Genomic DNA, 89,215 nt, shown 5'->3' with positions numbered 1-89,215 from the left:
GCCGCGCTGGCCGCCGCCCGCGATGCCGCCGCGGCCCAGGTCCGCGAGACCAAGACCAGCGACGCCCGCCGCACCGCGGCCATGGCCGCCTTCGCCAACGCCGCCGGGCGCATGCAGGCGATGATGACGAGCATGCTCGCCGAACTGCGCGAGATGGAACACCGCCACGCCGATCCCACCGTCCTGGCCGATCTGCTGCAACTCGATCACCGCACCGCGCAGGCGGGCCGCTTGGCCGACTCCATCGCCGTGCTCTCCGGCGCGCGTTCGGGCCGCCGATGGGCGAAACCCATTGCGATGGAATCGATTCTGCGCGGCGCGATGGGCCGCGTCGCGGGCTACCAACGCGTGCGGCTGCGCGCGGTCGCCGAGATCGCCATCGCCGGACACGCGGCCGAGGGCGTCATGCACGCGCTGGCCGAACTGCTCGACAACGCCTGCAACTTCTCCCCGCCCACCACCGAGGTGCACGTCTACGCCGCCGAGGTGCCCGCGGGCGTCGTGGTCACCATCGAGGACAGCGGCCTGGTCATGAGCGAATCCGCGCTGGCCCGCGCCGAACGCACGGTCTCGGGCATCGCCTCGAACGGACAACGCGGCGGCAGCGCCCTGGACCTGTCCTCGCTCACCGGCACCCGCCTCGGCCTGGCCGTGGTCGGTCACCTCGCCCACAAACACGGCATGACCGTGTCCTATCGGCCGTCCGCGATCGGGGGCACCGCCGTCGTGGTGGTCGTCCCGCGCGATCTGATCGTGCGCCTGGACCGCGCCCCGGGCTCCACCGCCACCCTCACCCTGCCCGCGGCGCCCGCGCGGCAGCAGCCCGCCCCGCCGCCGATCACGGTCCCCGCCGAACCGGTCGCCGAGATCGCCCTGCCCAAGCGCCGCCGCGGCAGCACGCTCGCGGCAGTGCATCCCGAGGGGCTGTCGGCGCCGCGACCGAGTACTCCCCCGGCGCCCGCTCCCGTCCGCCCGTCGGCGATGGGCGCCTTCCAGCGCGCGGTGTCCGGGCGCGCGGAGCACGCCGAACCCGTTGTCCTGGAGGAGAATTCATGACACTGCCCGTGACCTCGCAGCTGGGCTGGCTACTCGACCAGTTGCTCGCGCGCACCCCGCGCGCCCGGCACGCGCTGCTGCTGTCCAGCGATGGCCTCAAGATCTGCCACACCCCCGAACTCAGCGCCGACAAGGCCGATCAGCTGGCCGCCATCGCCGCGGGCATCCAGAGCCTCTCGCACGGCGCCTCGGTCGAATTCGGCGACGGCCGCTCCGGGGTCCGCCAGTCCATGACCGAGTTCTACGGCGGCATCCTGTTCATCGTGGAGGCCGGGATGGGCGCGCACATCGCGGTGGTCGCGGCCGAGGACGCCGACGCCGGACTGGTCGGCCACAACATGCGCGAACTGGTCGAACAGCTCGCCGACCATCTGGCCGCCGCGCCCCGAACGCCGGGGGCGAGCCGGTCGTGACCAGGCCCGGCCGCGACGACGACCCCGATCGGCTGTACACGCTGACCGGGGGGCGTTCCCGACCCGACAGCGACGCGTTCGATCTGGTGACCCTCGTGGTCAGCGAGTCCGAGCCCACGCCCGGTATGCAGTCCGAGCACCGCGCGATCCTGTCGATGTGCCGCGCGCCCACCGCCGTGGTCGAGATCGCCGCCGAACTGCGGGTGCCCGTCGGCATCGCCATGGTGCTGCTGTCGGATCTGCTGGCCGCGGGCAAGATCACCGTGCGGCATCCGCACGCGTCCGCGAATACCCCTGGGGCGCCGTGGAGTTCGCTGCCCGATACCGAAACGCTCGAGAAGGTGCTCGTTGGTCTCCGCAAGCTATGATCCGCGGCCGGTCCGCTCGGACGCGCCGCTGCCGGGCTCCGCGCACAGCGGTTTCAAGATCGTCATCGTGGGCGGCTTCGGCGTCGGCAAGACCACCATGGTCCGCTCGGTGAGCGAGATCCGTCCGCTCGACACCGAGGCCACCATGACCGATCTCGGTGTGGGCGTGGACGATCCGAGCGGCGCGCCGGGCAAGACGACCACCACGGTCGCCTTCGACTTCGGCCGCATCACCCTCGACGCCGAGCATGTGCTGTATCTGTTCGGCGCGCCGGGCCAGGAGCGGTTCTGGTTCCTGTGGGACCGGTTGTTCACCGGCGCGCTCGGCGCCATCGTGCTCGTGGATCCGCGCCGCATCGCCGACTGCTGGTACGCGGTCGACCGCCTCGAACATCAGCACACGCCGTTCGTGGTGGCGTGCAACGACTTCGGCGGCACGCCCTATCCGCCCGGGCAGCTGCGCGACGCGCTCGATCTGGATCCGTTCGTGCCGCTGGTGAGCTGCGACGCCCGCTCGCGCACCTCGAGCAAACAAGTGTTGATCACCCTGGTCGAGCACCTCTACCGCAACGCCGCACCGAATCCGGAGATCGCGTCGTGACCCTGCCGCACCCCGCCCCCGGTCCCTCGGCCGAACCGGACGTGGTCCCGCTCAGCGGCCCGCGTTTCCACACCGACCCGCAGCAGCTCTACCGCGAGATGCGCCGCGAGCACGGCCCGGTGGTCGCGGTCGAACTGCCCGGCGGCGTGCCCGCGTGGCTGGTCGTCGGCTATCGCGAACTGCATCAGGTGACCAGCGATCCGGAGTCGTTCCCGCGCGATGTGAGCCTGTGGAACCAGTGGCCCCACATTCCGGCGGACTGGCCGCTGCTGCCCATGGTCGGCCGGCCCATGCCCTCGATCTACTACACCGCCGGGGCCGAGCACCGCCGCCACGTCTCGATGGTCGAACCCGCCCTGGACGCGGTCGATCCGTTCGAATTGCGCGTCGCCTGCGAGGATCTCGCGGACCGGCTGATCGACGGGTTCTGCGGGCGCGGACAGGCCGAGCTGGTGACCGACTTCGCCGAACCGCTGCCGGTGCTGGCGCTGGCGCGCATCCTCGGGTTCCCGGACGAGGACGGGCCGGAACTGGCCTGGATCATGAAGACCTTCACCGACGGCGGCCCCGACGCACAGGCCGCGCATCTGCGCTTCGCCGAGCGGATGGGCCGCCTGGTGGCCACCAAGAAGGAGCGGCCCGGCGACGATCTCGTCTCGCGAATGCTGGCCTGCCCCATGGCCTTCACCGATCAGGAGTACGTGCTGGACCTGATGGCGATCGCGGCCGCCGGGCACCTGCCGACCTCGGACTGGATCGGGAACTCGGTGCGGCTCATGCTGACCGACGACCGGTTCGCCGCCGCGCTGGGCGGCGGGCGGCACAGCATCGGGCAGGCGATGAACGAGGTGCTGTGGGAGGACACCCCCACCCAGATCCTCGCCGGGCGCTGGGCCGCGCGCGACACCCGCCTCGGCGACAAGATCGTGCACGCGGGCGATATGCTGCTGCTCGGCCTCGCCGCCGCCAACGCCGATCCCCATGTGCGCCAACATGTCTCGGACGGGACGGAACCGGCGCACAACGGCAACAGCGCGCACTTCGCGTTCAGCTACGGCGAGTACCGCTGCCCGTTCCCGGCCCAACAGATCGCGGAGATCATCGCCCGCACCGGCATCGAGGTGCTGCTGGACCGGCTGCCCGACATCGATCTGGCCGTGCCCGCGCAGAACCTGGTCCGGCGGCCGTCCCCCTTCCTGCGCGGAATGACCTCTCTCCCAGTCTGTTTCACCCCAGTTCGCGCCGTCGGAGGTACCCCATGACCACGCCCTGCCCACATGCCGACACCCTGGTGATCGATCCGATGATCGGCGATCTGGCGGGCGAGACGGCGACGCTGCGCGCGGCCGGACCGCTGACCCGCATCGAGTTGCTGGGCGTGCCCGCCTGGACCGTCACCACGCACGCGCTGGCCCGGCAGCTGCTGGTGGATCCCCGTCTGGTCAAGGACATCTCGGCGTGGGGGCTGTGGCAGTCCGGCGTGGTGACCCGGCAGTGGCCGCTGATCGGCATGATCGACGCGGGCCGGTCGATGTTCACCGTCGACGGCGCCGAACATCGGCGGCTGCGGATCAAGACCACCCAGGCGCTCTCCCCGCGCCGCCTCGACGCGCTGCGCCCGGTGATCGAGCGGACCACCGCCGAACTGCTCGACGACCTCGCGGCGGCCGGGGCCGACGGGGCCGTGGTGGATCTCAAGCAGGTCTTCGCCTATCCGCTGCCGATGCGGGTGATCAGCGAACTCATGGGAGTGCCTCGGGCGGACCACAATTGGCTGCTCGAGTCTTACAAGGCGTTCTTCTCGCTGCTCACCCCGCAGGACGAGCGGCTGCGCGTGATCGCGGAGCTGGACGAGTACTTCACCGATCTGGTGCGCAAGAAGACCGCCCAGCCGCAGGACGATCTCACCTCCGCGTTCATCCTCGCCGACGACGGCGGGGAGCGGCTGACCGAGGAGGAGGTGGTCGGCAATCTCAAGGCGCTCGTCGCCGCGGGCCACGAGACCACCGTCTCGCTCATCCTCACCACCGTGCGCGCGCTGCTGACCCACCCGGACCAGTTCGCGCGGCTACGGGCCGGGGACTACGACTGGAAGCAGGCCATCGAGGAGACGCTGCGCTGGGACGGCCCGGTCATCCATCTGCTCATGCGCTTCGCCACCGAGGACATCGCCATCGGCGACACGGTGATCGAGAAGGGCGAGGGCGTGGTCATGTCGTACCGGGCCATCGGCCGCGACACCGCCGTGCACGGCCCCGACGCCGACGCCTACGACCTGACCCGGCCGACCGCGCATCGGCACGTGTCGTTCGGCTTCGGCCCGCACATCTGCCCGGGCGCGGCGCTGGCGAGGCTGGAGGCCGCGATCGCGCTGCCCGCGTTGTTCGAGCGCTTTCCGCAATTGCGGCTCGCGGTTCCGGTCGAGGAGATCGGCAATCTTCCGGTGCTCACGCAGAATGATCTCGCGGCGTTCCCGATTCATCTCATCCCGGCCTGACACGGTACGAAATCCGGTACGAGCGAACACTTTTCGCATTCAGAAAACCGCGCGGTCGCCATTTCCGCGGCGTAGACAATACTGCGAGGTATTCTCCGGAATTTGCCGAACATCAGCCATTGAAATTGGGTAGCGTCTCGGAACCGTAACCACTTCCGGGGAACGGTGACGTGATCGGTATCGATGACTGCATGGAACGCCTCATGGCGATTCCGGGTGCGCGCGGCGCGACGCTGGTGGACGGGGCGAGCGGCCTGGCGGTCGCGGCGGCCGGGCGGCACGACCCGGTCGATCGGCACGAGGACGCGGCGACCACGACCGATATCGTGCGCGCGGTCCTGACCTGTCCCGCCCTGTCGACCGGGCGGACCGACGACGACGTCACCGAGATCATCATCGGCGGCCCGCACGGTTTCCATCTGCTGCGCCTGATCGCGGGGGACTACGACGGGCGGCTGTTCGTGCACGTGCGGTTCGACGGCGACACCGGCACCCTCGCCCTGGCCCGGTTCAAGGTGCAGGCGATCCTGGCCGAACTCGCCGGAGCGGACGCCGGTGCGCGCTGATCTCGCGAACGAGTTGCGGCGCTTGGGGATTCAGCGCGGCACCGGCGTGTTGCGGGCCGCCGACGGGGCCTTCCACCTCACCGAGGGCGCCATCGCGAGCGCGGACTGCCGCCGCACCCCGGGCCTGGATCGGCTGGTGGTCGCGGCGGGCGTGGCCACCGCCGAGGACTGGCGCCGCGCGGCTGCGGGCGAACCCGGCCGCGTCCTGGACCGCCCGCGGCTCGAGACGCTGGCCCTGCTGTCGGTGTTCGACGCCGCCTACTTCCTGCTGGCCTCCCCCTCGGCGTGCGAATTCCGGCCCGCCCCACCGCATTGGCTCGCCCCGGTGTGCCACATCCCACCCGACGCGCTGGTGCACGAGTGCGCGCGCCGCGGCGATCCGGAGGCCGGGCCGTGGCCCGCGCGGCTGGTGGACCGGGCCCCGGTCGTACCCGTGCGCCGGGCTCGGCGGCGGCGAATCGCGTTGACCGGCGGGCAGATCGAGGTGTTCGGCACGGCCGACGGCCGCCGCAGCGTGGCCGCGATCGCGCGCGAGCTGGGCCGCACCACCTACGGCTGCCTGGTCTCGGTGCGCGAGCTCACCGCGGCGGGCCTGATCGAGCCGCCCGCGACCGACCGCGCCGAACCGGAGGCGCCCGAATCGCCGGTGCCGGTGCCACTGCCGCGCCGGGTGTCCGGCCGTTCCCTGCCGCCGGAGGACGCGGAAACGCCTGCGGCCGTGCGGCATTCGACCCCGGCGGTGACCGTGCCCGAGCGCTGGAGCCCGGTGGACCACGAGACGCTCGTCCGCCTGCGAGCGGCGCTGGAGGAACTCGCGTGACCACGCGCAGGAAGCGACTCGGCGATCTGATGGGAAGGCGGACCAAGGTGAGCGTGACGGAACCCGAACCCGACGCCGTGGTGCTCGCGGAGCTGCGGGCGCTGCGCGAGCGCGTCCCGCGACTGACCGGATCGCTCGTGGCGTCGAGCGACGGCCTGCTCATCGCCCACGACCTGCCCGACCACATCGAACCCGACGGCATGGCCGCGCTCGCGGCCTCCCAGCTCGCGCTGTCGTACCGGCTGGCCACCACGGCCCACGGCGGCGGGTTCGACGAGGTCGTCGTGCAGGGCTCGGCCGGACACGTGGTCGTCTACGCCGCGGGCTGGTCCGCGCTCACCGTGCTCGCCGAACCGGACGTGAATGTCGGTCGGCTGCACCTGGAATCGCGCCCGGTGGCACGCGCGATCGCCGATCACCTCACCGCCACCACCGATGGAACCACCCGATGAAACACCGATTGAGAGGAAACACCGCCGTGAACATGGATCTGGCGTTGAAGGACATGATGGTCATCGACGGCGCGGTCGGCGCCGCCGTCGTCGACTACGGCAGCGGTATGGCGCTCGGGATGCTGGGCAGCTCCAAGGCCCTGGACCTCCAGGTCGCCGCCGCGGGCAACACCGAGGTGGTGCGGGCCAAGATGCGCACCATCGATCAGCTCAATCTCAACGAGGACATCGAGGACATCCTCATCACCCTGTCCAGCCAGTACCACATCATCCGACCGATGACGGGACGCAAGGCCAAGGGGCTGTTCCTGTATCTGGCCCTCGATCGCGGCCGGGCCAATCTCGCCCTCGCGCGGCACCGCCTCAAGGGCATCGAGGAGGAACTCGAGATGTAAGGGGGCGTTTCCCCGCGGCGCGCAATACGGTGGAGGTATGCGCACGTTCGTCCATTTGCTGCTGTTCGCCTGTGCCATCGTGATGGGTGTCGGCGCGTTCGGGCCGTTGCTCGGATCGCTGCGGGCCCGGCACGTTCGACTCCTCGATCTGCGCGACGGCCTCCCGACCGATCGCGGCCTCGACCAGTTGGCGGGGGTGTCGGTCGAGTTCTATCTCTCCCTCGCCCTGGTGCTGCTGTGCTGTGCGGCCGTGGTGCTGCTCGCCGCGCTCACCGGCTCGCGCCTGCTGGGCTGGCTCGGCGTGCTCGCCGCGATCGCGGCGCTGGCCGTGCTCACCTGGCGGCTGGACGAGCGCTTCGACGACCGGCTGCGCCACGACTACCGTCATCTGCTCAGCGGGACGTGGGGGCTGTACCTGTTCGGCGGCGCCACCGTCGTGGCGCTGCTGGCGTTGCTCGTACCCCGAGAACGCAAGGCCGCCAAGGCTTCTCCCACGCGCGTCTAGGGTCCGGCCACCTCGTCGACACCGCGGCGTGGGGTCTCGGGCAGGGGCGCGGCGCCGAGCGGGACGCCGGTGCGGACCAGGGCCTGCGGATAGGCGTCCCCGCAGACCGAGTGGCGCATCCGCTCGCGCAGTTCGACGACGCCGAGCGGTTCGGTCTGCACACAGGTGGCCAGGCCCAGTCTCGTGGCCGACAGCAGCAGCGCGCTGAGCGCCTCCCCCGCGCGCAGTTCGTCCACGCGGTCGTCGGCCTCGGTGCAGACGGCGAGCCATTCGGCGCCGTCGGGCCGCGCGGCCGGATCGATCAGGGCGGGGTTGGCGAACGCGCGACCCGGCAGCTGATCGTCGGTGTGGATGGGCGCGGCGTTGCGGGCCGGGACGCCGTCGCCGGTCTCGCCGTCGTGCCCGCTCCAGGTGGCGAGTTCGACCTGGTACAGGGCGTCCTGCGCGTGCTCTCGGGCGGCGGTGCGGAACATCGGGGCGAGGCGGGCGCGCTCGTCCTCGCCCAGCGTGCGCACGTCCGCGCCGAAGCGGCGCGCGTATTCGGCGGCGGCCCAGGTGCGCAGGCTCGGTATCCGGCCGGACCGGAAGCGGCGGCGATCGCTGCGGCGGTGCGCGATGGCCGCGGCGAGTTCGATGTCGTCCCGCTCGGGCTGGCGGGGCTCGAGCGTCAGTTCGGCCAGGCGCAGCGGATCGCCCGGCTCGGGCAGGTGCCGCACCCGCGACGCCCAGCCCCGCGCGGCCAGCGCGACCCGCAGATGGTGCAGGGCCGTGCCGCAGCTCAGCATCAGGGCCCGGCCCTGCGGATCGGTCGCGACCAGATGCCGGGACGGGTCGGCGTACAGCCGGACCGTGGCGCCGTCCACCTCCCACCGCCACGGCTGCGAATTGTGCACCGACGGCGCGTGCTGCGCCGATCCGATTGCGCTCCGGAGGGTTTCGGCTTCGGGACGCGCGAGGACCATGATCGGATGAATCCTTTCGGAAGCGAACGGGACGTCGTCCAGCCTCGCGAGCCCGCCGCGATCCGGCATCGGCGCGAAGGTCACCGACCCCCGTGACCAAGGTCGGGTCCGAAGGTCACTTCCCGCCGTCGAGGCCGAGTTTGGCCGCCATGACCGCGGCCTGGGCGCGCCGATCCAGCCCGAGTTTGCGCAGCAGCTGGGAGACGTAGTTCTTCACGGTCCGCTCGGACAGGAACATCCGCTCGGCGATATCGCGATTGGTGCGGCCCTCCCCCAACAGCCGCAGCAGCTCCCGCTCGCGGTCGGTGAGATGGGCGATCGGCCCGCGCCGCTCGGCGGCCTCGGCCCGCACCCGCGCCATCAGCACCGCGGTGGCCCGATTGTCCAGCAGCGCTTGGCCTTTCGCGACCGCGCGCACGGTCTCGAGCAGGTGCGGGGCGTCGATGTCCTTGAGGACGTAACCGTCGGCCCCGGCGAGCACCGCCCCCATCACCGAATGCTCGTCGGTGTAGGAGGTCAGGATCATCGTGCGCAGACCCGGCATCCGCTCCCGCAGCGCGCCGCACAGCTCGATGCCGCTGCCGTCGGGCAGGTGTACGTCGAGCACGGCCACATCCGCGCCCGACCGCGGCAGCGTCGCGAGAGCCTCCGCACAGCTACCGGCCTCGCCGACCGTCTCGAGGTCGGGCTGCGCATCGATCAGACCACGCAGACCCACCCGGACGACCTCGTGATCGTCGACGAGGAAGATCCCGACCATGCCGCCGAGCTACCCCACCCGCCCGTCGGCAAACGTGACCGTCGTGGCGGCCTCGCTGATTGCCGCGCCCGAACCCGGGTAGTGCTGAACCAGATTCCGGGGCGGAGGACCCCGGTGACACCGACAGGGAGGTGCACGATGGCAGCGGATCAGGCGCGAGCGAACTTTCCGGACACCTCGCGGAACACGCGCAATCACGCGGGCGAGGGTATCGAGGACGGCTACAACATTCCCGGAATCGTGCTCTGCGCGCTGGGTCTGGTCGCGCTCGCCTGCGCGCTCACCGCGGCGGGATACGGCTTCACCGGATGGGCGATCGTGGCCGGGGTGCTGTGCGCGGCCGCGCTGCTCGGCGGCTTCGGCTGGCTGCTGCTCGAACATCGGCGGGTCAAGGCCCAGGAGGGGCTGGCCCTGCACGAACAGCGCGGACACTGACGAAAGGATCGCATCATGCCACTGAACGCCCTCGCCCTGGTCTGCACGCTGAAGAAGTCCCCCGCGGACTCCTCCAGCGATCTGATCGCCCGGCAGGTGCTCGACGAGCTGGCCGTGCACGACGTGACCGGCGATGTGCTGCGCGTGGTCGACTACGACGTGCATCCGGGGGTGAGCGCCGACGAGGGCTCGGGCGACGAGTGGCCGCAGATCCGTGAACGGCTGCGGGCCGCCGACATCCTGCTCATCGCCACCCCCACCTGGGTCGGGCACATGTCCTCGGTGGCGCAGCGGGTGCTCGAGCGGCTCGACGCCGAACTGTCCGAGACCGATGATCAGGGCCGCCCGGCCATGACCGGCAAGATCGGCCTGGCCGCGGTGGTCGGCAACGAGGACGGCGCCCACAAGATCGTGGCCGATCTGTTCCAGGGCCTCGACGACATCGGGTTCACCATTCCCGCGCAGGGCTGCACGTACTGGAACGACCAGGCCATGGGCAGCACCGACTACCGCGATCTGGACAGCGTGCCCGAGGCGGTGGCGTCGACCACCGCGACCATGGCCCGCAACGCGGCGCATCTGGCCCGCGTGCTGACCGAGCACGAGTACCCCGCCAAATAGCCTGCGGCTCAGCTCAGTTCGACCACGACCATCGGCGTCGTGGTCGGACCGGGCGAACCGCCCGCGGGTTCGACGGTGATGGCCATGCTCTCAGCCGGAACATACCGCGCCACAACGGGTTCGGCGGGCACGCGGCTCAACACCGCCGCCGAGTGCATGACCCCGTCGCCCGGCCCGACCCACATCTGATAGCTGCGGCCCGCGCCGGGCGCGGGCACGTCCTCGAAACTCACCGCCATCAGCGACAAGGCCGCCGACGTGCGCACCACGATCGTGCCGCCGCCCGCCAGCTCGGCGCTGCGCGTGATCGCGTCGCGCTGCCGCTCGATCGTCCGCACCGCACTGACTCCTGGCGAGGGCGAATCACTCTGGCGCACAACGGTTGTCACGAGAATCCCACCGATCGCCACCAGCACCGCCACGACCGCGGCGGCCAGCCACTGGGTGTGCCTCGGCCGGATCGCCCGGCGGGCGGGCGCGGCGCCCACGGCGGCGAGAATCCGCGCCTCGAGTTCGTCGGGCGGGGCGAGCGAGTCGACGACGGTGAGTTCGGCGAGCAGTTCGCGCACCCGGGCGACCTCCGCGTCGAACCGGTCGGCGGCCTCGGGCGCGGCGGCGGCGCGGGCGCGTTCGATGCGACGGCGCTCGAATTCCGAGGTGGCGTCCAGCGCGTAGGGGTGGATGGCGTCGGACAGCTCGTCCGGCGATTCGGTGGTGCTCACCGCGACTCACTTCCGGTCAGACAGGCCGCGAGTCGTTTCAACCCGTCGCGGACCCGGGATTTGACTGTGGCCAAGGGGATTTCGAGCTGCCGGGCCACCTCGGTGTAGGTGCGGCCGCCGTAGTAGGCCAGCGCGATGGTCTCGCGCTGGCGAGAGGTCAGCGTGTCCAGGCAGCGCACCACCGCTCGTTCCTCCGCGCGCTGGGTCACCGTCTCGGCCACCACGTCGTGGTCGCGGCCGAGCTGGGTGTGCCCGTACACCACGTCCCGATCGGACGCGGCCCGCTCGCTGCGGATGCGGTCCACCGCGCGGCGATGGGTGAGCATGATCAGCCAGCCCATCGGGCTCGACCGCCGCTGGTCGTACTGGTCGGCCAGCGACCACGCCTGCACGTACACCTCCTGCGTGATCTCCTCGGCCGCGGACCGGTTGCGCAGCATCCGCACCGCGAGCCCGAACACGCGATGGTTGGTCAGCCGGTAGAACTCGGTGAACGCCGCCCGATCGCCGCGCCCGACGCGGCCGAGTAGCCCGGCCAACAGCCGGGCCAGCTCCGGCTCGCCGCGCCGCTCGACCGGGCACGACGGCCCGGCCTCCGCGAACACGCCGACGCCCCGCGCCTCGTCGGGGGCCGTCACGAGGGTGTATCCATATCTGCTCCTGCCGAGAAGGACCCAGGACTCGAAGGACTTCGCGCTGCCCCGCCGGGCGGATCGGTTCGAGCCTAAGTGATCCACATCACTTCTCCGGCCGCGGCGAGACATGCGCGACGGGACGGGCCCGTTTACCGCCCCCCGGATGGGTTATCGCCTCCATGTCGGCCCCGACCGACGCGGGTCGAGAGTTTCACTCCGGAAAGGGGACGCACCATGAGCGGCACCGACAAGGCGAAGAACAAGCTCGACGATCTGGGCGGGCAGGCCAAGGAGAAGTTCGGCGAGGCCACCGGCGATCGGGACACGCAGAACGAGGGCAAGGCCGACCAGATCAAGTCCAACCTCAAGGACGCGGGCGAGAAGATCAAGGACGCCTTCAAGAAGTAGGCGACCGACGAGCGCGACCGGGCGGCGGGATTCGTTCCCGCCGCCCGGTCGCGTTCACGCCTTCTCGCGGCTGCCGTGCCGCTCGGCCGCGGTGGCCAGATACGCGCTCAACTCCCGTCGCAGGGTGTGGTCGAGCGCCTGATTGAGCGTGTTGTGCACCGCCGCCACCCCGAGTTCGCGCAGCTGGTTGAGCATGCGGGTGGTCTCGGCGATCTCGGCGTCGCTGTCGGGCAGCCAGCCCGGACCGTGTTCGGCCTCGATGTGGTCCTTCGCCGCCGCGACCATGGTGTCGGCGATGTCGTTGACCCGCCCGGTCACCGCCGCGTACACCTCGATGAGCCCGCTCAGCCCGAAGCCGTAGTTGTGCAGCGCGCCGAACGTCTCGAGCAGTTCGGGCTGGGTGAATTCGATTGTGTCCCCGTGCGATCGGATCAGGCCGAGGTCGGCCAGCCGATCCAGTTCCGCCTGCCCGACCGGTTCGCCGTCGCCGAGGAAGCTGTCGACCAGTTCGCGCGGCACCGACATCGGCTCCTCGGCCGAACCCCAGGTGGCGGTGACGGCCTGTTGCAGGCCCAGGATCTCGGTGAGGTCCTTGCCCGTCTCCCAGCTGGTGATGAAGTCCGCGATGTGCGCGGTGGTGAAGCCGCGGGCCAGCAGCGCGTCGATGATCCGCAGCCGGGCCAGATGCGAATCGTCGTAGATCAGGGCGCGGCCGCTGCGCCGCGTGGGCGCGGGCAGCAGGCCGCGTTCCTGATAGTTGCGCACGTTGCGGGTCGTCGTTCCGGCCGCGTGGGCGAGATCGTCGATGCGGTACTCCGCCATTCGCGTCTCGCCCCTCCTGCTCGCCCGGTCGTTCACTCGACAGGTGTCGACATTAGCCCAGTCCGGCCCCGATCCGCGGGCCGATCCGCGCCGCGTCGCGCGGCACGGCCACGTAGTCGTCCGGATCCACGGCCGCGAGCTGGCGGGTGTACTGGGTGCCGAAGCCCGGATACATGGTGGCGTTGAAGCCGTCCTCGGTGAGATACCAACTGCGGCAACCGGAATTCCACGTGGTCGCGGCCAGCCGCCGTTGCAGCCCCGCGTTGTAGCGGTCCTGACGGTCGCGCCGCACCTCGAACATCCGCAGATCGCGATCCAGGATCAGGCCCACCGCGTCGGTGAGATAGTCGATCTGCGCCTCCATGTACACCAGCGCCGAATTGTGGCCCGGACCGGAATTGGGCCCGAAGGTGAAGAACAGATTCGGGTACCCCGCGACGGTCACGCTCTTGTACGCGTACGCCCCGCGACTCCACTCCTCGGCCAGCACCCGGCCCGCGCGCCCGACGATCGGGAACGGGGTGCCCTGCTTGGACACCTCGAAGCCGGTGGCGAACACGATGCAGTCGGCGCGATGCTCGATGCCCTCCGCGGTCCGGATGCCGTGCGGCACGATCCGCGCGATCGGCCAGGTGACCAGGCGGCAGTTGGGCGCCTGCAACGCCGGGTAGTAGTCGTTGCTCAGCAGCAGCCGTTTGCAGCCCGCCCGGAAGTCGGGGGTCAGCTGGCGGCGCAGCCACGGATCGCGCACCTGCCGCCGCAGATGCGCGAGCGCCACCGCCTCCACGACCCGGGTCAGCGGCGAATTCCACACCACGCCCAGCGCCACCGACTCGTGTCCCCAGAACCACGCCTCGCGCGCCAGCGACTGGGTCAGCGGCACGCTGCGGTACAGCTGCCGGGTGAGCGGATGGGTGGACCGGTTCACCCGCGGCAGCACCCAGCCCGGGGTGCGCTGGAAGACCTTGACGCTGCCCGCCTTTCGCACCAGCTCCGGAATGATCTGCACCGCGCTCGCGCCGGTCCCCACGACCGCGACGGACTTGCCGGTGAAGTCGTAGTCGTGATCCCACCGGGCGCTGTGGATGCGGTGGCCCTCGAAGTCGTCCAGGCCCGGCAGCGCCGGGAACCCCGGATTGGCCAGCGGCCCCGAGGCCACGACCACGCTGCGCGCCTTGACATTCGGCCGCCCGTCGAGCGCGACGTCCCAGAGCCCGCTGGTCTCGTCGAACTCGAGCCCGGTCACGGTGTGGCCGAACCGGATCGCGGGCGCGAGCCCGAACTGCTCGACCATCCGATCGATGTAGCCCAGGATCTCCGCGCTGCCCGAATAGGTCTGCGACCAGTCCGGATTCGGCGCGAACCGGTAGGAGTACAGCCGCGACGGAATATCGCACGCCGCACCCGGATAGGTGTTGTCGCGCCAGGTCCCGCCGACCCGGGTGCCGCGCTCGAACAGCGCGAAATTCCCGATCCCCTTCTGCCGCAATCGGATCGCGGTCCCGATCCCGGCGAACCCCGCGCCGATGATCGCCACGTCCAGCGGCGCGCTGACCCCGCTCACGCGACCGGCTCGTAGGTCAGTTCCTTCGACCACGTGGGCTGTGGCGGCAGGAGCCGGTCGGGCACGCGCGCGGTGAGTTTCACCAGGGCGTCGGCGAACAGGTGATAGGGGTGGCGGCGGTCGACGACCCACATGCCGTGCATGCTGACGATCCGGTACATGGGCACCCGCTTGGCCAGCGGCATCCGCTCCCCCACCGCCTTGTACTTGCGCAGCGCGGCGTAGAGCTTCTCCTCGTCCACGCCCATGGCGACGATGTTGTCGCGCATCTTGTTCAGCAGCGGGATGTAGCTGAGCACGCCGATGAGCAGGCTCGGTTTCGCCCAGCCGCCGACCAGATCGATGAGCAGCTTGCGCGCCTCGGCGTGCCCGAGCAGTTCCATCACCGCGTAATCGGTTGCCAGATGGCGGGATTCGTCGGAGTTGATCTTCTTGAACACCTCTTGCGCGACCGGATCGGCGATCTCGTCGGTGATGAACTTGATCAGCGCGCCGTCCAGGGCGACCTCGAGCATCGGGATGACCGTGCCCAGGAACGACAGCGACATGCCGTCGGAGTACTTGTCCAGGAAGTCGATGACGAGTTTGACATTGATGTTCGGCTCGGGGATCTCGTCGCCGTCGAGCATGTTCCACCGGCGCATGAGCGCGAGTTCGGCGTTGGCGTGCCGCTGCTCCTCGGCGTGGAAGTAGCGGTAGATCTCGCGCAGCGTCGCGGTCGGCGCCTTCTTGGCCATGGCCGCGAAGCCGCGCGCGCCGACGTTCTCGATCCACATCAGATCGGCCATGAACGGTTTGAGTTTGGCGTGCTGTTCGGGGGTGATCAGGTCCGCGCCCGGGGCGTCCCAGTCGATCTCGGCCAGGGCCCACTGCCGGGCCTTGATCTTGGCCAGCATGGCGTCGAAGTCGAAGGCCATGTCACACTCCTGTCTTGCTCGCGTGCGCCGCGGACGGCGAATCCGCTTGCGGCAGCACGTGGTTGAGCACGCCGAGGGCGTGCGTGTACAGACTCGGGAACTGCCGCTTGAGCAGCCAGATCGCCCGGGCGTCGAGTTGCGGCAGCACGTACAGCCGGCCGCGGTCGTTGGCGTCGAGCGCGTCGCGCGCGACCCGTTCGGGCGCGAAACCGGTGCGGCGCATGAGGCTTTCGGCCAGGTTCGACGAGCCGGAGGTGATCCGGCCGTCGCGCACCACATTGGTCTTGACGAAGGTCGGGCACAGCACGGTCACGGCCACGTCGGTGCCCGCGAGTTCGGCGGCCAGGGTCTCCGACAGCGACAGCACCCCGGCCTTGGACACGTTGTAGGCGGCCATGCCGGGCGCGGCCGCGAATCCGGCGGCGGAGGCGACGTTGACGATGCCGCCCCGCCCGGCCGCCCGCAGGCGCGGGGCGAAGATCTCGCAGCCGTGCACCACGCCCCACAGGTTGATGCCCAGCGCCCAGCGCCAGTCGTCGAAACCGATGTCGCCCACCGGTTTTCCGCCGATGCCCACGCCCGCGTTGTTCACCACCAGGGTCGGGGGTCCGCCGAAGATCAGTTCGGCGTGCAGGGCCAAGCTCTCCATGTCGTCACGGTCGGCGACGTCGCAGCGGTAGGCGTGGGCGGGGCGGCCGTGGCGGTCGGCGATGAGCCGCACGGTCTCCGCGGCGCGTTCGGCGTCGATGTCGGCGCACACGACTTCTCCACCGCGCGCGGCGATCTCGAGGGCGAAGGCCCTGCCGATGCCGCTGCCCGCGCCGGTGACGACGGCCTTGGCGTCGTGGGTGCGCCGGGTACCGGGCAGCAGGATCGCCGGGACGAGGGAGGAGAACAGGGTCGAGAACGCGGTCATCTCAGCCGGCCTTCGTGTCGAGGGGTGAATCCGCTTGCGCGAGCGCGTCTTTCACGAAGGCGGCGGCGCGGCGGAGGGCCGGGGCGGCCTCGGGAACCAGCAGGGGCAGGGCCTGGAAGACGTGGATCCGGCCCGGCCACAACTCGAGTTCGCAGCGGCCCCCGGCGGCGACGATCATGTCGTGCCACGCGCGGGCGTCCGCCGACAGCATCTCCTCGGCGGCGGCCTGCACCAGCATGGGCGGCAGCGCGGCCCCGGCGGGGACGACCAGGCGCAGCCGCGGCGAATCCGGCGGCTGGCCGACCGTGTACAGCTCGAGCAGGCGGCGGCCGACGCGCGCGGGGGCCATCGGGTCGGGCCGCAGCCGGTCCTGGGTCTCGGCCAGGCCGAGGGTGAGATCCAGCAGCGGCGAGAAGGTGAACACGCCCGCGGGCTGCTCGGTCCCGGTGCGCAGATTCTCGAGCACCAGATCCAGGGCCAGATGCCCGCCCGCGGAGTCGCCGCCGACCACCAGATCGTGGGGGCGGAAACCCTGCTCCCGCAGCCACCGGTAGCCCGCCTCCACATCGCGGGCCGCCGCGGGGAACCGGTGTTCGGGCGCGAGCCGGTAGTCGATCACGAACACGGGCAGCCCGGTCGCCTTCGACAGGCGCGAGGCCAGCCCCCGATGCGTGCGCGCCGAGCACACCACGTACCCGCTGCCGTGGATGAAGTAGATCGCCCGCGTGCCGTGCGCTACCTCGGCCGCCCGCACCCACTCCCCACGCACCTCGCCCGCGCGGACGGGGGTGACGCGGGTGCCGGGCAGGGGCGGGCCGAAGGCGGCCATCACGCTCGCGATGATCGCCCGGCCGATGCCGATGCCGATTCGATTGGGCGGCAACACCGCGTGCACCTGCCGCAGTCCCAGCACCGAGGCCGAGGCCGCGAGCCGGGTGCGCAGGGCGGCCGCGGCGGGAACCGGGGCCGGGGTGCTGGTCGCCGTTGACCATGTACTAGCCATGCCCACAGCATCACCGGCTTATGTGCCATTTGTCAATGGCACTCTTTGGGTACGAAAAAGGCCGGTGGTCGTGACCACCGGCCCGTTCCGTGATCCGGGTCAGCGCACCGCGCGCCGACCGGTCGCCAGTCCGACCAGGAACAGCAGTACCACCGCCCCCGCCAGGCAGGTCAGGAAGCTGAAGATCAGCCCGCCACCGGCCACGTCCACACCGAACAGCTTCAACAGGAAACCGCCGATCAGGCCGCCGATCACGCCGACGACGACGTTCAGCAGAATCCCCTGCTGCGCGTCGGTCCCCATGATCTTGCTGGCGATCCAGCCCGCCAGGCCGCCGACCACGATCCACCCGATGATGCCCAGTCCGAGCATGTCGTCCTCCTATCCGCGGGCGCCGGATCTTCCGGCGCGATCATCACCCTCGCCATACCCGCCCGCGCAGCGCTAAACCCACCCGAACCCATCCCGGCCGAGAACAATGGCCCCCGCGCGGGCAGCGAGGTTAGGGACGCGACCGCCGAACCCGCTGCCCACAGCCAGATTCGGGACGCGACCGCCGAACCCCGTGTCCACGGCCAGGTTCGGGACACGGCCGCCAGGTCACTGAAACCGACGAACCCCGAAACTCACACGCGCGGAGGTGAACTCGCCACGGGTGTGAGCACGGACTCGTCGAGCAGCCGGACCGTGTGGGCGAAGCGGCCGTCGCTCTGCGCGGCCACGGTGAGCGCGTCGCGATAGTGGTCGACATCGGTGAGGACCGGCAGCGCGTGCACGGGGAAACCACAGCGGCGCAGCATGTTTCGGGTCAGCTCGCCGGTGCGGTCGGTGGACATCGGGACCTCGGTGAGCAGCCGGGCGGGGCGGGGGTCGGACAGGCCGAGGGCCCACCAGCCGCCGTCGGCGGCGAGCCCGAGGACGGTATCCCCGGTGACCAGCAGCAATCGTGCCGCCGCGCCGAGCGTTTCGGCATCGGCCTGCGGCGTGTCCATGCCGATCTGCACCACCGGCAGGCCGAATCGAGCCGCGTCGGCGTGCGCATTGGCGAGCCGTGCGCCGAAGTCGTCACCGCGCTGCGGCACCACGGTGAAATACCTTAGGGCCGTGGCGATCTCGTCGGCGTGCTCGGCGCGCGACAGGTCCCCCGTCCAGGCCACCACCGCGTGCCGGGCGCCGCTGGCGCGCACGGCGGCGAGGGTGTCGAGCAGCGCGTCCGCGGCCAGCCGCGCCGCCTCGCGCGGTGCCAGCGGCGGGGTGAGCCGCGTCTTGGCGAATCCGGCGATCGGCGCCTTGGCGACCACGAGCAGCGTCGCGGCGATATCGGTCCCGGTCATCGCACACTCCAGAAGTCGCGCGCCGCGCGGATCGTGCCGCGCACCGAACCCGAAACCTTCGACACCCCAGCGCTTCTGGGCCGATAACTCACATCGCGTTCGACGATCCGCCACCCGGCCCGCGCCGCCCGCACGAGCAGTTCGAGGGGATAGCCCGATCGCGGATGCAGCGGTCCGAGCGCCCGCAGCCGCGCCCGGCGGGTGACCCGCATCGCGGCCACATCGTGGACCGGCAACCCGTAGCGACGCCGGAGCCGCTGGGCCACCAACACATTGCCCAGACGCGCGTGCCAGGGCCAGGCCCCGCGCTTCACGGGCCGCCGCCGCCCCACGACCATGTCCACCCGCGGCCCGAGTTCGGCTACCAGAGCGGGCAATTCGCCCGGATCCATGGATCCGTCCCCGTCCAGGACGGCCACCACATCGGTGCGGGCGGCGTCGATTCCGGCCCGCACCGCGCTGCCGTATCCGGGCCGGGGTTCCACGACCACCGTCGCCCCCGCCGAGCGGGCGACGGCCGCGGTCGCGTCGGTGGAACCGTTGTCCACCACGATCACTCGATAACCCGGCGGAACGGCCGAGAGTACAGTCGGCAACGCACCCGCCTCGTCACGGCACGGGATCACCACGGTGACTCCCGGCTCCTCCTCTGGTTCGGTCACACCGAAGACCGTAGGGCCGCGACACCCCGGAACGGGTCAGCGAATCGGTGACAAAAGTATGACGGCACCTGGACCGACGCCCGTCCTCCCCGCCTCCGGCCGCGCGCGGCCCTAGGGTGTACCCGTGCCGAAGACCGCCGAGACCGCCACCCGGGCCGACATCGCCTGTGCCGCCGCCGGGCTCGCCCTCGTGGCCGCCGCCGTGGAAGTCCCGCGAATTCTCGGCGAACAGTGGAGTCGTCGGCTGTACGCGGGAGCGGCCCCGCTGTTCGGGCAGTGGCTCGGCCATATCGGCTGGGGCACCGTGCCCGCCGTGGCGATCGCGGTGGTCGTGGTCGCGCGCGGGCCGGAGCTGGCGCGGCGCGCGCCGTGGCGGCGGCTGCTCGTGTCCGGGTGGCTCACCGCGGCGGCGTGGGCGTTCGCGCTGGCCATGATCGATGGCTGGCAGCGCGGTTTCGCCGGGCGGCTGACCACCCGCGACGAGTATCTGCACGAGGTCGGCGGCGTCACCGATATCGCCGCCACGCTGCGCGGATTCGCCGGGCGCATCCTGGATTTCCAGCCCGATTCCTGGACCACCCACGTCTCCGGTCATCCGCCGGGGGCGTTGCTGACGTTCGTGCTGCTGGATCGGGTCGGGTTGGGCGGCGGGGCGTGGGCGGCGGCGCTGTGCACGCTGGTCGGGGCGAGCGCGGCGGCGGCGGTGGCGGTGGCGGTGCGGGCGCTCGGCTCGGAGGACAGCGCCCGGGTGGCGATGCCCTTCCTGGTGCTGGCCCCGGCGGCGATCTGGGTGGCGGTGTCGGCGGACGCCTTGTTCGCGGGGGTTACGGCGTGGGCGGTGGCATTGCTCGCGCTCGCGGTGCGGCTCGGGAACCGTTGGCTCGCTCAGGCTTTCGGGTCGGGGGTGTTGTTCGGATTCGGGATCTACCTCAGCTACGGTCTGGCTCTGATGGCGGTCCCGGCGGCCGGGGTGCTGATCCTCGGGATGCTGCGCGCGCGGCGGGCGGCGTCGATGGCGCGGCCGCTGTTCGCGGCGGCGGTGGGCGCGCTCCTGGTGGCCGGGGTGTTCACCGCGGCCGGGTTCTGGTGGTTCGACGGGTATCACCTTGTGGTGCAACGCTATTACCAGGGCATCGCCGCGGAGCGGCCGTTCTCGTACTGGGTGTGGGGCAATCTCGCGGCCACCGCCTGCGCTCTCGGGCCCGCCGCCGTGGCGGCGATCCATCGCGTCCCGCGCGCGTTCCTCCGCCCGTTGCGTCGAGACTCTTCGGAAGCCGATCACCCTGCGCCACAGGGAGATTCGTCGACCCCCGTCGTCCCCGAGGCACGCCGACCGGTCCCGATACGGGAAACCCCGAGCGGCGGCGCCGCGACCGTCACCCGCGCACCGAACGTTCCCGCGCGGCCGCTCCGGCGACGCCTGGCGAGCATCGACCCCACGGCGGTTCTCGCGGCCGCGGGCCTGGCCGCCATCCTCGCCGCGGACCTCAGCGGACTGAGCAAGGCCGAGACCGAACGGATCTGGTTGCCGTTCGACATGTGGGTGCTCGCCGCCACCGCCCTGATGCCCGCGCGCGGGGCGCGCTGGTGGCTGGCCGCCCAAGCCGTGGCGGCCCTGCTGATCAACCATCTGATCCTGACGAATTGGTGAGCCGATGCGCATTCTGGTGGCCGACGACGATCCGGTGGTCCGGGAGGTGGTGCGCCGCTACCTCGAACGCGACGGGCTGACCGTCGTCGAGACCGCCGACGGCCCGGCGACGGCGAAAGTGCTGGCCGACAACGACATCGACCTGGCGATCCTCGATGTCATGATGCCCCCGCCCGACGGCGTCGAACTGTGCCGGGCCGTCCGCGCCGGACCGCATCCCGACACGCCGATCATCCTGCTCACCGCGCTCGGCGAGGAGGACGACCGGATCATCGGATTGCGGGCGGGCGCGGACGATTACGTCACCAAACCGTTCAGCCCGCGCGAGCTGGCCCTGCGGGTGGCCTCGGTGCTGCGCCGCGCCCACCCCGCGCCCGGCGGCGAGGACGAGGTGCTGCGCGGCGGCGCGGTCGAGCTGCGCCGCGCCTCCCGCACGGTCCAGATCGACGGCGCGCCGGTCGATCTCACCGCCCGCGAATTCGATCTGCTGGCCTTCCTGCTCGCGCACCAGCAGCGGGTGTTCAGCCGCCAGGAACTGCTCGCCCAGGTGTGGGGCTGGACGTTCGGCGACCTGTCCACGGTGACCGTGCACATCAAACGGCTGCGCGCCAAACTCGGCGACGCGCATCGCATCGACACCGTCTGGGGTCGTGGATACGCCTGGGGCAGAACAGATTCCGACGATGCCGAATGACACCTGGGGGCTGATCGCCTACGCGCTGGCGGGCTCGCTGCCGGTGGTCGGCCTCGGTGCGCTGCTGCTGCGCTGGACCCGCGACCGCTCGCTCGGCACGAGCACGGCCGTGCTGGTGCTCATCCCCACCCTCGCCGCCCTCACCGGCGTCATCGCGGTCAGCGGGCTCATGTTCACCGACGAACTCGAGCGCACCGCCGTCGTCCTGGGCGTGGTGTCCGCGGTGACCGTCCCCGCGGCGGTGCTGCTCGGCCGCGCCCAGGCCCGAACCATGGTGTGGGAGAAGCAGATGCGCGAACAGGAACGCGCCGCCGAACGCTCCCGCCGCGAACTCGTCGCCTGGGTCAGCCACGACCTGCGCACGCCCCTGGCGGGAATCCGCGCCATGGGCGAGGCGCTCGCCGACGGCGTGGTCGACCAGCCCGGCGACGTGGCCCGCTACGGCCGCACCGTCGTCCGCGAGACCCACCGCCTCGCCGCCCTGGTCGACGACCTGTTCGAGATGTCGAAGATCAACGCGGGTGCCCTGCGCCTGGCCCTGGAACCCCTCGACCTGCGCGAGGTCGTCGACGAGGTCGCCGCCGCCGCCGAACCCACCGCCGCCCGCGCCGAAATCGCCCTCGGCACAACCCAACCCGCCGACCGGATCCCCGTCGCGGGCAGCAACCGCGCCCTCACCCGCGTGTTCACCAACCTCATCGCCAACGCCGTCGCCCACACCCCCGCCGGCGGCCGCATCGACATCACCGTCACCACCGCCGACCACCACGCCCTCGTCCGCGTCACCGACACCGGCCCCGGCATCTCCCCCGCCGACCTCCCCCGCATCTTCGAGGCGGGCTACCGCGGCAGCACCGCCCGCACCCCCACCGCCGACGACCTCGGCAGCAGCAGCGGCATGGGTCTGGCCATCGCCGCCGGGCTGGTGGCGGCGCACGGGGGGACCATCCGGGCCGTCCCGGCGGGTGAATCCCGCAGTGCCGGAGCGTGCTTCGAGGTGAGCCTGCCGCTGGCCGGATAGTGCACCTGGGAAGGGCCAGCCGCCCGCTTGACTTCGAGTACTCGAAGTTTCCAGAGTGGATGCATGGCGATTCGGACGGCACCGGGCGAGTACTCGATTCGCGAGGCCGCCGCCCTGGTCGGATTGCCCGCGAGCACGCTGCGCTACTACGAGGGCATCGGGCTGGTGGGCCCGATCATGCGCGGGGAGAGCAGCAAGCAGCGGATCTACACCGACGACGACATCGACCTGCTGGTGTGGGTCTCGTGTCTGAGCGCCACCGGCATGTCGATCAGCGACATGCAGCGGTACGTGAAGAATGGCGCCCGCGGCGCGGCGGGCGCGGCCGATCAGGTCCGGCTGCTGACCGCGCAACGGGACAACCTCGCCCGCCAGGCCGAGCTGCTCGACATCCGCAGGCGATACGTCGACATCAAGATCGAATACTGGACGGCCGTGGCGGCCGGTGACGAGGCCCGCGCCGCGGCGCTGAGCGACCGGGCGCGCGCCCTGGCCGACCGACTGCACGACCGGCCCGCCTCGTAGCCGACGAAAAACGTTGCGCCGCAAGGCGTGCCGTGACAGCTTCCGACCCGAAGACCGGTAGTACCCCATGGAGAAGGAGGATTCGCCATGCGTGGCGTAGTACTCGAGAAGGCGGGCGACATCCGCGTCGAGGACCGCGAGGACCCGACGATCGTCGAGCCGACCGACGCCGTCATCCGGCTCGCGGCGACCTGTATCTGCGGTTCGGACCTGTGGCCCTACCGCGGCGTCGAGGACGCGCGGCATCAGGTCATGGGCCACGAGTACGTGGGCGTGGTCGAGGAGATCGGCCCGGACGTGACCACGATCAAGGTCGGCGATTTCGTCGTCGGCTCGTTCTGGGCCTCGGACAACACCTGCGAGATCTGCCGGGCCGGGTATCAGGCCTACTGCGTGCATCGCACGCTCATGGGCACCCTCGGCACCCAGGCCGAACGCGCCCGTGTCCCGCTGGCCGACGGCACCCTGGTCGCCACGCCGGGGATGCCCGACGCCGACCTCATCCCATCGCTCATGGCGGCCTCCGACGTGCTCGGCACGGGCTGGTTCGCCGCCGTCGCCGCCGAGGCCGGACCGGGGAAGACCGTGGCCGTGGTCGGCGACGGAGCCGTCGGACTGCTCGCCGTCCTCGCCGCCCGGCAACTCGGGGCCGAGCGGATCATCGCCTTCAGCCGCCATGCCGACCGGCAGCGGCTGGCCGTGGAGTTCGGCGCGACCGACATCGTCGAGGAACGCGGCGACGAGGGCGTGGCCAGGATCAAGGACCTGACCGGCGGGCTCGGCGCGCACAGTGTCGTCGAGGCGGTCGGCACCCAGGAGGCCATGATGCAGGCGATCCGCTCGACCCGTCCCGGCGGGCACGTCGGTTTCGTCGGCGTCTCCCACGACGTGGCCATCCCGGGCGACGAACTCTTCGGCGCGGGCATCCACATCCACGGCGGCCCCGCCCCGGTGCGCCGCTTCCTACCCGACCTCGTCCAGCTCATCTGGGACCGAAAGATCAACCCCGGCAAGGTCTTCGACCTGACCCTGCCGCTCGAGGAGGCGGCCGCGGGATACCGGGCCATGGACGAGCGCCGCGCCATCAAGGTCCTGCTCGAGCCGAACGCCCACTGACCTCTCCGGAGGGGACATCATGAGACTCACCGCCACCGAGGAATACCGCGCCTGACCGCTCAGCGCCACTCCGGCGCACCGGTGCCGGACGCGGGACGCAAAGGGGCACAGGCGAATTCGGTGAGTCCCCGCCGCGGTGAGATCGCGGCGGTGAAGCCGAGGTCGCGGCGGGCGCGGTCGGGTGAGGCGACGATGTGGCGGACGTCGCCGGGGCGGAATTCGCCGGTGGTGACGGGCTGTTTGCCGTCGGCGGCGGTGGCGAGCAGGGCGGCGACCTCGGCGATGGTGACGGGGTGGCCGGAGGCGATGTTGACCGGGCGGAAGGCGGACAGGGGGCGCTCGAGGGCGGCCACGTTCGCGGCGGCGATATCGCGGACGTGGACGAAATCGCGTGCCTGGCGACCGTCTTCGAAGACGCGGGGCGCCTCGCCGCGTTCGAGGGCCGAACGGAAGATGGCGGCGACCCCGGAATACGGTGTGTCCCTGGGCATTCCGTCGCCGTAGACATTGTGGTAGCGCAGCGCGGTCACCGTGCCCGCGGTGGCGGCGGCCCACGCGGCGGCGTAATGCTCCTGGGCCAGTTTGCTCGCCGCGTACAGGCTGCGGGGTCGCAACGGGGCGTCCTCGTCGACCGGTGCCCAGGTCAGTACCTCTCCCGTAGGCGAACGATGGTCGAACACACCGCGAGCCAGATCCGCCGGTTCGCGCGGCGCCGGTTCCACGGGTTCGCCCCGGCCGTCGACATAGCGCCCCTCCCCGTACACCACCATCGACGACGCGAGCACCAGATGGCGACAGCCCGCCCGGGCCATGGCCGCCAGCAGCACCGCGGTCCCCAGATCGTTGTGGCTGGCGTAGGCGGGCGCGTCCTGCGGACTCACCCCCGCCCCCACCACCGCCGCCTGATGGCACACCGCGTCGACCCCGCGCAACCGCGCGTCGAGCGCCTCGGGATCGCGCACGTCCACCCGCGCCACCCCGTCGGGGGGCGCGGCCCCGGGGCCGTGCGCGGCGGCCAACATCGTATCGATCGCCACCACCTCGTGCCCCGCGTCGTTCAGCGCGCGCAGCACATGGGTTCCGATGAAGCCCGCCGCACCGGTGAGCAGAATCCGCATCATTCGGCCTTTCTGAAGGAGACGACGCCCGGACGCGAAGCATTCTCGCCGTCCCGGGCGGCGAATCGCGCCTGGACACGGCCGATTTCGTGAAACGTCAGCGTTCCGTCACGACTCGGGCCGTCGTTTGGTGCGGCAACCGCCGGGTAGCCGACCGATGGGCCCACTGCACAGCAAGTTCGACGATGTCCGGCGGCCGCCGGAGGAAGCGAGGTCTGTACATGAGCACCGTGACCGCTTCGACCGAAGTGAAGGTCCCGATCCACACCGCCTACAACCAGTGGACGCAATTCGAATCGTTCCCCCGGTTCATGGAGGGCGTCGAGCGCATCGATCAGATCGACGACACCCACACCCACTGGAAGGTCAAGATCGGCCCGGTCGAACGCGAATTCGACGCCACCATCACCGAGCAGCACCCCGACGAGCGCATCGCCTGGCGCTCGGACGCGGGCCCCGAGCACGCGGGCGTGGTCACCTTCCACCGCATCGACGACTCCACCACCCGGGTCATCACCCAGATGGACGTCGACCCCGAGGGTTTCGTGGAGAACGTCGGCGACAAGCTCGGCGTCCTGGACCGCCGCGTCAAGGGCGATCTGGACCGGTTCAAGAAGTACATCGAGGAGCGCGGCGGCGAGACCGGCGCCTGGCGCGGCGACGTACCCCGCCCCGGCGTCTGACCCGACCTCCCGACAGACTTCCGCCCCGGACGCTTCGGCGTCCGGGGCGGTTCTGTGCCTTCCGTATCCTCAGGCCGTGACCGCGTGCACGGCCTTCTCGATCGCCGAGGGCTGCTTCGGCGAGGTGGGGGCCTGCTTGCGCAACTCGAGCATGCGGGCGCCGATCTCCTGAAGTTGCTTGCGGCTCAACGCTTCCCGGACCTGGGGGAACCACTCCTTCTCTTCCTCGTCGATGTGGTGGTCGACGTTCTCGATGAGCACGGTGGTCTTGGCGGTGAAGTGCTCGTCCGCGGGCTTCATCGCGGCCAGTTCCATCGTCAGCACATCGGCGACGTGGTGCTCCTCGTAGGACTCGAGGATGTCGTCCTCGAGGTCGGGCACGAGCTTGCGGACCTCGGGGTACATGCACTCGTTCTCGATGTAGGTGTGCACGGTGAGCGCCTCGATGATCTTCTTCACCAGCCGCCCCTTGGTGGCGTGCGCCCGGTCGCCCGCCTTCTCGAACTCGCGGAACAGCTTGCGGATCGCCTTGTGGTCCTCGCGCAGCAGCACGATCGCGTCGGTACTCATCGAATCTCCTACTTCGGAACCAGGATGCCGGTCAGGTCCGCGTTGCGGATCTGGGTGTCGGGGTTGGCCTGCGCCTTGCACATGAGCTGGATGGCCGTGACCGAGCGGTCGACCAGCTGGTCGTCGGGTTTGCCGTTGGTCTTGTTGTCCTGCTCGAGGTATTTGCGGACGGTCACGTGCTGCTTGTCGTTGTCCTGCTGGACGAACTCGCTGCACGGGGTGTCCCCACCCTTGTTCACCGCCTCCTTGGTCTGCTCGCAACCGCTCACGAACAGGGAGACCGACAGGGCCGAGGCCGTGATGGCCGCCGCCGCGCAATACCGCAGGGGTCCTCGCGTGATCATGTTGCGGACGTACCCGCGAACGGCAGGTCCAACCGTGACGATTACGCCCCTTGCCTCGGGGTAGAGCCGGGGTACCGGCGTAATACGGCCGAAGTGTCGACCATCGACGAAGGAGCGAGCCGAAGATGGCTGATCCGAAGAATCCTGGGCAGTTCGGCAACCGCGCGGACACCAAGGAACAAGCCCGCAAGGGCGGCCTGGCCAGCACCGGAAGTTTCGGTGCCGCGAAGTCCGCCGACCCGCGCGCGGCGGGCCGCAAGGGGGCCAAAGCACAACCGACCGAGGCAAAGGCCAAGGGCGGCAGACACAGCCACCGCACCACCCGCACCGAAAGCGGCCAACCGAGCGAGGGCTGATCGACCCGACCGGGAGGGGCACCGCGCCCCTCCCCTACGGCCACGAGTACCGCGAGAGACCCTGCGGCGCAAGCGTTCCCACGCGGTACACGGCCGTGGTGACGAACGCTGTCGCGCTGCGTAAGCATGCGGACAGCGGCAGCCCGTCCACGCGATGCCAGAGCGATAGCACCGAGGCACCTCCGGAACACTCGTGCCCAATCGGCCCTACCGCGGCAGCGCTGTAATCGGCCCACCGCCAGCACTCGACCGCGCTGGCGATAGCGCGAACGTCGGACCCGCATTCGGCGGCCGCTCATCTGGACCACCGCGTTCGCTGGTCATCCGCGCTGGGCGGCCCCTGACCACCGTCGGCACTTGACGACACCGCACGCGACCACCGCATCGGTTTGCGGCGTGCCCCCGATCGCACGATCGCTCGTCGCCGCCAGCACAATCGGCATTGCCGTCAGCGGCCGTGGGGTTCGGTGCCGCGCGGGGCTCGAGGGCGATGGCGAGGTAGTTCCGGCAGGCGGCGCGGGCCGGGTTCGGCGCGCCGGGGTCGTTACCAGGGGTAAGGGGATGGGGTGGATAGATTCGGGGGATGCACTGGGACCAGATGACCGCCACGCCGGAGGAGCTGCGGAAACGGGCGGGGCGGTTGCGGCGGGGGGTGGGGCAGTTGGGGATGCTCGAGGCGTTGCTGGATTCGGCGTACGGGCCGTGGCTGGGGGCCATGGACGCGGACGGGCGGGGGACGGCGGAGTTGCGGATGCATCTGGCGGGGCGGTATCGGATCACGGCGGTGGTCACCAGCGCCGGGAAACTCACCCTGGTGACGCTGGTCGAAAACGATTCCGAGCGCGTGCTTTCCACCAAGCCCGCCCTCCGCCGCGGCTGGACCGACACCGACCCCATGCCCAAACAGCCCGACTGGATCGAATACACCGTCGCCTGGCTCGAGGACGTCAGCACCCGCGTGGACCACCACGCCGTCCTGTCCTGGCGCCTCGAGGGCGCCACCCGCCGCCTCGCCGCCATGGACGACACCCTCGAAAGCCTCCGCGCCAGCCTCCGCGAACGCGAACACCACCGCGAAACCCTGGCCCGCGAAATCACCCACCTCCGCACCCAACTGGCCACCCCCACCCGCTGACCACCCCAGCCGCACCCCTTGTTCGAATCCGCACCCCCTGCACGGCCCTGAAACGGGTGCGGGTCCGAACAAGGGGTGCGGCTGGGGTTTGGGTACCGGTGGGTCGGAATGTGGTTTGAGCAGGGGGTTTTCGGGAGGAGTGGCGGTGAAACTCGCTCGGGCTCTAGCATTTTCATTGTCCGGTTCCGAGCAAGTCACGACTTCGAAAGAGCCTCACCATGATTCTCGCGGCCCTGCACGACACCGTCCTCGCTCAGATCGGCAATCCCACCCCCGAGACCCCGCCCGCCGCGGACAAGCTCATGAAGCTGGTGCGGTATTTCACCTGGTTCGTGCTGCTGTCCGGCATTCTCGCGATCACCTACGCGGGCGGTCGCTTCGCGTGGGAGAAGTGGACCGGCGGCGGCTCCAACGCGCCGAAGATGGTGGCGGGAGCCATGATCGGGGGCATCGTCGCGACCAGCGCGGGCACCATCATGAACGCCGTCATCGGCACGTAGCCCGGAATACGGGATAACCGGGGATCCGCCGCGCGAGCGACCCCGGCCGGGCCACAATCGAGGGGTGTCCATACAAGGATCCGACGCCGACTACTCCTGGGAGCTGCGCCACGACGATCGGGTCGTGGAGTACGGCGCACTGTCCTGGAGCGATGAACATCCCTGGACCGGCAAGGCGGCCACCAGCCCGTACGAGATGGGCAGCGAACTGTTCGACCTGGCCTGCGCCTGCGCCATCGAGGACTGCCACGACACCACCATCGACGCCCGCATGGAGGGCCGCCCCGATCCGCGCCCGGTGGGCACGGTCTCGGTCGTCCTGCGCGACCGGTCCGGCGCCGAACTCGTGCACATGACCGCCCGCCTCGAACACGTCCCGGTCACCGCCGAGGACGTCCAGGACGCGATCGAACGCCTGCGCGCCAGCGAGGAGGAGGACCGCCGCGCCGCGGAGGCCCGGCGACTGCGCGCCGAGGAGCCCGAGGAAACCGACCGGTGGTTCACCGAAATCATTGCGCCCCCGGTCATTCCGCGACCCGATCCCCCCGAGCCGCCGCCCGGCGAGCAGCAGCGCATCGCCGACCTCGAGGCCGAGGCCGACGATCTGCGCGAGAGCGTCGTCGACCCCGATCACTGCCGCCGCAAACTCTTCGAGGCCGAACAGCGTCTCGCCGAGGCCCAACGCCGGGAACGGCGGCTCGCCCGCGACGCCGACGAGTCCGCGCTCGACGCCGCCACCGCGCACGTCGAACGCTGCGCGCAGCGCGTGGGTTTCTGGCACGACCGCGTCGGCGAGACCACCGAAACCTATTTGCGCGCAGCCGCTCTCGACGCCGAGGCCACCCGCCTACGCCGCCGCGACTGACCGCCCGGGAGACTACGTCTGGATCGGGGCCAGGATCCCCATCGCCTGCAAGCTCATGATCATCTCGTGCAGCATCCGCGTCAGATCGTTCGCCATGACATCCTCCTCGCTCGCTCGTCCTGGCCGTACCCCGCGGACAAGACCACTACGCGGTTTCGACCGCGATCCAGCGGGCACGCCGAGCCCGTGCCTCGAGATCTCGGCGCCGAACTGCGGCGCGTCGCCCGCGAGACGTTCGGCTGGGACGAACTGCGCGACGATCAACTGACCGCCATGACCGCCGTGGCGCAGCGCCGCGACACGGTCGTGGTGATGCCCACGGGCGCGGGGAAATCCGCCGTGTACCAGGTGCCCGCGCTGCTGCTGGACGGGCCGACGCTGGTGGTGTCGCCGCTGACGGCGTTGCAGCGCGACCAGGTCGGGCAGATCGCCGACAGCGACGCCCCGACCGCGGTGGCGGTGAACTCGACCCTGTCCCGTACCGCCGAGCGCGAGGCGTGGGACACCGTGCGCGACGGGACCGCCGAATACCTGTTCCTCGCCCCGGAACAACTCGCCAAACCCGAGGTCGTGGCCGAGCTCGAGCGGATGCGGCCGAGCCTGTTCGTGGTGGACGAGGCGCACTGCGTCTCGGCCTGGGGACACGATTTCCGGCCCGACTACCTCCGCCTCGGTGACACCATCGAACGCCTCGGCCATCCCCCGGTGCTGGCGCTCACCGCGACCGCGGGCGGACCGGTCCGCGACGACATCGTCGACCATCTGCGCCTGCGGGACCCGGTGCAGGTGGTGTCCGGCTTCGACCGGCCCAACCTGTTCCTGGCCGTGCACCGCGCGATCGAGGAGGACGACAAGCGCGACGCCGTGCACGCCGCGGTCGACCGCTTCCCCGAGCCCGGACTGGTCTACGCCGCCACCCGCGCCGACACCGAAACCCTTGCGGCCGAACTGGTTCGGCGCGGTGTGCGGGCGGCGGCCTATCACGCGGGGATGCGCGCGGCCGAACGCGACCGGGTGCACGACGACTTCCTCTCCGACCGGATATCCGTGGTCGTGGCGACGTCGGCGTTCGGCATGGGCATCGACAAACCCGATGTGCGCTTCGTCGTGCACGCCTCGGTCCCGGATTCGCTGGACTCCTACTATCAGCAGATCGGCCGCGCCGGACGCGACGGCGAGCGCGCCGACGCGCTGCTGTGCTACCGCCCCGAGGATCTCGGCGTGCAGACCTTCCTCACCGCCCGCCGCCTCGACACCGATACCGTCGCCGAGGTCGCCGCGGCCCTGCGCGACCACGACGGCAGCACCGCCGAGGAGCTGGAAACCGAACTGGGACACTCCCATCGGCGCGTCACCACCGCCCTGAACCTCCTCGAGCAGACCCGCCTGGCCCACGCCGACCGGCACGGCCGCTTCCACTACCGCGGCGACGACCCGGCCCACGCGGCCGACCTCGTGCGCGAAACGGCCGAGCGCCGTGACCGACTCGACCGCACCCGCCTGCACGTGCTGCGCGAGTACGCCGAAACCCGTTCCTGCCGAAGGCAATTGCTGCTCGGCTACTTCGGCGAGACCCTGCCCGGCCCGTGCGGCTTCTGCGACACCTGCGTCGCGGGCACCGCCCGGGACCACGAACCGGCCGACGACACCTACGCCCCCGGCACGGCCGTCCGGCACGAGGAGTGGGGCCCCGGCGAGGTCGTGCACGTCGAGAACGACCGTGTCACAGTGCTTTTCGAGTCGGCGGGCTATCGCACGCTGTCGCTGCCGACGGTGCGTCGGGAGGGGCTGCTGGCCCCGGAGGGGTGATCACCCCCGGCCGTGCCGCGACTCGTACGCCTCCCGTTCCGCGGCCGCGCGGCGACGGTCGCGGATGTCGGCGAGTTCGGGATCGAGGCCGTGCTGGAGCAGGCGGTGACGACGGTAGACGTACATCAGCGCGACGGTGAAGAAGATCAGCGGAATGTACAGCAGCGCCATCATCGACAGCCCGATCCACACCGGGCCGGGGACCAGCAGGAACAGGCACAGCACCGGAACGACCGGGATCAGGAAGCGCAGCAGGTAGCGCCGTGCGGCGCCGGGGCCGGTCAGGTCCTCGAGCACCCACTCGCGCAGGTTCGGTGGCAGTGTCCCGCCGAGGGCGTAGCGGACGCGCTGTATCGGATTCGGTCGGTCCATCAGTTCTCCCTGCCGGTGGCCGCCCGCCGGGCCGCCTCGTTGACGCGGGTCAGCACCTCGCGCAGTTCCTCCAGATCGGCCAGGCTCACCCCGAGCCGTTCCACCACCGCGGGCGGGATGCGTTCGGCCCGCGCGCGCAACGCCCGGCCGTCGGCGGTGAGGTCGATCAGCAATGTCCGTTCGTCGTGTTCGTGCCGCCGTCGGGTGATCAGCCCCGCCGCCTCGAGCCGTTTGAGCAGGGGCGAGAGCGTGGGCGAATCCAGTTGGATCGCTTCGGCGATGGCCTTCACCGACATCGGCGCCTCGCCCCACAGCGCGAGCATCACCAGATACTGCGGATGGGTCAGCCCCAGCGGTTCCAGCAACGGTCGGTACACGGCGAGCACGGATCGATTGGCGACCGCGAGCGCGAAACACACCTGTCGGTCCAGCCGCAAGGGGTCCTCGATCTGCATACCGCAGAGCTTAACGCGGCAACAGTTCGTGTGCGAACGATTAGGGCGTTAGCTGTCTCACGCACCTTCGGACCTCACCCGAGGATGGGCAGATCCGCCTCGTCGGCGAGCCGCGTCAGCGTGCCCTGCATGAGCTCGGTGACGCGGTCGTACGCCTCGTCGAAATCCGGGTCGGGCCCGAGTTCGGCGCGCAGGTCGATGGGGTCGAGGAATTCGATGGTGACCTTGGCGGGCAGCGGGAGGTGGCCCGCGAGATCGCTGATGTTCAGGCCCCACGGGGCGGCCAGGGAGATCGGGAAGACCTTGAGGCGCAGCATCCGGTCCAAGCGCAGCAGGCGGGCGATCCACTCGCCGCGGGTGAGGATCAGATGATTCTGGTGCGCACCGTAATTCACCATCGGCACGATCGGCACCTTCTCCTCCCAGGCCAGGCGCAGGAATCCGGTGCGGCCCGCGAAGTCGATGCGGTCGCCCTCCCAGGCGGGCCGGTGCACCTCCCAGTCCCCGCCGGGATACACCAGCACGACCGCTCCGGAACGCAGTGCGGCACGGGCGTTCTCGGGGTCGGCGGCCATCGTGCCCCACTTGCCGAGGATCGAACCGAGCACGGGGACGAGCATCACCAGATTGTGGGCGAGCTGATAGAACGGCCGCTCGGGCCCGAAGTGCCGGGCGAAGGCGACGGTGGTCACCAGCACCTCCGGGGAGGTGTTGCCGCCGGAGTGGTTGCCCACGATCAGCACCGGCCCCTCCGCCGGAATGCGGTGCAGCCCACGGATTTCCGGCCGGAAGTACAGGCGCAGCAGCTGCCAGTTGGGTTCGGTCATGCGGGCGATGTAGGCGGGGTCGCGGTTGCGCATATCCGCCTCGGGCACCCGCCGTCGCACCTGGTCGCCGACCCATTCGACGACCGTCTCGAGCGGTGCGGAGGAAATCGGTAGCAGTCTCATCAGGCGGCCCTCGGGTTCTCGGCGAAAATCTGCCGGGAGTGATACCCGTCACCCGGCCGCCTACACCTCAGGCGTCGAACGGCTCCACCGCGCACGACTCCACCCGGCAGGTCCGCACGCTGATCCCGTTGCGCCGCAACCGATCCGCGCGCAGGCCCGCCGGATACCCCGACCCGCGATACCGACTCCCGCGCCGCCGCCACCGACGGAAAACGTTCTTCACCGCAATTCACCTCGAGAACTGAACGACCTGCACCGGAACCGCCCGCGCCCGGAACGGCTCCGGTACCGATACGTCGTCGGGGAACGGCGCTGGTGTTACAGGGTGGCCGCGGCTCTCACCGGGAACGACGGCGCGGCGGTTCGGTTCGGGCGCACGGCCTTCCCGGCGATCACGACGGCGTGTGGGCGACGGCCCCGAGGCTCAGCGCAGGTGGGCGTCGAGGAAGGCGAGAGCGTCCGGGAGGGACGCGAGGAACGCGCCGCTGTGGTCGGCGCCCGGGTAGCTCTCGACGGTGACGCCGATGCCCGGGTTGGCGGCGCGCAGGGCGGCGGCGTAGGCGTCGGTGCCGGTGGGCGGGACGTCGATGTCTGCGGTGCCGTAGCCGAGGAGGATGTCGGCGGGGAGATCGTGGTCGCGGTAGCCGGTGAGGGCGGCGATATCGGCGTCGAAGGTGGGGGTGGGGTGATCGGGGTCGGCGACCAGATCGGCGGGGCGGCGACCCGCGGCGCGGGCGACCAGATCCGAAAGGCATTGCGTGGCAGCGGCTTCCACGTAGTCGCGGCCGAAGTCCGACAGGTAGGGCGTGACGCGCTCGGGGGCCAGCTCGCGCAGCGCGGCCAGGAAGTAGGCGGCGTAGCCGACCTGGTTCTGTGCGCCGGTGGAACCGCGGCGGAACATGGCGCGCAGGCTGTGCGGCGGGTCGGTGCGCAGCCCGGTCGCGACCACCGCGCGCAGACCCGTCGCCGCGCCGCCGCCGCTCTCGGCGTACCGCCCGGCCGCGCTCATCGCCGCGTGCGCCCCCTCGGACTGACCCACGATCGCCCACGACCGCGAGAGCGGTACGGGCACGGTGCGGAGCGCCGCGACCGCGTCGAGGATCGACGCCCCCTCGACCGCACTGTTGTAGTAGCTGAACTGCCCCTCGGTCCCCAGCCCCTGATAGTCCGGCGCCAGCACCGCGTACCCCCTGTCGAGCACCCGATTCAGATAGGCGCTGTTCCGCTCGCTCTGCGGCCGCCGCGACGGCGCACACCCGTCCCCGATCCCCACGGTCCCGTGCGCCCACACCACCACCGGCCACCCACCCACCGGCGGCACCCCGTGCGGCAGATACAACGCCCCCGACCCCCGCGCCGCCCGCCCCCACTGATCCGTTGTCCCATACCCGATTTCGATCCCCGCCGCAGCCGCCGCAAACCCCCACCGCGGATCCAACACCCCCACCCCACTCAACCGAGCCTCCCCCGGCCCCTCCCCCACCGCCGCAGGCACGGCACCCCCCACCCACAAACCCACCGCGACCACCACGGCCGCCATCCGACGACGCGACACAACGGGCATGGGGCTCAACGTACCGTCCCGCTCCGGCCGACGTGGGGAGGCACGGCAGAGAAGAGGGTCACGCCGCTGGAGATGGGTGGCCCGGGGCGCGGCACGGAACACGGTCCCGCTCGAGGGGTAGCCCGGAAGCGCAACACGGGACACGGTCACGCCGCTCGAGGGGTAGCCCCGCGGCGAGACACGGACACAGTCACGCCCTTCGAGGGTGGTCCCGGGGCGCGGCACGGGAGACGGTCACGCCCTCGAGGAGGTGGCTCCAGGGCACGACACGGAGACGGTTACGCAGCTGGCGGGCGGTGGCTCCGGGCGCGGCACGGGCCACCGTCACGCCGATCGATCGGCGGTCGCGTAGCCGTCGGTGCCCGCTACGCGAGGGTCGTGGGGTCTATACCGGCGGCCTCCAGGGTCGGGGCGATCAATTCCGTTGCGGCCCAATGGGCTACGTGTGGTGGGTAGGGGCTCGGTAGGTTCAGGACGATGTGGGTGAAACCGGCGGCGACCAGCTCGGCCAAGGTGGCGCGGATGCGGGCGGGGTCGTCGTAGGAGATGACCGTTTGTACCGAGCGGGTGATCTCGCGCGGGTCGCGGCCGCGGGCCGCGCAGTGGGCGTCGAGGGATTCGTTGTGGCGGCGGAGGGTTTCGATCGAGGTGAGTGGCGGGCCGATGACGTTCCAGATGTCGGCGTGTTCGGCGACTATCGCCAGGGTGGCGCGGCCGGAGCCGGCGATGAGCAGGGGTGGGTGCGGGTGTTGGACGGGTTTGGGGTTGCAGCGGGCGCCGCGCAGGCGGTGGTGGACGCCGTCGAAGTCGAAGACGTCCTCGGTCCACAGCCGCCGGATGATCTCGCAGGATTCGGTGAAGTCGGCGACCGCTTCGGCCCACGGCCGCAACGGGATTCCGTACGCCTCGTACTCGGGGACGACCATCTCGCCATAGCGCGGATCGCTGCCGGGCAGCCCGCCGATGCCGATGCCGACATCGAGGCGGCCGCCCGAGATCACGTCGACCGTGGCGGCGATCTTGGCCAGGACCGCGGGGCGCCGAATCCGATTGTTGGTCACCAGCAGTCCCAACCGCAGCCGCCGCGTCTGCGCCGCCAGCGCGGCCAACAGCGTCCACCCCTCGTGCACCGGATCGTCCAGACCCGCGTCCGGACCGACCCGCGGCAGCAGATGATCGTAGAGCCACGCGTGCTCGATCTCGGGAATCTCGTCCGCCTCCCGCCACACCCGCACGATCTCGTCATAACCCACCCCCGCCGGAGTGGTCTTGATCCCGAAGCTCGGCCGCACCGATTTCTCGCTCATGCCCCGACCGTAGGATCTGGAGCGCCCTCCAGGTCAAGACGGTGGAGGCCCCGGTCCAAGGCCGGAGCGCCCTCCAGGTCAAGACGTGTCGGTACCTCCCTCTAAGGTCCCCCCATGGACCGCGCCACCACGGCCGTCGCCGATCTCGTTCGCGCCATCCCACCGCTGGACGACCTCGAACGCGACCACCTCGCCCGCACCCGTACCTGGCTCGCCGAGACCGACGACATCTTCCGCCGCGTCCCCCCGGCCACCCCCAGCCTGCACCTCGTCTCCTACATCGCCCTCGTCGACCCCGAGAGCCACGCCATCTACCTTGGCGCACACCGCAAATCGGGCCTGCGTCTTCCGATGGGCGGCCACGTCGAACCCGGCGAGCATCCGCGCACGACCGCGCGGCGCGAGGCGGAGGAGGAGCTCGGCATCGCCGCCGAATTCACCGTCCTCGGCGACGCCCCAGTCTTCCTCAGCGTGAGCAACACCGTCGGCTCCGACCCGCACGTCGACGTCTCCCTCTGGTACGTCGTCCGCGGCGACCGCACCCGCGAATACCCCCTCGCCCCAGCCGAATTCGACGGCGGCGAATGGTGGGACATCGACACCCGCGCCCTCCCGCCGACCGACCCCCACCTGCCCCGCTTCCTCACCAAACTCGCCGCGGCCCTCACTCCGGGTCACAGCTCCGCACACAACACCGAATGAACTCCCCCACAACCGGATTCGTCTCGGTCGACCCCGGCCACGCCACCGCCACCCGGCTCGGCCCGATGCCGCGCACCGGCCGGTAGACGATCCCGGGCCGCGGGTAGTACCGGGCGGACGACTCGGGGGTGAAGCTGATGCCGAACCCATTGGCGATGGCCGTCAGCCATTCATCGGTATTGCGGGCGACCGCGCCGACCACGGCCGTATGCGAGGGCCGTTCGTCGGCGCCGATCCAGAAGTCGCGCCACCGGCCGTTGTCGGGCGGGGCCGCGACGAAGGGCTCACCCCACAGCTCGTCGAATTCGATGTCGTCCCGCCCGGCGAGCCGATGGGATTCGGGCAGCGCGACCCAGCGCGGCTCGGTGAACAGCTCCCGAATCCGGTAGTCCTCCTGCCCGGGAAACGGCAACCGCACCAGGGCGACGTCGACCGCGCCCGCGTCGAGCCCGGCACTCGGATCGGTCCAGCCGAACTGGCGCATATCCACCCGCCACCCCGGCTCCACCGCGCCGAAGGCGGCCACGATGCGCGGGGTGAATTCGTTTGCGGCACTGGCCACGAACCCCACCCGCAGCACGCACGCGGCCCGGCTCGCACTGCCCTTGGTGGCCCGCAACGCGCGATCCCAGCCCGCCAGCAGCGCGGGCGCCTGCTCGGCCAGCACCGCCCCCGGCTCGGTGAGCGTCATGCCGTCGCGCGAGCGCACGAACAGCTCCACCTCGAGCAGCCGTTCCAGCTGCCGGATCTGCTTGGTCAGCGCGGGCTGGGACAGGTAGAGCCGCCGCGCGGCCCGGGTCAGGTGACCCTCCCGCGCGACCGCCACGAACGATCGCAGCAGCCGCGTATCGATATCCATTCCCCGAGGTTATGAACGCCGGTATTGGACCGCACCGCCGACCCGCCGCCAGGCTGGTCCCGTGCGCAACGACACCCTCCCCACCCCTCGCCTCGCCGTCGCCTACCACTCCGGCTACGGACACACCGCCGTCCTCGCCGAGGCCGTCGCCGCGGGCGCCCGCGACGGCGACGCCACCGCCCAACTCGTGACCGTCGACCGGATCACCCCCGACGGCTGGGCCGTGCTCGACGCCGCCGACGCCATCGTCTTCGGCAGCCCGACCTATATGGGCGACGTCTCGGCCGCCTTCAAGACCTTCGCCGAGGCCACCTCGTCGCGCTGTGTGCGAGGCGCCTGGCGGGACAAGGTGGCCGCCGGATTCACCAACTCCGGCGGCATGAGCGGCGACAAGCTGCACGCGCTGATGTCACTGGCCGTGCTGGCCGCCCAGCACCATATGCATTGGGTGAACCTGGGTTTGGTCGCGGGCTGGAACAGCAGCACCGCCAGCCGCGACGACCTCAACCGGCTCGGCTTCTTCCTCGGCGCGGGCGCGCAGACCGACACCGATCTCCCGCCCGCGGGCGTTCTCGGCTCCGATCGCGCGACCTGCCGTCACCTCGGCCACCGGGTGGCCGGGGTGACGGCACGGCTGATCAGTTGTACACCGCTCCGAACGACGGCACGCTGATCGTCCCCAATTGGTATTGGTAGCCATCGGGATTGGCGTCGCTGACCGGAACCGGCCACCGATGCCACAGCGAGCCGTACACCGCCGCCACGATCATGCCCGCGCCCGGATCGAGCGCACGGGTGCGGATGGTCGTGTCGACCGGCACGTCGTTGTGCTCGACGAGATCCTCGGTTCCGCTGCGGCCATTGGACAGATTGATCCACACCACCTGAAGGCGCGCGCCCGCCTGGTTCGGCGCGATGGTGCCCGGACCGCCGAAGAAGCCGAACCGGAAACCGTCGTAGCCCAAGGCGATTCCCGAGCCGTACACCCCGGGCCCGTCGCCGCGGCCGATATCGGACTGGGCCGGGATCTGGAACGGCTGCGCGGGCAACGCGACCGGGGCCGCGGCGGGCACCGCGCCCGCCGCCACCAGCCGATCGATGGCCTGGAGCGCGGCCGTGTCGCCCGCGGCCGCCGCGCGCAGCCGCTGCACGGCCTGCTGCCAATCCACCTGCACCGCACCGGGCGCCGGGGCCTCGGCGCTCACCTGCGCGGCGCCGCCGACGGTCAACGCCGCGACGGCCATCAGCCCCGCGACCGCGCGAGCCGGACGCACACTCGAATGACGCATGACGAACTCCTCCCGTTGACACACTGCTGAACCGACTACCCCACCGAGGGACGAAAATGCCGACCGCCCCGGTCATGTCCCCAGACCATAGCCGCACCCACCGACAAACTGTGGGACCGCGCCAACGCCAAGCCGCATTGACCGATTTCTGCCGCCCGGAACGATTGCGAGGCGGCCGGGCAGGGTAACCGACGAGCAAGCTGGGCCGTCAATGGGAAAGGGGTGGTCGATGTGACCCGGGCCGCCGCGTACGCCGCGGATCTGCTCGTTCGGCAGCATCGACGGATCGAGGGACTGCTCGGCGAGGTGAAGTCGGGCAGTGCGCGCGAGACCTCGTTCGCCGAGCTGGTCCGCCTGATGGCCGCGCACGAGAGCGTCGAGGAATCGCTCGTGCACCCGGCCGTCGACCGGTGCGGCGCCGCGGGCGCGGGCACCCGGGTGCACGAGGAGCGGGAGCTGCTCGCCACCTTGTCCGAACTCTACGAGCTGGGCGTCGACCACGTCGAATTCCCCGGTCGCTTCGGCGAATTCGCCGATCGGGTGGCGATGCACATGGCCACCGAGGAGGTTCGGGAGCTGCCGATCTTCCGGCACGCGGCCTCCACGCTCGACGCCCGCCGGATCGCCGCCGCCATCGAACTCGTCGAGACGTTCGTGCCGCAGCGCGAGCCCGTGGAGGGCGAAACCGCGGTCGTCGCACCGCCGTTGCCGCTGTTCACCCGCCTGTGCGATGCGGTGGACGCCGGATTGGGCCGGAGCTGAGCACATTTCGGGCAAACCGATAACGGTTTGATAAAGAGGCGGGCGGGTACCCCACGGGTATGACAGTCCCCGACCTCCGGATCCCGAAAGTTCGGCCGGTGGACCGGGGCACGATGATTCTCGCCGCAGGACTGTGCGTGATCTTCGGCCTCGGGCTGCTCGCCCTGACCCGATCGATGCCGCTCACGCTGGGCTGTGTCGCGCTGCTGGCCACCGGTGTGCTGGTCACCTCGCGGGCACTACCCAGCTGAATACTCCGGCCGCACACCGGCCTTCGCGTAGGCGGCCACCACCTCGGCCTGGATGCGGCCGCGATCGGACACGTGATAGCCATTGCGGCGCGCCCAGGCGCGAATGGCGGCGGTCTGTTCGGGGACCGCGACCGGTGCGGCCGGGCGGGCGGCGCGGCCCGTCCTGCGGCCGTGTCCGGTCCACGCCTCGAACTCCGCGCGCAACCGGCCCGCGTTGAGCACCGACAGATCGATCTCGTACTCGACGCCGTCGAGGGCGAACGACACCGTCTCCTCGGCCGTGGACTCACCGTCGAAATCGTCGACGAGTTCCACAACGACCTTGCGCGCCATGCGGTTTCCCTTCCGAGTCGTGGGCCGAGGCCGAAACGTGCGGTAACCGTAGCATCACCGTTCGGGTTCGGGCGTGCCGGTGCGGTAGCGCTCGGGCGGCGGTTGCGTCGATACTGATCGCGTTGTGTTCCGGCTATTCCGAGGTGGAGTGCCATGCGTGATCGGGTCACTCCCGTCGATTTCCTGTCCGCGGACACCTGGGGCGTCTCGGGGCCGGACTTCCTGCGGTTGTATCTGCTGGTCGCGGTCGTCGCCCTGCTCACCGGCGTCGTGCTGCGGACCCGGTTGACCCGCGCGCACCGCGGGCCGGTCGACATCGCGCTGAATCCGGTGGAGACCGCGATGCTGTTCGACGATCGGCGAGCGGTGCTGGCCGGGCTCGCCGAACTGCGCGGCGGGCAGATGATCGACTCGGCGGGCAACCCCTACCGGCCGCCGAATCCGTCCGCGGACCCGTTCGTGCGGTCGCTCTACGATCGGCTCGCCGCGGGCGGCCGGCGCGATGTGAGCAGCCTGCTGGCGGCGTCGACCGTGCCGCTGGCGCAGTTGCGGGCGCGGCTGGTCGATCGGGGACTGCTGGCGGGTCCCGCCTTGCGGCGCGATCTGATGGTGGCCGGACTGCCGGGCGCGGTGATCTTCGGGCTGGGCGTGATTCGGGTGATCGCCGGGCTGGCCGGTCGGCATTCGGTGGGGTTCCTGGTGGTCCTCGTGATCATCGTCGCGATCTGCAACGGTCTCATCATCCGCCCGGTGCGCCTCACGCCGTTCGGCAAGGCCGCTCTGGCCGAAACCACCAGGCGCAACACGCATTTGCGGCCGTCCAACGCCCCCGCCTTCGCCACCTACGGCCCGACGAGCGCCGCCATGGCCGCCGCCCTGTTCGGCGCGGCCGCCATCTGGTCCCTGGACCCCGCCCTCGCGGCCGCCACCGGCACCCTCGCCCCCAGCGCGGGCGGCGGCGGTTCCTCGGGCGACAGCTGTTCCAGCGGCAGCGACAGCAGCAGCTGCGGCAGTAGCAGCAGCTGCGGAAGCAGTTGCGGCGGCGGGGGTTGCGGGGGCGGCGGTTGCGGTGGGTGACAGCGGCGTACCGCCCGTCCCGCGCGGATTCGGCCGTGGGCGGGCGTCTTTCGGAGAGCGTGGCCGCCGAACGTCCCGGGAACCGGCGGTAGTCCGGTGAACGGCCCGTTGCCGCCGCACGCACTCGGCATCGGCTGGCGGCGCGAGATCTGCGGCGTCATAGCGGAACTGACCGGGCTCGGATTCTGTGAGGTGATCGTGGAGTCCCTGCCGCCGCGACGCCGGTGGGGCCGGACGACCGTCACCCCGCCCGCGGAGTTGACCGCCTTGGCCGCACGCGGCACAGCCGTTGTGCCGCACGGGGTTTCGCTGTCGCTGGGCGGAGCGCAGGAGGTGGACCCGCGGCGGGTCGAACACCTGGCGGCCGCCGCCCGCGCACTGAGCGCACCGCTGGTGAGCGAGCACATCGCGTTCGTGCGCGCGGGCGGCCTGGAGGCCGGTCACCTGTTACCGGTGCCGCGCACTCGTGAGGCGCTGGATGCGTTGGCGCGCAACATCTCTCGCACGACCGCCGACCTCGACGTCCCCCTCGCGGTGGAGAACATCGCGGCCCTGTTCGACTGGCCCACGGCCGAGTACACCGAGGCCGAGTTCCTCCAGGAGCTGGTCGAACGAACCGGCGTCCACCTGCTCATCGATATCGCCAACGTCTACGCCAACGCCCGCAACCGCGGCCTCGACCCGCTCACCGAACTGTGCCGCCTGCCCGCCGAACGCATCGCCTACTGCCACGTCGCGGGCGGGCACGAATCCGGCGGCCGCTACCACGACACCCACGCCGACCCCGTCCCGGCCGAAGTCCTCGCGCTGGTCACCGAATTCACCGCCCGCCACCCCGTTCCCCTCATGCTCGAACGCGACGACAACTACCCACCCGCCCCCGAGCTCCGCGCCGAACTCGACGCCCTCGCCGCGGCCGCGAACCGCCCCTCCCTCACCACGGCCGCGCCATGACCGAGCCCACGTCCGTCCCGCGCGAAACGCGACCTCGCCGCGCGGCCGGAAACACGGATGGTCCCAGGACCGAATCCCTCGCCGACCAGCAGGCGGCCCTCGTCCGCGCCCTGGTCGCGGGCGGCCCGATCCCCGCGGGCTTCGACGCCGACGCCGTGACCGCGACCGCCCACGCCCTGCTGCACAAGCGGTCCCGCGAGATCGCGCACCGCTACCCGCTGCTCGCGCACGCGTGCGGACCCGCGTTCACCGCCGAATTCCTCGCCTGGGCCCGCACCCGCCCCAAGACCACCACCGCCGCCGACGCGGCCGCCTTCGCCGAGCATCGGGGCCTGCCCGCGCCGAAACCGCCGCGCCGCAGGCTCTTTCGCCACTGAGCGCGATCACCGATCCGCCCGGAACAACAACACCCCGCTCGGCGTGAGCCCCCCGCTGCTGGCCACCGCGACGCGCGCGTCCGGAATCTGCCGGGCCTCGGCCTGCCCGCGCAGTTGCAGGACGGCCTCGCGGATCAGGCCCATGCCGTGGGTGCGGCCGTGGGAGAGCTGGCCGCCGTGGGTGTTGAGCGGGAGCACACCGTCACGGGCGATGTTCTTGCCCTGGGCAAGAAAGTCTTTCGCCTCGCCGATGCCGCAGAAGCCGAGCGCCTCGATCCAGGACAGACAGTTGAAGGTGAACCCGTCGTATAGTTCGGCCACGTCGACATCCTCGGGCCGCAGATCGGTGCGGGTCCACAGGTGGGCGGCCTGGCCGAGGACCTGGGGTTCGTGGGTGAGGGTGCTCTGATCCCATTCGACGCGTTCGAGGATCTGGGTGCCGACCGCCTCGACCAGAACCGGCGGCTGCGCCAGATCGTGGGCGGTCTCGCGCGCGGACACGATCACCGCGATCGAACCGTCGCAGGGCACGTCGCAGTCGTAGAGCCCGAACGGCGTGGTGATGGGCCGCGCGCTCAGATAGTCGTCCATCGTGAGCGGATCGCGGTAGATGGCCGTCGGATCGAGCGCGGCGTTGGCGCGCTGATTGAGCGCGATCCACCCGAGCGTCTCGCGGTCGGTGCCGTAACGATGGAAGTGCCGTTGCGCGTTCTGCGCGAGCGTGTGCGCGGCCGAGGTCGCCCCGAACGGGGCCAGCCAGCCGTCGGTGCGCGGCCCCGGCGACGCGAGACGGCCCGTGCGAATCAGTTCCGCGTAGGTGGCCTCCCACAGCGTCCGGAAACACAGGACGTGCCGGGCCAGCCCGCCCGCGACCGCGAGCATGGCCGCGATCACCGAACCCCCGGGCCCGAAGGTGTCGCCGCCGCCGTTGTACCAGGTCGGCCGGATACCCAGCGCCGCCTCCAGCGCGCCGACCCCGCCCTCCCCGAACGGCCCGACCGCGCCCGCCCCGGGATAGGTCGACAACCCGTCGATGTCCTCGAGCCGCAACCCGGCGTCGGCCACCGCCGCCTCGCACGCCCGCACGGTCAGCGCGAGCGGATTCACCATCAGCCGACGACCCAACGGCGACATGCCGACCCCGGTGATCGCGACCTTGTCCTCGAACTTCTCCGACGACACCATGGGCCGCACGAACCGGCGCATCTCCCCCGGGTCGATCTCGTCCACCGGCAACGCGGCGGGCGGCCCGGATTCGGCGGCGGGCCGGAACAACGGCAACCACACCGCGTCGCCGACCCGCTCGAATTCGACCGCCATCCGCATCCCGAGCGCGAGCGTCTCCGGCTCGCAACCGATCGCGTTGGTGGTCAACCGAACCCGCGGATCGTCCTCGAGCGCGACCTGCGCCACCACATACGGCGCGGGCAGTCCGGGCAGCGCGAACCGGTGGTTGACGGTGAAGCCGATGAGCGTGGCGTATCCGGAGACCGCGCGCACACCGAGGTTCCGGCCGCGGCAGTACCGGCACACCGGCTGCGGCGGATGGATCAGCGCCGAACAGGTCAGGCACTCCTGAATCCGCAAGCGCCCGTCCGCGCCCGAGGTCCAGAAGAACTCGTTCTCCGGGGTGACCGTCGGCGCCGGGCGTCCGTTCGTGGTGGCCACATGTTCTCCTCAGCATTATAGTTCGTCATACTGTATTCAGTTCGGTGTATCGCACGCGCACCGAATCGGTCAGCGCGCCAATCCGTTTCGAAGGAGCGACATGGACTCCGACCACCCCGCCCCGGGACCGCTGTCCGGAGTCACCGTGGTGACCCTCGAACAGGCCGTGTCCGCGCCCATGTGCACCCGCACCCTCGCCGACTTCGGCGCCCGGGTGATCAAGATCGAGAATCCGCCGGTGGGCGATTTCGCCCGTGCCTACGACGATGTCGTCCACGGCCTCGGCGCGCATTTCGTCTGGGTCAACCGCGGCAAGGAGTCGGTCACCCTCGACCTCAAACATCCCGACGGCCCCGCGGTTCTGGACCGGCTGCTGGCGACCGCCGACGCGTTCGTGTCCAATCTCGCCCCGGGCGCGGCCACCGCGCTCGGTCTCGGCGCGGCCGAATTGTCCACGCGCCATCCGCATCTGGTCGTACTGGAGATCGACGGGTACGGCCCCGGCGGCCCCCTGTCGCACAAGCGCGCCTACGACCTGTTGATCCAGGCCGAATCCGGCGTGTGCGCGGTGACCGGACATCCGGACGCGCCCGCCAAACCCGGCCCGCCCGTGGCCGATGTCTGCTCGGGCCTCTACGCCGCCCTCACGATCATGGCCATGCTGTTCGCGAGGCGCGGCGGCGCGTCCGTCCCGGGCCCGGCCGCGGTGAGCCTGTTCGACACCGCCGCCGAACTCATGGGCTACGCCCTCACCTACTCCCGCTACACCGGCGTCGACCAGACCCCGCTGGGCATGAGCTCCCCCGCGGTCGCCCCGTACGGGGCCTACCCGACCGCCGACGGCCACACCGTCGTACTGGGCACGACCAACGACCGGGAGTGGCGACGCCTCGCCCGCGACCTGCTCGGCCGCCCGGACCTGGCCGACGACGACCGCTACGCGAGCAACGCCGATCGGGTCCACCACCGCGCCGACCTGGACACCGCCATCGCGAAATGGACCACCCAGCACACACTTTCGGAGATCCAGTCCGCCGCCGACGCCGCCGGAATCGGCAACAGCCGCTACAACACCCCCACCGACGTGATCGCTCATCCGCACCTCACCGCCCGCGACCGCTGGCGCTCGATCGACTCCCCGGTCGGCCCGGTGACCGCCCTGCTGCCCCCGCCCGTGATCACGGGCTGGACGCCGCCCATGGGCGCGATTCCCGCCCTGGGCGAGCACACCGAAACCGTCCTCGCCGCAGCCGGATTCGACACCGAGGAGATCGCGGACCTGCGCCGCCGCGGTGTGTTCGGCACCTTCGGATCGTGATCGTCCTACACCAGTGAGGTTCCGATGGCCGAATGGTTCGTCTTCCTGCCCCAGATCCGAATGACGCTGGGCGACATCGTGATCCGGGCCCGCGCGGCCGAGGACGCGGGCTTCGACGGCATCGCCTTCATCGACCATCTCCTCGCGCCGGGCGCGGAACACCAACCGCTGTGGGAGGCGATGACGGCGGCGACCTGGGTCGCCGCGCACACCGACCGGCTGCGCGTGGGCCATCTCGTGCTCTGCGACGCGTTCCGGCACCCCGCGCTGCTCGCCAAACAGGCCGCCACCCTCCAGGAGGCGTCGGGCGGCCGCTTCGAACTCGGCCTCGGCTCCGGCTCGATCCCCGCCGAGCTGATCCGGTTCGGGATCACCGAGGACCGTGCGCCGCAACGCCATCGGCGGCTCGCGCGAACCCTCGACCTGCTGGCCGCCCATTGGGATCCCGACTCCGACCTCGCCCTGCCGCCCACGCCCGCCGTGCCGATCCCGCTGCTGGTCGGCGGCGTCGGTCCGCGCACCCTGGAGCTGGTCCGCCGCCACGCGAGCTGGTGGAATCTGCCCGCCCCGCACCTGCCCCGGCTGCCCGAACTGCTCGGCGAGATCGGTTCGGCGCGGGTGTCGGTGCAGCAGGCCATCGGATTCGCCGGCGCCGCAAGCGATCCCGAGCGAGTCGCCGAGCTGGCCCGGCGGCGCTTCGGGTATCTCGGCGACGGCCTGGTGTGCGGCGACGCCGCGCGGCTGCGGGCGCATTTCGCCGGGCTGACCCGCCTCGGCGTGGAACGCTTCTACGTGTGGTTCACCGACTTCGCCGACCCCGCGACGCTCGCGGAATTCGGGGAGTCGGTGATCGCCCACGACGCCGCCGCTACACCTTCAGCAGGCGAGCGAGATTGCCGCCCATGATCTTCGCCTGATCCTCGACCGGCATGTCCTTGATCTCGTGGATGTAGCGCGCCGGTTCGGCCAGGCCCTCCGGATGCGGCCAGTCCGAGCCGAACAGCACGTGATCCACGCCGATCAGCTCCGCGGTCCCGGGCAGATCCTCCTCCCAGAACGGGCTCACGTAGAGGCTGCGCTTGACCGCCTCCACCGGATCCTTGAACCCGAAGCCCTCCGGAGCCTTCTTGTACACATCGCGCAACGTGTTCAACAGCGGCTCCAGCCACGAGCTGCCGTTCTCGATGACCGCGATCTTCAACTCCGGGAAGCGGAACAGCGCGCCGTGGCACACCCAAGAGGCGACCGCGTCGGTCACCGGCCGCCAGGCCGTGGTCATCTGGAAGGTGTTGGTCTTGAACGGAAGCATCTCCAGGCTCGACCCGTCCCATTCGGCGTCGAAGCGGGAGTAGCCGCTGTCGGAGGAGTGCATGGTGACCAGCACGTCGTGCTCGACGACCCGCTTCCAGAACGGATCGAACTCCGGCAACGCGAACGAGCGCATCCCCCGCAGCCCCGGCACGGGCGCGGGGCGGATCAGGATCGCGCGGGCGCCGTGCTCGACACACCAATCCAGTTCCTCGATGGCCCGCTCCACGATCGGCAGGCTCACCACCGGCACGGTGAAGATCCGGTCCGAATGCACGAAACCGCCGTCCTGACCCCAGGTTTCGAGCATCCAGCGGTTGAGCGAGTGGATCACCGCGTGGATGAGATCCGGGTGGTGGCGCATGCGCTCCTCGACCAGGCTCGCCAGGGTCGGGAACATGAGCGCGCGCCGCAACTGCAATTCGTCCATGACCTTCAGGCGCTCGATCGGGTCCCGGAACGCGGGCATCGCCTCGATCGGCTTGCCGAAGATCTCGCGGCGGCTCTTGCCCTCCGGATTGCCGTTCTTGAAGTACTCCTCCATCGCGCCGGGCGCGGCCACGTAGTCGAAGGTGGGGTTGGGGATGTACTCGCTGATCTGGCCCAGCACCGCGATCTTCTTGCGGCCGTTGACCTCCACGTACTTGATGGCCCCGTCGTACTCCTTGGGCAAGTACTTGGTCAGGGCCTCCTCGGTCTCGTAGAGGTGGTTGTCGGCGTCGAACAGCTGATAGGGCAGATCTACCTTGGTCATTGAGAATCCTCCTTCACGTATATGAGAATATTATTCTCCCGCGGCCCCGGCCGCCAGTTCCTGCCGGATGCGGTACTTCTGCACCTTGCCGCTGGGCGTGCGCGGCAGATCCGCCACGATGTGCACCTCCTCGGGCCACTTCTGTTTGGCGAGACCCCGTTCGGCGAAGTGGGCGCGGATGTCGTCGAGGGTGGGCGCGGCGTGCCCGGGACGCAGCCGCAACACCGCCGCGGCGTGCTCACCCAGGCGGGCGTCGGGGGCGGCGACCACGGCCGCCTCGGCGACCGCGGGCAGGCCGAGCAGGATCTCCTCGACCTCCACCGCGCTGATGTTCTCCCCGCCGCGAATGATGAGGTCGGTGGTCCGATCGGTGATGCTCAGATAGCCGTCCGCGTCGAGGACGCCGATGTCCCCCGTGTGATACCAGCCCTCGGCGTCGAAGGCGCGGGCGGTGAGCGCGTCGTCGACGTACCCCAGGCACAGATCCGGGCCGCGGGTGAGGATCTCGCCGTCCTCGGCCAGCCGCACCTCCACCCCGGGCAGCGGCTCGCCGTCGGTGAACAGCCTCTTGTGCGCGGGCGCGGTGTGCGCCGAGGCCGTCACCGACGGATGTTCGGTGCTGCCGTAGGAGCGGTAGACCACGATGCCGAGATCGGTCAGCCGCGTGGTGACCGCCGCGGGCACCGGCGCGCCGCCCATGCCCGCGTAGCGGATGAAGCGCAGATGCTCGGGGGTGAAGCCGGGATGGTCGAGCAGGCTGGTGAAGTAATACGGCACGCCCCCGGCCACATTCACCTCGAACTCCGTCATCAGCGCCAGGGCGCGATCGGTGCTCCAGACGTCCAGGAGATGGATCGGCGCGGCATTGAGCACGGAGATGAGCAGCGCGTTGATCATCCCGATGAAATGCCCGACCGGCGCGCAGGTCAGCTGCGCCCCGAAGTCCGGCGGATAGTGCCCGCCCAACTGCCGGGTCTCGAAGCCGAGCGTGCGGTGAGAGTGGATGACGCCCTTGGGGTCTCGCGTCGTGCCGGAGGTGAAGGCGATGAGCGCGGGCGCGTCCGGATCGACCCGCGCCACCCCGGCCATCGGCTCGTCGGCCAGCAACTCCTCGAAGTCGCGACCCACCACGCCGACGATCGGCACCCCGGCGCACACGGTCGGATCGAAGGTGAGCGCGCCGAAGCGCTCGACGGTGACGAACACCTTCGGCCGCGTGGTCGCGAGGATGTAGCCGACCTCCTTGCGCCCGTAGAAGTGCACGATCGGCACCACCACCGCGCCGAGCAGCGCCGAGGCCCAGAACGTCGCCGCGGCCTCCATCCAGTTCGGCAGCTGGAAGGCCACCACGTCCCCCGCGCCCACCCCGCGCGCGGACAACCCGGCCGCGAGCCTGCGAGCCACCCGCTCCACCTCCCGCACCCGGCCCGACCACGGCCGCACCTGCGAGTGCACCTCGAACCGCTGGTCCGGCGCCGCCGCCAGACCCCGGGCGAGCAACTCGCCCAGCGTGTCCCGGGTCCACCACCCCTCCGCCACATACCGTTCGACCAGCTCCGCGGGAATCGTGCGCATGCCGGATATGATATTCTCGCCAATGAGAATTACATATCCAAATGAGAGAACATGTCCCCGGACGGTGAGGAGGTGCCCGTGGGCGCGAGAACCGTTGCCCCCGCGTGGGATCAGGCCGAACTCGTCCGGCTGATGGACGTGCTGCCCGCAGGACCCGGGCGGTATCGCGCCCCCGCGCACGGCCCGTCCGAACGCAATGTGGTCGAGGCCGGGCAGCTGCTGGGCGGCGCGGTGGTCGCCGCGGCCGCCGAACTGCCGAGCCATCGCGTCACCTCGGTCTCGATGATCTTCTCCCGGGTCGCCGCGCACGACGCGCCGCTGACGCTCGACCTCGAACTCCCGCACCGTGGCCGCACCTTCGCCACCGCGCGGGTGGGCGTCACCCAGGACGAGCGACTGTGCGCCTCGGGCCTGGTCCTGCTGGATTCCGGTGCGCCCGAGCTCATTTCGGCCGTCGAGCCGATGCCCCGGGTCACCCCGCCGGATGACCTGCGCCCGCTGGATCTGCCGGGCGCGGTCGTGGCGGGCCGGGACATGCGAGTGGTCGGCGGCTACGACCCCGCGAGCGCGGCGTGCGGGCCGCCGGAGTTGTTCGTGTGGACGCGTTTTCGCGACGCCCCGCGGCGTCCGGAACTGCACGCCGCGCTGCTGACCCAGTCCACCACGCACTGGACCGTCGCCGCCGCGCTGCGCCCGCACGCGGGCCTGACCGAGGCCATGGCCCACCACTCGATCTCGACCGGCATCACGATGGCGACGGTGACCTACCACGACGAGGCCGACGTGCGCGACTGGCTGCTGTACTCCACCCGCGCGATCTACGCCGGGCGCGGGCACGCCCAGGGCGACGGGCGCGTGCACGCCGCGGACGGCCGTCTCGTCGCCTCCTACACCGTGCACGCCATGGTGCGCGGCTTCGCGGCGGACCGGGGCGGGCGCGCGGACGCCGTGCTGTGAGGCGACCGAGGCGGCACCATGGGATGGGAGGAGGCAGCGATGAAGCAATCGGGTTATGTCGAACGGCCGGACTACATCGTCGATGTACGGCGGGTGCGCAACCGGATCCGGGTCACCCACGACGGGGAGGTCCTCGCCGAGAGCACCGCGAGTCTGCTGGTGGCCGAACAGGATCACGGCGTGGTCTTTTACCTGCCGAGCACGGACGTCCGCTTCGAACTGCTGGCGCCGGATCCCACGACCTCGCGCTGCCCGTTCAAGGGCGAGGCCCGGTACTGGCGGCCGGTGGACGGGACCGAGCCGATCGCGTGGGAGTACCCGGAGCCGTACCCGGAGGTCGCGGTGCTGCGCGGGCACATCGGCTTCTACCAGGATCGGGTGAATCTCGAAGTGGGCGTGGCCGTTCCGGCGGTCACCGGGCGGCCATGATCGCCTCAGACCAGATCGAACGGCCCGTCCGCGAGGACCGCGGCCAGCGGGCCGAGGGCGATACCGGCGCTGTCGGCCGCCTCGAGGCAGGCCGCCACATCCTTGCGCAGGAACCGGTCCACCACGGGTTCGAATCCGGCCACCCCGCCGCCGCGCCGAATCGATCCCGCCGCGTAACTGCGGCCGCTGCACAGCGACAGCGCCTCGAGCAGATCCCGCTCGGCGATGCCGAGTTCGCCGCCGATCCGCACCGCGGTCGCGACGAGTTGCGCGTTGGCGGAGAACAGCGCGTTGTTGATCAGCTTCACCGCCAGGGCCGTGCCGAGACCGCCGGTGGCGACGATATTCCCGGCGTAGGCGGACAGCACCGGGCGCACGGTCTCGACCGCGGCGGCGGGACCGCCCAGCAGCACGGTCAATTCGCCCGCCGCGATATCGTGCGGGCCGCCGCTGATCGGGCCGTCGAGCAGGACCGGGCCGTCCGGGTGGGCGGCGGCCAGCGCGCGCAGGGTGGCGATGGAACCCGTTGTGTGCGAGACGATCACGGCGTCGCGGGCCGCGCGCTCCAGCACGCCGCCGGGCGCGCCGAGCACCTCGGTCAGCTGGGCGTCGTCGTAGAGGCACACGATGACGACGGGCTGCGCGGCCGCCTCGGCCGCCGCGTCGGCCACCGTCGCCCCGAGCGCGCGCAGCCGCTCGCGCACCTCGTCGCGGCGCGCGTACACCACCACCCGGTGCCCCGCGCCCACCAGCCGGGCCACCATCGGCTCGCCCATCTGTCCCGCACCGACGAATCCGACGCTCCGCGTCATCGCGAGGCTCCTTCCACGACCTTGCCCCGAGCAAACCGTTTGCCTTACCGTTGCTTATACAGCATCTTTCAGGAGCGCCCATGAGAGACGACGAAATCCCCGGTCTCACACCGCGAATCGCCGCGGCCCTGCACGACAGCGGCAAGGCGCTCGCCGACCGCGTCCGCGCCGACATCCTGCACGGCCCGCGCCCGGTGTTCCTCTACTACCTGGCGCAGTCCTTCGACACCCTCACCGCCACCCTCGCCCGAGGCGGCGTGCCGCGTCCGGCGACCCCGGCCCAGCAGCTGTGCCTGCACCTGATGCTCGAGCACACCGAGCGTCACCGGGACGCGGTGGATCACGACACCGCGCGGGTCCGGGCGGCGCTGCTCGCCGACGGGGCGCACGAGCCACTGGCCGCGTTGGTCCGCCACCCCGGTCAGCCGGACGTCTACGACTTCGTGGGTCTCGGCGACGCGTTGAGCGCCCGGGGAATGGGCGCGTTCTTCGCTCCCGTCGAACCCGACAGCCTCGTCGCGTGACGGTCGCGGTCGTCATCGGCGTGGGCGGCATGGGCCGCGCCATCGCGCGCCGGATCGGCAGCGGGCGGTGCCTGCTCCTCGCCGACTTCGACGCCGCGGCCCTCGACGCCGTCGCCGAGCAGCTGCGCGACGAGGGCCACACGGTCACCTCGCGCGTTGTCGATGTGGCGCACCGGGATTCGGTGCGCGAGCTCGCCGACGCCGCCGCCGCGCTCGGCCCGGTCAGCCGGATCGCGCACACCGCCGGGCTGTCCCCGACGCAGGCGCCCACGGCGGCGATCCTGCGCGTGGATCTGCTCGGGGTCGCGTTGGTGCTCGAGGAGTTCGCGCGGGTGGTCGCGCCCGGCGGGGCCGGGGTGGTGATCGCCAGCATGGCCGCGCGGCTGATCGGCGCACTGCCCGACGATCAGGAGCGGGCCCTGGCCGCCACCCCCGCCGACGACCTGCTCACGCTGCCCTTCCTCGCCCCGGAGACGCTGACCGAACCCGGCGCGGCGTACGCGATCGCCAAGCGCGGCAATGTTTTACGGGTCCGCGCCGCCGCCGGGGCCTGGGGCGCGCGGGGGGCGCGAATCAACTCGATCAGCCCCGGCGTCATCTCCACCCCGATGGGCCGCCTGGAACTGTCGAGTCCGCTCGGGGCGGGGATGCGCGCGCTGATCGAGATGTCGGCCACCGGCCGCGTGGGCACGCCGGACGATATCGCCGCCGCCGCGGACTTCCTGCTCGACGACCGCGCGGGCTTCGTCACCGGCACCGATCTGCTCGTCGACGGCGGCGTGGTGGCCGCGGCGAGTTGATCGCCCGGACCCCGGTCGGCGGAATACCCAGCGGTACCATTTACCGTGGTGCCTACGGTCGGTGGTGCCTACGATCGGGTCGATCCGGAGGTGGTTGCGGCGATGGCCAAGCGAGCGACGGCGGTGAAACGGCAACGCCGGGAACGGGGTTCGCTCAACCCCGACGATATCCTCGCGGGCGCCTTCGAACTGGCCGAGCAGATCGGGATCGACAATCTGAGCATGCCCATGCTGGGCAAACACCTCGATGTCGGCGTCACGAGCATCTACTGGTACTTCCGCAAGAAGGACGATCTGCTCGAGGCCATGACCGAGCGGGCGCTGGCCCGCTACGAGTCCGCGGTGTTCGGCCACGCCGCCCCCGAGGACGCGGACTGGCGGGCCGCGCTGCGCGCGCACGCGCACGCCGTGCGAAAGGTGTTCGCCGACAACCCGATTCTGTGCGATCTGCTGCTCGTCCGCGCCGCCGTGAGCCCGGGGGCCGTGCACGCGGGCGCGGCCACCGCCGACCGGGCGGTCGCCGATCTCGTCGCGGCGGGCCTGCCCCGGCGCGACGCGCTCGACACCTACGCCGCGATCCGCCTGCACGTCCACGGTTCGGTGGTGCTGCGCCGCCTGTTCGACAAGAACGACGGCGATCCGGCGACCGCTCCCGCACTCGGCGTCCCCGACGACCGAACCTTCGAATACGGACTGAACTGCATCCTCGACCACGCCGCCCGGCAACTCGACACCGGTCGCGCCCCCACGCGTAAGACGCCCGCCAAGAAGGCGACCGCGAAACGGGCCCCCCACGCCCGCACCGCGGTGCCCGACCAGCGATGAGCGAACCCTCGGGCCCGGTGCCACATCCGCGTGACCCGGCCGCAATCACCTCCGGCGCGATACCGCATCCGGATGACCCGGCCGCGATCACCTCCGGCCCGGTGCCACATCCGGATGCCCCGGCCGAAACCGCCTCCGGCGCGGTACCGCATCCGGATGCCCCGGCCGAAACCGCCTCCGGCGCGGTACCGCATCCGGGTGACCCGGCCGAAACCGCCTCCGGCGCGGTGCCACATCCGGATGGCCCGGCCGCGATCACCTCCCGCGCGGTACCGCATCCGGGTGACCCGGCCGCGACCGCCTCGGGCGCGGTGCCGCATCCGGTCGGCCTCGCCGAAATCGCCTCGGGCGCGGCCGCTCTCACGCTGGACGCGGCCGGGGTGCCGCGGCATCCGCTGGTCGTGGTGGACCTCGGCCGCAACGAGTGGCGGCACGCGGAGGCGGCGATCGAGGCGCTGCGGGGGCGCACGGTCGTCACGGTCGGCATCGCGGATCGTCCGCTGCCGGTGGCCGCCGCCCCGCTGCTGGAGGCGCTCACCTGCACCCTCGCGCCCGGCGGCCCGGGCGGCGCGTGGGTCGCGGGATCACCGGTCGATCTGAAGGCCATCGCGGCCACTGTCGCCGCCGCGCCCCGGGCCGCCCTGACGCTCGCGGGCCTGCTGGACCTCACCGCGCGGGCGAGCGTGACCGACGGCCTGACCGCCGAATCCCTGGCCTACTCCATGCTGCTGGCCGCGCCCGAATTCGCCGCCTGGCGCGCGCGGACCCCCCGCCGCCGGATCCCGGAACCCGCCGACCCGGTGCTGCTCGACCGCACCGGCGACGTCCTCACCCTCACCCTGAATGTGCCCGAGCGGCACAACGCCTTCGGCCGCGCGGTCCGCGACGCGCTGCTGGACGGTCTGGCCGTCGCCGAACACGATCCGTCCATCCGGGAGGTCGTGCTGCGCGGGAACGGCCGATCCTTTTGCAGCGGAGGCGATCTCGACGAGTTCGGCACCGCCACCGATCCCGCGGCGGCCCATCTGGTGCGGCTGCGGCAGAGCGCGGCGGCCGCGATCCACCGACTCGGCGACCGGGTGCGCGTCGAGGTGCACGGCGCGTGCATCGGCGCGGGCGTCGAGATCCCGTCCTTCGCCGCACGGATAAGCGCCCGCCCCGACGCCCGCTTCCGCCTGCCCGAACTGGCCATGGGCCTGGTCCCCGGCGCGGGCGGCACGGTCGGCATCACCCACCGCATCGGCCGCTGGCGCACCGCGTATCTGGCCCTCACCGGTCAGCCGATCGACGCCGCCACCGCCCTGGAGTGGGGTCTGATCGACGAACTCACCGACGGCGAGCCGTGACCACGCCCCTGCGCGCCTGGGCCGCGTCGGGGGCGATGGCCCTCACCGGCCGAGCCGACGGGCCGCCCTGTGCCGCGCCGGGATTCCCCGCCGCGCGGGTCGCGACCGGCCTCGAACGCATCGCCGACCTGACCCGCACGCGCACCGGGACCACACCCCGGCTGCCGGGAGTGGGCCTGCTCGGGGAACGCGCCGCCGCCATGGGTTTCACGCGGCGCGGCCCGGTCTCGTGCGGCGGGTCCTTTCGGACGATCCGTACCGGTGACGGGTGGCTGGGATTGTCCCTGCCCCGGCCCACCGATCTCGAGCTGATCCCGGCGCTCGTCGAGAAGGCCGCCGTCACGGACCCGTGGGCGGCCGTGCTCGCCTGGGCGCGCGAACGGTCGACACGGGAGGCGGCCGAACGCGTCGAACTGCTCGGCCTCGCCGGGTCGGCAGTACCCGCCCCCCGGCTGGATTCCCGTGCGGGCGTGGTGATCTCGGAGTTCGGCCCGCGCACGCGGCGGCGGGAGCACCCGGTGATCGTGGATCTGACCGCGCTGTGGGCGGGTCCGCTGTGCGCGCATCTCCTCGGCCTCGGCGGGGCGCGAATCATCAAGGTGGAGAGCACGACCCGGCCCGACGGTGCGCGCCGGGGCTCGGCGGAGTTCTTCGACCTGCTGCATCGCGGACACGACATGCTCACCCTGGACTTCGGCGACGACCGCGATATCGACCGGCTGCGCGCCCTGATCGCCGACGCGGACCTCGTCCTGGAGAGTTCCCGCGCGCGGGCACTGCGCCAGCTCGGCATCGACGCGACCGCCTGCGCGGCGGCGGGCACCTCGTGGCTGTCCATCACCGCCCGCGGGCGCGCCAGCAATGCCGTCGGCTTCGGCGACGACATCGCCGTCGCCGCAGGGCTTTTCGTGCCCGACGGCGACGACCTGCTGCCCTGCGGCGACGCGCTCGCCGATCCCCTGACCGGGGTGTGCGCCGCCGAGGCCGCCGCGACCGCGCTGCTCGCCGACCGCGCCCGCCTGATCGATATCGCCATGCTCCACCTGAGCGCCGAGACCGCCGCCGGTCCGATCGAGGAGCACACCGTCCGCCACGACGGGCACCGCTGGTGGGTCCACACCGCCACCGATCGATTCCCCGTCGCCGCGCCCACCGCGCGCACGCGATCATGAACATCCTGTTCCGCGACGTCGAGATCGACGGCGGCACAACCGATCTCCGCGTCATCGGCGACCGAATCTCCGAGATCGGCCCCGACCTGCCCGCCCGCGCCGCCGAGATCGTCGACGGCCGCGGCGGCGCCCTGCTCCCCGGCCTGCACGACCACCACCTCCACCTGCTGGCCACCGCCGCCGCGGCCCGTTCGATCGACTGCGGCCCGCCCGCGGTGACCGACCTCGCCGCCCTGCGCCGGGCCCTGACCGCGCGCCCCGGCACCGGCTGGCTGCGCGGCACCGGCTATCACGAATCGGTCGCCGGGCCCCTCGACCGGCACGCCCTGGACCGGATCGTCCCCGACCGCCCCCTGCGCGTCCAGCATCGCGGCGGGGCCCTGTGGATGCTGAATTCGGCCGCGCTGGAGGCGATCTCGGAGGTTCTCGACGACTCCGCCGACGTGGAACGCGACGCGTCCGGCGTCCCGAACGGGCGGCTGTGGCGCTACGACAGCCGCCTGCGGCCCGCGCTGCCGGACGACCCGCCCGACCTGACCGCGCTCGGCCGCACACTCACCCGCTACGGCATCACCGGCGTCACCGACGCCACCCCCGATCTCGACGCCGCCGCGGTGCGCCTGCTCGCCGACGCGCACCGCGGCGGCGCGCTCCCCCAGCGCCTCACCCTGCTCGGCGCGGAACCCGAAGCGGCGCAGGGTCTTTCGGTCGGCCCGCGCAAACTGCTGCTACGCGACCACGACCTGCCCGACTACGACACCCTCACCGCGACGATCTCCGACAGCCACCGCCGCGACCGCCCGGTCGCGGTGCACTGCGTCACCCGCGAAGCGCTGCTGCTGACGCTCGCCGCCCTCGACGAGGTCGGCGCGCTGCCCGGCGACCGCGTCGAACACGCGGGCGTCGTGCCCCCCGGCGTGGCCGAACACATCGCGCGGCTCGGCGCGGCCGTGGTCACCCAGCCCGGCTTCCTGCTCGACCGCGGCGACACCTATCTGCGCGAGGTCGCTCCCGACGACCGCGACCACCTCTATCCGCACGCGAGCCTGCTGCGCGCCGGGGTCCGCGTCGCGCTGTCCAGCGACGCCCCCTACGGCCCCCTCGACCCGTGGACCGTCCTGCGCGCCGCCGTCGAAAGAACCACGCGCACCGGCCGATTCGTGGGCCCGCACGAGCGCGTGGACGCCGCGACCGCCCTCGCCGCCTACCTCGGGCCGCCCGAGCGGCCGGGCGGCCCGCCGCGCCGCCTCGATCCCGGCGCGCCCGCCGACCTCTGCCTGCTGCGCACACCCCTGCGCCACGCCCTCGCCCACCCCGATCACACCCTCGTCCGCGCGGTCGTGATCGGCGGCCGGATGCCCTTCCTTTTTGGCACCCAGTGACATTATGCTGGCTGCCACACTCTCCCCTCCCCCGGGGCCGACGTCCGCCCGCTGGCGTGACACCCCGAATCCCCCACTCCACGAGGTATTTCCATGATCGAATCCGATACCGCGCTCGCCCTGCTCCGCCTGGTGCTGGGCGTGATCATGATCGCGCACGGCGTCAACCACTGGATCGGCGGCGGCAAGATCGCCGGAACCGCCCGCTGGTTCGCGAGTCTCGGGCTGCGCAACGGCACGCTCCAGGCGTGGTTGAGCGTGCTCACCGAGATCGGCGCGGGCGCGCTGCTGGTGCTCGGCCTGCTCACCCCGTTCGCGTGCGCGGCGGTGGTCTCGGTGATGCTCGTCGCGGGCCTGCTCGCCCACCGGCCCAACGGGTTCTTCGTGTTCAAGGAGGGCTACGAGTACGTGCTGGCGCTCGCCGTGACCGCGGTGGCCACGGCGCTGCTCGGCCCCGGCCGTCTGTCGATCGATCACGCCGCCGGTATCGAGATCACCGGCTGGGCGGGCGGCGGCATCGCGCTGGGCCTCGGCGTGCTCGCCACGGCCGCGCTGCTGGCGGTGTTCTGGCGGCCCGCCGACAAGTAGGCCCGCGTAATCGAGCGCCGGTGAGAATCCCACCGGCGCTCGATTACACTGTGCGACAGGCTATTTCAGCATGCTGCCCGCGTCGATCGGCAGCGGCACGCCGGTCACGTAGCGCGATTCGTCGGAGGCGAGGTACAGCACCGCGTTGCTGATGTCGACCGGCTCCACCCACGGGATGGGCAGGGTGTGGAACATGCGGCAGATCGGATCCAGATCCGCCGGGCCCGGATGCTCGAGGTCCGGGCGGAACAGCTTGTAGGTGCCCTCGTTCATCACCATCGGGGTGTTCACGTGCGTGGGATGCACCGAGTTGACCCGGATGGAGTGCTGGCCCAGCTCGACCGCGAAGGTCCGCATCAGGCCGACCACGCCGTGCTTGGCCGCCACGTAGTGCCCGACGTTCGGGTACGCCTTGAGCCCGCCCACCGAACTGGTGAGGATGATCGACCCGCCGCGCCCGCCGGAGATGATATGTCCCGCACCGGCTTTCACGGTCTTCCAGACGCCGCCGAGGTTGACCCCGATCATGTCGTCCCACAGATCCTCGCGCAGGTCGAGCAGCTGACCGCCCTCGTTGCCGATGCCCGCGTTGGCCACGATGACGTCCAGCCGCCCCAGCTGTTCCACGCCGCCGTCCACCGCGGCCTTCAGCGCGTCGTAGTCGCGCACGTCGACCTCGGCCGTAACGATCCGCCGCCCTTCGGCTTTCACCAGGTCGGCCGTCTCGGCAAGATCCTCCGGCGTCGACATCGCGAACGGCACATTGTCCAACTGCTTACAGACGTCGACCGCGATGATGTCGGCGCCCTCCTGCGCCAGGCGCACCGCGTGGCTGCGCCCCTGACCGCGTGCCGCACCGGTGATGAATGCGACCTTGCCCTCGACCCGTCCGGTCATCGTGGTTTCCTCTGTTCGTCGTTGGGAGTGAATTCGATGTGCAGCTCACGCAGCCCGCGCAGGATGTAGGTGGGCTCGTACTCGTAGCGGCGCGCGTCGCGCGGACCGTGTTTGTCCTCGTCGATGCGGATGTCGAGCATCCGGTCGAGGATGCGTTCGATCGACACCCGGCCCTCCACGCGCGCCAGCGGTCCGCCCGGACAGGTGTGCACGCCGCGCCCGAAGGCCATGTGCTCGCGGGCATTCGGGCGATCGAGCCGGAACTCGTGCGGCTCGTCGAACCGGCGCGGATCCCGATTGGCCGCCCCCGGGCACAGCATGACGACCTTGCCGACCGGCACCTGGACCTCGCCCAGTGAGGTGTCCCGCTTGGTCAGCCGGAACAGGCTTTTCACCGGGGCCTCCAGCCGCAGCGTCTCCTCGATGAACAGCGGGATCTTGCCGCGGTCGGCCCGAAGTTGTTCCTGGAGTTCGGGATTGTCGCCCAGGAAGCGCAGCGCCGAGGTGAGCAGTTTGGCCGTGGTCTCCTGCCCGGCCGCGAACAGGAAGGTCGCCGAGCGCACCACCTCGATGATCTCCGGGGTGGAACCGTCGGGGTACTTCGCCAGCGCCAGCTGGGTCAGCACATCGTCGCGCGGTTCGCGGCGGCGGTCGGCGATGTAGGCGCTGAACTTCTCGTCCAGGAAATCCAGCGGGTTGGCCGAGACGATGTCCTCGTCGAGCGCGCCCACGCGCGCGCCCGGGCGGTCGGCGCCGAGCACGACCCGGAACTGCTTGTGATCCTCCTCGGGGACACCCAGCACATCGGCGACGACCAACAGCGAGAACGGCTTCGCGTAGGAGGCCAGGAAGTCGCACCGGCCGTCGGCGACGAATTCGTCGAGGTGGGCGTCGGCCAGACGCCACATGAACTCCTCGTTCTCCTTCAACCGGGCCGGCGTGAGCAGCCGGTTCAGCAGCGAGCGGGCGTAGGTGTGCTCGGGCGGATCCATCGTGACCATGTGCTCGAACATGGGCATCTTGTGCCGGTGCTCGGCGATCAGCTCGGTCAGATCGTCGCCCTCCACCTCGAACGGCAGGGGCGGGAACGGGCCGCCGAGCGCGACCATCGACGACAGCGTCTCGCCGCTGCGCATCGCGTCGGCGGTCTCCTCGTACCCCGTCACCGCGACGACGCCGTGCGCCACCTCCGTCACCGGGCATTTCGCGCGCAGGTGGTCGTAATAGGGATGCGGATCGGGAACCAGCGTCTGATCCGTGAAGTAGTCGACGGTGTCGAAGTCAGTCATCCTGGACAGCTCCTGCCATGCGTGAGACCCAACCGATAGTAACGTTGTTACTCATTTCAAGAGAATAGCGTTCTCCTGTGTGAGTAGCGAGCTACTTACAGTGGGTTAGATTGATTCTCAGACTCCGTTCGCCCCATCGCGCCGGTCCGGAACACCTCGAGCCGCCCGACGGCCTCCCCGCCGCAGCCCGCGGCGGTCAGCGCGCACGCCTTGAACGCCCGCGCGGCCACGCTCACCCGGTGTTCGGCGGTCGCCACCCGCGCGTCCAGTTCCGCGGGCAGCGCGTCGCCCCAGACCGTGATCTCGGCCCGGCCGTCGTCCAGACAGGCCAGAACCCCTTCGCGCACACGGGGATCCGCGCGATACGATTCCGCGGCCACCGCGATGACGTCGGGCCACACCTCGTGCGGGCCGCCCGCGAGGGATTGCTCGAGATCGAGGACGGTCGCCCCGAGGATCTCCAGCGGACGGACGTCGCGGCACCCGGGCACGAGCACGGTGACCTCCCAACCCGCCGAGGACCGGTCGAACAACCAGCCGCCCGCGTGCCGGACCACATCGACCGTCCGCGGCGCCACCACCGCCAGGCGGTACCGCAGCGGATGCCGTCGCGCGTGCGCGCGCCAGCGGGCGGCCGCGCGCGTGCCCCGGGCGCCCTTGTCGACGGAAGCGGCGGAGTTCCCGGACATGCTGTCCCCTCTCGGGCACGAAAACACCGTTCTCCAAAATGTGAGATCGGTCTCATCGGAGATAGTAACGGCATTCGGCCAATTCCGGCAGGCATCGGGCATTGCCATGCCCAGCCCAGCGAGAATACGATTCTCTCCAAGAGACAAGGAGGATCTCATGGGCAAGCGCGATCTGCCGTACCAGCTGTTCGACGCGGACAACCACCTGTACGAGACCAAGGAGGCGCTCACCAAGTACCTCCCCGAGCGCTTCCGGGGCGCGATCCAGTACGTCGAGGTGAACGGCCGCACCAAGATCGCGATCCGCAATCAGATCAGCGAGTACATCCCCAACCCCACCTTCGAGGTGGTCGCCCGGCCCGGCGCGATGGAGGAGTACTTCCGCAACGGCAATCCGGAGGGCAAGAGCCGCCGCGAGATCTTCGGCGAGGCAATGAGATCCATCCCCGCCTTCCGCGAGCCCGCGGCGCGGCTGGCCCTGATGGACGAGCTGAACATCCACCGCTCACTCATGTTCCCGACGCTGGCGAGCCTCATCGAGGAGCGGATGAGCGACGATCCGGAACTCATCCACGCCGTCATCCACGCGCTCAACCAGTGGCTGCACGAGACCTGGACGTTCAACTACGCCGACCGGATCTACACCGTGCCGGTGGTGAGCCTGCCCATCCTCGACAAGGCCATCGAGGAACTGGAGTGGGTCGTCGAGCGCGGCGCCCGCGCGATCCTGGTGCGGCCCGCGCCGGTGCCGGGCCTGGGCGGCTCGCGCTCGTTCGCGCTGCCGGAGTTCGATCCGTTCTGGCGGCGGGTGATCGAGCTCGACGTGCTGGTGGCCATGCACTCCTCCGACAGCGGATACGCCAAGTACGCCTCGGACTGGGAGGGCAACCGCGCGGAAATGCTTCCGTTCCAGACCAATACGTTCCGCATGGTCAACGAGTGGCGGCCTATCCAGGACGCGGTGGCGTCGTGGGTGTGTCACGGTGGGCTGCTGCGCAATCCGGAGCTGAAGATCGCCGTCATCGAGAACGGCGCGAGCTGGCTGCCGCCGCTGCTGGCCGAGCTGGCGGACGTCTACAAGAAGGCGCCGGAGGGCTTCGGTTTCCAGGATCCGGTGGCCGCGATCAAGCGCAGCGTCCACGTCAGCCCGTTCTGGGAGGAGGATCTCGGCGCGCTGGCCGACCTGATCGGCGTGGAGCGGGTGCTGTTCGGGTCGGACTACCCGCATCCGGAGGGGCTGGCCGAACCGGCCCGCTACGTCGACGTCGTCAAGGACATGCCGCTGGAGCATCAGGAGCTGATCATGGGCGGCAACCTCGCGCGATTGCTGTCGCTGTGAGCTGGGAGTCCATCCCGCACCTGGTCCGCGACGCGGCCGAACGGTTCGGCGATGCCGAGGCCGTGGTGGACGGGCGGGTGCGGTGGAGTTTCGCCGACCTCGCGCGACGGGTGCGCCGGGCCGCGGGGGCCTACGCCGCGGCCGGGATCGGCCCGGGGGATCGGGCGGCGATCTGGGCGCCGAATTCGGCGGACTGGATCGTCGCCGCCCTCGGGCTGCTCACCGCGGGCGGGGTGCTCGTGCCCATCAACACGCGGTTCAAGGCGGCCGAGGCGGCCGATGTCATCACCCGCAGCGGGGCGAAACTCGTTCTGGCACAGCAGGGTTTCCTCGGAACGCGCTACACCGCCCCGGCCGGGGTGCCGGTCATCGATCTGAAGTCCGGCTTCCTCGCCGAGGGTGATCCGTTCGAGCGCGAGGTCGACGGGAACGCGATCGCCGACATCATCTTCACCTCGGGCACCACCGGAAAACCCAAGGGCTGCATGATGAACCACCATCAGACGCTGCGGCTGTACGCGGAGTGGTGCGATCTCGCGGATCTGCGCGAGGGCGACCGCTACCTGATGGTGAACCCGTTCTTCCACACCTTCGGGCTCAAGGCGGGCATCGTGTCCTCGCTCATTCGCGGCGCGACCATGCTGCCGGTGCCGGTGTTCGACGTGGACCGGGTGTTGGAACTCGTTGCGCGCGAACGCGTCACGATGCTGCCCGGACCGCCGACGCTGTACCATTCACTGCTCGCGGCCCAGGGGGAACACGACCTGTCGTCGCTGCGCGCGGCCGTCACCGGTTCGGCCGACATCCCGGTCGAGCTGATCCGGCGGGTGCGCGAGGAACTGCCGTTCGAGTCGATCATGACCGGATACGGCCTGACCGAGGCGGGCACGGCCACCGCGTCGCGGCCCGGCGACACCTTCGAGCAGATCGCCACCACGGTCGGGCTGCCCTGCGACGGCGTCGAGGTGCGCATCGCCGACGACGGCGAGATCCTGGTGCGCGGCTACTCCGTGATGCGGGGCTACCTCGACGATCCGGCGGCCACCGCGGCGGCCATCGACCCAGAGGGCTGGTTGCACACCGGCGATCTGGGCAGTCTCGACGACACCGGGCGGCTGCGGGTGCTGGGCCGCAAGAAGGACATGTTCATCGTCGGCGGCTTCAACGCCTACCCGGCCGAGATCGAGGACTTCCTGCTCGAGCATCCGGCCGTCGCGCAGGCGGCGGTCATCGGGGTGCCCGACGAGCGGCTCGGCCAGGTGGGCATGGCGTTCGTGGTCGCCAAAGGCCCGCTCTCCGAGGCGGATCTGATCGCGTGGAGCCGCGAGCGGATGGCCGGGTACAAGGTGCCGCGCACCGTGCGCGTGGTCGCCGACCTGCCGCTCAACGCCACCGGCAAGGTCGCCAAGGACCGGCTGTCGGCCGAGGCGACGCGGCCCGCCTGATGCGGATCAGCGCGGGCCTTCGAGGAGGGTCACCGCCGCCACGGCGGTGGGGCCGCCGATATTGTGCGCCAACCCGATTCGCGCGCCGTCGACCTGGTTGACGGCGTCGCCGCGCAACTGCTCGAACAGCTCCACGCACTGCGCGATCCCGGTCGCCCCCGGCGGATGCCCCTTGCATTTGAGCCCCCCGCTCGGGTTGACCGGCAGCGCGCCGCCGACGGTCGTCGCGCCCGACTCCACCAGCTTGTACCCCTCGAACCGGTCGGCGAAGCCGAGGTCCTCGTAGCTCATCAGCTCGATGCCGGTGAAGAAGTCGTGCACCTCGGCGACGTCCACATCGGCCGGTTCCAGCCCGGCCATGGCGAAGGCGCGCCGGGCCGCGCGCACCGTCGCCGGGAACGTCGTCATATCCCGCTTGTGTTGGTGCATCACCGAATCCAGGCCCAGCCCCACCCCGCGGATCCACACCGGCCGATCGGTGTAGCGATCGACCACCTCGGCGGCAGCGAGCACCAGCGCCGCCGCGCCGTCGCTCTGCGGCACGCAGTCGTACACGCCGAACGGATCGGCGACGAGGGGCGCGGTCATGGCCTGTTCCATGGTGATCTGAAAGCGCAACCGCGCCTTGGGGTTCCGCGCGCCGTGGCGGTGGTTCTTCACCGCCACCATGGCCAGATGCTCCCGGGTGGCCGGGGATTCGTGCAGGTAGCGGTTGACGTGCAGGGCGAATCCGGCCGGGGTGAACGGGCCCAGGGGATAGTCCCACGCCCGATCCGCCCCGGTGGCCTCCCATTCGCGCAGCAGATCCCGCTGCGCGGTCTCGCGCAGCTTGTCCGCGCCGATCACCAGCGCCACGTCCACGAGGCCCGAGGCGATGCCGAACACCGCGTTGCGCACCGCGTCATTGCCTGTGGCACAGGAGTTCTCGATCTTCGTGACCGGCAGTTCGGGCAGCCCGAGGGCGTCGGAGAGGATGCCGGCGGCGAATCCGTCGGTGCCGCCGGTCGCCCCGAACCAGGCGGCGTCCAGATCCGCGGTCCGCAGGCCCTTGTCCACGCTGGCCGCGCACTCGGCGAAGGCGAGGGGCAGCAGATCCTTGACCCCGAGGGCGAAATGCTCGGCGAACGGTGTCATGCCCGCGCCGACGACGGCCACCTTCCTCATGCGATCGCGCCCACCGTCTTGAGTTCGAGGATGCGGTCCCAGTCCAGGCCGAGTTCGAGCAGCACCTCCTCGGTGTGCGCGGCGAATTCCGGGCCGGGCCGCAGGTCGGGGGCGGTGACATCGAACTGCACCGGACTCGACACCAGAGTCAATTCCCCTGCGGGACGGAGGTATTCGTTGGCGGCGATCTGCGCGTCGTGGCCGACCTGCACCGAATCCTGTACCGGCGCCCACGGCCCCGCCAGCGTCGCGAACCGCTCGGTCCACTCCGCGAGGGTGCGGGTGGCGATCACCTCGCGCAGGATGGCCACGGCCTCGGGGGTGTGCTCGGCGATCCGCGCGGCGTCGGCGAAGCGCGGATCCTCGGCCAGCTCCGGCCGATCGATGTGGCGGCACACGTCGGCCCAGAACTTGCCCGGCTGCAACATGACCAACGACAGGTAGCGGCCGTCGGCGGTGGTGTACAGCCCCGACAGCGGATTCGTCGGCGCGCCGTGCACGCCCGGAGCGGGCGCGGTCATCGGCTCCTTGGTGTAGCTCGACAGGGCCACCGAATGACCGATCGACCACAGCCCGCTGCCGAGCAGCGACACGTCGACCACCGAGGTCTCCCCGGTGCGTTCGCGTTTGAGCAGCGCCGCGGCGATCCCGCCCGCGAGGTTCGTCCCGGAGATGGTGTCGCCGAAGGCCGGACCGGGCGGGCCGATCATGCCGGTCGTCCCCTCGGGGGTGATGGTGGCCGCGACACCGCCGCGGCACCAGTAGGCGGTCATGTCGTACCCGCCGCGCTCGGCCTCCACGCCGCGCGGGCCGAGCGCGCTGCCGCGTGCGTAGACGATGGCCGGGTTCACCGCGCGGATGTCGTCGACATCGATGCCGAATTTCGTGCGCGCCCCGGGCAGGAAGCTGGTCAGGAACACGTCCGCGGTCGCGGCCAGATCGTGGACGATCGCGCGGCCCTCGGGTTTGGACATGTCCACCCCGATGCTGCGCTTGCCCCGATTGGCGTGCTCCACATTGGGATTCGGGTCGCCCTCCACCTTGAATTTGCCGACCTGCCGCAGTCCGCGCTGCGGGTCCCCGGTGACCGCGTGTTCCACCTTGATCACATCGGCGCCCCAGTCCGACAGCACCGCGCCCGCCGAGGGCACGAACCCGTACATCGCGACCTCGAGCACCCGGATGCCGCTCAGCGGCCCGCTCATGCGACCACCTCCGCGAGGGTCTTGCGCTCCAGGAACTCCTCCAGCCCGACCCGGCCCATCTCCCGCCCGATGCCCGACTGCTTGTAGCCGCCGAAGGGCGCGTCGGGGGCGAAGTAGTTGCCGCCGTTGACACTCAGCGTGCCGGTGCGGATGCGCCGCGCCACCGCCTTGGCCCGCTCGTTGTCGGCCCCGAACACCGCTCCGGACAGCCCGTAGATGGAGTTGTTGGCGATGCGGACCGCCTCCTCCTCGTCGTCGTAGGGGATCAGCGCGAGCACCGGGCCGAACACCTCCTCCTGTGCGATCTCGCTGTCGGGATCGACGTTCGCCAGCAGGGTCGGTTTGTAGAAGAAGCCGGGCCCGACCTTCTCGCCGCCGGTCACCAGGGTCGCCCCCGCCGCGACCGCGCGCTGGACCATGCCGTCGACCTTGTCGCGCTGCTTCTCCGAAATGAGCGGTCCCATATAGGTTTTCGGGTCGCCCGGATCGCCCCAGCGGACGTGCGCGAAGTTCGCGGCGACCAGTTCGGCGAACTTGTCGTGCTCGGCGCGCGGGACCAGCACGCGGGTGGTCAGCGCGCAACCCTGCCCGGCGTGGGTGACGACGCTGAACGCGGCGAACACCGCGGCCTGGGTGTAGTCGGCGTCGTCGAGCAGGATCATGGCCGATTTGCCGCCCAGTTCCAGGAAGACCCGCTTGAGGGTGCCGCTCGCGGCGGCCATGATCTTGCGGCCCACCGCCGTGGATCCGGTGAAGGTGATCATGTCCACGTCCGGATGGGTCGTCATGCGTTCGCCCACGGCCACATCCGAGGACGCCAGCACGTTCACCACGCCCGGCGGGATATCGGTGTGGTTGGCGATGATCTCGCCGATGGCCAGCGTCGCCAGCGGGGTGTCGGGCGCGCCCTTGAGCACGACCGTGCAGCCCGCGGCCAGGGCGGGCGCGAGCTTGGCCAGGGTGAGCTGATGGGGGTAGTTGTAGGCGACGATGGCGGCCACCACGCCCGCGGCCTCCAGCTCGACCCAGCGGTGGTGCTGTTGACCCCGGACCTCGACAGTGCCCAGATCCTCGGTGAAGTCGTATGTCGGCAGCAGTTCGGCGTAGTAGCGCACGATCTCGATCGGCGTCTCGAGCTGGTTGGCGTGGGTGAGGTTGCGGGTCGCGCCCACCTCGGCGATGGTCAGCTCACGCAGCTCCTCCACATTCTCGCGCAGCGCCCGGTACAGCTGCTCGAGGCAGCGGGTCCGCAGCTCGACGTTCGTGGACCAGTCGGTGGTGTCGAAGGCCGTGCGGGCGGCCGCGATCGCGGCGTCGGCCTCGGCCACTCCCGCCTCCGGCGCGTAGCCGTACACCTCGCCGGTGGCGGGATCGAGCGAGGACACCACCCGCTCGGTCTCGACCAGCCGCCCGTCGATCAGTAGCCGCCGTGCGACCTTCTCCCGCGTTGACATCCCGTCTCCTGCCTATCCTGGAAACAACGTTCTCACTTCAGGAGAATGATACATTCATAGGCGCGAGACGAGAGCGACATTCGTTGCTGGAGAGGAGAGCCGGTCGTGAAGACGGCTGTGGTCACCGGCGGTGCCTCGGGCATCGGCCTGGGCATCGCGCAACGCCTGCGCGGCGACGGATTCCACGTCGCCGTCCTGGATCTGAATCCGGACGAGGACGACGATCTCGCCTATCGGGCCGACGTCACGAAACCGGACGAGATCGCCGCGGCGCTGCACGCCGTGCGCGCCAAGCTCGGACCGGTCACGGTCCTGGTCAACGCCGCCGGGCTGGAGGGTTTCAAACGCTTCCAGAGCATCGCGTTCGCCGACTGGCAGCGCGTGCTCGACGTGAATCTCAACGGCACCTTCCACTGCATCCAGGCGGTGCTGCCGGACATGCTGGACGCCGGGTGGGGGCGGATCGTGAACATCTCGTCCTCCAGCGCGCATTCGGGTCAGCCGTTCATGAGCCACTACGTCGCGGCGAAGTCGGCGATCAACGGCCTCACCAAGGCGCTGGCCCTCGAACTCGGGCCGTCGGGCATCACGGTCAACGCGGTGCCGCCCGGGTTCATCGACACCCCCATGCTGCGCAAGTCCGAACAGGCCCGCCTGCTCGGCGGCAGCGTCGAGGACCACATCAAGCGCACCCCGGTCCGCCGCATCGGCACCCCACAGGACATCGCGGCCACGTGCGCGTTCCTCATCTCCGAGGAGGCCGGGTACATCACCGGGCAGATCATCGGCGTCAACGGCGGCCGCAACACCTGAGACGAGAACCTGTGACGCTCACCGAATCCGAGCTGTCCGGGCTCGACGACGCCGGGCCGGCGCCCGTGGTCGCCGACGTGGACGGCATCCCGGTCTCCGGACTGCTGGCCGAATCCCCCACGCCCCGTGCGGTTCTGGTGGCCCTGCACGGCGGCTCGACCCGCTCGGTGTACTTCGACTGCCCGGGCCACCCCGAACTGTCGCTGCTGCGGCTGGGCCGGCGCCTGGGCTACACCGTGCTCGCGCTCGACCGCCCCGGCTACGGCCGCTCGACCCCGTACTCCGAGCGGCTGACCACCGCCGCCGACCGGGTGGACCTGATGTTCGGGGCCGTGGCCGCGCACCTGGGCCCGCGCCCGCGCGGGGCGGGGGTGTTCCTGGTCGCGCATTCCGCGGGATGCGAACTGGCGCTGCGCATGTCGGTCGACGAGCGCGGCACGGACCTGCTCGGCCTCGAGATCGGCGGCACCGGGCTGCGGCATCCTCCGCACGCCCAGCAGACGCTGTGGGGCTCCGGCGACCGCCCGTCGCGGCGGCCGCCCGGCCTGGCCGAACTGCTGTGGCGACCCGAGCGGCTCTACCCCGCCGATGTGGTCTACGGCGCGTCCATCGCCGCCGAGGGCACCCGGCTCGAGGCGGGCAGCGTCCTCGATTGGGCCGACCGGGAATTCCCGCGCCTGGCACGCGAGGTGCGCGTCCCGGTGCGGTTCAGCCTCGGCGAATTCGAGCGTGTGTGGCGCAATGGATCCGCCGATCTGGCCGAGGTGGGCGCGCTGTTCGAGGCCGCGCCCCGGGTGGTGCTGAATCTGCAACCCAACAGCGGGCACAACCTCAGCGTCGGGCACACCGCCGCGGCCTACCACCTGAAGCTGCTCTCCTTCGCCGAGGAGTGCCTCGTCCACCACGAGAACGGCGAATTCTCCGGACCCGCAACACAATTCGACGGCCACGGACAGCCGCGGCCGGATCAGACCGAGGAGGTGGGCTGATGCGCGTCGGATTCATCGGCCTGGGCAGTCAGGGCGGCCCCATGGCACGCCGCATCGCCGAGGCCGGATACCGCACCACGCTGTGGGCGCGGCGGGCGGCCACGCTGGAACCGTTCGCCGACACCGGCGCGGCCACCGCCGACTCCCCCGCCGCGCTCGCGGCCGCGAGCGATCTGGTGTGCCTGTGCGTGGTCGGTGACGCGGACGTGCGCGAGGTCGCGCTCGGGGAGGCCGGGGTACTGGCCGGGCTCGCGCCGGGGTCGGTGCTCGCCGTGCACAGCACCGTCCATCCCGACACCTGCCGCGAACTCGCCGAAATCGCCGCCGCGCAAGGGGTTTCGGTGATCGACGCGCCGGTGTCCGGCGGTGGTCCCGCCGCGTCGGCGGGCCGGTTGCTGGTGATGGCGGGCGGCCCGGCCGATGTCGTGGAGCGCTGCCGCCCGGTCTTCGCCACCTACGGCGATCCGATCGTGCATCTCGGCGACATCGGTTCGGGTCAGGCCACCAAACTGCTCAACAATCTGCTGTTCACCGCGAATATCGCCACGGCCGTGAGCACCTTGGCGCTGGGCAAGGAATTGGGCATCGATCCCGATCGGCTCGGCGAGGTCATCTCGCACGGCACGGCGAACAGTTTCGCGCTGGGCCGGGTGGTGGCGGGCGGCGGGACCGTGGACCGGCTGGCCGCGCACGCGGGGGATCTGCTGCGCAAGGACGTCGGGTTGATCGCGGAACTGGCCGGGGCCGCGGGGGTCGCGCCCGGCATCGTGCTCGACGCCGCGGACGCGACCCTGGCCGTCATGAACCGGCCGCGCTGATCACTCGGTCTCGATCGCGTGCTCGGGGCAGGCGGCGACCGCCTCGGTCACCGCCCCCTCGAGTTCGGTTGGCACGTCCGGGTTCTCGACCTCGGTGTAGCCCCACTCGGTGAGGGTGAAGACCTGCGGGCAGATCGAGACGCAGACGCCGAAGCCGCGGCACCGATCGGAGTCGACGGTCACCTTCATCGGGTCTCCTCCTTCACGTCGAATTCCAGATGCAGCGACGTCAGGCCGCGCAGGATGAATGTCGGCAGATACCGGAACCGGCGGGCGTCGGCGGGTCCGTGCACCGACTCGTCCACGCGGATGTCGGTGGTGCGATCGAGCAGCCGCTCGATCGCCACCCGCGCCTCGGTGCGGGCCAGCGGCGCACCCGGACAGGTGTGCACGCCGCGCCCGAAGGCCAAGTGCGAGCGGGCATTCGAGCGCGCGGGATCGAACGTGGCGGGTGCGTCGAACCGGCGCGGATCACGGTTGGCGGCGGCGTTGACCACCATGAGGATCGAGCCCTGATCGACGGGGACGCCACCGACCTCGGTCGCGGTCTTGGCGAGCCGGAAATCGCCCTTGACCGGACTCTCCATCCGCAACGACTCCTCGATGAAGTTCTGGATGCGGCTGTGGTCCGCGCGCAGATAGCGTTGAATCTCCGGATTCTCGGCCAGCGTCTTGAGCGCGGAGCTGACCAGGCGCACGGTCGTCTCCTGTCCGGCGGAGAACAGGTTCGCCGCCACCCGCACCACATCGATGACCTCCGGCGTCGACCCGTCCGGGAACGTCGCGGCCGCCATGCTGGTGAGCACGTCCGCCCGCGGCTGTCGGCGACGGTCCTCGATGTAGGCCGAGAACCGCTCGTAGAGGAATTCGATCGGGTTGTGCCCCATGGAATCCCCGCCCGTGCTGCCCACGTTCACGCCCTCGCGGCTCGGATCGCGTTGCAGCGTGTGCAGGAACTCCTCCTGATCCTCGGCGGGCACGCCCAGCAGATCGGCGATCACGTAGAGGGTGAACGGTCCGGCGAAGTCGCGGATGCAGTCGCCGCGCCCGCGCGCGAGATATCCGTCGAGCATGCGGTCGGCGATCGACCACATGGCGTCCTCGTTCTCCTTCAACCGCTTCGGCGTGATCAACCGCATGAGCAGCGCCCGGTGCCGGGTGTGCGTCGGCGGGTCCATGGTCGGCAGCTGATCGCTCATCGGCAGCGAGTCACGATGCTCGGCGATCAGCTCGTCCACATTGTCGGCGTCGGCCAGCGGCACCGGGAAACCCGGGAACGGACCGGTCACGGAGATACAGGACGAGAACCGCTCCACATCGTTGTAGACCTCGAGCGCCTCGTCGTACCCGGTCACCATCGTCACGTCGTGGTGCTTCTCCCGGACGACCGGGCACCGCGCGCGCAGGGACTCGAAGTACGGGTACGGGTCGGTGACCAGTTCCTGCCCGAGGAAGAAGTCCAGATCCTGGAAGTTGTTCACCACTCGACGGTCCCTTCCGACTCCCGCGATTGAGAATATCACTCTCATCTGTGAGTATGAGATTTCCACACCGGCAGCCGCGCGTCAACCGAAGGCAGGCGTCCATGACCTCCCATCACACCGCCGACCAGCGGTTGTTCCAGTCCACCGCCCGCGACTTCCTCGCCGACACCACGCCGATCCCCGAGGTCCGCCGTCTCGGCGAGGCCGGGCTGGGCTTCGAGCGGGACTGGTGGCGGCGCGCCGCCGATCTCGGCTGGACGGCCATGCTGGTACCGGAAAGTCTCGGCGGCGGGTCGATCTCGGGGCGGCCGGTGACCGAGCTGGCGACGGTGGCCGAGGAACTGGGCCGCGCGTGCGCGCCGGGACCGTTCGTCACCGTGAACGCCGTGCTGGCCGGATTGGCCGGTGCCGCAGCGGGTTTCGAGGACTCGATCGGCGCGATCCTGACCGGGGAGAGCGTGGCGAGCTGGGCGGTCTACGAACCCGGCCACGGCTTCACGCCGCTCACCGACGCCCGCCCGCGCACCCGGCTCGAGCGCGACGGCGACGGCTATCGGCTGACCGGGGTCAAGGATCGGGTCGAGGCGGCCGATCAGGCCGATCTGTTCCTCGTCACCGCTGACAGCGCCGAGGGCCCGGTGCAGGTCCTCGTCCCGGCCGGGGCGGTGGGGGTGACGGTGACGCCCGCGTGGACGCTGGATCTGGTGCGCCGCACCGCGCGGATCTCCTTCACCGATGTGGCTGTGGGCGAGGCGAATATCGTGCACCGGGGCGACGCCGCCGCGGCCGCGGTGCGGGCGCAGGCGCGGATCGCGGCGGCGCTCACCGCGGCGGAACTGGTGGGCGCCGTGGATCGGGCGCTCGAGGCGACCCTGGGATGGCTGTTCGACCGCTACACCTTCGGCCGCCCCCTGGCCTCCTACCAGGCCCTCAAACATCGCATGGCCGACAACAAGACCTGGCTCGAGGCGTGCCGCGCCACCGCGGGCGCGGGCGCGGCGGCCTGCGACCGCGATCCCGTCGCGGCGGCCGAGGCGGTCAGCGTCGCGAAATCCTATGTGGGCGCGAAGGGTCCGGTCATCGCCCAGGACTGCGTGCAGCTGCACGGCGGCATCGGGGTCACCTGGGAGCACGATCTGCACCTGTTCCTGCGCCGGATCACCCTGGGCCGCGCGCTGTACGGCACGCCCGAGGAGCACCGCCGCCACGTCACCGATCTGCTCGACCGGGCCGCCTAGCCCGAAAACCGTTGGGAGACACCGTGAGCACCGACCTCGAATCCGTCGACGCCTTCCGCGCCCGCGCCCGCGCCTGGCTGCGCGACCACCTGCCGCCCGCGCCGCCGCCGGACGCCAAGGACGACTACAGCGAACAGGCGTGGCTGCGCGCGCGGCAGACGCAGCGGCTGCTGTTCGACGGCGGGTTCGCGGGCATCTGCTTCCCGCGCGAGTACGGCGGGCTCGGCCTGACCCCGGCGCATCAGCAGGCGTTCACCGAGGAATCGCTGCCCTACGAGATGCCGCTGCTGCTGAACGTGCCGAGCCTGGCCATCTGCGCGGCCGCGCTGCTCGAACTGGGCACCGAGGAGCAGAAGCGCACCCATCTGCCCGCGACCCTGTCGGGGGACACCGTGCTGGTGCAGTTCCTGTCCGAACCGCGCGGCGGCTCGGATCTCGCGGGCCTGACCACCCGCGCCGACCGCGACGGGGAACGCTGGATCCTCAACGGCTCCAAGATCTGGAGCTCGGGCGCCTACGCCGCCGATTACGGGCTGTGCCTGGCCCGCACGAACTGGGACGTGCCGAAACATCGGGGGCTCACCATGTTCCTGGTGCCGGTGCACGCGCCCGGGGTCACCGTGCGGCGCATCAAACAGGTCACCGGATCGACGGAGTTCTGCCAGGAGTTCTTCGACGATGTCGCGCTCGGCGAGGACGCCGTGCTCGGCCGCGTCGACGATGGCTGGGACGCGGCGTCGAAACTGTTGCAGCACGAGCGGGCCGCGCTCGGCGGCACCTCGCCCTACACCAGCGGCGCACGCCCGCATCTCGGCGGCGACGCCACCCGGCTGCTGAACCTCGCCCGCGCGACCGGGCAGTGGCAGGATCCCCGCGTGCGCGAGGACGTGGGCGAGGCGCGCGCGATGAACGTGGTGCGCGACCAGTTGATCGCGCACGTGACCCGCGCCATCGCCGACGGTTCGCTGCCGCCGTCCGCGGGCGCGATCGCGCGGCTGTTCACGGCCGAGAACGCTTGGCTGCAAACGGATATGGCGGTGCGCATCGCGGGCGCGGCCGCCGCCACCCACGGGCCGGGCGACGCCGCCGACACCGAGCGGATCGGCACCGACTACCTGTTCCGGGCGGCGTGGAGCCTGGCCGGGGGCAGCACCGAGATGGCGCGCAATGTGATCAGCGAACGCGTGCTCGGCATGCCGCGCGAATTCGCCGCGGATCGGGACGTCCCGTTCAACGAGGTCCGACGCGGGCGGTGAACGAGAGCACCTTCGCGTCCTCGCCCGAGCACTCCCCCATCGGGCACGGCACCGCGTCGCAGCCCGACAGTGAGGCGCCGCGCGCGGGCCAGGCGGTGGTGCGGAAGGTCTCCACCGCGGCGGCGGGGACGGCGGGCAGATCGGCGGCCGCGCACGCGCGGGCCTTGAAAGCCCTTGCCGCCGCGCTCATTCGATGCTGCACCGCGGCCATCCGGCGATCGAGTTCGTCCGGGCACACCTCGCCCCACAGCAGCACATCGGATCGGCCGCTGTCGAGGGTGTCCAGGATGATGGGCAGCACCCGCGGATCGGCGTGGAACAGCTCGGTGTCGAGCGCGAAGACCTGCGGCCACGGCTCGTCCAACGGCCAGCCGTCGTCCAGGGTCACCGCCAGGCAGCTGTCGAGGTCGAGCACGTCCGCGCCGAGGATCTGCAACGGGCGGATGTCGCCGCGTTCGGCGACCACGACCGTGACCTCCCACCCGGCCAGCGCCCGGTCGAACAGCCAGCCGCCCGCGCACCGCACGACCGTGGCCGGACTCAGGGCCGAGACCACCAGCCGATACCTCAGATCGTGCAGCCGGGCGCGCGCGAACGACGCCGCGATCGAATTCTCCGGTCCGGCACCGTCTCCCGCCATATCGAACTCGGTCACGGGAATCTCCTTGCGGAAACCGAACTCATGCCCGGTTTTCGTGTGCTGTGACATAGTTAACACGCCGGATCCCGACAGGTCAACAGTGGAAGTAACCGTTGAACCGTCGACGGCCGGCCTCCCTCAGCGCTCCCGCCAGCGCGGGATTCGCTTCTGCGCGAAGGCTTTCGGGCCCTCCTGCGCGTCCTCGGACAGGTAGCACGCCTCCGCCGCGTGCCGGGCGGCGCGCAGCGCGGCCGAGCGGCCCATCTCCGTGGCCAGCAGGACCGTGTCGCGGGCCGCGCGCACCGACAGCGGCGCCCCGGCCAGGATCTCCCCCGCCAGCGCGAGCGCGGCATCGAGCAGGGCCTCGGGTTCGGCGAGCCGGTTGACCAGGCCGATCTCGTAGGCGCGGCGGGCGTCGATGGGTTTGCCGGTCAACAGGATCTCCATCATGATCCGCTGCGGGATCATGTGGATCAGCGGTGCGGCCCACGGCGAGGCGCGGCCCACCTTCACCTCGGTGACGGCGAAGCGGGCGGTGGTCGCCGCGACGCACAGATCGCACGCCTGCGCGATCATCCAGCCGCCCGCGTAGGCGAGGCCGTTGACCGCGGCGATGGTCGGCTTGCTCAGTTCGACGGTGTCGTAGGGCACCGGGAACATCTCGCGCGGCGGCACGGCCATGCCGGTGTCGACCATCTCCTTCAGATCCCCGCCCGCGCAGAACGCCGTCCCGGTGCCGGTGAGGATCGCCACCCGCGAGGCGGGATCGCGCTCGAAGCGGTCCCACGCGGCGAACAGGCCCGCGCGCACCTCCTTCGACAGGCAGTTGCGGGTGTCGGGCCGATTCAGGGTGATGATCGCGATGCCGTCGTCGCGGGCGTCGAACAGCACGGCGTCGCCGGGGTCGGTCATCAGAATCCTCTCCGCCGGATCTCGTGCGCGGCCCGGTCCAGCTCGGCCCGGAAATCGGGATGCGCGATCGCGATCAGACGACGCGCGCGTTCGGCGAGGGTGCGGCCCTTCAGCTCGGCCGCGCCGAATTCGGTGACGATGACGTCGACCTCGCTGCGCGCGGTGGTCACCGGCCCCGACAAGGCCGCGGTAATGCGACTCACCGTGCCGCCCTTGGCCGTCGCGGGCAACGCGATGATCGCGTGACCGCCGGGTGAGCGGGCCCCCGCGCGCACGAAGTCGACCTGCCCGCCGGTGCCGCCGAGGTAGGCCGGGCCGCTCTGCTCGGCATTGACCTGCCCGGTGAGGTCGACCTCGAGCGCGGAGTTGATCGTGACCAGCCGGTCGAGCCGGGCGAGCACGCCCGCGTCGTGGGTGTAGCCGGTCGGGCACATGCGCAGCAGCGGATTGCGGTCGGCGAAGGCGTACAGGCGTTCGGTGCCGATGAGCGCGCCGGTGACGGTCACGCCGCGATCGATCCCCTTGCGCGCGTTGGTGACCACGCCCGCCTCGATGAGATCGACCAGGCCGTCGCCGACCATGCCGGAGTGCACGCCGAGATCGACGCGGTCGCGCAACAGCCGCAGAATCGCCTCGGGCACCGCGCCGACGCCGATCTGCACGACGGAACCGTTGCCGATGTAGTCGGCGGCGTGCGCGGCGATGGCGGCGTCGACCGGTCCGATCGAGGCCGCGCCGACCCGCACGGGCGGTCTGGAAACCTCTACGGCGCAGTCGATTTCGTCGGCGGACACGGTCTCGCCGAAGGTGTGCGGCACCTGGTCGTTGATCTCGGCCACGACCGTGCGGGCGCTCGACACCGCCGCGCGCACGTGATCGGCGACCAGGCCGCAGCTGTGCCGTCCCGCGCCGTCGGCCGGGCCGAGTTGCACCATGGCCACGTCGCAGCCGATCACCCCGGCCTCGACCAGCGGGCCTACCTGGCTCACATGACACGGAATCACCTGGAGGGCATGCTCTTTCGTGAGCGCGCGCAACGCGCCGATCGCGCCCATGCTCGTCACCGCGAAGGCGTCGGCCGTCGCGGCGGTGAACAGCCCGGAGAAGCTGGTGGCGATGAACACCGACAGGTTCCCGATCCGCGGCCCCTGGTCGATCAGCGCCTCGATCAGGGTGGTCGGCTCACCGCACGCCTGCCCCACGACGATCCGGTCCCCCGGGCGCAGCACCTCGGTCAGATCGAGGGCCGTCACGCACGGTCCCCGAACTCGCGCACGATGTCGTCGGTGTCCGCGCCGAGGCGGGGCGCGGGTCCGGCGATGCGGCCGGGCGTGCGGGAGAACCAGGTCGGCGGGCCGGGCATCCGCATCGTGCCGTACGGGGCCTCGACGGACTCGAAAAAGCCCGTCGCCGTAAGGTGTTCGTTGTCGAACAGGTCGTCCAGCGACCGCACGGGCGCGGCCGGGACGCCCAGCGAGCGCAGCAGTTCCAGCCATTCGGCGGTGGTGCGTTCCCGGAACGTCTCGCTCAGCAGCGCGTAGACGGTGTCGACGCGGGCGGCGCGCTGGGCCAGGGTGGCGAATTCCGGTCCCGCCCAGGGCGGTTGGACGGCCTGGACGAAGGCGTTCCACTGTTTGTCGTTGTAGACCAGCGCGGCGAGATGACCGTCCTTGGTGCGGTACGGCTTTCGGTGCGCGCTCAGCGCGCGCGGATAGCCCGCGGCCGCCAGCGGCGGATCGAACAGGGCCCCGTTGGCGTGTTCGACGAGCATGAACGAGGCCATGGTCTCGAACATCGGGACCTCCACCTCCTGCCCCTCGCCGGTGCGTTCGCGGTGGTACAGCGCCATGACCGTGGCGTAGACCGCGGTCAGGCCCGCGATCTTGTCGGCGACGATGCTGCCCACATAGCCGGGCTCCCCGGTCAGCCGCTCCTGGACGAAGGGCAGTCCGCACTCGGCCTGGATGGTGTCGTCGTAGGCGGTGCGGTCGGCGTCGGGGCCGCGGCGGCCGTAGCCGTAGCAGTTGGTGTAGACGATAGCGGGATTGAGCGCGCGCACCCGCTCGTAGCCGAATCCCAAGCGCGCCACCGCGTTCGCGCGCATGGAGTGGATGAACACATCCGCCGCGGCGACCATCCGCCGCAGCACCGCGGCGTCGGCGTCGACGCGCAGATCGAGCACGACGCTGCGCTTGCCGCGGTTGACGTTCGCGAAGACGCCGCCCATTCCCGGCTCGGGTCCGACCGAGATGCGGCGGGTGTCGTCCCCCGCGGGCGGCTCGATCTTGATGACGTCCGCGCCCATGTCGGCGAGGATCTGCGTGCAGTACGGACCCATGACCATCGCCGTCAGATCCACGACCCGTACCCCGGCCAAGGGACCCGAATGTCGCATGGCGAGAGCCTATCTGATGAATCTTTGTAAGGATAGTGCTATCAAAGAGGGCGTGGACGCTCACACCATCGCCGGAGTGCTCGGCGCGGCCGACCCGAACGCCGTCGCGCTCGAGGCCGCCTCCGGCGCGTGGACCTACGCCGAACTCGACGCCCACGCCGATCGCGCCGCCGGGGCCCTGTGGGCGCTCGGGGTGCGGCCCGGCGATCGTGTGGCCGCCTGTCTGCCCAACGATCTCGATATCGTCGCGGCCTTCCACGGCACCCAGCGCATCGGGGCGGTGTGGGCCGGGATCGGTGAGGCGCTCACCGCCGCCGAACAGCGCGACCTGCACGATCTGTGCGATCCGGCGGTGGTGCTGGCCGGACCGCGCTGCCTGCTGGACACCCCGGCCCGGATCGACCCGGACCACTGGACGGCGCTGCTCGCCCGCGCCGAGCGGGCCCCGGCGGTGGACCAGGATCCCGACGCCCCGGCCGGAATCGCCTTCACCAGCGGCACTTCCGGCCGCCCGAAGGCCGTCGTGCACAGTCAGCGCAATCTGCTGCTGCCGGGCGCGGTGCTGGTCGCCACCCGCGGCTGGGGTCCGGAGCTGCGCAAGGGCGACAGCTTCCCGCTCACCATCCTGAATCTCATGGTGCTGTCCACGCTGCTCACCGCCCAGGCGGGCGGCCGCGCGGTGATCATGGACCGCCGCGACGCGGACGGTGTCGCGGACTGGATCGGCGAGCATCGGGTCACCGTGTGGAACGGCGCGCCCGCGCAACTCTACGATCTGGCCCGCCGCCCGAACGCGGATCTGCGCTCGCTGCACGAGGTCTGGAGCGGCGGCGGCGACACCCCCGACCCGGTGCGGCGCGCCTTCGCGACCGCGCACGGGCTCGTCCCCCGGGTCACCTACGGCCTGACCGAGGCCCCGACCGTGGTGTCCATCGATCCGGTGAACGGCGACTGGCGGTCCGGGACGAGCGGGCGGGTTCTGCCGCAGTACGACGTGGCCGCCTACGACGACGCCGGAAACCGTTTGCCGCCAGGGGAATCGGGGGAACTGCGCCTGGCCGCGAGCACCACGGGACCGTGGGCCGGACGCTGGCGACCCCTGCTGGGCTACCGGGAGCCGGACGGGATCCGTCCGCCCGAGCCGGGACCGCTGGCCACCGGCGATATCGGCACGGTCGACGCCGAAGGGTGGCTGTCGGTGCTCGATCGCAAGAAGATGGTCATCATCCGCGGCGGGGCCAATGTGTATCCCCTGGAGGTCGAGCGGGTCATCGCGACCCATCCGGACGTCACCAAGGTGGCGGTGTGCGCGGTCCCGGACGAACGCCTCGGGCAGCGGGTCGCGGCCGTCATCGAAACCGATTCGCCCACCGTGGATCTCGCCTCGCTCACCGCGCTGTGCCGCCGGGAACTGGCGGGGTACAAGGTGCCCGAGATCTGGTCGCGGGTGGACGCCCTGCCGGTCAACGCCATGGGCAAGGTCGAGCGCACCCGCCTCGCCGACCTGGCCACCGGACCGGGCGCCCGGGCGCTGACGGAGGATTGACCGTGTCCGCCAACCCCTTACCGCTGTTCGACCTCCGCGATCGGGTCGCCCTCGTGACCGGCGCGTCGTCGGGCCTGGGCGCGGAGGTCGCGCGCACCCTCGCCGGGCTGGGCGCGCGGGTGGCGGTCGTCGCGCGGCGCGCCGACCGGCTGAATGAACTCGCCACCGAGATCGCGGGCCTCGCCGTGCCCGCCGACCTGGGCGACCCCGCCGCGCTCGACGCGGTCGTCCCCGCCGTCGCCGACGGGCTCGGGCCGCCGGAGATCCTGATCAACGCCGCGGGCAACCGCTTCACCACCGACCGCGCCGAGGACGAGACCCTCGCCGACATCCAGCGGACCCTCGACCTCAATCTCATTGCGCCGCTGCGGCTTTCCCAGGCCGTGTTCTCGCACATGCGCGCGCTCGGCCGCGGCTCGATCGTGCACGTCTCCTCCATCAGCGGCCGGGTCGGCGTCCCCGGCATCCCGCAGGCGTCCTACGCGGCCAGCAAGGCGGGCCTGTCCGGGCTCACCACCGAACTCGCCGTGCAGTGGGCGCGGCACGCCATCCGGGTGAACACCGTCGCCCCCGGCTTCTTCCGCAGCGAGATCACCGACAGCCTCTACGCCGACGACCGCGGGGCCGCCTACCTGCACCGCAACATTCCCCTGCCCATCGAGGGCACGGCCGCCGACATCGTCGGCGCGATCGCCTGGCTCGCGGGCGACGCCGCCCGCTACGTCACCGGTCAGACCATCGTCGTGGACGGGGGCTGGACCGCCCGCTGAGCGCGGTTGACACCGCCCGGCACTACTGGAAACATCCATTCCGCATTCAGAGAATAGTATTCTCCTAGAGTGCGGCGTCGGCCCGCCGCTCGGGCCGGGGAAGGAATTCGCTGGCGTATGTTCTCGGCAATCCTCATCGAGCAGGGCGACGCGGGGCCACGGGTCGCGAGCGTGGAGGAGTCCGCGCTCCCCGACGGCACCGTGAGCGTCGACGTGGAGTACTCCACCCTGAATTACAAAGACGCCCTGGCCATTACGGGCAAGGGGCGGATCGTCCGCTCCTACCCCATGATCCCCGGCATCGATCTCGCCGGGGTCGTCACCGCGAGCACGCACTCGGGGTGGTCGCCGGGCGACGCGGTGATCCTCAACGGCTGGGGCGTGGGCGAATCCCATTGGGGCGGACTGGCCCAGAAGGCCCGGCTGAACGGGGACTGGCTGGTGCCGCGCCCGGCGGCGTTCACCGCGCGGCAGGCGATGGCCCTGGGCACCGCGGGCTACACCGCGAGCCTGTGCGTGGACGCGCTGCTGCGCCACGGCATCTCGCCCGACCAGGGCGAGATCCTGGTCACCGGTGCCACCGGCGGGGTCGGCAGCGTGGCGATCGCGCTGCTGGCCAAGGCCGGTTTCACGGTCGCTGCGGCGACCGGCAAGGCCGCCGAGTCCGCGTATCTGAAGGGGCTGGGCGCGACCACGATCATCGACCGGGCCGACCTCGGCGCGGCGGGCAAGCCGTTGCAGAAGGAACGCTGGGCCGGGGTGATCGACACCCTGGGCAGCCACACCCTGGTCAACGCCGCCGCCCAGACCCGCTACGGCGGCGCGGTCGCCGCGTGCGGGCTGGCGCAGGGCATGGACCTGCCGGGCACGGTCGCGCCGCTGATCCTGCGCGGGGTGGCGCTGCTGGGCGTGGACAGCGTGCAGGCCCCGATCGCGCGGCGGCTGGACGCGTGGGCGCGGCTGGCCCGCGATCTGGACGCCGACGCGATCGAGGCCATCGCACAGGACATTTCGCTGGGCGAGGCGATCGCCGCGGCGGACCGGCTCGTCGAGGGTACGGTGCGCGGCCGCCTCGTCGTCGACGTGAACGCGTGAAAGGGGTTGCGGCATGACCGAACTCGATCTCTCCGACGTCGACCACCGGGTCGGTAAACCGGTCGGCGGCGGGCAACTGTGGGATCCGTGCTCCTCCTCCGACATCCGGCGCTGGGCGATGGCGATGGACTACGCCAATCCGCTGCACTGGGACGAGGAGTTCGCGCGCGGGACGCGGTTCGGCGGGCTGGTGGCGCCGCAGTCGATCGCGGTGGCGCTGGACTACGGGCACGGCGCGCAGCCCGCGTGCGTGGGCCGGATCCCGGACAGCCATCTGATCTTCGGCGGCGAGGAGTGGTGGTTCTACGGAGTCCCGATCCGCCCCGGCGACAAGCTGTTCCAGACCCGGCGCTTCCACGACTACAAGATCGTGCAGTCCAAGTTCGCCGGGCCCACCATGCTCTCGCGCGGGGACACCGTGCACACCAATCAGCACGGCGCGCTGGTGGCGAAGGAACGGTCGACGGCGATCCGCTACCTCGCCGAGGAGGCCCGCAGGCGCGGCATGTACAACGACCGCTACGGCACGGCGAAGGTGTGGACCGCGCCGGAGCTGGTGGAGGTCGAGCGGCTGCGGCACGAGTGGATCCTGTCCAACCGGGCGGGCGTGTCGCCGCGGTTCGACGAGGTGAAGGTGGGAGATCGGTTGCCGCGCAGGGTGATCGGGCCGCACAGCATCGCCAGTTTCACCACCGAGTACCGCGCGTTCCTGTTCAATATCTGGGGCACCTTCCACTGGACCGCCCCGCCGGGCGTCGAGGATCCGTGGATCAATCAGGATCCGGGCTGGACCGACGGATTCGCCTTCGACGAGGAGGGCGCGCGCATCGATCCGCGCAAACGCGACGGGCTGTACGTGGGGCCCTCGCGCGGGCACATCGACGGCGACAAGGCCGACGCGGTGGGCATGGCCCGCGCCTACGGGTACGGGGCCACCATGGGGGCGTGGTGCACCGACTATCTCGCCTATTGGGCGGGTCACGACGGGCTGGTGCGGCACACCAAGGCCGACTTCCGGCTGCCCGCCTTCGAGGGCGACGTCACCTACTTCGACGCCGAGATCGTCGGCAAGGACCCGGAATCCGCGTGGGGCGTGCCCCTGGTCCGGGTCGAGCTGACGCTCACCAATCAGGACGGCGGGACGCTGGTGAACTGCGCGGCCGAGATCGAACTGCCATGAGCGCCCCGGCCGTCGTCACGGGCCCGCCGCTGGCCGAGGAACCCGGCCTCGGGCCGCTGACCCTGCCCGGCTTCCTGCGCGAGGTGACCTCCCGCTACGGCGAGCGGGAGGCGCTGGTGTTCCGCGACGGCGAGACCGTCACGCGGTGGAGTTACGCCGAGCTGTGGGACCGGGCGGTCGCGGTGGCGCGGGCGTTGCGGGCGCGCGGGATCGGGAAGGACGGCCGCGTCGGGGTGCTGATGACCAATCGGCCCGAATGGCTGGCGGCGGTGTTCGGGACGAGTCTGGCCGGGGGCGTGGCGGTCACGCTGAGCACGTTCTCCACGGCGAGCGAACTGGATCATCTGCTGCGCGTGTCCGGGGTGTCGGTGCTGTTGGTCGAGCTGTCGGTGGCGCGGAAGGATTTCGCGGCCGTGCTGACCGAACTGGAACCGGCGCTCGGGGAGCCGTCCCTGGGCGCGTTGCGGTCGGTGAGATACCCGTTCCTGCGGCACGTTTCGACGGTGGGCGCGGCGACGGGCGCGATCGAGGAGTGGGCGGAGTTCCTGGACCGGGGCCGGGCGGTTCCCGTGGAGTTGATCGAGGCGACGGCGGCGTCGGTGACGCCCGCGGACGCGGCGGTCGTGTTCTTCTCCTCGGGCAGCACCAGCAAGCCCAAGGGCATTCGCAGCGCGCATCGCGGGGTGGCGGTGCAGATGTGGCGGTTCCGGCGCATGTACGGGTTCGGGCCGGAGGATCGGGTGCGCTGCTGGACGGCCAACGGGTTCTTCTGGTCGGGGAACTTCGGGATGGCGCTGGGCGCGACGCTCGCGGCCGGGGGTTCGCTGGTGCTGCAATCGACCTTCGACGCCGCGGAGGCGTTGCGGCTCATGGCGATCGAGCGGGTGAACTTCCCCGTCGCCTGGCCGCATCAGTGGGCTCAGCTGGAGGCGGCGCCCACCTGGGCGGAGACCGATCTCGGCAGTTTGAGATTCGTCGACGTCTCGCTCCCGGCGGCCCGGCATCCGGCGGTGTCGACCGACTACACCGAGCCGGGCCACGCGTACGGCAGCACCGAAACGTTCACCATCACAACATGTTTCCCGGCGAACACCCCCGCCGAGGAGATCGCGGGCAGCAGCGGACGGCCGCTGCCCGGGGTGACCGTGGAGATCGTGGACCCGCTCGACGGCCGGGTGCTCGCCCGCGGCGAGAGCGGCGAGATCTGCCTCAAGGGCCCCACGCTCATGCTCGGCTATCTGGGCACGCCGCTGGACGAGACGCTCGACGCGGAGGGCTTCTTCCATACCGGGGACGCCGGTCACATCGATGACGCCGGACGGCTGTACTGGGAGGGCAGGCTCACCGACATCATCAAGACCGGCGGGGCGAATGTGTCCCCGCTCGAGATCGACGAGGCGCTGCTCGCGCATCCGGCGGTGAAAGTCGTTCGCACCGTGGGCGTTCCGCACGACACGCTCGGGGAGGTGGTGGTGGCGTGCGTCATCGCCCGGCCGGGCGCGACCGTCGGCGAGGACGAGCTGCGGACCTTCCTGCGCGAGCGGCTGGCCAGCTACAAGGTGCCGCGGCACGTGTTGTTCTTCGCCGAGGACGACTTCGAGCTGACCGGCAGCGCCAAGATCAAGACATCGGATCTTCGGGAGCTGGCGGCGCGGCGGCTGCGGGGGTGAACCGGTCGGCGTATCGCGCGGCCAGCCGCTTGCGATGGTCGGCGGGCGCGCCGAACAACGCGCGGTTGAGGGTGGCGCGCTTGAGGTAGCGGTGCAGGCCGCTCTCCCAGGTGTAGCCGATACCGCCGTGCAGTTGCACGGCCTTACCGGCGACGCGGACCGCGGCGGCGGTGCTGAAGGATTTCGCCATGGCCGCGGCCGCGCCCGGGTCGGTGTCCGCGCGGACGGCGGCGGTCACCAGCTGGTGGGCGATCGTGAGGTCCACGAGCATGTCGGCGCAGGCGTGTTGCACCGCTTGGAAGGATCCGATGGGGCGGCCGAACTGATCGCGGACCTTGACGTAGTCGACGGTCGCGGCGAGCATGGCCTCGGCGATCCCGAGGCTGTCGCAGGCGACGGCGATACCGGCGCGATCGGCCAAGTGCTCCAACGCGTTTCGCGGGTCCGTGAAGCGCAGGATCGCCTCGGCCGACATCCGCTCGACGGACACCGCGCCCACCACCCTCGTCTCGTCGACCAGCGGCCGCGCCCGCACAGTCACTCCCGGGGCGTCGGGTGACACGATCGCCAGGGCCGTGGTCCGATCCGCGTCGACCACCGGAACGAGCAGGCTCGTGGCCGCCGTCGCGTCCAGCACCCACTCCGTGTCCTCGTGCGGCGCCGGATTCGGTGTGGAGCCGTCGAGGACGAGGATCGGCCGGGCCTCGCCCGCCGCCGTGGCGCTGAGCAGACGGTCGCGGGTCGGGCTCGGCTCGAGCAGGCCCAGCGCGGCGACGCCGAGGGCGACGCTCGGATACGGGGTGGGCGCGGCCGCGCGGCCGATCTCGGTGAGCAGCACCGCGGTTTCCGCGAAAGTGGCTCCGGCGCCGCCGAATTCGTCGGGGATCTCCAGGCCGGGCCAGCCCGCTCGGGTGAGCGCGGTCCAGTCCGGGGTGCGGGTGAGCAGCTTTCGGGCCGCCGCGCGCAGGTCGTCGTGGAGGTCGGTGAGGTCGGTCATCGCTTGTCCCCCCATGAATCCCCCTGCGCCTCGGGCGGATTCATCCCTTGTCCCCGCATCATTCCTCCTGTGCCTCGGCCGAATTCAACGCTTGTCCCCCCGCGGTAGGCCGAGGCCGCGCTCGGCGATGATGGTGCGCTGGATCTCGCTGGTGCCGCCGGGGATGGTCCACTCCCAGGAGCCGATGAAGTCGAGGACCCAGGCGCCGGACTCCCAGCCGCCGGACAGGGGTTTGCGCAGGGTGGTGTGGGCGGCCACGCCGCCGATCTCGGCCCCGAAATCGGTGACGCGCTGGAGCAGTTCGCTGTAGTAGAGCTTCACGATCGAGGCGTCGGCGGGACCGGCGGTGCCCGCCGCGTGCCGTTCGACCAGATCGCGGGCGAGGGCGCGCAGGCCGGTGATCTCGGTTTCCAGTTCGGCCAGGCGGTCGGCGACCACCGGATCGTCGAGGGGGCGGCCGTGCGGGCCGGGGGTGGCGCACTGACGGACGAGCCAGCGGAAGCCCGCGTTGCCGAGGCGTTCGGCCAATTCCAGCATGGTGAGGCCGCGTTCGGCGCTCAAGGTGCGCTGGGCGACCCGCCAGCCGGTGTGTTCCGCGCCGACGAGATTCGCGGCGGGGACGCGGACCTGGTCGAGAAAGATCTCGCAGAAGTGCCGTTCGTCGGTCGCCTGGCGGATGGGCCGCACGTCGATGCCCGGGGACCTCATGTCCAGCAGGAAATACGAAATGCCTTGGCGCGCGGGCGCGTTCGGGTCGGTCCGGGCCAAGAGCAGGCACCAGTCGGCGTACTGCGCGCCGCTGGCCCACACCTTCTGCCCGGTGACCACGAAGGCGTCGCCGTCGCGGCGCGCGGTCGTCCGCAGGGCCGCCAGATCGGAGCCCGCGCTCGGTTCGGAGAAGCCCTGCGCCCAGATCTCGCCGTCCAGGATCGCGGGCAGGTGTCGCCGCCGTTGTTCGGCGCTGCCCGCCTCGAGCAGGGTCGCGGCCGCGTGGTGAATCGCGACGAAGGACAGCACCTGCCGAGGCGCGTCGTGCGCGGCCAGTTCCTGATAGAGCACGATCTGCCGGGGCACCGGCATCCCGCCGCCGTACGCCGCGGGCCAGTGCGGCACCGCGAATCCGCCCGCGCGCAGCCGCTGGAACCAGTCCTGTTGGAAGGCGACGAATTCCGCGTCGGTGGCCCCGGTCTGCGCGGCGCGCCAATCCGGCGGGACATTGTCCCGGCACCAATCCCGTACCGCCGCACGGAATTCGGTGATCTCGGCGGTCATCGGGATTCGGCCCGACGACGCAGGGCCAGCAGGCGTTCGCGGTGTTCGGGGGTCTGCATGGAGACGATCTCGGCCGCGAACCCCGCTTGCAGCGGACCGGCGAGGGCCTGCGAAAGATACATGTTCACAACCCGTTTCGTGGCCCGCAACGCCTCCGGGGGCTGCGCCGCGAGCCGCGTCGCCAAGGCGCGCGCCTCGTCGAGCAGGCGGTCCGACGGAACCACCCGGGAGGCCAATCCCAATTCCACCGCGGTCCCCGCATCGATGCGATCCCCGGTGAACAGGAACTCCCGCGACCGCAGAATCGGCGTCAGCAACGGCCAGAACGCCGCGCCCCCGTCCCCCGCCACCAACCCCACCGCCACATGCGGATCGGCCAGATACCCCCGCTCCGAGATCAGCACCACATCGCACAACACCGCCAGGCTCGCCCCCAACCCCACCGCCGCCCCGTCCACCGCCGCGATCACCGGCAACGGAAACCGCAGCATCTCCTCGATGATCTCCGCCCCCTCCCGCACACTCTCGTCCCGGGCCGCCGGATCGTCGAGAAACGAGGTGATCCACTCGAGATCACCACCCGCACTGAACGCCCGCCCCGCACCGGTCAGAACAACCACCCGCGCCTCCCGATCGGCCGCCACCTGCCGCCACACCACCGCCAGCGCCCGATGCAACGCCCGATTCACCGCATTCGCCTCCCCCGGCCGATTGATCACCACCACCCGCACCGGCCCCTCGACCTCCACGGTCAACTCCGCCGGCAAGTCGTACCGCATGCTCCCCATCCCTTCACGCACTCCGATTCCACAGGCCCCCAACCCTTCCCGCTCCCCGCCCCTCCTGGTTCCCTCGGCAGCCATCCCGTCACCCTCCCGGCCCTTCTGGTTCCCTCGGCGGCACATCCCGTCCGCTCCCCGGCCCTCCTGGTTCCCCGGCGGCGCATCCCGTCCGCTCCCCGCCCCTCCTGGCTCCCTCGGCGGCACATCCCGTCACGCTCCCGGCGGTTCGGAGAACAGGCCCGTGAGGCCGCGGCGGCCGATTCGGCGGGACAGGAGGTCCTCGGTGGCGGACTGGGGGTAGGGGAGGCGGCGTAGGGGGAGGCTGTAGCGGGAGAGCCAGGACAGGAAGGACTCGTCGCAGAAGCCGAGGGCGCCGTGGAGTTGGTGGGCGACGCGGAAGACGAGGTCGGCCGCCTCGAGGGCGGCCAGCCGGAGGGCCAGGGCGTCGTCGACGGCGGACCGGTCCCCGGCCGCGAGGCTCCACAGGGCGTAGCGGGCCAGCATTTCCACGCCGCGTCGCTCGACCTCGGCGTCGGTCAATTGGAAACGGACGGACTGGAATTCGGCCAACGGCCGCCCGAACTGCTCCCGGACCAGCACGTGCCCCCGCGCCAGATCCAGCGCCCGATCCAACATCCCGAGCAACGTCCAGCACGGCAGGACCAGGGCGAGGGCCACATACCGATCGGCGTCGGGCAAGGAAACCCCGGCGGGCCGCACCTCCAACGGCGTCACGAACGCCGACTCCCGCGGCGGCGAATCGGTCTGCGGCACAACGACTTCCCCGAGCACACCGTCGATAGTCACCGCCACCCACCGCGACGACAGCCCCGCCACGGCCGCGACCGAATCCCGCTCGGCCACCAGCACCAGCCCGTCCACCCCGAGCCCGTCCGGCCGCGCCAACCGCTCCGCCACCGGATACGGAACCGCCCGATACCCCACCGCCCGACACAGCGCCGCCGCCGCCTCGAGCTCCCCGGCATCCCGCAAGGGCCCCAGCTCCCACGCCCCGACACCCGCGAGCACCGGCTCGATCACCGACTCCCGGTGGGCGAGCCCCCCTTCGGCCCGCCGCACCAACTCGTCCCCGCCCGCCGCTCGCAACGCCCCCGCCGCCGCCCGCCCGTATTCGACCGCCTCATCGCTCAATTCGACCCGCATACCGCCCCTCCCATCGACATCGCCCGCATGCGGCGGCCCGGCGCCCTCATGCGGCGGCCCGTGGATTGGGTGGGGGCAGCAAGGTCCGCGATAGGAGGGTTTGCTGGATCTCGATGCTGCCGGAGGCTACGGTGGCTGCGTTGGCGTAGCGCCAGTGGTCGGCGACGGCGGCGCGGAAACG

General features: G+C 71.1%; 100 protein-coding genes (1 of these 100 running past the window's edge). 55 read left to right on the top strand and 45 right to left on the bottom strand.

Going from position 1 to position 89,215, the window contains the following annotated elements; translation table 11 throughout:
• The 11 genes from ACWDSJ_RS12370 to ACWDSJ_RS12320 all read left to right on the top strand — a co-directional run.
• The coding region (locus ACWDSJ_RS12370) for a sensor histidine kinase (protein WP_450031545.1) at nt 1–1,056 on the top strand (1,056 nt) is incomplete at its 5' end.
• Entirely contained in the window at nt 1,053–1,469 is a 417-nt protein-coding gene (locus tag ACWDSJ_RS12365; RefSeq protein ID WP_387360693.1) for a roadblock/LC7 domain-containing protein, read from the top strand. The genes ACWDSJ_RS12370 and ACWDSJ_RS12365, both read left to right, overlap by 4 nt.
• Nucleotides 1,466–1,837 carry a DUF742 domain-containing protein gene (locus tag ACWDSJ_RS12360; protein ID WP_450031543.1) on the top strand — a complete coding sequence of 124 codons (372 nt, stop codon included), beginning with the start codon at nt 1,466–1,468 and terminating at the stop codon, nt 1,835–1,837. The genes ACWDSJ_RS12365 and ACWDSJ_RS12360 overlap by 4 nt, the downstream gene beginning before the upstream one ends.
• A complete protein-coding gene (locus ACWDSJ_RS12355; protein WP_450031541.1) occupies nt 1,818–2,438 on the top strand; it encodes a GTP-binding protein in 621 nt (206 codons plus the stop codon). Before ACWDSJ_RS12360 ends, ACWDSJ_RS12355 begins: the two co-directional genes overlap by 20 nt.
• Nucleotides 2,435–3,700: a cytochrome P450 gene (locus ACWDSJ_RS12350; protein WP_387360689.1), complete on the top strand. Its 1,266-nt coding sequence runs from the start codon at nt 2,435–2,437 to the stop codon at nt 3,698–3,700. The genes ACWDSJ_RS12355 and ACWDSJ_RS12350 overlap by 4 nt, the downstream gene beginning before the upstream one ends.
• Nucleotides 3,697–4,935 carry a cytochrome P450 family protein gene (locus tag ACWDSJ_RS12345; RefSeq protein WP_450031539.1) on the top strand — a complete coding sequence of 413 codons (1,239 nt, stop codon included), beginning with the start codon at nt 3,697–3,699 and terminating at the stop codon, nt 4,933–4,935. Before ACWDSJ_RS12350 ends, ACWDSJ_RS12345 begins: the two co-directional genes overlap by 4 nt.
• A 170-nt stretch (nt 4,936–5,105) precedes the next feature.
• On the top strand, nt 5,106–5,501 hold the full coding sequence (locus ACWDSJ_RS12340) for a hypothetical protein (protein WP_450031537.1): 396 nt from the start codon (nt 5,106–5,108) through the stop codon (nt 5,499–5,501).
• Nucleotides 5,491–6,321, top strand: a complete 831-nt coding sequence (locus ACWDSJ_RS12335) for a hypothetical protein (RefSeq protein ID WP_450031535.1) — start codon at nt 5,491–5,493, stop codon at nt 6,319–6,321. Before ACWDSJ_RS12340 ends, ACWDSJ_RS12335 begins: the two co-directional genes overlap by 11 nt.
• On the top strand, nt 6,318–6,773 hold the full coding sequence (locus tag ACWDSJ_RS12330; RefSeq protein ID WP_450031533.1) for a roadblock/LC7 domain-containing protein: 456 nt from the start codon (nt 6,318–6,320) through the stop codon (nt 6,771–6,773). Before ACWDSJ_RS12335 ends, ACWDSJ_RS12330 begins: the two co-directional genes overlap by 4 nt.
• A 32-nt stretch (nt 6,774–6,805) precedes the next feature.
• Nucleotides 6,806–7,168 (top strand): hypothetical protein, encoded by a 363-nt coding sequence (locus ACWDSJ_RS12325; protein ID WP_387361296.1) that lies wholly within the window; start codon nt 6,806–6,808, stop codon nt 7,166–7,168.
• A gap of 37 nt (nt 7,169–7,205) precedes the next feature.
• The gene (locus ACWDSJ_RS12320; RefSeq protein ID WP_450031531.1) at nt 7,206–7,673 is read left to right on the top strand and encodes a hypothetical protein; all 468 of its coding nucleotides are present in this window, start codon (nt 7,206–7,208) and stop codon (nt 7,671–7,673) included.
• Here the strand turns inward: ACWDSJ_RS12320 and ACWDSJ_RS12315 are convergent.
• Entirely contained in the window at nt 7,670–8,704 is a 1,035-nt protein-coding gene (locus tag ACWDSJ_RS12315; protein WP_450031530.1) for an Acg family FMN-binding oxidoreductase, read from the bottom strand. The genes ACWDSJ_RS12320 and ACWDSJ_RS12315 overlap by 4 nt on opposite strands.
• Before the next feature lie 46 nt (nt 8,705–8,750).
• Nucleotides 8,751–9,395 (bottom strand): response regulator, encoded by a 645-nt coding sequence (locus ACWDSJ_RS12310; protein ID WP_387360675.1) that lies wholly within the window; start codon nt 9,393–9,395, stop codon nt 8,751–8,753.
• A gap of 138 nt (nt 9,396–9,533) precedes the next feature.
• Between ACWDSJ_RS12310 and ACWDSJ_RS12305 the strand changes: the two genes are divergently transcribed.
• Nucleotides 9,534–9,830 (top strand): hypothetical protein, encoded by a 297-nt coding sequence (locus ACWDSJ_RS12305; RefSeq protein ID WP_387360673.1) that lies wholly within the window; start codon nt 9,534–9,536, stop codon nt 9,828–9,830.
• A gap of 15 nt (nt 9,831–9,845) precedes the next feature.
• Nucleotides 9,846–10,451 carry a flavodoxin family protein gene (locus tag ACWDSJ_RS12300; protein WP_387360671.1) on the top strand — a complete coding sequence of 202 codons (606 nt, stop codon included), beginning with the start codon at nt 9,846–9,848 and terminating at the stop codon, nt 10,449–10,451.
• Nucleotides 10,452–10,459: 8 nt separating this feature from the next.
• On the opposite strand, the gene ACWDSJ_RS12295 is transcribed toward ACWDSJ_RS12300, so the two are convergent.
• Together ACWDSJ_RS12295 and sigK are read right to left on the bottom strand one after the other, a co-directional pair.
• A complete protein-coding gene (locus ACWDSJ_RS12295) occupies nt 10,460–11,173 on the bottom strand; it encodes an anti-sigma factor (protein WP_450031527.1) in 714 nt (237 codons plus the stop codon).
• Nucleotides 11,170–11,811, bottom strand: coding sequence for an ECF RNA polymerase sigma factor SigK (gene sigK / locus ACWDSJ_RS12290; RefSeq protein ID WP_450031525.1), 642 nt, complete (start codon nt 11,809–11,811; stop codon nt 11,170–11,172). Before sigK ends, ACWDSJ_RS12295 begins: the two co-directional genes overlap by 4 nt.
• 231 nt (nt 11,812–12,042) lie before the next feature.
• On the opposite strand from sigK, the gene ACWDSJ_RS12285 reads away from it, so the two are divergent.
• The gene (locus tag ACWDSJ_RS12285) at nt 12,043–12,216 is read left to right on the top strand and encodes a CsbD family protein (RefSeq protein ID WP_387360665.1); all 174 of its coding nucleotides are present in this window, start codon (nt 12,043–12,045) and stop codon (nt 12,214–12,216) included.
• A gap of 54 nt (nt 12,217–12,270) precedes the next feature.
• Here ACWDSJ_RS12285 and ACWDSJ_RS12280 read toward each other — a convergent pair whose 3' ends face one another.
• The 8 genes from ACWDSJ_RS12280 to ACWDSJ_RS12245 form a co-directional block, all read right to left on the bottom strand.
• Complete coding sequence (locus ACWDSJ_RS12280; RefSeq protein ID WP_450031522.1) at nt 12,271–13,038, bottom strand: MerR family transcriptional regulator; 768 nt, start codon at nt 13,036–13,038, stop codon at nt 12,271–12,273.
• Between the two features lie 52 nt (nt 13,039–13,090).
• Nucleotides 13,091–14,602, bottom strand: coding sequence for a flavin-containing monooxygenase (locus ACWDSJ_RS12275; protein ID WP_387360661.1), 1,512 nt, complete (start codon nt 14,600–14,602; stop codon nt 13,091–13,093).
• The gene (locus tag ACWDSJ_RS12270; RefSeq protein WP_387360659.1) at nt 14,599–15,519 is read right to left on the bottom strand and encodes a ferritin-like domain-containing protein; all 921 of its coding nucleotides are present in this window, start codon (nt 15,517–15,519) and stop codon (nt 14,599–14,601) included. The genes ACWDSJ_RS12275 and ACWDSJ_RS12270 overlap by 4 nt, the downstream gene beginning before the upstream one ends.
• Nucleotide 15,520: 1 nt before the next feature.
• Complete coding sequence (locus tag ACWDSJ_RS12265) at nt 15,521–16,435, bottom strand: SDR family NAD(P)-dependent oxidoreductase (protein ID WP_450031520.1); 915 nt, start codon at nt 16,433–16,435, stop codon at nt 15,521–15,523.
• A 1-nt stretch (nt 16,436) separates the two neighbouring features.
• Nucleotides 16,437–17,438, bottom strand: coding sequence for an alpha/beta hydrolase (locus ACWDSJ_RS12260; protein WP_450031518.1), 1,002 nt, complete (start codon nt 17,436–17,438; stop codon nt 16,437–16,439).
• A 99-nt stretch (nt 17,439–17,537) separates the two neighbouring features.
• Nucleotides 17,538–17,810 (bottom strand): GlsB/YeaQ/YmgE family stress response membrane protein, encoded by a 273-nt coding sequence (locus tag ACWDSJ_RS12255; RefSeq protein WP_387360653.1) that lies wholly within the window; start codon nt 17,808–17,810, stop codon nt 17,538–17,540.
• 254 nt (nt 17,811–18,064) lie between these two features.
• On the bottom strand, nt 18,065–18,772 hold the full coding sequence (locus tag ACWDSJ_RS12250; RefSeq protein WP_450031516.1) for a TIGR04282 family arsenosugar biosynthesis glycosyltransferase: 708 nt from the start codon (nt 18,770–18,772) through the stop codon (nt 18,065–18,067).
• Nucleotides 18,769–19,434 carry a glycosyltransferase family 2 protein gene (locus tag ACWDSJ_RS12245; protein ID WP_450031514.1) on the bottom strand — a complete coding sequence of 222 codons (666 nt, stop codon included), beginning with the start codon at nt 19,432–19,434 and terminating at the stop codon, nt 18,769–18,771. Before ACWDSJ_RS12245 ends, ACWDSJ_RS12250 begins: the two co-directional genes overlap by 4 nt.
• Nucleotides 19,435–19,558: 124 nt before the next feature.
• Here ACWDSJ_RS12245 and ACWDSJ_RS12240 point away from each other — a divergent pair, with 124 nt between their 5' ends.
• The 5 genes from ACWDSJ_RS12240 (at nt 19,559) to ACWDSJ_RS12220 (ending at nt 24,441) form a co-directional block, all read left to right on the top strand.
• Nucleotides 19,559–21,085 carry a hypothetical protein gene (locus ACWDSJ_RS12240; RefSeq protein ID WP_450031512.1) on the top strand — a complete coding sequence of 509 codons (1,527 nt, stop codon included), beginning with the start codon at nt 19,559–19,561 and terminating at the stop codon, nt 21,083–21,085.
• Between the two features lie 4 nt (nt 21,086–21,089).
• Nucleotides 21,090–21,779, top strand: coding sequence for a response regulator transcription factor (locus tag ACWDSJ_RS12235; protein WP_450031510.1), 690 nt, complete (start codon nt 21,090–21,092; stop codon nt 21,777–21,779).
• Nucleotides 21,769–22,800 carry a sensor histidine kinase gene (locus tag ACWDSJ_RS12230; RefSeq protein WP_450031509.1) on the top strand — a complete coding sequence of 344 codons (1,032 nt, stop codon included), beginning with the start codon at nt 21,769–21,771 and terminating at the stop codon, nt 22,798–22,800. The genes ACWDSJ_RS12235 and ACWDSJ_RS12230 overlap by 11 nt, the downstream gene beginning before the upstream one ends.
• Nucleotides 22,801–22,863: 63 nt before the next feature.
• Nucleotides 22,864–23,325: a MerR family transcriptional regulator gene (locus tag ACWDSJ_RS12225; RefSeq protein WP_450031507.1), complete on the top strand. Its 462-nt coding sequence runs from the start codon at nt 22,864–22,866 to the stop codon at nt 23,323–23,325.
• Nucleotides 23,326–23,412: 87 nt separating this feature from the next.
• A complete protein-coding gene (locus ACWDSJ_RS12220) occupies nt 23,413–24,441 on the top strand; it encodes a zinc-dependent alcohol dehydrogenase family protein (RefSeq protein ID WP_450031505.1) in 1,029 nt (342 codons plus the stop codon).
• A gap of 59 nt (nt 24,442–24,500) precedes the next feature.
• On the opposite strand, the gene ACWDSJ_RS12215 is transcribed toward ACWDSJ_RS12220, so the two are convergent.
• Entirely contained in the window at nt 24,501–25,562 is a 1,062-nt protein-coding gene (locus ACWDSJ_RS12215) for an NAD-dependent epimerase/dehydratase family protein (protein WP_450031504.1), read from the bottom strand.
• Between the two features lie 218 nt (nt 25,563–25,780).
• On the opposite strand from ACWDSJ_RS12215, the gene ACWDSJ_RS12210 reads away from it, so the two are divergent.
• A complete protein-coding gene (locus tag ACWDSJ_RS12210; RefSeq protein WP_450031502.1) occupies nt 25,781–26,242 on the top strand; it encodes an SRPBCC family protein in 462 nt (153 codons plus the stop codon).
• 69 nt (nt 26,243–26,311) lie between these two features.
• Here the strand turns inward: ACWDSJ_RS12210 and ACWDSJ_RS12205 are convergent, their stop codons facing one another.
• Together ACWDSJ_RS12205 and ACWDSJ_RS12200 are read right to left on the bottom strand one after the other, a co-directional pair.
• Nucleotides 26,312–26,812, bottom strand: coding sequence for a hemerythrin domain-containing protein (locus ACWDSJ_RS12205; RefSeq protein WP_450031500.1), 501 nt, complete (start codon nt 26,810–26,812; stop codon nt 26,312–26,314).
• Between the two features lie 8 nt (nt 26,813–26,820).
• On the bottom strand, nt 26,821–27,156 hold the full coding sequence (locus ACWDSJ_RS12200; protein ID WP_387360635.1) for a hypothetical protein: 336 nt from the start codon (nt 27,154–27,156) through the stop codon (nt 26,821–26,823).
• A gap of 125 nt (nt 27,157–27,281) precedes the next feature.
• On the opposite strand from ACWDSJ_RS12200, the gene ACWDSJ_RS12195 reads away from it, so the two are divergent.
• The 5 genes from ACWDSJ_RS12195 (at nt 27,282) to ACWDSJ_RS12175 (ending at nt 31,821) form a co-directional block, all read left to right on the top strand.
• Complete coding sequence (locus ACWDSJ_RS12195) at nt 27,282–27,512, top strand: hypothetical protein (protein ID WP_387360633.1); 231 nt, start codon at nt 27,282–27,284, stop codon at nt 27,510–27,512.
• A 583-nt stretch (nt 27,513–28,095) separates the two neighbouring features.
• Nucleotides 28,096–28,647: a hypothetical protein gene (locus ACWDSJ_RS12190; protein WP_450031497.1), complete on the top strand. Its 552-nt coding sequence runs from the start codon at nt 28,096–28,098 to the stop codon at nt 28,645–28,647.
• A 218-nt stretch (nt 28,648–28,865) separates the two neighbouring features.
• On the top strand, nt 28,866–29,147 hold the full coding sequence (locus tag ACWDSJ_RS12185) for a hypothetical protein (RefSeq protein ID WP_387360629.1): 282 nt from the start codon (nt 28,866–28,868) through the stop codon (nt 29,145–29,147).
• Between the two features lie 64 nt (nt 29,148–29,211).
• Nucleotides 29,212–30,012, top strand: coding sequence for a hypothetical protein (locus tag ACWDSJ_RS12180; RefSeq protein ID WP_450031495.1), 801 nt, complete (start codon nt 29,212–29,214; stop codon nt 30,010–30,012).
• Nucleotides 30,013–30,198: 186 nt separating this feature from the next.
• The gene (locus ACWDSJ_RS12175; protein WP_450031493.1) at nt 30,199–31,821 is read left to right on the top strand and encodes a RecQ family ATP-dependent DNA helicase; all 1,623 of its coding nucleotides are present in this window, start codon (nt 30,199–30,201) and stop codon (nt 31,819–31,821) included.
• On the opposite strand, the gene ACWDSJ_RS12170 is transcribed toward ACWDSJ_RS12175, so the two are convergent.
• The 6 genes from ACWDSJ_RS12170 to ACWDSJ_RS12145 form a co-directional block, all read right to left on the bottom strand.
• On the bottom strand, nt 31,822–32,193 hold the full coding sequence (locus ACWDSJ_RS12170) for a DUF5313 family protein (protein WP_450031491.1): 372 nt from the start codon (nt 32,191–32,193) through the stop codon (nt 31,822–31,824). It lies immediately after the preceding gene.
• Nucleotides 32,193–32,648, bottom strand: coding sequence for a MarR family winged helix-turn-helix transcriptional regulator (locus ACWDSJ_RS12165; protein WP_387360621.1), 456 nt, complete (start codon nt 32,646–32,648; stop codon nt 32,193–32,195). Before ACWDSJ_RS12165 ends, ACWDSJ_RS12170 begins: the two co-directional genes overlap by 1 nt.
• Before the next feature lie 74 nt (nt 32,649–32,722).
• On the bottom strand, nt 32,723–33,598 hold the full coding sequence (locus ACWDSJ_RS12160; RefSeq protein ID WP_387360619.1) for a 1-acyl-sn-glycerol-3-phosphate acyltransferase: 876 nt from the start codon (nt 33,596–33,598) through the stop codon (nt 32,723–32,725).
• 67 nt (nt 33,599–33,665) lie between these two features.
• A complete protein-coding gene (locus ACWDSJ_RS12155; RefSeq protein WP_450031488.1) occupies nt 33,666–33,821 on the bottom strand; it encodes a hypothetical protein in 156 nt (51 codons plus the stop codon).
• Nucleotides 33,822–34,022: 201 nt separating this feature from the next.
• Complete coding sequence (locus ACWDSJ_RS12150; protein ID WP_450031486.1) at nt 34,023–35,162, bottom strand: alpha/beta hydrolase family protein; 1,140 nt, start codon at nt 35,160–35,162, stop codon at nt 34,023–34,025.
• A 365-nt stretch (nt 35,163–35,527) separates the two neighbouring features.
• Complete coding sequence (locus ACWDSJ_RS12145; RefSeq protein WP_450031484.1) at nt 35,528–36,469, bottom strand: LLM class flavin-dependent oxidoreductase; 942 nt, start codon at nt 36,467–36,469, stop codon at nt 35,528–35,530.
• Nucleotides 36,470–36,583: 114 nt separating this feature from the next.
• Here ACWDSJ_RS12145 and ACWDSJ_RS12140 point away from each other — a divergent pair, with 114 nt between their 5' ends.
• The gene (locus tag ACWDSJ_RS12140; protein ID WP_450031482.1) at nt 36,584–37,171 is read left to right on the top strand and encodes an NUDIX domain-containing protein; all 588 of its coding nucleotides are present in this window, start codon (nt 36,584–36,586) and stop codon (nt 37,169–37,171) included.
• On the opposite strand, the gene ACWDSJ_RS12135 is transcribed toward ACWDSJ_RS12140, so the two are convergent.
• Nucleotides 37,134–38,030 (bottom strand): LysR family transcriptional regulator, encoded by an 897-nt coding sequence (locus tag ACWDSJ_RS12135; protein WP_450031480.1) that lies wholly within the window; start codon nt 38,028–38,030, stop codon nt 37,134–37,136. The two genes, ACWDSJ_RS12140 and ACWDSJ_RS12135, sit on opposite strands and share 38 nt — an antisense overlap.
• Before the next feature lie 61 nt (nt 38,031–38,091).
• Here ACWDSJ_RS12135 and ACWDSJ_RS12130 point away from each other — a divergent pair, with 61 nt between their 5' ends.
• A complete protein-coding gene (locus tag ACWDSJ_RS12130) occupies nt 38,092–38,703 on the top strand; it encodes a flavodoxin family protein (RefSeq protein WP_450031478.1) in 612 nt (203 codons plus the stop codon).
• Here ACWDSJ_RS12130 and ACWDSJ_RS12125 read toward each other — a convergent pair.
• On the bottom strand, nt 38,669–39,319 hold the full coding sequence (locus tag ACWDSJ_RS12125; RefSeq protein WP_450031476.1) for a hypothetical protein: 651 nt from the start codon (nt 39,317–39,319) through the stop codon (nt 38,669–38,671). The two genes, ACWDSJ_RS12130 and ACWDSJ_RS12125, sit on opposite strands and share 35 nt — an antisense overlap.
• A 231-nt stretch (nt 39,320–39,550) precedes the next feature.
• Here ACWDSJ_RS12125 and ACWDSJ_RS12120 point away from each other — a divergent pair, with 231 nt between their 5' ends.
• Both ACWDSJ_RS12120 and ACWDSJ_RS12115 read left to right on the top strand, forming a co-directional pair.
• Nucleotides 39,551–40,081, top strand: coding sequence for a hemerythrin domain-containing protein (locus ACWDSJ_RS12120; protein ID WP_450031474.1), 531 nt, complete (start codon nt 39,551–39,553; stop codon nt 40,079–40,081).
• A 59-nt stretch (nt 40,082–40,140) separates the two neighbouring features.
• Nucleotides 40,141–40,332, top strand: coding sequence for a hypothetical protein (locus ACWDSJ_RS12115; RefSeq protein WP_387360603.1), 192 nt, complete (start codon nt 40,141–40,143; stop codon nt 40,330–40,332).
• Here ACWDSJ_RS12115 and ACWDSJ_RS12110 read toward each other — a convergent pair.
• Nucleotides 40,321–40,665, bottom strand: coding sequence for a histone-like nucleoid-structuring protein Lsr2 (locus ACWDSJ_RS12110; RefSeq protein ID WP_450031472.1), 345 nt, complete (start codon nt 40,663–40,665; stop codon nt 40,321–40,323). The genes ACWDSJ_RS12115 and ACWDSJ_RS12110 overlap by 12 nt on opposite strands.
• A gap of 153 nt (nt 40,666–40,818) precedes the next feature.
• On the opposite strand from ACWDSJ_RS12110, the gene ACWDSJ_RS12105 reads away from it, so the two are divergent.
• The 3 genes from ACWDSJ_RS12105 (at nt 40,819) to ACWDSJ_RS12095 (ending at nt 43,073) form a co-directional block, all read left to right on the top strand.
• A complete protein-coding gene (locus ACWDSJ_RS12105) occupies nt 40,819–41,742 on the top strand; it encodes a TIGR04222 domain-containing membrane protein (protein ID WP_450031470.1) in 924 nt (307 codons plus the stop codon).
• A 96-nt stretch (nt 41,743–41,838) separates the two neighbouring features.
• Nucleotides 41,839–42,696 (top strand): DUF692 domain-containing protein, encoded by an 858-nt coding sequence (locus ACWDSJ_RS12100; RefSeq protein ID WP_450031468.1) that lies wholly within the window; start codon nt 41,839–41,841, stop codon nt 42,694–42,696.
• Nucleotides 42,693–43,073 carry a hypothetical protein gene (locus tag ACWDSJ_RS12095; protein WP_450031466.1) on the top strand — a complete coding sequence of 127 codons (381 nt, stop codon included), beginning with the start codon at nt 42,693–42,695 and terminating at the stop codon, nt 43,071–43,073. Before ACWDSJ_RS12100 ends, ACWDSJ_RS12095 begins: the two co-directional genes overlap by 4 nt.
• A 6-nt stretch (nt 43,074–43,079) precedes the next feature.
• Here ACWDSJ_RS12095 and ACWDSJ_RS12090 read toward each other — a convergent pair whose 3' ends face one another.
• A complete protein-coding gene (locus ACWDSJ_RS12090; protein WP_450031464.1) occupies nt 43,080–44,741 on the bottom strand; it encodes a thiolase C-terminal domain-containing protein in 1,662 nt (553 codons plus the stop codon).
• Between the two features lie 100 nt (nt 44,742–44,841).
• Here ACWDSJ_RS12090 and ACWDSJ_RS12085 point away from each other — a divergent pair, with 100 nt between their 5' ends.
• On the top strand, nt 44,842–46,059 hold the full coding sequence (locus ACWDSJ_RS12085) for a CaiB/BaiF CoA transferase family protein (RefSeq protein WP_450031462.1): 1,218 nt from the start codon (nt 44,842–44,844) through the stop codon (nt 46,057–46,059).
• Between the two features lie 24 nt (nt 46,060–46,083).
• On the top strand, nt 46,084–46,965 hold the full coding sequence (locus ACWDSJ_RS12080) for an LLM class flavin-dependent oxidoreductase (RefSeq protein ID WP_450031460.1): 882 nt from the start codon (nt 46,084–46,086) through the stop codon (nt 46,963–46,965).
• On the opposite strand, the gene ACWDSJ_RS12075 is transcribed toward ACWDSJ_RS12080, so the two are convergent.
• A complete protein-coding gene (locus ACWDSJ_RS12075; RefSeq protein WP_450031458.1) occupies nt 46,928–48,121 on the bottom strand; it encodes an amidohydrolase family protein in 1,194 nt (397 codons plus the stop codon). The two genes, ACWDSJ_RS12080 and ACWDSJ_RS12075, sit on opposite strands and share 38 nt — an antisense overlap.
• A 30-nt stretch (nt 48,122–48,151) precedes the next feature.
• Nucleotides 48,152–49,696 carry an AMP-binding protein gene (locus tag ACWDSJ_RS12070; protein ID WP_450031456.1) on the bottom strand — a complete coding sequence of 515 codons (1,545 nt, stop codon included), beginning with the start codon at nt 49,694–49,696 and terminating at the stop codon, nt 48,152–48,154.
• 51 nt (nt 49,697–49,747) lie between these two features.
• Here ACWDSJ_RS12070 and ACWDSJ_RS12065 point away from each other — a divergent pair, with 51 nt between their 5' ends.
• Nucleotides 49,748–50,653, top strand: a complete 906-nt coding sequence (locus ACWDSJ_RS12065; RefSeq protein ID WP_450031454.1) for an acyl-CoA thioesterase — start codon at nt 49,748–49,750, stop codon at nt 50,651–50,653.
• Nucleotides 50,654–50,692: 39 nt separating this feature from the next.
• Nucleotides 50,693–51,082, top strand: coding sequence for a DUF427 domain-containing protein (locus ACWDSJ_RS12060; RefSeq protein WP_387360582.1), 390 nt, complete (start codon nt 50,693–50,695; stop codon nt 51,080–51,082).
• A gap of 5 nt (nt 51,083–51,087) precedes the next feature.
• Here the strand turns inward: ACWDSJ_RS12060 and ACWDSJ_RS12055 are convergent, their stop codons facing one another.
• Entirely contained in the window at nt 51,088–51,894 is an 807-nt protein-coding gene (locus tag ACWDSJ_RS12055) for an NAD(P)-dependent oxidoreductase (RefSeq protein ID WP_450031452.1), read from the bottom strand.
• A gap of 80 nt (nt 51,895–51,974) precedes the next feature.
• Here ACWDSJ_RS12055 and ACWDSJ_RS12050 point away from each other — a divergent pair, with 80 nt between their 5' ends.
• The 7 genes from ACWDSJ_RS12050 to ACWDSJ_RS12020 all read left to right on the top strand — a co-directional run bounded on the left by ACWDSJ_RS12050 (nt 51,975) and on the right by ACWDSJ_RS12020 (nt 58,531).
• Nucleotides 51,975–52,418: a hypothetical protein gene (locus ACWDSJ_RS12050; protein ID WP_450031450.1), complete on the top strand. Its 444-nt coding sequence runs from the start codon at nt 51,975–51,977 to the stop codon at nt 52,416–52,418.
• Nucleotides 52,415–53,218: an SDR family oxidoreductase gene (locus tag ACWDSJ_RS12045; protein WP_450031448.1), complete on the top strand. Its 804-nt coding sequence runs from the start codon at nt 52,415–52,417 to the stop codon at nt 53,216–53,218. Before ACWDSJ_RS12050 ends, ACWDSJ_RS12045 begins: the two co-directional genes overlap by 4 nt.
• Nucleotides 53,219–53,320: 102 nt before the next feature.
• Entirely contained in the window at nt 53,321–54,043 is a 723-nt protein-coding gene (locus tag ACWDSJ_RS12040) for a TetR/AcrR family transcriptional regulator (RefSeq protein ID WP_450031569.1), read from the top strand.
• Nucleotides 54,040–55,389: an enoyl-CoA hydratase-related protein gene (locus ACWDSJ_RS12035; RefSeq protein ID WP_450031446.1), complete on the top strand. Its 1,350-nt coding sequence runs from the start codon at nt 54,040–54,042 to the stop codon at nt 55,387–55,389. The genes ACWDSJ_RS12040 and ACWDSJ_RS12035 overlap by 4 nt, the downstream gene beginning before the upstream one ends.
• On the top strand, nt 55,386–56,561 hold the full coding sequence (locus ACWDSJ_RS12030; protein ID WP_450031444.1) for a CoA transferase: 1,176 nt from the start codon (nt 55,386–55,388) through the stop codon (nt 56,559–56,561). The genes ACWDSJ_RS12035 and ACWDSJ_RS12030 overlap by 4 nt, the downstream gene beginning before the upstream one ends.
• Nucleotides 56,558–57,943 carry an amidohydrolase family protein gene (locus tag ACWDSJ_RS12025; RefSeq protein ID WP_450031442.1) on the top strand — a complete coding sequence of 462 codons (1,386 nt, stop codon included), beginning with the start codon at nt 56,558–56,560 and terminating at the stop codon, nt 57,941–57,943. The genes ACWDSJ_RS12030 and ACWDSJ_RS12025 overlap by 4 nt, the downstream gene beginning before the upstream one ends.
• Nucleotides 57,944–58,036: 93 nt before the next feature.
• A complete protein-coding gene (locus tag ACWDSJ_RS12020) occupies nt 58,037–58,531 on the top strand; it encodes a DoxX family protein (protein ID WP_450031440.1) in 495 nt (164 codons plus the stop codon).
• A gap of 60 nt (nt 58,532–58,591) precedes the next feature.
• Here ACWDSJ_RS12020 and ACWDSJ_RS12015 read toward each other — a convergent pair whose 3' ends face one another.
• From ACWDSJ_RS12015 to ACWDSJ_RS12005, 3 genes are all read right to left on the bottom strand, one after another.
• Complete coding sequence (locus ACWDSJ_RS12015; protein WP_387360568.1) at nt 58,592–59,428, bottom strand: mycofactocin-coupled SDR family oxidoreductase; 837 nt, start codon at nt 59,426–59,428, stop codon at nt 58,592–58,594.
• Nucleotides 59,425–60,717 (bottom strand): cytochrome P450, encoded by a 1,293-nt coding sequence (locus ACWDSJ_RS12010; protein WP_450031438.1) that lies wholly within the window; start codon nt 60,715–60,717, stop codon nt 59,425–59,427. The genes ACWDSJ_RS12015 and ACWDSJ_RS12010 overlap by 4 nt, the downstream gene beginning before the upstream one ends.
• Nucleotides 60,718–60,812: 95 nt before the next feature.
• Nucleotides 60,813–61,316 (bottom strand): hypothetical protein, encoded by a 504-nt coding sequence (locus tag ACWDSJ_RS12005; protein ID WP_450031567.1) that lies wholly within the window; start codon nt 61,314–61,316, stop codon nt 60,813–60,815.
• Between the two features lie 247 nt (nt 61,317–61,563).
• Between ACWDSJ_RS12005 and ACWDSJ_RS12000 the strand changes: the two genes are divergently transcribed.
• Both ACWDSJ_RS12000 and ACWDSJ_RS11995 read left to right on the top strand, forming a co-directional pair.
• Nucleotides 61,564–62,745 (top strand): amidohydrolase family protein, encoded by a 1,182-nt coding sequence (locus ACWDSJ_RS12000; RefSeq protein ID WP_450031436.1) that lies wholly within the window; start codon nt 61,564–61,566, stop codon nt 62,743–62,745.
• Entirely contained in the window at nt 62,742–64,190 is a 1,449-nt protein-coding gene (locus ACWDSJ_RS11995; RefSeq protein ID WP_450031434.1) for a FadD3 family acyl-CoA ligase, read from the top strand. Before ACWDSJ_RS12000 ends, ACWDSJ_RS11995 begins: the two co-directional genes overlap by 4 nt.
• Before the next feature lie 6 nt (nt 64,191–64,196).
• Here the strand turns inward: ACWDSJ_RS11995 and ACWDSJ_RS11990 are convergent, their stop codons facing one another.
• From ACWDSJ_RS11990 to ACWDSJ_RS11980, 3 genes are read right to left on the bottom strand one after another with little or no spacing between them, the layout of a single operon-like run.
• Nucleotides 64,197–65,354, bottom strand: coding sequence for a thiolase C-terminal domain-containing protein (locus ACWDSJ_RS11990; RefSeq protein ID WP_450031432.1), 1,158 nt, complete (start codon nt 65,352–65,354; stop codon nt 64,197–64,199).
• Nucleotides 65,351–66,559: a CaiB/BaiF CoA transferase family protein gene (locus ACWDSJ_RS11985; protein ID WP_450031430.1), complete on the bottom strand. Its 1,209-nt coding sequence runs from the start codon at nt 66,557–66,559 to the stop codon at nt 65,351–65,353. Before ACWDSJ_RS11985 ends, ACWDSJ_RS11990 begins: the two co-directional genes overlap by 4 nt.
• Complete coding sequence (locus tag ACWDSJ_RS11980; RefSeq protein WP_450031428.1) at nt 66,556–68,013, bottom strand: aldehyde dehydrogenase family protein; 1,458 nt, start codon at nt 68,011–68,013, stop codon at nt 66,556–66,558. Before ACWDSJ_RS11980 ends, ACWDSJ_RS11985 begins: the two co-directional genes overlap by 4 nt.
• A 105-nt stretch (nt 68,014–68,118) precedes the next feature.
• On the opposite strand from ACWDSJ_RS11980, the gene ACWDSJ_RS11975 reads away from it, so the two are divergent.
• The 3 genes from ACWDSJ_RS11975 to ACWDSJ_RS11965 are packed head-to-tail and all read left to right on the top strand — an operon-like array spanning nt 68,119 to nt 70,633.
• Complete coding sequence (locus ACWDSJ_RS11975; protein ID WP_450031426.1) at nt 68,119–68,826, top strand: SDR family NAD(P)-dependent oxidoreductase; 708 nt, start codon at nt 68,119–68,121, stop codon at nt 68,824–68,826.
• A gap of 11 nt (nt 68,827–68,837) precedes the next feature.
• The gene (locus ACWDSJ_RS11970; RefSeq protein WP_450031424.1) at nt 68,838–69,815 is read left to right on the top strand and encodes an alpha/beta hydrolase; all 978 of its coding nucleotides are present in this window, start codon (nt 68,838–68,840) and stop codon (nt 69,813–69,815) included.
• Complete coding sequence (locus ACWDSJ_RS11965) at nt 69,815–70,633, top strand: NAD(P)-dependent oxidoreductase (RefSeq protein ID WP_450031422.1); 819 nt, start codon at nt 69,815–69,817, stop codon at nt 70,631–70,633. Before ACWDSJ_RS11970 ends, ACWDSJ_RS11965 begins: the two co-directional genes overlap by 1 nt.
• Here the strand turns inward: ACWDSJ_RS11965 and ACWDSJ_RS11960 are convergent, their stop codons facing one another.
• Nucleotides 70,634–70,822 carry a ferredoxin gene (locus ACWDSJ_RS11960; RefSeq protein ID WP_387360548.1) on the bottom strand — a complete coding sequence of 63 codons (189 nt, stop codon included), beginning with the start codon at nt 70,820–70,822 and terminating at the stop codon, nt 70,634–70,636. It lies immediately after the preceding gene.
• Nucleotides 70,819–72,117 carry a cytochrome P450 gene (locus tag ACWDSJ_RS11955; protein ID WP_450031420.1) on the bottom strand — a complete coding sequence of 433 codons (1,299 nt, stop codon included), beginning with the start codon at nt 72,115–72,117 and terminating at the stop codon, nt 70,819–70,821. The genes ACWDSJ_RS11960 and ACWDSJ_RS11955 overlap by 4 nt, the downstream gene beginning before the upstream one ends.
• A 101-nt stretch (nt 72,118–72,218) precedes the next feature.
• Between ACWDSJ_RS11955 and ACWDSJ_RS11950 the strand changes: the two genes are divergently transcribed.
• A complete protein-coding gene (locus ACWDSJ_RS11950) occupies nt 72,219–73,355 on the top strand; it encodes an acyl-CoA dehydrogenase family protein (RefSeq protein ID WP_450031418.1) in 1,137 nt (378 codons plus the stop codon).
• A gap of 23 nt (nt 73,356–73,378) precedes the next feature.
• The gene (locus ACWDSJ_RS11945; protein ID WP_450031416.1) at nt 73,379–74,611 is read left to right on the top strand and encodes an acyl-CoA dehydrogenase family protein; all 1,233 of its coding nucleotides are present in this window, start codon (nt 73,379–73,381) and stop codon (nt 74,609–74,611) included.
• Here ACWDSJ_RS11945 and ACWDSJ_RS11940 read toward each other — a convergent pair.
• The 4 genes from ACWDSJ_RS11940 to ACWDSJ_RS11925 all read right to left on the bottom strand — a co-directional run bounded on the left by ACWDSJ_RS11940 (nt 74,586) and on the right by ACWDSJ_RS11925 (nt 78,558).
• Nucleotides 74,586–75,266 carry a hypothetical protein gene (locus ACWDSJ_RS11940; RefSeq protein WP_387360541.1) on the bottom strand — a complete coding sequence of 227 codons (681 nt, stop codon included), beginning with the start codon at nt 75,264–75,266 and terminating at the stop codon, nt 74,586–74,588. The two genes, ACWDSJ_RS11945 and ACWDSJ_RS11940, sit on opposite strands and share 26 nt — an antisense overlap.
• A 123-nt stretch (nt 75,267–75,389) precedes the next feature.
• Nucleotides 75,390–76,163 carry an enoyl-CoA hydratase/isomerase family protein gene (locus tag ACWDSJ_RS11935; RefSeq protein WP_450031413.1) on the bottom strand — a complete coding sequence of 258 codons (774 nt, stop codon included), beginning with the start codon at nt 76,161–76,163 and terminating at the stop codon, nt 75,390–75,392.
• Nucleotides 76,163–77,416 (bottom strand): acetyl-CoA hydrolase/transferase family protein, encoded by a 1,254-nt coding sequence (locus ACWDSJ_RS11930; protein ID WP_450031412.1) that lies wholly within the window; start codon nt 77,414–77,416, stop codon nt 76,163–76,165. The genes ACWDSJ_RS11935 and ACWDSJ_RS11930 overlap by 1 nt, the downstream gene beginning before the upstream one ends.
• Nucleotides 77,413–78,558 (bottom strand): CaiB/BaiF CoA transferase family protein, encoded by a 1,146-nt coding sequence (locus tag ACWDSJ_RS11925; protein ID WP_450031410.1) that lies wholly within the window; start codon nt 78,556–78,558, stop codon nt 77,413–77,415. Before ACWDSJ_RS11925 ends, ACWDSJ_RS11930 begins: the two co-directional genes overlap by 4 nt.
• Before the next feature lie 52 nt (nt 78,559–78,610).
• Here ACWDSJ_RS11925 and ACWDSJ_RS11920 point away from each other — a divergent pair, with 52 nt between their 5' ends.
• From ACWDSJ_RS11920 to ACWDSJ_RS11900, 5 genes are all read left to right on the top strand, one after another.
• Nucleotides 78,611–80,104: a class I adenylate-forming enzyme family protein gene (locus ACWDSJ_RS11920; protein ID WP_450031408.1), complete on the top strand. Its 1,494-nt coding sequence runs from the start codon at nt 78,611–78,613 to the stop codon at nt 80,102–80,104.
• 2 nt (nt 80,105–80,106) lie between these two features.
• Nucleotides 80,107–80,874 carry an SDR family NAD(P)-dependent oxidoreductase gene (locus ACWDSJ_RS11915; protein WP_450031406.1) on the top strand — a complete coding sequence of 256 codons (768 nt, stop codon included), beginning with the start codon at nt 80,107–80,109 and terminating at the stop codon, nt 80,872–80,874.
• Nucleotides 80,875–80,991: 117 nt separating this feature from the next.
• Entirely contained in the window at nt 80,992–81,969 is a 978-nt protein-coding gene (gene acuI, locus ACWDSJ_RS11910) for an acrylyl-CoA reductase (NADPH) (protein WP_450031404.1), read from the top strand.
• Between the two features lie 13 nt (nt 81,970–81,982).
• Nucleotides 81,983–83,149 (top strand): FAS1-like dehydratase domain-containing protein, encoded by a 1,167-nt coding sequence (locus tag ACWDSJ_RS11905; RefSeq protein ID WP_450031403.1) that lies wholly within the window; start codon nt 81,983–81,985, stop codon nt 83,147–83,149.
• On the top strand, nt 83,146–84,819 hold the full coding sequence (locus ACWDSJ_RS11900) for a class I adenylate-forming enzyme family protein (protein WP_450031401.1): 1,674 nt from the start codon (nt 83,146–83,148) through the stop codon (nt 84,817–84,819). The genes ACWDSJ_RS11905 and ACWDSJ_RS11900 overlap by 4 nt, the downstream gene beginning before the upstream one ends.
• Here the strand turns inward: ACWDSJ_RS11900 and ACWDSJ_RS11895 are convergent.
• The 5 genes from ACWDSJ_RS11895 to ACWDSJ_RS11875 form a co-directional block, all read right to left on the bottom strand.
• The gene (locus ACWDSJ_RS11895; protein ID WP_450031399.1) at nt 84,770–85,816 is read right to left on the bottom strand and encodes an acyl-CoA dehydrogenase family protein; all 1,047 of its coding nucleotides are present in this window, start codon (nt 85,814–85,816) and stop codon (nt 84,770–84,772) included. The genes ACWDSJ_RS11900 and ACWDSJ_RS11895 overlap by 50 nt on opposite strands.
• Nucleotides 85,817–85,900: 84 nt before the next feature.
• Nucleotides 85,901–87,088, bottom strand: coding sequence for an acyl-CoA dehydrogenase family protein (locus ACWDSJ_RS11890; RefSeq protein ID WP_450031397.1), 1,188 nt, complete (start codon nt 87,086–87,088; stop codon nt 85,901–85,903).
• Nucleotides 87,085–87,867 carry an enoyl-CoA hydratase/isomerase family protein gene (locus ACWDSJ_RS11885; protein ID WP_450031395.1) on the bottom strand — a complete coding sequence of 261 codons (783 nt, stop codon included), beginning with the start codon at nt 87,865–87,867 and terminating at the stop codon, nt 87,085–87,087. Before ACWDSJ_RS11885 ends, ACWDSJ_RS11890 begins: the two co-directional genes overlap by 4 nt.
• A gap of 213 nt (nt 87,868–88,080) precedes the next feature.
• A complete protein-coding gene (locus ACWDSJ_RS11880) occupies nt 88,081–89,034 on the bottom strand; it encodes an acyl-CoA dehydrogenase family protein (protein ID WP_450031393.1) in 954 nt (317 codons plus the stop codon).
• A 46-nt stretch (nt 89,035–89,080) separates the two neighbouring features.
• Nucleotides 89,081–89,215 carry the 3' end of an acyl-CoA dehydrogenase family protein gene (locus ACWDSJ_RS11875; RefSeq protein WP_450031391.1) on the bottom strand. The gene runs 1,032 nt beyond the window's last position, so the window shows 135 of its 1,167 coding nt (coding positions 1,033–1,167); its start codon lies beyond the right edge, outside the window; its stop codon occupies nt 89,081–89,083.

It is taken from the genome of Nocardia sp. NPDC003482, assembly GCF_053588115.1.
This window is presented reverse-complemented; position numbering and strand designations above follow the sequence as displayed.

Excerpts from the sequence above, each read along its gene's own strand:
- ACWDSJ_RS12365 (WP_387360693.1), top strand. The coding sequence starts at position 1,053 with ATGACACTGCCCGTGACCTCGCAGCTGGGCTGGCTACTCGACCAGTTG.
- ACWDSJ_RS12345 (WP_450031539.1), top strand. The coding sequence starts at position 3,697 with ATGACCACGCCCTGCCCACATGCCGACACCCTGGTGATCGATCCGATG.
- ACWDSJ_RS12325 (WP_387361296.1), top strand. The coding sequence starts at position 6,806 with ATGGATCTGGCGTTGAAGGACATGATGGTCATCGACGGCGCGGTCGGC.
- ACWDSJ_RS12320 (WP_450031531.1), top strand. The coding sequence starts at position 7,206 with ATGCGCACGTTCGTCCATTTGCTGCTGTTCGCCTGTGCCATCGTGATG.
- ACWDSJ_RS12315 (WP_450031530.1), bottom strand. The coding sequence starts at position 8,704 with ATGCCGGATCGCGGCGGGCTCGCGAGGCTGGACGACGTCCCGTTCGCT.
- ACWDSJ_RS12310 (WP_387360675.1), bottom strand. The coding sequence starts at position 9,395 with ATGGTCGGGATCTTCCTCGTCGACGATCACGAGGTCGTCCGGGTGGGT.
- ACWDSJ_RS12305 (WP_387360673.1), top strand. The coding sequence starts at position 9,534 with ATGGCAGCGGATCAGGCGCGAGCGAACTTTCCGGACACCTCGCGGAAC.
- ACWDSJ_RS12300 (WP_387360671.1), top strand. The coding sequence starts at position 9,846 with ATGCCACTGAACGCCCTCGCCCTGGTCTGCACGCTGAAGAAGTCCCCC.
- ACWDSJ_RS12285 (WP_387360665.1), top strand. The coding sequence starts at position 12,043 with ATGAGCGGCACCGACAAGGCGAAGAACAAGCTCGACGATCTGGGCGGG.
- ACWDSJ_RS12280 (WP_450031522.1), bottom strand. The coding sequence starts at position 13,038 with ATGGCGGAGTACCGCATCGACGATCTCGCCCACGCGGCCGGAACGACG.
- ACWDSJ_RS12270 (WP_387360659.1), bottom strand. The coding sequence starts at position 15,519 with ATGGCCTTCGACTTCGACGCCATGCTGGCCAAGATCAAGGCCCGGCAG.
- ACWDSJ_RS12265 (WP_450031520.1), bottom strand. The coding sequence starts at position 16,435 with ATGACCGCGTTCTCGACCCTGTTCTCCTCCCTCGTCCCGGCGATCCTG.
- ACWDSJ_RS12260 (WP_450031518.1), bottom strand. The coding sequence starts at position 17,438 with ATGGCTAGTACATGGTCAACGGCGACCAGCACCCCGGCCCCGGTTCCC.
- ACWDSJ_RS12255 (WP_387360653.1), bottom strand. The coding sequence starts at position 17,810 with ATGCTCGGACTGGGCATCATCGGGTGGATCGTGGTCGGCGGCCTGGCG.
- ACWDSJ_RS12250 (WP_450031516.1), bottom strand. The coding sequence starts at position 18,772 with ATGACCGGGACCGATATCGCCGCGACGCTGCTCGTGGTCGCCAAGGCG.
- ACWDSJ_RS12235 (WP_450031510.1), top strand. The coding sequence starts at position 21,090 with ATGCGCATTCTGGTGGCCGACGACGATCCGGTGGTCCGGGAGGTGGTG.
- ACWDSJ_RS12230 (WP_450031509.1), top strand. The coding sequence starts at position 21,769 with ATGCCGAATGACACCTGGGGGCTGATCGCCTACGCGCTGGCGGGCTCG.
- ACWDSJ_RS12225 (WP_450031507.1), top strand. The coding sequence starts at position 22,864 with ATGGCGATTCGGACGGCACCGGGCGAGTACTCGATTCGCGAGGCCGCC.
- ACWDSJ_RS12220 (WP_450031505.1), top strand. The coding sequence starts at position 23,413 with ATGCGTGGCGTAGTACTCGAGAAGGCGGGCGACATCCGCGTCGAGGAC.
- ACWDSJ_RS12215 (WP_450031504.1), bottom strand. The coding sequence starts at position 25,562 with ATGATGCGGATTCTGCTCACCGGTGCGGCGGGCTTCATCGGAACCCAT.
- ACWDSJ_RS12210 (WP_450031502.1), top strand. The coding sequence starts at position 25,781 with ATGAGCACCGTGACCGCTTCGACCGAAGTGAAGGTCCCGATCCACACC.
- ACWDSJ_RS12205 (WP_450031500.1), bottom strand. The coding sequence starts at position 26,812 with ATGAGTACCGACGCGATCGTGCTGCTGCGCGAGGACCACAAGGCGATC.
- ACWDSJ_RS12200 (WP_387360635.1), bottom strand. The coding sequence starts at position 27,156 with ATGATCACGCGAGGACCCCTGCGGTATTGCGCGGCGGCGGCCATCACG.
- ACWDSJ_RS12195 (WP_387360633.1), top strand. The coding sequence starts at position 27,282 with ATGGCTGATCCGAAGAATCCTGGGCAGTTCGGCAACCGCGCGGACACC.
- ACWDSJ_RS12190 (WP_450031497.1), top strand. The coding sequence starts at position 28,096 with ATGCACTGGGACCAGATGACCGCCACGCCGGAGGAGCTGCGGAAACGG.
- ACWDSJ_RS12185 (WP_387360629.1), top strand. The coding sequence starts at position 28,866 with ATGATTCTCGCGGCCCTGCACGACACCGTCCTCGCTCAGATCGGCAAT.
- ACWDSJ_RS12170 (WP_450031491.1), bottom strand. The coding sequence starts at position 32,193 with ATGGACCGACCGAATCCGATACAGCGCGTCCGCTACGCCCTCGGCGGG.
- ACWDSJ_RS12165 (WP_387360621.1), bottom strand. The coding sequence starts at position 32,648 with ATGCAGATCGAGGACCCCTTGCGGCTGGACCGACAGGTGTGTTTCGCG.
- ACWDSJ_RS12160 (WP_387360619.1), bottom strand. The coding sequence starts at position 33,598 with ATGAGACTGCTACCGATTTCCTCCGCACCGCTCGAGACGGTCGTCGAA.
- ACWDSJ_RS12150 (WP_450031486.1), bottom strand. The coding sequence starts at position 35,162 with ATGCCCGTTGTGTCGCGTCGTCGGATGGCGGCCGTGGTGGTCGCGGTG.
- ACWDSJ_RS12145 (WP_450031484.1), bottom strand. The coding sequence starts at position 36,469 with ATGAGCGAGAAATCGGTGCGGCCGAGCTTCGGGATCAAGACCACTCCG.
- ACWDSJ_RS12140 (WP_450031482.1), top strand. The coding sequence starts at position 36,584 with ATGGACCGCGCCACCACGGCCGTCGCCGATCTCGTTCGCGCCATCCCA.
- ACWDSJ_RS12135 (WP_450031480.1), bottom strand. The coding sequence starts at position 38,030 with ATGGATATCGATACGCGGCTGCTGCGATCGTTCGTGGCGGTCGCGCGG.
- ACWDSJ_RS12125 (WP_450031476.1), bottom strand. The coding sequence starts at position 39,319 with ATGCGTCATTCGAGTGTGCGTCCGGCTCGCGCGGTCGCGGGGCTGATG.
- ACWDSJ_RS12115 (WP_387360603.1), top strand. The coding sequence starts at position 40,141 with ATGACAGTCCCCGACCTCCGGATCCCGAAAGTTCGGCCGGTGGACCGG.
- ACWDSJ_RS12110 (WP_450031472.1), bottom strand. The coding sequence starts at position 40,665 with ATGGCGCGCAAGGTCGTTGTGGAACTCGTCGACGATTTCGACGGTGAG.
- ACWDSJ_RS12105 (WP_450031470.1), top strand. The coding sequence starts at position 40,819 with ATGCGTGATCGGGTCACTCCCGTCGATTTCCTGTCCGCGGACACCTGG.
- ACWDSJ_RS12095 (WP_450031466.1), top strand. The coding sequence starts at position 42,693 with ATGACCGAGCCCACGTCCGTCCCGCGCGAAACGCGACCTCGCCGCGCG.
- ACWDSJ_RS12085 (WP_450031462.1), top strand. The coding sequence starts at position 44,842 with ATGGACTCCGACCACCCCGCCCCGGGACCGCTGTCCGGAGTCACCGTG.
- ACWDSJ_RS12080 (WP_450031460.1), top strand. The coding sequence starts at position 46,084 with ATGGCCGAATGGTTCGTCTTCCTGCCCCAGATCCGAATGACGCTGGGC.
- ACWDSJ_RS12075 (WP_450031458.1), bottom strand. The coding sequence starts at position 48,121 with ATGACCAAGGTAGATCTGCCCTATCAGCTGTTCGACGCCGACAACCAC.
- ACWDSJ_RS12070 (WP_450031456.1), bottom strand. The coding sequence starts at position 49,696 with ATGCGCACGATTCCCGCGGAGCTGGTCGAACGGTATGTGGCGGAGGGG.
- ACWDSJ_RS12065 (WP_450031454.1), top strand. The coding sequence starts at position 49,748 with ATGTCCCCGGACGGTGAGGAGGTGCCCGTGGGCGCGAGAACCGTTGCC.
- ACWDSJ_RS12060 (WP_387360582.1), top strand. The coding sequence starts at position 50,693 with ATGAAGCAATCGGGTTATGTCGAACGGCCGGACTACATCGTCGATGTA.
- ACWDSJ_RS12055 (WP_450031452.1), bottom strand. The coding sequence starts at position 51,894 with ATGACGCGGAGCGTCGGATTCGTCGGTGCGGGACAGATGGGCGAGCCG.
- ACWDSJ_RS12050 (WP_450031450.1), top strand. The coding sequence starts at position 51,975 with ATGAGAGACGACGAAATCCCCGGTCTCACACCGCGAATCGCCGCGGCC.
- ACWDSJ_RS12040 (WP_450031569.1), top strand. The coding sequence starts at position 53,321 with ATGGCCAAGCGAGCGACGGCGGTGAAACGGCAACGCCGGGAACGGGGT.
- ACWDSJ_RS12035 (WP_450031446.1), top strand. The coding sequence starts at position 54,040 with ATGAGCGAACCCTCGGGCCCGGTGCCACATCCGCGTGACCCGGCCGCA.
- ACWDSJ_RS12025 (WP_450031442.1), top strand. The coding sequence starts at position 56,558 with ATGAACATCCTGTTCCGCGACGTCGAGATCGACGGCGGCACAACCGAT.
- ACWDSJ_RS12020 (WP_450031440.1), top strand. The coding sequence starts at position 58,037 with ATGATCGAATCCGATACCGCGCTCGCCCTGCTCCGCCTGGTGCTGGGC.
- ACWDSJ_RS12015 (WP_387360568.1), bottom strand. The coding sequence starts at position 59,428 with ATGACCGGACGGGTCGAGGGCAAGGTCGCATTCATCACCGGTGCGGCA.
- ACWDSJ_RS12010 (WP_450031438.1), bottom strand. The coding sequence starts at position 60,717 with ATGACTGACTTCGACACCGTCGACTACTTCACGGATCAGACGCTGGTT.
- ACWDSJ_RS12000 (WP_450031436.1), top strand. The coding sequence starts at position 61,564 with ATGGGCAAGCGCGATCTGCCGTACCAGCTGTTCGACGCGGACAACCAC.
- ACWDSJ_RS11990 (WP_450031432.1), bottom strand. The coding sequence starts at position 65,354 with ATGAGGAAGGTGGCCGTCGTCGGCGCGGGCATGACACCGTTCGCCGAG.
- ACWDSJ_RS11985 (WP_450031430.1), bottom strand. The coding sequence starts at position 66,559 with ATGAGCGGGCCGCTGAGCGGCATCCGGGTGCTCGAGGTCGCGATGTAC.
- ACWDSJ_RS11980 (WP_450031428.1), bottom strand. The coding sequence starts at position 68,013 with ATGTCAACGCGGGAGAAGGTCGCACGGCGGCTACTGATCGACGGGCGG.
- ACWDSJ_RS11965 (WP_450031422.1), top strand. The coding sequence starts at position 69,815 with ATGCGCGTCGGATTCATCGGCCTGGGCAGTCAGGGCGGCCCCATGGCA.
- ACWDSJ_RS11960 (WP_387360548.1), bottom strand. The coding sequence starts at position 70,822 with ATGAAGGTGACCGTCGACTCCGATCGGTGCCGCGGCTTCGGCGTCTGC.
- ACWDSJ_RS11950 (WP_450031418.1), top strand. The coding sequence starts at position 72,219 with ATGACCTCCCATCACACCGCCGACCAGCGGTTGTTCCAGTCCACCGCC.
- ACWDSJ_RS11935 (WP_450031413.1), bottom strand. The coding sequence starts at position 76,163 with ATGACCGACCCCGGCGACGCCGTGCTGTTCGACGCCCGCGACGACGGC.
- ACWDSJ_RS11925 (WP_450031410.1), bottom strand. The coding sequence starts at position 78,558 with ATGCGACATTCGGGTCCCTTGGCCGGGGTACGGGTCGTGGATCTGACG.
- acuI (WP_450031404.1), top strand. The coding sequence starts at position 80,992 with ATGTTCTCGGCAATCCTCATCGAGCAGGGCGACGCGGGGCCACGGGTC.
- ACWDSJ_RS11905 (WP_450031403.1), top strand. The coding sequence starts at position 81,983 with ATGACCGAACTCGATCTCTCCGACGTCGACCACCGGGTCGGTAAACCG.
- ACWDSJ_RS11900 (WP_450031401.1), top strand. The coding sequence starts at position 83,146 with ATGAGCGCCCCGGCCGTCGTCACGGGCCCGCCGCTGGCCGAGGAACCC.
- ACWDSJ_RS11895 (WP_450031399.1), bottom strand. The coding sequence starts at position 85,816 with ATGACCGACCTCACCGACCTCCACGACGACCTGCGCGCGGCGGCCCGA.
- ACWDSJ_RS11890 (WP_450031397.1), bottom strand. The coding sequence starts at position 87,088 with ATGACCGCCGAGATCACCGAATTCCGTGCGGCGGTACGGGATTGGTGC.
- ACWDSJ_RS11885 (WP_450031395.1), bottom strand. The coding sequence starts at position 87,867 with ATGCGGTACGACTTGCCGGCGGAGTTGACCGTGGAGGTCGAGGGGCCG.
- ACWDSJ_RS11880 (WP_450031393.1), bottom strand. The coding sequence starts at position 89,034 with ATGCGGGTCGAATTGAGCGATGAGGCGGTCGAATACGGGCGGGCGGCG.